Genomic DNA, 115,343 nt, shown 5'->3' with positions numbered 1-115,343 from the left:
AGTAAATCATAATAGCAAGGCAGGCATAGGGCAATAACTTTTTTTCTTCTTCTGATATTTTAGTCTCGCTTTCATAACCTTTTAAGAAGCTCTCAGCTTTAACTGAATAGTCATTTTCATTAAGATTAGTCAAAAAAAGTTGATATAAGAAATACGAAATATCAAGACATAGCCAACCATTACCACAAAAGTCAAAATCAAAAAAAGTTACTTCCTTCTCTTTATCAATGTGCATGTTATCAAACCAAACATCAAGATGGACGGCTCCGGATCTTATTTGTTTTTCATTCAAATTATTAAATTTAGTCTTAAGGAAGTTTGACAAACTTTCTAAAAATTGAACTTCATCAGATGTACCCTTAAAAAAGCGCTTTGTCCTTATCAGAGACTCATCCAGTAAAGTTTGTATATTATAATTTATTCTGTTTAAAGTAAAATTTTCCGCTGCTTGATGAACTTTAGCTAATCCTTTGCCTATATAGAAGCTTGAATCAGCAGTGAATCTTGCTGTTTTTAAACCCCTCGCATACGAAAATAGTACACCATACCTTTTTCCTTCAGGGGCATCAAACTCCTGAACTAATTCATCCGATATATCTGTGATTGGATAAGCTACTGGAGTATTACTATTTTTTAAATGCAATAAAAATCTTAATTCTTCATCTATTTCCAATTTAGTTCTCCAATCATGTGTATACACTCTAAAAACATACTTTTTTAAACCATCTGTGACAATATAGAGATGATTCATTGCTACTCTGAAAAGCTTACAATCTGCATTTTCACTAAGATCGTATTTATATCGTATAAGGTCACGGAGTTTATTTCCAGAAAGGGTACTGTTTATAACTTGAAATTTTTGTGTCATTTTTATATCCTCTTATGTTTTTTTTGAAGAAGGCAAATGTATAATCCTTTATTCAGAAAAGAAATCTTTACTGAATACTTAGATGCTACTTACGTTACACTGTCACTTTTAATATCTTTATTAAAATAAATACTTTTCTTCAAAAATTAAAGCTATTTTAAACAAAAGACAAAAGAGGCTGTCCGAAAAGGAAAGCCTTTTTTATGCAGCAAATTTTGTTTGTTATTTGGGCATATCACTGCGGGTCGGACTGTCCATTATAACTTTTATTTTCCTAAAGAAAGAAAACAAAAGGATGCCATTTCCATCCCTTATGCGGGGAGTTGGTTTCATAAAAGAATTTAGGGTTATTTTCGAGTTTACCATTTGTAATAATTGCGTTATATTCGTAAGAATAAAATCCTTGTTTATGAAATGAATACATTTTTATTTTAGAATGTTTGAATTTTTGACCAGTGTGTCTAATTTTAGGATTAATAATATAATCAACAATCGCAAAAGACAATTAGTATGGATAGAACTTTGAATGATTTTCAAACTCAATTAGCAGAATCTTTTCATAGTAAGATTAATCTTTTGGAAAAAATCATTGGAGATAAGCACTGGTTAACTACAGGAGGCTTCAAGGAAAAGGTATTGATTAATTTCTTAAATGATAATTTGCCAAAAAAATTAAAAGCTAAATCTGGATTTGTAGTTTTCCCAACGAAAAGACGTTTTAATGCAGAAAAGGCTCCAGAAGATTATGATTCATTGAACCGTAGTTCTTATATTATGTCGAAACAAATTGATATATTAGTTTATGATGTATTTGAATCATCTCCCGTTTTTGAAGATGAAAATATTGTTTTATTATCTCCTGAATCAGTAAAAGCTGTTATTGAGGTTAAGGGGACTTTAAATGGAAAACATTTAACAGATTCGATCGGGTTGTTGATGGATTATCGAAATAAGTGGATTGAGTATAAAGCGTTTTCTAAAGAGCATCATATTGCTGTAGAGTTAAAAGTCCCTGCTTTACTTGTTTATGCTTGGGAATTTAAAAGAAGCACAAATGGAAGTCGACAATTAACAGGAGTAACGATAAGAAAAAAATTATCTAATATTTTAAAAGAAAATTCAACTTTTGAAAATTATCGCGATACTCCTTTTATTAGCTCTGTATTTATATATAAGGAATGTGAAACTACGTTAACAGTTGATGCTGGTTCAGAAGAATTGCGAGTTGGATATTTTACAACTAGAGGGCGAAGTACAAAATTTTTATCAGACGGAACTTTACAGGAAGGAGGAGATAAAACGTTATTTGGTTTATTGAGAACAATACTTGCAATCTCTGATTGTTTAAATAACCGTTTTCTTATTGATACTGATGATAGCAATAGGTATGATTTGTATCGTCATCAAGATACAGGATTTTCAGTATCATTAAAAAAAATTATAACTAATTAAAAGTTTCACTTTAGAACAACTTTTGTATCTTTGTATAAATAATGAAAAAGAAACGAGCAATAATTTTCTATAAAGATTACTTTGAAAAATTCTTTATCCAGCAACGTGAAAAAGTAAAGGCTAAAATTATCTGGACTTTAGAATTAATAGAAGAGTTAGAAAGAATTCCAGAAACGTATCTTAAACATATTGAAAATACGGATGGACTTTTTGAGATACGGATTCAACAAGGAAGCGATATTTTCAGGATATTTTGTTTTTTTGATGAAGGTCAATTAATAATTCTGGCGAACGGGCTTCAGAAGAAAACGCAAAAGACACCAAAAAGCGAAATTGAAAAAGCAATTAAAATTAAAAGGGAATATGAAAGCGAAAAATAATATCAAAACACTCGACCAGTTTAAAACCAAACATTACGGAGAAATTGGAACAGAAAAACGTGACGAACTTGATGCAGGTTTTGAAAACTTTAAAATTGGTGCGATGATTCACGATGCAAGAATTCAGAAAGGCTTGACTCAGGAAGAACTTGCAGTGAAAGTAGGAACTACAAAATCATATATTTCAAAAATCGAGAATAATGTAAAAGAAGCTAGATTTTCAACATTACAAAAAATAGTTGAATTAGGTTTGGGTGGGCATTTGGAATTATCTATTAAACTTTAGAATTGCCATCTAAAAGTTTTTTGGAAAAGATACAATAAATATCGAACTTACAGAAAATACAAAACTATGAATGCTTTAGATAATATAAAAAATAGTCTGATATACAGTGTTTTAGCAACTAAAAATGAAAGGTTGTTGGAAGCCATAAATAGTATTTTTGATTCAACGCAATCCGAAGAAATTGTTGCTTTGTCGTCAGAACAAATAGAAATGTTATTAATGAGCGAAGAAGATATTCAAACCGGAAAAATCATTTCTGAATCAGAACTGAGCAAACGTGATTCAGAATGGCTCAGTTAAGTATATTTTGGACTGAAACTGCAATTCGTCAAAAATCACTGAGCAGTTCTTAGGTACTTATACCCTCAAACCTCATTCTCCTTCAGTCATATCTACAGTCTTTGGATGCAAACTAACCAGTTGTAAAACAATCGCAGTAACCACTACAAATAACAGCAGTACAAAAACGTGCCTCATTCCTCCGTTATCAGCGGCTTTTCCTAAAAACTCGGTGATAACAGCTCCGGCTGAGATACCCACAAAATTCATAATTCCATATCCGGTAGCACGGTAGCGAGGCGCAACAAACTGACAAAGAATAGGCATATTGTTGGTGTCGTATATTCCGAATCCAAGGCCAAAAAGGATAGCGCCAAAAATAATAGCTGCTGTGTCACAGCAATAGCCAAATAGAAACAATGCCGGAATGGTAAGAAACAATCCGATAGCGCTGGTGTAAATTCTTCCTTTAAGATGTTTCATCACCCATCTGTCTGAAATGGCACCACCAATTAAAACGCCAAAAAAGGAAGACATTGAGATGGTTACCGTTGCAATGGGTCCCGCCAGAGCCATGTCTAAATGTAACGTTTCGGTAAATAAGGTGGGTAACCAGTTTTTGGCCGCCCAGCCCGGTAAACTGGGTGAAGCGAAATAAAAGAGTAAAACCCAAAAGGAAATATTACCAAATAAGATTCCCAATCCTTTAAACATCTGCCTGAATTCAGAGATTGTAGATGACTTTTTTGTAGTATCAAAAAAATACGTTTTCTTTTCCTGCAGAAAAAATAGCAGCACTAAACTGTAAAGTACACCCAGTAAACCTACGGAGTGAAAGCTGAAATGCCAGGAAAAATATTTAGAAATAGTGGCTCCAAAACCACCAAGTGCCTGTCCTAAATAAATTCCGGTGGTATGAATGGCAATAGCAAAAGAGCGTGTTTTTTCCTGATGGTAATCTGCAATTAAGGATAAGGCAGCCGGAATATAAAAAGCTTCACTAAAACCCATAATGCCTCGCAAAATATAAATCTGATTGAAAGTGGTGGCATAACCCATCGCCATGGTAACTCCAGACCATATAAAAAGACTTCCTATGATGATTCTTTTTCGGTTAAACCGATCCGCTATAATTCCGGAAACAGGGCTCATAAGCGCATAGATCCAAAGGAAAATAGCCATTAGGAGACCGAAATTTTCAGCTTTAGCCAATTCAGGAATGTCATCCATCATGGCTGACTTCATAGTGGAAAGCATTTGTCTGTCTAAATAATTCAATAAAGCAACAAACCACAACAATCCCACAACAATCCATGGATAGGATTTTTTTTCATTCAATTTTGCAATCATTTTCTTTTTTCAAAATAAAGGCCGAATATACGAATTCAAACGCAACAGGAAAGAATTGTTTTTCCATTTGATTTGTTTGTGATGTTTACTATTTGATTCTTGCTTGTTTTGTTTTTTTGAATCATTACAAAAAGGCAAAATGTTGTTTTCTAGCCCCGATCGCAGTGGAAACCCTTGTGTGCCGGGGTTCGGCATACAAGATTTGTAACGAAGAGCGGGACAATGCTCACTGATAGTGCCTCATCTTTCTGCTCCTGAAATTAAAAATCGGATTCAGGTTATTCACTTATCTTCAAAATAAATCCTTAATACAGTACACAGCAGGACACTTACTCCCTATAAATTCATTTATTTAGAATTTCTTAAAAAAATTAGATTAGAATGGAAAGAGTTTTTGCAGAATATCTTATCGAAACCCCTTATGATGTAGAACAGGCTTCAGCGGTTTTGGCGGGTGAGCAGTCCTCGGGAACTTTTGTGTCTGTGCCGGGCGAAACCGAAGAATTGAAAAAACGTTTTGCAGCACGTGTTGAGGATATTCAGTTATTGGATTTGGCAGACGAACCGTCCATTCCAGGAGGAAGTATTCCCGGAAAAAAATACCAGAAAGCAAGAGTAAAAGTAAGTTGGTCGATTGAAAACTTTGGTTATAATCTGCCGGTTTTGATTAGCACTTTACAAGGGAATTTATATGAAATCACGCAATTTACGGGTTTAAAACTAATGGATTTTGAAGTGCCGGATTCTTTTCAAAATCATTTCAAAGGACCAAAATTCGGAATCAAAGGCTCGAAATTATCCTGTGGCGTAACCGACAGGCCGATGATTGGAACCATTATAAAACCGAGCATCGGAATGAGTGTGGAGGAAACCGCTACTTTGGTAAAATCCCTGATTGATGCCGGAATCGATTTTATCAAAGATGACGAATTGATGGGGTCTGCTGCTAATTCGCCCTTTGATGAAAGGGTAAAAGCGATTATGAAAGTGATTCGTGACAACGAACAAAAAACAGGTAAAAAGGTAATGTATGCGTTCAATATCAGTGATGAAATTGACGAAATGCAACGAAAATACGATTTGATTAAAAAGGAAAAAGGAAGCTGTGCGATGATCAGCATTAACAGTGTGGGACTTTCCGGAACAAAGAAAATCTGTGATCAGGGCGAACTCGTGATTCACGGACACAGAAACGGCTGGGGAATGCTGAACCGACATCCGTTGTTGGGAATTGAATTTCCGGCTTATCAAAAAATTCAACGTCTGGCAGGAGTCGATCAACTGCACGTTAACGGAATCCAGAATAAATTTTGGGAATCGGATGATTCGGTGGTAACCTCGATAAAATCCTGTTTGAAACCCTTTTTAGGCGGATACAAAATATTACCTGTAGTGTCTTCGGGGCAATGGGGCGGACAAGCCGTAGAAACCTACCGAAGAACCCAAACCACCGATTTGCTGTATATGGCAGGTGGCGGAATTTTGGCACATCCAATGGGCCCAAAAGCCGGAGTAAATGCATTACAGCAAGCCTGGACAGGAGCCGTTGACGGTTTGTCTGTGGAAGAAACGGCTTTGAAATATCCGGAATTTGCCGAGTCGGTAAAGAAATTTTCGAAATAATGAAGAACGATAAATTGCTATTGGCCTATTATGGCGACGACTTCACAGGCTCTACCGATGCCCTGGAATTCCTGACGCTGGCCGGAGTGAAAACCGTTCTCTTTCTTCGAAAACCGGAACAAAAAGACCTGGATCGCTTTCCGGGAATTCAGGCCATAGGTCTGGCCGGAAAAAGCCGATCGATGTCACCGTCGGAAATGGAAACAGAACTTTATAGTGCTTTTGAAAATCTGAAAAGTTTTGCCCCAAATCACTTTCATTATAAAGTCTGTTCCACTTTCGATTCTGCACCACACGTGGGAAATATTGGAAAAGCAATCGAGATTGGAAGCGAAGTTTTCAATCAGAAAACGGTTTTGGTTTCACCATCAGCACCACATTTAGGGAGATTTTGTGTTTTCGGAAATCTGTTTGCCCGAATGGGAACGATCGGAAACGGCGAAATTTATCGTATCGACCGACATCCATCCATGAGCAAACATCCTGTTACACCCGCTTTGGAAGGCGATTTGACTTTGCATCTGGCAAAACAAACGGAGAAATCCATCAATCTTGTCAATTTAACAACAATCGAAAAAGGCACATCAGCAGTTCTCGAAGCGGTAGAAAGCAACAATGCCGAAATTCTGTTTTTTGACGGTTTCAATTTGGAACATCTCAAAACCATCGGAAGTGTTTTTAACCAATTGGCAACTGACAAAACATTGTTTTCAGTAGGTTCATCCGGAATCGAAATGGCTTTGGGATTGAATTGGAAAAACGAAAAAATCATCGGAAACGAAGCGATATTCGAATCAGCAGGAGAAGTTTCGCCCATACTCGTTTTATCGGGAAGCTGTTCTCCGGTAACATCCAGTCAAATTGAATATGCACTCGAAAATGGGTTTCTGGAAATCGCTTTAGAAAGTAAAGCTGTCGATATTCAACGTCAGGAAGCAATTATAAAAAACACCGTTGCTCGAATTGTTGACAATTTCAATCAGGGAAAAAGCACGATTTTGCATACCAGCACAGGTTCAAGTGACCCGCGTATTGCTGAAACAGAGGCGTATTTCAGATCAAAAGGAATTTCGGAAAATGATATTCAGAAACAATGCAGTACTCTTTACGGAAGTGTTTTGGGGAGAATCACCAAAGAAGTTTTAAAAGCAGTTCCGCTAAAAAGAATCCTTTTTGCAGGTGGCGATACTTCCAGTTATGCTGCCTCCGAATTGGAAATTCTGGCATTGGAAATGATCGCGCCAATAGCGCCCGGAGCACCGCTTTGCAAGGCCGTTTCGGACAATGAATGGGTTAATAAAATAGAAATGAATTTTAAAGGCGGACAAGTAGGTACGGCCGATTATTTTATAAAAGTATTAAAAGGAGAAAAATTATGAGCGCAAAAGTTTTAGGTTTTGTACATACATCAGCAACATTGGTTCCGTTGTTTCAGCAATTAAGCAATGAGTTTTTAGAGGGAATTGAAACATTCAATATAGTGGATGACAGCCTGATTAAAGACGTAATCAAAAAAGGAAAATTAATGCCCAATACGGCTTCCAGAGTCGTGAGTCACGTTAAACTTGCTGAATCCGCAGGTGCCGATGTAATTTTAGTAACCTGCTCGTCTATTGGTGTGGCAATTGAAACGGCTGCAACGTTAGCAACAGTTCCGGTTATTCGCGTAGATCAGGCGATGGCAGATGAGGCAGTTCAAATTGGGAACAAAATTGGTGTTATTGCGACCTTGCCAACTACTCTGGAGCCAACCAGCGATTTGGTGAGAAGAAGAGCAGAACTGGCAGGTAAAAATGCAACGATTACTTCTAAATTATGCGAAGGCGCTTTCGAAGCTTTAATGAGCGGTGACGCAGCCAAACACGACGAAATGGTAGCCAAAGCCCTAAAAGAATTAATGAAAGAAGTAGATGTAATTGTGCTGGCACAGGCTTCAATGGCAAGAGTTGTCGATGGCTTAAGTGCAGAAGAAAAACTAGTTCCTATTTTGGCAAGTCCGGCTATTGCCATGAAAAAACTGGCAGAACTTTATTTCTAACCAAAAAAGAATTCACATATAAGTTATATAAGGACATTTAAACTAAGCACAAAAAGGCAACAACTTATATTTACTTATATAGCTTATATGGTTTAAAGAAAAGTTTTGAATAAAATAATATGTTTTAATAATGTTTAGTATGCGTAAATATTTTCTTTGGGCTGCCCCACTATTTTTCATCGTTGCCGGTTTGGGCTGGTTACAGCAAATAGAGATATTGTGGAAATTGGGATTAATCTTTGGTTTTTCAAGTATTGCCATTGGGGTAGGACATCTGAAAGTAGTAAGCGGATATCAATATACATTTTGGATTATCACCGCCGTGTGTGCCGGATTAATCTATCCTGATTTTTTTCTGCACATAGGCAGTTTTGATATGCGTAACAAATGGCTCATTCTGATCATCATTCAAATGGTAATGTTCGGAATGGGAACTCAAATGAGCATCGAAGATTTTACGGGAATCCGAAAATCCGGAAAAGGCGTATTGATTGGCTTGTTAGGACATTTTACCATCATGCCAATTATGGGTTTTTTAATTGCCAAAACTTTTGGTTTCGAACCCGAAATCGCCGCAGGAATTATTCTGATTGGATCCTGCAGCAGCGGATTGGCTTCGAATGTAATGACCTATATTGCCAAAGGGAATCTGGTTTTGTCCGTAACGGTAACGGCCATGTCAACCTTGGCGGCACCCATTATGACGCCGTTTTTAATGAAAATATTTGCCGGAACTTTAGTCGAGGTGCATTTCTTCAATATGATGATGGAAATTATTAAAATCGTTCTGGTTCCTTTGGCAGCAGCCATGATTCACGATATGTTGAAAAATTATGGAGAAACAGCCAAAAAAAGAATTTATGTTTTGACAATCCTTTCGGTCTTTTGGCTGACAATTGTTATTTTCTTTGGGAAATCTTTTTCAATTTCAGAAGAGGGAACTGCAGCCCATATACTCGAAATTATCAATTTTACTTGCGGAGCTTTCATCGTCGGTACGTTATATCATTTATTATATAAAATCTATCCAAAAATTGATGCGATCATGCCGTATTTCTCCATGTTTGGCATCATCTATTTTACCTTGGTGACCACAGCCGCCGGAAGAGATAATTTAATTCAGATTGGATTTTTGCTTTTCCTGGCTTCGGTACTACACAACGGAGCAGGCTACTTTTTTGGTTATTGGCTCAGCAGATTAAGCGGTCTCGACAAAAAAAGCAGTCAGACGATCGCTTTCGAAGTAGGGCTTCAAAACGGCGGAATGGCATCCGGACTCGCTGGTGCTATGGGCAAGCTGGCAACGGTTGGACTCGCTTCGGCTGTATTTAGTCCGTGGATGAATGTTTCGGGTTCTTTACTTGCCAATTATTGGCGTAAAAAAGGCAATCAGGAAGAAACAGAAGGTGTTCCGGATACAGTTTAAAATACACTGACTCCATTATTTCAATGGAGTTTTTTTATGGAATTAAATTTTGATTAGTTTAAGAATTTGGGCATGACCACAAGGGTCGGGCTGTCCATTGTATTCCCGATTAACAAAAACTACGGCAAAAAGCCTTGTTTTTCTAAATCGGGAGATGCCATTACCATCCCTCATGCAAAGCAGTTTTCATAACAAATTTTGGGTTGAGTTTACTTTTAGAATTTGTAATAAAAATAACACTATATTAGCGGTAATAATGATGAAAAACTGTCACACAAAATGAAAATATATGATAACAGTAAAAGTATCTTACACAGTAAAACCTGAGTTAGTGGAAGCAAACAAAGCAAATATTAATACCTTTCTAAGCGACTTCAAAAAATTGAACCCATCCGAATTTCGTTATAATGTCTATTTACAAGACGATGGAATAACGTTTCTTCATTTTTCAACTTACAAAAATGAAGAAATACAAAAACAAATCCTCAACATTTCCTCTTTTAAATCTTTTCAGGAACAAAGAGATAAAAGCGGATTGGGCAACACGCATAAAGTTGAAATTTTAAGTTATGTGGGGTCTTCTTTTGATGTTTTATAAAAATTGCAATACTAAAAATTATATATCATCATATCAAAGTAAATCAAAATCCATGAATAAAAAATATTCTCTTTTAGTTATAGCATCTTTTGTGGTTCTGTTTCAGAGCTGTAATGATTCCAATAAAAGTCAAACTTCAGCTGAAAAAGAAGAAGTTTCGGTTAAAGAAGAAAATCAATCAGAAAAACTAACACCAAAACCCCAAACCGGAAAACCAATAGCTGATTTTATTCCGGCAGACTACAAGTTTTTCCAGGAAATTAAAGGAGACCTGAATAAAGATGGATTAGAAGACTGTGTCGTAATTATCAAAGGAACCAAAAAAGAAAATATAATTACAGACGAATATCGCGGAAAACTCGACCGAAACCGAAGAGGAATTATTGTGCTTTTTAAGAAAAATACCAATTACATTGAGGCAGTAAAAAATTATAATTGTTTTTCATCTGAAAATGAAGATGGCGGTGTTTATTTTGCGCCAGAATTAGATGTTAGTATTGAAAAAGGGAAGCTTTATGTTCATTACGGTCACGGAAGATACGGATACTGGAGTTATACTTTTAGGTATCAAAAAGCAGATTTTGAATTAATTGGCTATGATTCGAGTGATAATTTCGGACCGGTTGTTAATAGTGAAACCAGTATTAATTTTTTAACTAAAAAGAAAGTAACGAAAACCAATGTAAACGAGGAAGCAGAAAGTGGTGATGAAGTATTTGAAGAAACAAAAGAGGAGATAAAAATGAATAAGATCATTAAATTATCTGAAATTAAAGATTTTGACAAACTTGAAGTTGAGTAGGAAAATCACACATTAATTAAAGTTGAGCATTAAACCTAAAATAATTAAAAATATAAAAATGAAAAAAGCAAGTATCGCATTGTTGGGAATATTAGCCGTAATTTTAGTTGGATGCAGTGGCTCTGATACCTATCGTGGTTCTTGGAAAGCTACAGATGCTAAAGGCAAAAAATTTGAATTGTTCTTTAATGCCAAAGATTTTACGGTTAGAAACAGCTCCGGAAAAAAAGAAAAATTTGAGTACAGTCAGAATGCTGTGCAAATTGAAAATTCTGTATCGACCTACGGAATACAACTGACTGATGGAAGAAATTATCAAATTAATTTTCCAAAATCCGATGATGAAAGCATGGGGCTGATTAAAGATGAAAACGGAACTCCTTTATACGTAATCAGCAGAAAAGACTATCTGAAATATGAAGATATTTTTAAGTTGAATTAAGACGAATTAAGTTTTTTAGAGTTAATAAAAACCCTGAAAAGTATCAATTATTTTCAGGGTTTTGCTCTTGTACAGCCTTTTTTTGTCCAAAAAACTCCTTAAGTTAACTGCTTTGGGAGGTTTGTAATGTGATATTATAGAGATGGAAATACAAACAATTTATCTCTTTCCGGAAAACTTAATCCCATTGATTGTTTTTTGAAAAAGCGATATTACCGGCTCCTGTAAAAAATAAACTCAGAGCGCCAAAGAAATACAGACCCAGTAATTCTATAGCCCATTCTCCGTGTTCTCCTATAGAAAATATTTCTGAGCTATGAGCTATTAAAACAGCAACCAGACAATTAAAAGCATATATTGCGGCTGCTATTCTGGTTCTGAAACCAATTAAAATAGCAATTGGGGCAAGTATCTCACCTACTAATACACCATATGCAATAAAACCAGGGATACCTTTTTCGGCAAGCATCATTTTAATGAATTCTAAACCACCGCTAAATTTCGAAATACCATGCAAAAGCATTAAAACGCTAATTGTGATACGTAGTATCAATAGTCCTAAGTCGTTGTTTTTTTTCATAATTTTTAGTCATTAGATTGTTAATAGAATCAAATATATCGAATTCGTTCAACAGATGTGATTGCGAGTATGAAAACATATAAACAATTTATTCTGATGTTTTTAGGTTTTCTGTTTGAACTAAAACTCTGTTTTTGGTATTCTTTATGAACCGGTTTTTAAATTGTTTTTCTGATAATTTTCAGGAAAAATCACATGAAATAATCGGTATAAGATTATTAACAATATGTAGTTGCAAACCGTTATTTAGAGTTCGACTGCAGAAAGAATTGAATCGATTAACGAAAATAAGCCATACTGATGAACGCGGTACTTTGGAAAGAAGTTTTAAAATTTGAATTAGATAATCCAAATGATGAATATGGATTTTTCACAAGATTAGCATTTGAAAATAACTGGACAATCTATTTTGCTCAAACAGCAATTCTGGAATATAAAAAATTCATGTATTTGGCCGCAACTTCAAATGAAATGGTTTCACCTTCAGAAATTGTTGATATTGTCTGGCATCAACACTTGATTTTTACCACTTCCTATTCTGATTTTTGCACTGTTCTCTCTAAAAGGATTGAGCATATTCCATCAACCCATAATAGAGCTGAAGCAGAAAAATTCCATAAGGCTAAAGAAAATATAAAAGAATTGTATGAATATGATTTTGGAAAACAGCCGGAAGAAATTTGGGAGTATTCAAATGAACTTGATTCTTTAAATTTGGATAAAAGTAAAATTGAAATTAGCAGACTAAAAAAAATATTTTTAGGATTATTTGCAGTTTCTATTTTTCCGGTTTATTATATCATAAAGCCAATTTTAATACAGATTCAGAATCCTGATTTTTTGATTTTTTATATTTTATTGTTCACAGGGGTAATTGTTTTATTAATGCGCTTTGTAAAAAAAGCCTTCAATTCACTTTTTGAAAGTATCAAATCAAATTTCATTTTAGCAAATCTTAGTGCCTTTGAACTCGTTTTTCTTCAAAATAATAAAATAGAAATTGTTATTCATGGTGTTGTAAATAATTTGATCAGCAATAATAAAATCGAGGTTTTGGGTAATAATAGGTTGAATCTGATTGATGAAAATTTAACGGACAATAAATATGAAAATTGTGTCATTAAAATCATGAAAGAATACGAAGCCATGCCTTATCCTCAATTGTTTAAAATAATAGCAAAAAAGCCAATATTTGAACAAATGGAAAGAGCGGTTGGGCGAATCAGACAAAAAATTACAGACTCTAAGCAATTTAGTGAGATTATAAAAATTAGCATGCTCATTTTAGGGTTGGTTTTAAGTATTGGTTTTAGCAGACTTATTTCAGGAATTTCAAGAGATAAACCAGTAACGTATTTAGTTTTTATACTTTTTGCTTTAGTAATAATATCTGATTTTTATTTAACTAAAATGATAAACTACCTGTTTAGCAATACAATTCCGTTATCTTTTGTAGACAAAAAGATCAGTACAGAAGCTGAGCAAGACTGGCAATGGAATTATTTCCTGTACGGAGAAGTAGTATTAGCGAGTTCTTTTATTCCCTTAACTGGTTATGTAAACAGAAATGCTGGTTCGAACAGAGGATCTGGTTGCGGGAGTTCTTGCGGAAGCTCCTGCAGCAGTTCCTGTGGCAGTTCCTGTGGAGGCTGTGGCGGGGATTAATTGAGGAATAAATTATCAGAAATATAAACCAAGTTCTGCATTACAAGAAGCAACTCAAATAAATCAACACTTTAAAATCAAAATTAGATGAACGAAATATTTAAAATCAGACCAAATGGATTTGAGGATATGAAAAAGCAATTAATAATAAAATCAGTTCCGACTCTATTATTATCAATGACTTTTGGAATTGCCATTGTTTTTTTTAATTCAAAAGAAAAAGAAGATGTGTTAGATGTTTTACCATTTATGATTCCAATTTGTCTTTTTGCTCTTGGATATGGGCTTTATAAAGGTTTGAAAAGACAAAAAATGCTATTTGAAAGTTACAAATTAATATTTTCAGAGAATAATGTTGTTAGAGAGCAAGTCAATACTCCAATAATAAACATTCAATTTAGCGACATTCAGTCAATCACTAAGGACAAAAAAGGAGGGTACGTAATAAAAGGGAAAAGTGCTGTTGAAACCATTTTAATTCCTGCACAAATTGACAATTATGAAAATTTAGAGATTTTATGTAACCAAATTAAACCAATTGAGGAATTTCAACAACCCAAATTTGATGAAAAATATAGAATTCCTTTTGTTTTATTAACACTATGCTGCATGGCTATAGTTTATGTTTCAGATAATAAAATTCTTGTTGGAGTTTCTGCCTTAATTGTAAGTGGTATGTTGATTAGTTCTTTTATTAAAATTAGAAAAAACAAAAACATTGATAATAAAACAAAAAGAAGCAGCTATTATTCACTTTTGGTTTTGGTATCTGTTTTAATAGTTACAATTATGAAAATTATATCGAAGTAATTAAAGAAAACAGATATGTATGAACGCTTAAAATAAAATGCTTCGGCAGAATCTTTTAATGCAAAAATTAAAGCAATTAGAGGTGAATTTAGCGGAGTGAGAAATATAAACTTCTTCCTGTTCAGATTATCCAATCTTTTTGCCTAATACCCAAATTTTGCACCTGATCTGCTTTTGGGATTGACCCATAAAATTATTATCTTTTTAACGAGAAGTGCCCATTGAAATTTCTTCCATCTCCAAGTTCAACTGTAAACCAATAATCTGAAGAAGGCATAGGATTACTATTGAAATTGCCATCCCATCCTATGTCACTATGCTGTAATTTTTTTAAAAACTTACCATATCGGTCAAAAATATTAGTAATTGAATTAGGAAATTTTTGTATTCCTATAATATGCCAATATTCATTATAGCCGTCATTGTTTGGTGTGAAAAATTTAGGATAATCTACAATCACAATTTCTTGATTATCAAAACCACATCCTTTTTTATCTCTAACATAAACTTTAAAAACCCCTCCTGAAACATTGTTAAATATTTTACTGTCCTGATAATTCTCGCCATCAATTGAATATTCAAAATCGCCATCACCTGAAGTGACAACTTCAATAGAATTATTATTTGGAACATCCTTGGTATTAACTTTTTCTATTGATGGCAATTTCGAGCGAATTAAGTCAAATGTAAATGAAGCATCACATAAAATTCCATTCTTATTTTTGGTAACAAGAAGAGTATATTTGCCTGCATTGGTTAATTTTGCTTCTATTGAATTTGATATTAATGTACCATTTTCGAAAGTCCACTTCCAGGAATCAAAATCTGAACTGGATGAAATAGTTAAGAAAGGTTCCAGATCACATAAATTATATTTATTACTAAGATTTATTTTAGGAAATTCGTTAACAATTAAATCAAAACTTGTTTCAGAATAGCATTTGGGATTTAATTTATTTTGGACTTTTACTTTAATAATTTGTGACCATGCAGACGTATTCCTAAAATTTAATGGTAAGGGACTTGGCAATTGGTTACCGTTTTGGTCTGAATAAAAAACAAGCAAATCTTTTTGACTTCCAATTAACTGATTTTCAATGACAGATGTATCAAATATTCCAAATCCATTGCCTTCATCACATGTATATAAAGGAACTGGTTGGTTGATTTTTGGCTGTGAAGATGTTACTAAATTTAAAAATGTTTCTGAAAAACAATTTGTCTTTGTATCGGTAACTCTTACCGTTACGTTTTCCTGATTTGCTATCGTGTTTGTATAAGGATTTGGTAAGGGACTTGGTAATTGTTTTCCAATAGAATTAAAATAAGTAATTTTCATTCCGGTTTGATTTCCTAAAACAATTTTTTCTACATTGGAAGTGTCAAAAAATTCAGAAATACCATCGTTATTATCATCACATCCGGTTAAAGTTGTCAATGAATTAGCAATAGGCTTCGTAGTAATTAAAAGATTAAAATTTCTTTCCTGATAACATTTTGCATTTTTATCGCTAATTCGGGCCACAAGTGTTTCTTTTAAAGGAACTTTGTTAACATAACTATTATTGATTGCTGACAGGTCTATTAAATTATTGTTTTGATCAAAAATAGTAACTGTCATGCCTGTTTGATTTCCTGCTATCATTTCTTTAACCTTGCTTAAATCAAATGATGCAAAACCATCTCCATCATTATCGCAGGCATATATGTCCTCAACAGGAAATGCTTTTGCACCATCAGTAACTATAACCTGAAAATTTATTTCATCAAAACAATTCGGATTGTTTTTGCTTGCAACCCTTACTTTTATAGTTTCCTGACCAAATATTGATCTACTTCCTATATTATAGATTGGTGTTCCATACTTTTCATAATAGGTCACAATCATGTTTGTTTGATCTCCCAAAACTTCTTTCTCAAGATGTGAAGCAGGAAAAGACGATACCCAATTTGAGTAACTGCTATTGTCCTCTGCACAAACATATATATCTTTGATAGTGTTTGCTTTTGGTATGTTTGTAATCTCTAATTTTCTTTTTATAATTTTTTTTAACCCTGAATTACTTATTACCGTTGCAGTAATTTCATATTCGCCTGCAGCATTATATGTATGTACTGGTTTTAAATCAGTTGATTTATTTGCAACTCCAGAAGCTGGATCTCCAAAATTCCACTGTACAGACGCAACATTTGTATAATTAATCAAATTAAAGCTGGTATTACTTCCAAGACAAAGATTTTCAAAAGTAAAATTTTGTTCAAAGTCAGATTGTATAAAAGTAGGCAAACCAAATGTACTTCTTCGAGAAGAATTAAACCCGTCTAAGTCTATATTAAACCACGTAACATTAACATTGGAGCCATAAATATTAGGATTAAGAATTTGAGAGAGGCTCCAACTGTCAGGCATTGAAATGTAAATTTTTCCATCAATTGCGAGTTGTAAAGCTCCTGCCCCAACAGCGCCCCAAGCTCGGTATTTTGAGTTAGCAACATTTGCTGCTGTCAAATCAAACTGATATAAATCACTGCTAAATGAATTGTATCTATTTGAATTTATATATAAAACCTGACTATTTGGAGAAAATTCAACACCATAAGGATGATTATCGTCCAGTATTTTAATACCGCTCGATACAATTCCTGAATTGTTATCAAAATTAAATAGATAAGCATTTCCATGATATAATTTTTGTGAATCGTGACCTAAATAAGTATTAGCAATTGCCACTTTTTTCCCGTCAGGGGAAAATTTAGCACAGCCAATTGCATTATTTAAATAACCATTTACAGGCATCGTAAAACCAGAAGGAGATATTATGGGAATTGTATTAATTCCATTACTATCAATCTTAAAGACATAAAATTTATCGATAAAATGTGTTAAAAACCAAATAGCGGTCCCATCAGCATTATATACCGCTGTTAGTTTTTCTGAACATTTATATTTTTTCTGTTCAATGTCTGCAGTATCATAAGTTATTAAATGATTGTTTTTTGAAATAACTTCTCCTTCTCCACCATTCAAACTCATATCAATTATCGAATAATTTAAACCATTATTGAATCCATCGTCTGAATCAGTAGTGGGATCATATGGATTTAAATGTCTGGGATCCGGATCTGCATTAGGATAATATGCAGCTGTTAAATGACTTGGCTCATCTAGAGTTATGACATAATAGATATTTGTTGAATTAGGTTTTGGTATTACTATAGAAGAATTTGAACTGGACCAATGCCCAAATAAGCCATTGCCATTAACCATAATTTTATGATTCTTGTTCCATACTTTCGCTCCATTGGTATAAAATAATAAATTACCTTCTGAATCAGAAATAGTCGAACAGCCTTCATTTGTCTGAATTTTGCCTCCTGTCAAAAGCATTGGGGGGCCATTCCTAAAATCTAATCCGGCAAATCCTCCAAAATACCAATTTGAGGCTTCGTTTTGAGCAAAAATAGGAAGAATAAAAAATGACAAAGTAATCGTCAACAAAAAACTCTTCATAGTGAAGATAGTTGTTTATTAACATTATTTTCATAGATAAATTTCACTTTTTCATTAAGCTCATAAAAATTCCTGACAAAGATCATAACAATAAACAAACTCAAATACGAATAGTTTTGTGACATAAGTGCATTTTTTTGCTAATATAACATTTTTAATTTACCTCGATAACTAAGTAAATTTGGATATGACTTTTCCTTTTTGAAATAACAAAAAGATACTATTAATCAACTTTAATAGTAACCATTCCCACAGAAACATTATCTCCTGTAGAAGCTTTTAACTGAATATCCTTTTTCTTCCCGTTCGACTGAATGATGGCAATGCATTTACCATTAAACAATTTACAAGAATTGGCTTTAAAAGAATCCAGGTTCGCCTGATAGCCGTTATCAACACCCACTAATTTTCCTCCGCCTGTCACTTCAAAATTGATTAGATCATTGGCATTTGGCAGAAGATTTCCGTCTTTATCAACAATAGAAACGGTTACATAAACCAAATCGTAAGTATCGTTTTTCAGGGTCACTTTATCCGCTTTCAAATCTATTCTGGAAGCTTCTCCGGCAGTATGAATTTCCTTTTCCAAAACTACTTTTCCGTCTTTTCTTGAAACTGCTTTCAAGGTTCCCGGTTCGTATTTTACTTGCCAGGATATGTGCAGATCGTCATTTTGTTTGGCTTTTTTGCCTAATGATTTTCCGTTGAGGAACAATTCTACTTCATCGGCATTGTTGTAATATGCCCAAACATCGACTTCCTGATCTTTTTGCCAGTTCCAGTGTGGCAAAATGTGTAATACAGGTTTCTTCGTCCACTCGCTTTGGTACATATAATACACATCTTTTGGAAGTCCCGCTAAATCGATAATCCCGAAATACGAACTTCTTGCCGGATACGGATATGGATCGGGTTCGCCAATATAATCAACTCCTGTCCAGATGAAAGTGCCCGCCATGAAATCCTGTTTTTTGATGGTTTTCCAATTTTCTTCATGCGTAGCACCCCAATAGGATTTCACCTGATCGTAAGCCGAAACCGTCCAGTCTGCATTGCCGTCAAATGCAGCGCCGTGTTTAGTCGGCCATGCTTTAATTCCGTCAGGAAAATCATAATGACCACGGGTTTCGAGTGCCGAAACACTTTCGGAAGCTATTATTTTCTGCCCTTTAAATTTGACTGGAAAATCTTTATAATCTTCGTGTTTGTAATTGAATCCCAGCAAATCCAAAGCACCCGACTGGTAAATGAAATTTTTCTCGATTACATTTTCGGTTAAAGCCGAAGTAACGGGACGGGTCTTGTCGAGCGATTTTACAATTTGAGCCAGTTCTCTGGTAATGGCAATTCCGGTGCTGTCAAATTGTTCACGTATTTCGTTTCCGATGCTCCACATCATCACCGATGGATAGTTGCGGTCGCGTTTGATAAAATCTTCCAAGTCCTGTTTGTGCCACGCATCCCAGTCTTTGTGGTAATCGTTGGTCACTTTTTTCTTTTTCCAGACATCGGTAAACTCATCCTGAACGATAAAACCCATTTCGTCACACAACTTCATCATTTCCAATGAGTGCGGATTGTGCGCCATTCGGATGGCATTACAACCCATTTCTTTCAGTAAGGTCAGTTTTCTGCGAAGGGCGTGAATGTTTTCTACCGCTCCCAAAGCGCCGTTGTCGTGATGCAGGCAAACACCTAATATTTTAGTAGGAACACCGTTTAACGAAAATCCTTTTTCAGCATCAAAATTAAAATAGCGGAAACCAAGTGGAGTTTCGTAATTGTCGATTAGTTTCGATTTCTCATAAATTTTGGTTATGACTTTGTACAAATACGGATTTTCAGTATTCCATAATTTCGGCTGATTCAAAGCCAGATTGTGAATCTTTTTTGCCGATGTTTTGGCTCCTATTTTTTCTGTAGAAGTGGTATTCGCAACTTCAACATTATCTGCATTGACAATAGAAGTTACGAGTTTGAATTCTTTTACGGAAGCATTTTCGTTGTTGATAATCACTTCCAAATGGATGGTTGCTTTGTCTTTCGAAACTTCGGGCGTGGTTACATAAGTTCCCCATTTTGCCACGTGCAATTTCTCCGAAGCCACCAATCGCACGTTTCTATAAATTCCCGAACCCGTGTACCATCTTGAATTGGGCTGTGCATCGTTATCAACTTTTACAGCGATGATATTCTGCTTTCCGAAATTCAAAAATTGTGATAATTCATAAGCGAAAGAAATATAACCGTTCGGTCTCATCCCTAAAGAATGGCCATTTATGAATACTTCGCTGTTTTTGAAAACACCGTCAAATTCAACTGAAACGGTTTTCTTTTTCCAATTCGCAGGAACGGTAAATGTTTTGCGGTACCAGCCTTTTCCAGCCGGCAAAAATCCCTGTGCCTGTTTTGTTTTACTGTCTTTATCGAAAGCCCCTTCAATACTCCAATCGTGAGGCAGTTGTAAAGTTCTCCAATCGGCAGTACTGAAATTCGCATTTACCGCTTCTGGATAATCTCCCAATTTGAAGTTCCAGTTTTTGTTGAAATCTTCGACAATTCTGGCTTGTTTTTGTGCGAAAACTGACACCGAAAACAATAAGGCAATTGTAATTTTTTTTAAAATCATATTCTTTAGGTTTCTCTCGCAAAGGCACAGAGACGCAGAGAAATTTAAACCATGTAAGTAATATAAGATAATTTAAGTTTGCCTTACTTGAACTTATATTACTTATATGGTTAAGAAAAAACTTTGCGCTTTTGCGACTTTGCGAGATTAATTTTTTATTTACTGAAATTCAAAATTATCCAACATTAATCCCTTCAAATCATCACCTTCCAATGTTATTTTATACGTTCCTGCATTGATGTAACCACCGGAAGTCGTATTCAACACTTTCCATTTTTCTGTTGCCGAAGGAAATTCGATGGTGTCATTTCGCATCATAATTCCGTAGGCATCTTCCATTTTGAATTTGACTTTTAACGGGACTTCGTTTCGGTTCATAAAACGAAAACGCATCAGGTAAATTCCGGCAACTCCGGGTTTCACTTCAAACTGAATGCTGTTGTTTGTTTTTTCCTTGAATTCGATATAATCCGCTTTTTTGAAATTCCCTTTTTCGATTCCGGTTCCGGTTGTTTTGGCGGTCTCGGCTTCTAAAAGTACAACCAGCCTTGAATCGTCTTTCTCGCCCATATCGTACGTTGGAACAACTGCGATTGTAGTATTTTCAAAACCAACTTTCTCTCCTTTTTTTACTTTTTTATGGAAAACCGAAAATTCAACCTTATCTGAATTTTTAGCCGTTTCAGACAACTTTTTGTAACCAGAAATAGAATCTTTTGATGTGCTAAATAAATAAATTTCCGAATCTTCTGTTGTTACAAATGAACCTGAAGATTTTGATGAGACCTGCAAATAATCGGCTCCGAAAACTTCCGAAGGCAATTGCGTAAAAACAACATCAGAATCTGAATATTGTTTGGAATTAATATCAAGCCATGAACCGATTTTAGTCTCCGAATTACTTGCAACATTTTGAATATTTCGAGGCGATGCCGAGACTCCTTTTATTGTTTTATCTTTTGTTGCAATCGCAATCGCTGAAATGATCGCCTGACTCGCTTTTACATTTGGGAATGAAATAATGATTTTTCCATTTATACTTTTTACAGCGAACGTTTTCTTTAGCGCCGCATCGTGTCCGACTTCACTCCAAATATCCAAATCTTTCAAAACTACATTGTCATTAATGGCTACGTCAAACAAACGCCATCCTTTGCAATCCAATCCGCCACCGGTTCCGTACCAGGGTTCTGTGAAATACAATTCTACCAAATATTCTCCATCGGGAGCTGGGAATTCGTAACGCAATTTATCGATTCCGTATCTGAAAGTTTGAAATAATTTCCAGTCTTTTGTTCCTGAAATTGGGTCGAAAGTACTTCTTTGGCTGGCATAAAAATCAGGTAATTGCTTGAAATTATCTGTCCACGACAAAGAACCCCAGGTGTTTTCTCCGCTTTTGTGAACGTCTGCCTGCCATAAATTCCCGAAAGAATCGGTGATCTCGCTTCCGCCACTGTTGACTCTGTAAATGTAATTGTAATTTTTTTGAGGCTGTAAAAGCGTTTCTTTTTTAGTTTCTAATGTGTTGAAATTTGGTGCTTTTGGCAAACTGTTCAATACGATATAATCTTTGGCAACTGCTTTTCCGTTTACGTATCCTACGGCATACAAAACGTTATATTGAATATTGACATTATTCCATTGAAAATGCTGTCCCAATCCCGGATTTTTCAATTTTCCGAAAGATGATTTATTGATATCATTGAACAATTCTACCTCATCACAATTCGAATACACATCGATTCCGTTTTTGATTCCCGGTGCATCCCAACGATTCGGCCAGGTGTGCGAAACGATATACACCATCGGATTGGTTTTGTTCGAAACATAATTGGCGCGGTACATATAATAGGCATCCAGAGGTTCGCCCCAAATACTGAAAAGTCCTTTGTAATTGACTGGTCCAACTTTATCTATATCACGAAATCCTTCACCGTTTTGCACGCGTCCCGGATTTTCGTGCGAAGCAAAAAGCCAATTGAATTGCCCTGCGATTTTATCTTTTACCGATTCGGCTTCGCGGACTTTGATCTCCATTAATTGGGAGAAACGATTTTCGCTCAAAATTCCTTTTTGATCGAATTCACCTTCGGTGTGGAGATCGTGTGAACGCCAGGCTCCATATTCTCCGTTTAATAATTGCGTACTCATTTCGACATCATAATTAAACGGATCGCCACCATAGGTTCCCGACCAGTTTTGTACTACATTCCAATCGGTTCCTTCACCTCCGTTGCAGGTGGTTACGATGCGTTGCGAAGCTGACATTGGATCCATTTCGCGGATGATTTGGGTACATTCTTCGGCAAATGCTGCCGGAATGGTGCTTTCGTTTTGCAATCCCCACATTACGACAGACGCATTATTTCGGCGTTCTTTGATCCATTCGCGTAATAAGGTTTTGAAATTCTCCTTGAATTCGGGTGTGTCGTACCAAATATGTGCCGAAAACTGACTCCAGAACAGAATTCCGTTTTCGTCCAGCTCTTTTTGGTATTCTAAATTATGAGGCTGGTGCGCTTCGCGGAAAGCATTAAAACCGCCCGCTTTAATCTGTTCGATTCTGGAATGGATTTGCTCCTTCGAAAACGAATGACTGTTTCCTATTAGATGTTCGTATTCGCAGGTTCCGTTGATAAACAAGGGTTCGTCGTTGATGAAAAAACGATTATCTTTTCCGCCACGACTCACCGGCCAACTTACCCAACGGATTCCGTATGGTGTTTTTAGTTCGTCTATTTTTTTCCCGTTTTCAAAAATTGCAGTCACCAATTGATATAAATACGGATTGCTTGGCGACCATAAATTGGGTTTTGAAATCTCTGGAAGTGTTTGTGCTATTTGTTTTATTTCTCCTGAAGTGTTTTTGATATCAGTTTTTACGCTAACGACTTTCTTTCCGTTTGTATCAAAAAGCGTGTTTTCGATAGTTAGGTTTCGGTTTGAAGTTCCGTAGTTTTTGATTTCGGTCGTAATATTCAGAACAGCTTTTTCTTTGGAAGTTGCTTTGTCATTCCAAATATGAACGCCGAAAGGTTCAATCCGAACATCATCGGTAATGACTAAAGTAACAGGTCTAAAAATACCCATTGGCTGAGAGCCTTCTGAGAATCCCCACTCGCCTGAACACCCTCCGCAAACCCAGGGTAAATCGGCAATGAAAGATGGGTGTGATGCTTTGACGATGATATCATTTGCCTTTTCGAAAAAAACAGCATTGGTAATATCCACCGTAAAAGTAGTTCTTCCGCCTTTGTGTTCGCCTACTTTTTTACCGTTTACCCAAACTGTAGCATAGGAACTCACTCCTTCAAAAAAAAGGAATAGTCTTTTAGAACTGTCTTTTTTGTCTAATTGCAGTGTTTTATGATACCAGGCGGTCCCGTGTAAATTGCCGTGCTTGGTTCTTAGAAAACCGTAATACTGATCCCAGTTGTGGGGTACGTTTACTTTTTGCCATTGTGCATTGACTTTTGGATTTTGCACAAAAGTTTCTTCCTTTTCCGGAAGCTGATTCAAAACAATGGTTTCCCATAAGGAATTCAGCGAAACTTCTTTACGAAACTTCGCCTTCTCCTTGCTGCTTTGACTCCATGCAAAGCAAGCACCTACAAAAAAACAAAAAATAAAAAAAACTATTTTCTTCATACTTTTTAACCCTTTTTTTACCATATAAGTGATATAAGGTCATTTAAGTTTCATTGCTGAAATTATTCTTTACTATCCTGCAAGGTTTCTAAAACCTTGTAGGTTTGCTTTTAATCTAAATACCTACAAGGTCAAAAAAGACCTTGCAGGAAATAAATATCTTATCAACTCTGGTTTGCGTGAGGGATAGTAGCGACATCCTTTTGGGGCGGGGTTCGCCCCAAAAGATATAGCGGATAGCCCGACCCGTAGTTTTAACGGAGGGTCACGCCCAGATTATTTTAATAAAACAACCAGTCTACCGCACCTTTTTCGCCTGCATCGATGTAACCGACATCACGGGTTGTAATGGTTTGATCAGCGTCGATAAAGCCTAAAATCAGAACTCTTCCTTTGCCTAAATCGAGTTTGTTTTCACCAGGCTGGAAAGTGTAGGTGTGAATGTTGATTCTTGGTAATTCTTTTAAATTCATGGCACTTGCCAAAATAACCTCAGCTTGTCCGTGGGCATTTCCGGCTGCATCGGTTTCTAAACTTGGCGGGAATAAAAATCTTTTCTGATCGGAATTAAAATAACCCACCACCAGTTTTACAGCTTTGGTGTTTTTGAATTTCAGGTGGGTTCCGTTTTCGTTTTGTGCAGTTTCCTCAAATGCAATTCCTTTTAAGTTTTGCAGTTCCGGAGCTATTTTTGTTAGTTCTGAAATTGGCGTTCCGTATACTTTTGTTCCGTTTTTCACTGCGTAAGTTCCTTTACTTTCGCTTAATAAAGTTACATCAGCGGTTTTCCACGGCTTGCCTTCTTTGGCTACGATTTTACCATCTTTTGATGATTTCAAAAGATCCAGATTTCGCTTGAAATTAGCCAGTTCTCGTTCATAATGCGGCAATAATTCGGCCCAGGTTTTGTTGTTTCCATCGTCTCCGCCAATTGGGATTCGGCGTTGTGCGGTCTGCATACTGTTGGCATACAAGTAATGATCTTTGGTTAGATTTACCAATAATTCGTAATGTTTGATGCTCTCTTCAAGATGCGGAAGCGCTTCATCCAAGTCTGAAATTTCGTTGGAATAGCTGTAACGCAAGACCAAAATCGCAGCTTTTACTTTCTCCGAAAAGAAATCGGCGAAGGCTTTGTAAGCGTGCATATCGTTTTTAAGACGCAGGAATTCATCCTTGTCTTTGGTTACTTTTGACTCGGCTTTATCGATGGCTTCAACGGCTAATTTTCCGTGTTGGGTGATTTCGGCAATGATTTGCGTTGGCAATTCCCCAACGTGTGGTTCTTTGTTCCATTCTTTTTTGGCGTATTCCAAAAGCAATTCTCCAACTGGTCCGCACGATTCGTGGAATCCAGGGTAAACTCTCCATTTAGCTGGATTTACCAATTGACTTTCGAACATTCCTAATAACAAAGTCTGACGATTTCCTTCGGTGATTCCGAAACGTCTTAATGTTTTTGGAGCAATTTCTCCCGCCTCATCATAGGCTTTTTGGATGTTATTTGCTGCTTCTACATCAGTTCCATATTTAGCTGCTAAATCTTCATTCCAATATTTAATTTCTTCGTTTCTGTCTCTTTTACTATTCCAGGCATACCTTGCCCAGGCTTTGTACCAAATCCAGTCGCGATCCATTTCGAGCAATCGTTCTCCAGTTTTTGTTTTATCAGCTGTGTAAGGCCAGTCCCAGTAGGAAGCCTGCGGATACAAATGAAGTGCATTGGCTCCGTGTACGGTGTGCATCGCCTGAACCGTTTTCTGGATAAATTCAGGAGATCCGTAACGGAAAGGCTCGAGATTTGCCAAAATATGTACGTTTGAAATGTGAACGGAATTCAGTGAACTTAACTTCTTGTGGATTTCTCCCCAAGGTCCGCCAGGCGTGTAAGTCGTCAATGACTCGCCATTGTATTTGTGCATCGTGTACAGATTTTTGTACAACGGAAGTGATTTTTCCATTACCAAAGGCGCATCGGTATCGTGCGCACGAAGGATAATTGGCGGTTCCTGTGTTTTTCCTAAAGCTTTTAATCCGTCCTGAACGCCCGGAATAATGGTTTTGGTAAACCATTCCACATCATCATCGATGGTATTGATAGCTTCTCCCAGACATACCAATAATCCAACATTTGGATATTTTTCGATAAAAGCTGTGATTGATTTTTTGGTATAATCTGCAATTTCTGGTGTGATTGGACGTGAACGATCCTGTGTTTTAATATTGTAATGCTCTGCAAATGGCTTGGAAACAAGAATATTATAAAACATCTGAATCACCCAGATTCCCCTTTTATTCGCTTCTACAGTCAGATAATTATAAATTTCTTCATTCTTTTTGAAATCTTCTTCGCTTACTTCCACAGCAAAAGGATAATCTTTTAGTTTTACCAACGAAGCAAAAGGATGCCCGTTCCATAAATACAGGGAATTTAGTCGGTTTTCGACCATCATATCCAGGTACTTTGTCCACAGTTTTTTATCATAAAACCAAGGGAACGATTCGGGCGTATATGGATATTCGTAAACGTCTCTTCCCGGAAGATAAACCGGTTTTTGAACTCCGATGCAAGAACCTCTCAATACCATTTCGGGACTGTCTTCGATATTGATTTCAGATGGAATTTCGCCTGAAGTTTTGATTCGGTCTGCCAATTCCAAGGCACCATACAAAGCTCCGGTTGCATCGGTTCCTTCGATGAAAATTGTGTTTTTTTTCGTGCGGATTTGAAAACCTTCTTTTTTTGTTAGCTTACTGTCGTCGATTTTGGCAGTTTTGGCATTTAGCTTCCAAAAATCAGTTCCTTTTTCACCAATAACGATTACTTTATCTTTTGATTTTTTAGGGGTTTTGTCTGAAAAAGTTATTTTGAATCCTTTGGCTGTTGCTGTTTCTGATAGCTTTTCGGCTCCATATTGTGCTCTTGGTGCATTGGCATCACGAACGATGGTGATGTTTTGCGCTGATGCAAAAGTCGCACATAATCCTAAAAAAAGTAAACTTAGATATTTCATTATATTGTTATTTTTTGATCACAAATTGCGCAAATTATCGCAAATTACAATCGTGTTTGTTTTTGTCACAGATTAAAAAATCTGCTAAATCTGCTTGAATCTATTTAAATCTGAGTGCTAATTTTTCTCACGCAGATTCTGCAGATTTAGCAGATTTTTTATTTTAATTCTGAAAAATTTTCTTCAAATAAGCAACGTTTGCTCCGTAATTGGCTTTTACATTATGCACTTGCGTAACATCTCTTGAACGTTCTACGATCAGCCAGCCACTCCATTTCATTTCGTCCAGCGTTTTTTTAATCTTTGGCATATCGACATTTTTATCGTTTTCCAGCCAGACAGTATCCGTTGTAGAAGCGTGAATTTGTGCCAGATGTTTTTTTCCTAAAATTTTTAATTCGGTTGCGATATCTCTTCCGTTATCTACGGCATTCGCAAAGTTGAAAGAACTTTTAATGTGTTTACAGCCAATTTCTTCCAATAGTTTTTTCTCTTCAGTCGCATTCAGTGAAGTTTCAATAGCAATTACACCACCTATTTTACCGACTTGTTTTCCTGCCCATTTTAATCTTTCGATAATGATTGGGCGTAATTCAGGATTTTTTGTCAAATCGCTTTCTGTTCCCAAAGGCAGATAAGCGACTTTCACCTTCATATTTTTCATTGTTGCCACACAATCGTTAATCATCAAATTAATGGAATCTCTTTTTGCAAAGGATTGCGCATAGAATCCGGACATTGCGATGGAACTGATTCCGACACCCGTTTCTTTGGATTTATCCAGGAATTTTTGTCTTTCAATCGGGTCGCCTAATTTGCTGTCGAAGGTTGGTCTTTTCCCTAATCCACCCATGTCGAGTTCGATTCCGTCTGCTTTTATTTCGCTGGCCAAACCAAAAGCACCGAGTTTTTGTCTTTTTAAAATCATCCAGTCGCAAACTGCCACTTTGTAGCGTTGCTTTTTTGATGATTGAGCAGAAACTTCGCTATTGAATGTTCCTGCCAAAACAATTGTCAGAACTACCACAGTAGCTTTAATGAAACTTATATTATTCTTCATAATTATTTTTTTTACCATATTAAGACATATAAGAAACATATAAGTTAGCTTATTTAGAAAAAGCTTAAATGAAACTTATATGACTTATATGGTTTAAACTATTTACTCTTCTTCCGCCTTAACAGCTTTCACTTCAACACCTTCCTGTCCAGGCCAGATTCCGTTTTTGATTGGAATTGTTACCAGTTTACTCGGATCGATTTTTACGTATTTCAGTTTTTGTCTTCTCCAGGTATAGACAATGTGTACCATTCCGTCTGAACTTTGAATGATAGAAGGATAAGAATACTGGCTGATTTTTGAATCTTCCAAAACCAAAGCCGCATTCCAATTGATTCCGTCATCAGAGATAGAAAGATTTAAAGGTGTTCTTGGTCCTTTGGTTTCATTCCCCGGAGGCAGCACATGGTTGTAAACTAATAAATGTTTTCCGTTTTTAAGCGTTACAGCATCAGTTCCTGAGTTATTGTTTGGCAATCCAATCAATTCTAAATCCGACCAGGTTTTTCCGTTGTCTTTTGAAAATGTGCTGAATATGGCTCTGTTTTTCGTTCTTCCAATTGCCTGAATACTTCCGTCTTTATGGAACAAAATACTTGGCTGAATAGCATTAATCTTTTGTTTACCTCTTGAAATGGTATCGCCCAGAACCCAGGTTTTTCCAAAGTCAGGAGTGGATTCCATACGCAAATGCCAGCCATTTCCTTCTGTACTTGAAGGAAGCAATAAGGTTCCGTTGCTCAATAAAACCGGCTTGTTTTTGATGGGTCCCAGAAAATCTTTACTCGGCATATCAATCTTATCAGACCAGGTTTTTCCTCCATCAGCAGAAGTTCTGTAAACGCCCCACCACTCGGATGGTTTAGGCCCTATTTTATAAAACAACATCAAATCGCCATTCGGAATTTGGTACAAAACCGGATTCCAAGTTGGAAATCTTGTTCCGTCTGGCATCACACCATCGGCTACCTTAATAGGATCGCCCCATTTATCGCTTCCTTTTGGTTTTATGGCTGAATAAATACAAACATCAGGATGTCTTTCGTGTGATCCTCCAAACCAGGCCGAAACCAAATCTCCATTGGTTGCTTCCACAATCGTTACGGAGTGGCAGGACGGATAAGGTGCTTTCTCATAAATGAATTCATCTACTAAAATCCCTTCTTTCCAGGTCTTTTTTTGCAAAGCAGATTTACAGCTTCCCAAAAGTAGCAGTCCAAAAAAGGCTATAGATATGTGTTTGAGTTTCATTATTTATTTTTTAAATATTTATGATATTTATTTTCAATGCATTATGCAATATTCAAATGCAAAAACTTATTAAGTGTAAAAATAACACTAAATAATCGGATAAGCATCCTGTACTGTCCCGAATTAAAAGGAATAAGGGTTTTTAAAATTAGGTGGGATTATTTTTTATTATTTCTAATCCTTACTTATTAGTAAGGTATTTTGAATGTGATATTATCTAAAATTAGATACTTTTATTTGGTACAATAAAATATCCTCCAGTTTTTGGTGGACCTTTAAACTCAACATAACCTGCATCTTTTAATTTCTTTATATGACGCTCTACTGTTGAAAGGCTTTTATCCAATAGTCTTGCAATATCTGGCACTTTTAATCCTGGTCTAGTATCTAGCAGTCTATATACTATATTAAGCTCTCTATTTACACCTTCATTATCTTCTTTAAAAGCTATATTATTTACACCTTCATTTACACCTTCATTTACACCTTCATTAGCATTAACACTAAGTTCAGGGAAAGTAACTGTAGTAATATCTTCTCTATCTGTCCAAACTGGAATTCTGAAATTATTTTTCTTGCAATCATTAATCATTCTTAATGTACCACTTCCTAACATCTCTATATATTTACGAATAAAACAGATTTGGGCAATATCTGGATTACGAAGTACAGAATTATGTTCTCTTTTCAAATCTTTGATAGTTATTCCATCAGGTAAACCGCCGTAATTTGCTATTTCTGTCCGATCTGAAAAAATAGATATTTGTAAAAAACCATTTACCGAATTATAATCTCTATGAACCATTGCATTGAGCAAACCTTCCCGAATAGCAAGTAATGGATAATTGTATTTTTCTGTTCTTAAAACGCCATCAACAATAATATTTTTACCAAAAGTGACATCTATAAAATCAAGAATCGCTGTGATATTTTTAAAAATATTACCTTCAAATGTTCTGTCATTTAAAAAATGGTCACCAGATTTATTCGAAGGATATACTGTAACCCTGATTCGTGATTGCGGAATAAATCTTTGAGGTTGTTTTCCAAATAAAACGACGCAGGCATTCGTTAAATTACCATTTTGCAATAACCCCATTTGAATTAAGAAATCCTCAATATCTTCAAAGTTACTAGTGGGTTTATATGTTTTATATAAAGAAAGCGTATTGTTTATTTCTTGTACATCCAAATCCTCTAAGTCTGCACCCAAAACCGCTTTTCTTTCCCAATGAAAATCAGCTTCTTTACGTTCTTTAATCAGCAATGTTAAAACCTCTTTATTGGAAAGTTTGGTTGCATCATTTTCTCTGATAAAAATCTTTCCTTTGAATTGGTATGGTTTCTTAGCTCCTTCCCAAACACTTATCAAAATAACATCTTTCTTTTTGTATCTAATTACCTGTGATGATATGGGTGCATTAGGCTTGATCGAATCAATTAACAGGTTTTGTAAACTGACTCTAACTTTTTCTGCATTCTTTATTTCAACTACATTTTTCTCTTCATCAATACCAATAACCAAATCTCCACCTTGTGTATTAATGAAGGCTGTAATAGTTTTTGCAATCGCTTCTTTGTTAGCTGTCGTTTTAAATTCTAAACGAACACCTTCCTGTTGCTGTAGCAGATTATCTATTATAAAACTATTATCCATTGTGAGCTGGTTTATGGTTTAAAATATTTTCTACAAAATCTTTATTGTTAAACTGCGTATTGATGTAGGTCATCATTTCGTCTAAACGATAAAATTGTTGTGCCCAATTCCCATTTCTTAAGGTTACCGGAATATGGTTTTCAATTACATATTCATAGATTTCAACCGTTTTGGGATCAAAAAGTTTATTTTTAGAAACAACTATTTCGTCACCACTTTTTAGAGTTAGATATTTAAACAATTCTCTGGCAAAAACTACATCCCGATGTACCAAAAACCAATAAGGTTTCTTTAATTCAATAGCTTTTTTTATTTCTTCGAAAGTTATATTTTTCTCTCCTATGTTTCCTGTTCCATAAAAAGGTCTGATGATACCTAAAAATAAATCGCACTCTTCGACAGCTTTTATGCAATTGTCAAGATTTGATAATTTCGGATTGACTTTGATACTTCCATTATGAGAATTAAGTACCTCGTAATCTAACAATTGTAATTGAGCTACAATTTGCGATAACTGGTCTTCAAAACCGTAAACGGTAGAGCCAATCATTATTTTTAGTTTTCTTTTATTTTTTGCCATAACTTTATGGTAACCAATACTTTATTTCACAAATGTTTTTAAATACCATAAGCTACCAACAAATCATAAATAATCGGTTGTATTCCAAATTCTATATAACTTGTTAATCTTTTTTGCTACTTGTGATATGTTATTTTTCTATAAAATAGTTCTTCAAATCTACTATTTTAAACTCACTCTCACAATAATACGAAAACCCTTCTTAATTTATTTTTAGTTCACATTCAAAACATAAGAACCCGATTCTAAAGTCAGGACTATGTTGTTATTTTCTGTTTTATAAGAAGATGAAAACTGAGCCAGTTTTTGCTTATTTACCGTTACCGATGAAGCATTCGATGTTGGCAAGTACACCACAGCCGATGAGTTGGCCGGAATGGTAATTTTCCATTCTAAAGTGTTTTTGGTTTTCTTCCAATCACTTTTAATTAATCCGTAAATCGATTCGTAAGATGCATTTACATACGTCAATCCCGCATTGAAATCCGGTTTCATAATAATTTGCTTGAAGCCCGGAGTTTCAGGATTACTCTTGATGCCTGCCATATTTTCGTAGTACCAGATTAGTAAATCTCCCAAAAGCATGACGTGATTTTGCGAATTCATTGTGGGGTCGGCGGTGTTTCCGTTCCATAATTCCCAAATGGTTGTTGCTCCGTTTTCGACCATAAAACCCCAGCTTGGATACGTTTTATTTGAGGCTAATTTGAAAGCCAAATCGCCTCTTCCGAAATTCGTCAACGTACGCATCAAAAATTGTGTTCCGATAACTCCTGTGCTAATATGACCGTTTTTAGTTACCTCCACTTCATGAACCATATTTTGAAAAACCTTATCGATTAGGTTTTCAGGAACCAGACCAAAAGCCAAAGGCAATACGTTTGCTGTTACCGTATTATTGGCGTAGTAGTTTTTCTCCGTATTTAAAAATTTGGCGTTGAATGCTTTTTTGATTCTTGCTGTCAAATCATCATAATGAGTAATATCAGATTCTGCATTTGCGATTTTGGCAAACTTTTTCATTATGTTTAATAGCTGATAATAAAACGCACTCGACAACAATTGTCCATCCGTCAAACGGGCAGGATCTTTGGAACGAATCAGCTCTAATGATTCCGGCGGAACACACCAATCACCGTATTTATCTTTGTCCATTAAATCATTTTGCAGATAATTTTCTTCCATATACACCATCCATTTTTTCATAGACGGGTATTGTTTTTTAATCACTTCGGCATCGCCAAATTGTTGGTACAACATATCGCCCACTGTGATATACGTTCCCGGCCAAGTCACATTATCGCCGTAATAACGCCAAAATGCCGGCGCTACATCAGGCAATCCTCCATCCTGTGTTTGCGAATATTTGATATCGTCCAGCCATTTGGCATACAATGTTTGATTATCAAATAAAAAACTTTCGCCATAAGCACCCGTCGTACGATCTCCCAACCAAGGCTGACGCTCGTTGCGCTGTGGACAGTCAATTGGCATTCCTTTGTAATTTCCGCTGATTCCCCACCACGCATTTTTGAAAATCTGGTTCATCGTCGCATTCGAAGATTCGAAAGTTCCGGTCGTTTTGATATCGTCATAGACCACTTTCCCAACGAAATTATCCAAAGTAGGTTTGGTCGGAAAACCCGAAATTTCTACAAATCGAAAACCATGAAATGTAAAACGAGGTTCCCAGATTTCTTCGCCTTCGCCTTTTAATGTATAAATGTCAGTTGTTTTCGCATCACGCAAATTGGCAATGTAAAGAGAGCCATCAGCCTGCAATGATTCGGCAAATTTCATTGTGATTTGGTCACCGCTTTTCCCTTTAACTTTCAATTGCAACCAGCCCACCATATTCTGACCCATATCCAAAATATAAGTTCCTTTAGGAGTCGCTTTGATCGAAATTGGTTTTACCTCTCCCATAATTTTCATATTGGGCATCATCTGAGCTTCATAAAATCCGCCCGGTTCCTGAACGTATCTGGCATTTACCCAGTTTTTATCGTCAAAATTGGTCATCGCCCAGCCTTTCATTTCCTTGCGGGCATCGTATTCTTCTCCGTCGTATTCGTTGTTAGACAAAATCGGTCCTTCGGTTGTTAGTTTCCAGGTGTCGTCTGTTCGGATGATGTCTTTCGTTCCATCAGCATATTCGACAAATAACTGCAAAGCCATTTTTGGGAATCCAAATGATTTGATTTTATACGGTTTGTAATCCTGACGCATCGCAAAAAAACGTCCGTTTCCTAAAATCGTTCCCAGCATATTTTTGCCTTCTTTCAATTGTGAAGTCACATCAAAAACATTGTATTTTACGTTTTTGGTGTAATCCGTCGGAACGGGTGCTAAAACCTGATCGCCAATTTTATTTCCGTTGATGTATAACTCATACAAGCCCATCCCCATAATATACACCTTGGCGCTTTTGACTTGTTTTTTCAGGTTGATTTCTTTTCGCAAATAACGCGCAGACAATCTCGAATATTGAGAAACACTGTCATCTTTCGACAATTTTTCATACCCAATCCAGCGCGTCGATTTCCAGTCGGCATAGGTTAAAATACCAATGCTGAAATGAGCAGTTACAGCCGATTTAATTTCGCCTTTATTCGTAAAAACAGTTACTTTCCAAAATGCATTTTGTCGGTCTCCCAGCTTTTTTCCGTTGTAGATAACATTGACAGATTCGTCACTTGTTATTCTTCCGCTATCCCATAAATCGGCTTTGTTCGCATTCAGGTTTTCCAAAGTCGAAGCGACCATAATTTGATACGCCGTTTGTTTTACATCGTTCACATCGGATTTTATCTGCCAACTCAAACGAGGTTTTAAAACGTCAATTCCTTCCGGATTGTTCAGCATTTCGCATTGAAGATTGGTTACGCTGATTTTGTTTTGGGCTTGCGCCAAAGAAAAACAGAGCGATACAATGAAGATGAAGGTATGTAGAAATGATTTTTTCATAAGTTTTATTGTATATAATATTCAGTAACTACACGATGTTTTGTAACAAACTAAGATTTATTTTTCGGCTAAGTACTAATTATTCAAGTACAAAACCATTTTCAAATTAAGCCAAATATCAAAATCTCGTATAACTATTATTATGTTTAGTTGCAATTATCAAAGTACAATATCAACTTTTATAATTTCAATATTATCATTTAATTTTGTTCGATCGTGAGAATCTGCATTACAGAATAAAATTAAGTGATCAGCAGTTAATTTACTCGTAAGCAGTTTTTTTACACTTTTTGATTTTTTTACATTGAAAAATGATGGCGCTACGTTGAATGCTTCTGCTATCAGAACTTTGTCATTTGCGTAACTAATTATATCATGGTCATTTCTATTTTCGTTGCCTAATTCAACCTCAAAATCAGTAAATATATTTAAGTCTGGATATTCTCCATTAATAATTTTTTTGACGCCAAAAAGAATTACTAAGTCTGTCATAATTCGATTCGCAGCCTCAAAAATAGAAACATTTTTCCAAGGTCCAGAACCTATTTGTCCTCGCTTAAGTCGATTTAATAAAGCTAAAAGATTAGACTCTTCAATTTTTAAAGGAATGTCTGCTAAAAGTAGTTTATAAGCTTCTATAGTCTCATTAATATTATCTTTATTGAGATTTCTTGGAATATCAGAAATTGTTTTCATACAAGTATTTTTATTTAAATCAAATTTTTACTCCGCCACTAATTTCTCCAATTTTTCTGAAACAGCAATTTCCTTACCATTCTTAAAAATCCTAAACCCTTTTCCTTTATGATACTTCTCTCCTGTTTTATCCCAAAGAATCGTAATTATATTTCCGTGATACAGCACATTATCCAAGCAAAACCAATCCCACTTTTCCTGTGGAATCAACGGATTCACCTCAATTTTTTCATCTGCTCTTGGGCGTAAACCCACCAGTCCCGTAATCATCAAATCGTTAAAAGTCGAATGATTGTAATAACGGCTACGCTCTTTGTCTCCCATCAACCAATAACCTGTTGTTTCGTCCAGATATTCTCCAATGTATGGTCTTCCTCTGTAATATTGCGACTGCACATACAAATCCATTTGCTTGAAATAATCGGTTTTGGCAACGAAATTTTGATTGTAATTATTCAGAACATTCGCCAAAGCCGTCAAAGTCTGTGAACTCGCAAAAGGCCAAATCGCACCGTCCCATTCACAGGTTCCGGTTCCGTGGGTTCTAAAACGCGGACTTCTGCGCTCTGCGGTTGTCAAACCAAAAGGTGCCGAAAACCCTTTTTCATCCTTAATCTGTTCCCAGGCTTTTTCAAAACCTTTGTCTTTTTGTGGCAAATTAAAATACCAAGGAATAAATCCAATTGCCTCTCGCACCTGCGCCAGCGTATCTTTTTCGGTAAACGTTTCAAAGAATTCACTTTTCGGATTCCATAATTTTGTTTCTACCAATTGTTGTAAAACATCGGCTTTGGCTTTAAATTTAGCCTCCACTTCTTTGTCGCCTTTCATCGATGCCATTTTCGAAATAGCCACAGCATTTCCAAACATATAGCTGTTAATCGTTGGCCTTGCATTTTGTACTTTTCGCCCGCCACTCAACGATTCTTCCATTCCGTCCTTTACATCGTGTTGCCAAAACAAACCATCCTTGCGCTGACGGTCTTTTTCCCAAACTGCATAATCGGCCACCATATCCGGATACAAATCCAATAAGAATTTTTCATCCTTATTCACCAAATAACGATTGTACAACGCATCAGCCGTCCAACTACTGAATTTGTACAATTTGTTCATCGGTTTTCCTTCATTGCCACGGTACCAAATTTTCACATCCTGCTCCAAATACTGCGGATCGTGCACCCAGCGGAATTCATTGATATGATGCCCCACTGCACAAGCAATCAAATTGTATTTATCGGCATACGAACGATCTACTAAAAACTCCGTAATTCCGAAACCAAGTGGCGTTTTCTTGATGTGTTTTCGAGCCGTCCACCAACGATAATAATAAATCTCCTCAAAATTCTGCTGTGGACATTCAAACAACGGAACATTCTTTTCCATCCACGCCCACGCACTGTCATTCGGAATCGCAAATTTCAAATTCTCGTCCTCCATCGTGTTGAAATAATCAACATAATGTTTAAAATTATCCGCTTTCAAAACAACAGAAGTTCCTTTTTTAGAATGCCCCGCACCCGATTTACAACCACTGTTCAAAGCCGAAATCAGGATCACAATCGCCATTATTTTGTATTTAAATTGGTGTAACATATTCAAATTATTTTAATTATTTGGGCGTGCCCCTCCGTGAAAAACTTCGGGTCGTGCTGTACGTTCCCGCTTTTTTTTGTTCGGCTGAAAAAGCCTCTCAAAAAAAGAGCTCCACTGCCATCACTCACGCGGATAACAATCACGTTTATTTTATTTCTACTCCTTAAAGGTTTTCAAAACTTGTAGATTTCCTTCTATTTTTTTTCTAACAGTTTTGTCATTCCGAGGAACGAGGAATCTCCGCAAGTAACTCTACAATCAAAATCGCCAATCTTTGTCGATCCTGCAACGGAGATTCCTCGTTCCTCGGAATGACAAACAAGATGGGATATGTCTAATAACTTAATTCGCAGAAAAACTATAAGTCTGTCCCGCTTTCATCTCCACATCATACTCATTGTACTTTGGCAATTGTACTTTAGGCAATTTTGCTTCTTTAGAAATAATCGGTTTCTTCACTTCCACATCATAAAACAACGGATTCGGGTTTTTACCTTTTGCTTTTTTAAGTGCAATTCCTTTATCTGCTTTCAAAGTGTTTTCCAATTTCAATCGGCAGTTTCCTCCTAATTTTGAGTACACTTTCAAAGTTGAAACTTTATTGTTTTTCCAGGTCATATCTATTACAAATCCGCCACGGGTTACCAAACCTTTGATGCTTCCGTCTTTCCAAACCGTTGGCAAAGCAGGCAATAAATGAATCGCATCTTCCTGACTCTGCATCAGCATTTCGGCGATTCCTGCAGTACAGCCAAAATTACCGTCAATTTGAAACGGCTGATGTGCATCGAGCATATTTGGGTAGGTTCCACCCCCTTTTCTTTGGTCAGCGGTTACCAAATGCAATTGATCCTGAATCAGTTTGTAAGCGTGATTTCCGTCTAATAGTCTTGCCCATAAATTCACTTTCCAGCCCATTGACCAGCCTGTCGATTCGTCTGTTCTGTAAATTAAGGATTGTTTAGCTCCTTCAAATAATTCAGGCGTTTTGATTGGCGAAATCTGATTACTCGGAAACAAGCCATACAAATGCGAAACGTGTCGGTGATTGTCTTTCGGATTGTCCCAATCGTCCTGCCATTCCTGCAACTGACTGTGTTTTCCAATTTTCATTGGAGGCATTTTGGCCAAAGCATCACTTAATTTTTTAGTATAATTTTCATCCGGAGCAACCAATTTCGAAGCTTTGATTACATTCGAAAACAAGTCAAAAACCAACTGATTATCCATCGTAGTTCCCGATGCAATAGTCGATTTTCCGGTTCCGCCAGCGTGTGTATTTTCAGGAGAACTTGATGGAACCACCACCAAATATCCTGTGTTTGGATCGGTAATCATAAAATCCAAAAAGAAATCCGTTGCTCCTTTGATTACAGGATAAATTTCTTTTAAATAATTGATATCGCCTGTGTACAAATAACGTTCCCACAAATCCTGCGAAACCCAGGCACCGCCTGTCATCCACATCCCTGAAGCAGCCGAATCAACCGGAGCGGTTACGCGCCAGATATCCGTGTTGTGATGCAAAACCCAGCCGTTAGCGTTATACATTGTCTTTGCTGTTTCTGCTCCAGTCACGCTCAATTCTTTTGCCATTTGGATAAAAGGCTCGTGCATTTCGGTAAGGTTTGTTACTTCTGCCGGCCAGTAATTCATTTCGGCATTGATGTTAGTTGTGTATTTAGAATCCCAGGGCGGAGTTACCATATCGTTCCAGATTCCCTGTAAATTAGCAGGCTGACCTCCCGGCTGTGAACTGGAAATCAATAAATAACGCCCGAACTGAAAATACAGACTCGCCAACTGCGGATCGAATTGATTTTTGAAATCACGAATTCTTTCGTTTGTCGGTTTTTTTATGGCATCGTTTGAACCTAAATCCAACGAAACTCTGTTGAAGAATTTTTGATAATAGGCAACGTGTGCTTTTTTAATTTCATCGAAACTTTTCGGTAAAGCTTTCTCCAAATACGATTTGCTTTTCGCTACTTCATCTTCGGTAATGTCCTGATAGTTTTTGAAATTAGTCGCTATCGAAATATAAAGTGTTACTTCATCGGCCTTGTTGATGATTAGGATTCCGTTGCTTGCCGAAACTTCTCCGCCTTTATTTTTGGCTTCGATTCGTCCCTGAAATTTTACTTTTCCTTTTACGTTTTCGAAATTAGTTCCAACTCCTGAAAGCAGAATTTGATTGCCTTCTGTCGAAGGAACGGTTTTGTCAATCGGACTGTTCATAAAAACGTTTGCCGTAATCTGTCCCGGCTGACTTGCCGATAATTTTACCACAATTACCTGATCAGCAAAAGCAGTCAAAATCTCTCTTGTGAATTCCACTCCGTTTACGGTGTATTTTACTTTTGCCGTAGCGTTTTCGATATCTAAATCACGATAATAATTGGTGTATTTTTGATGTCCCGGAAACGAAATATAAGCGCTTCCAAAAGTCTGATACGGCATTCCGTCGTTGGTTTGCGACATAATATCCTGTGTTGCCAAAGCTTGTGCTTCGTCAAATTTTCCTTCGAAAACTAGCTGTCGCACTTTTGGCAATGCCTCGATTGATTTGGTATGTGCGTTGCTGTTTGGCGAACCTGCCCAAATAGTTTCTTCGTTCAATTGCAAACGCTCCACTGCGGGATCTCCAAAAACCATTACACCCAAACGGCCATTACCCAAAGGCAAAGCTTCGTTCCAGATGGTTGCGGGTTTATCGTACCACAATTTTAGTTGGCTGTTGGTTTGCGCTGTTGTGGCGAAGGAAACAATTCCGAAACAGATCGCTGTTATTTTATTTTTCAATTTCATATTTTATACTTTTTTGGTAATGTCTACATTACTTTCAAACTCTCTATAAACAAGAATGAAGTAAATTCAATTCGATTATTTTTACTTGAAAAATACCTTATTTGATTTTCTTTTATTACTTCTCCCTCTTTTATTACACTTATTTTCCATTTATAATTACAGGGATGTAATATTGGCACTGATAAATCGAATTCTGGATTTTCAAAATTCCAAATCCATATCGGTTCTTTATCCTTAGCTTCATATGGTTCAACATCCCACAATTCTATTCTATTTTCAGAGTCAATTTTATTTTCTACTTCTTTTATCTCGATTAATGGTTTAAAATAAGTTAAATCAGGATCTGAAGGAAAACAATTTGGAAATTTTATGAAACCTAGACTATTCCAAAATTTTTCTGATTCTTTTGGTGAACAAAATAATTTTAATGCCTTAAATCCTTTTTGAATAAAATGATTTGAAATTTGATTTACAAAATATTCACCAATTCCCTCTCGTCTATGTTTTGGATGAATTTCTAAAATATCTATTTCTATATGTAAATCTCCTTTTATCCAAACTAAAAACCCAACTATTTTTTCTTCTCGTTTTACAATAACAAGTCTATTTTCTTCAAATGATTTTTTTATAGTTTGAAAATTACCATAAAAACCAGAATTTGATTTTTTATCTTCTTCAAACAACCATTTCTCAATTGTTTTTAAATCATTTTCTATAGGAGTAAAATTTATAATTAAAAATTGTTCATTCATATTTCTTTATTCTAAATTTTTAATCAAAAGACAAATGCTCTTGAGTTACGAAAGCGCGTGAGGGATAGAAGCAAGCTACCGAAGTAGCGCGGATAGCCCGACCCGATTTGGGAAAGGGGGCTACTGAACCGTATCGAGAGTTGCCCCCTTTTTCAAATTGGGTCACGCCCAACTATTACTTCTTAACTTCATACACTTTCAGGTTTTTTTCTCCGAACATTTCATATAATTTGTTGATGTCTTTCAGGGCATTTTTAGGTAAATTTTCGGCTTTGTTGCCAAAAACATATAATTTATCGTAAGGCTCAATCACACAAGTCGATTCGTCTATTTCGCCTTTTTCGTTCTTCACGTTGTTCAGATCCAGACCTAAATATTTCGCCATAAACGGGTACAAAGCCATACGTTTTGAAACGCCAAAATCGTGTCCTTCTTTAGCAAAATGGGCGTTTTCTACCAGATTTTTTTTGCCGTAGAGTTCGTAAGTTCTTTGGATAAAAGGGAATTCCAATTCGGGAACTGCGAGCGTCCAGTCTTTTCCGTCTGACACAATCAATTGAGGTTTTGGCGCCATCATTGCCGAAATTTCGGCATTGTTGGTTCCGTTTCCGCAAAGATGAATTCCGCGACCGCTTTCGCATGGACAACCGCCCGAAAAATGCGAGGAAACCATCACCACGGGAGCCGAAACGGTGATTCGATCGTCTAAAGCGGCCAAAAACATCGTGTGCGAACCTCCGCCGGAACCGCCCGTAACGCCCACTCGCGAAACATCGGCATTTTTTATGGTTGCCAGATAATCCAGTAATCGGATTCCGCTCAAGACCTGAAGGGTTGAGGCGATGCTGTTTCGGTGCGTTTCTTCGGGGAATTGCAATAGGGATTCGCCCCAGGCAAAGAGGTCGTAACTTACTACGATTGCTCCCATTTTCGCCATTATGGCGCAACGGTATTGTTCGTCTTTTCTGTATCTTCCGTCGCCGAAATGTCCATCGGGCGTTAAGATAATCGGTGATTTTTTGTTTAACGGATAGGGTTTGTAAATCGATCCTGTTGTGTAAACGCCCGGAAGAATTTCCAACGCAATATTCTCGACGCTGTAATCTTTGTAGATTCTTTTTGGGGTTAAGATAGGTTTTGATTTGGGCGTTGGCGGTGCTTTGTCCAAACCAAAAGACATAATCATACAGGCTTTTATTTCTTTTTTTCTTTTTTCCCAGTCGGAAACATTGGAATATAAAGTCGTTAAATAATCCAAACGCTCTTTTCCTTTATCGACTGATACTTTGTGGTTTTCATATTTTCGGATTTGGTATTTTCCGTCAGGCTGTTTGAAATAAGTCAATTCAAAAGGCACCAAAACATTCGCCAGAGAAACTTCCAGATTGCCTTGTTCAATTCGCCAATCGGCGTAATCTAGTTCTTTTCCTTTTAGTAAACCTCTGTCGTCAATTACAGTGATTTTGAAAATGGTTTCGATATTTTTGATGGTTTCCGTTACCGGTTTTCTGAAATTAGTGTCGGATGTGCATTGCGCGTTTGCGAGTGTCAATGTGAAGATTGAAACCAGTAGAGCAAAAAGTATGTTTTTAATTGTAGTCATTTTTAAATCTTATAATTTGCATTCAATTGTATATTTTCCTGAACCTAATTTCAAATCTTTTGTCGGTTTTCCGTTGACTTTTATTTCTGAATTATTGGCGATTGGTAATTTTATGGTCGCTGAAGTATTAGCAGGAATCTCCACTTTCAGGATTAACTTTCCGTCTTTTTTCTCCCAGGCCGAAGCGATATTTCCGTAAATGGACTTATAGGTTACTTTTACAAAAGTCATATCGCCCACGATTTCCGGCTGAATAAAGAAGTGTTTGAAGCCCGGATTTTGATCATCGGGAACGATTCCGGCCAGACTTTGGTAAAACCATTCTTCGATTTGTCCCATCATAAAATGATTCCACGAGTTTCCTTTGCGCGGATCCCATTGCTCGGTTAAGGTTGTCAAACCAAATTTAATCTGAAAACCATAACCCGGCGCATCGAAATGATTGTTCATTTTGTACATCGTTTCGTTTTCGCCGTTTCGTGCCAAAGCCTGAAACAAATATCGGTTGCCAACATCGCCAGTTGTCAATCGGTCGCCTTTTGCTTTGATGTCAGCCAATAAATTCTGCATTACGGCCTGTTTGTATTGCGGTTCTACGATGTCCATAAAAACAGGAACGGCATTGCTGAACTGACTGCTGGTTCCGTATTGTTTGGTTTCTGGATTGAAAAATTCCTTGTTGAAAGCGTTTTTGATATCCGAAGTCAGCTTTTCGTATTTCGCAATATCTTCTGTTTTGTTCAATAATTTTGAGGCTTTAGCCAGCAAACTTGCTCCGTAAAAAAAATGAGAAGTTGCCGAAAGTGCAATCGGACTGTTTTTGGAATAACCCGCCGGATGTGTTCCGTAATCGTACCAATCGCCCAAACCGTGTGAAACGATATGATTGGTGGCTTTGGTTCCCAAATAATCCACATATCTTTTCATTACGGGATAATATTTTTCGATTAACGAAGCGTCGCCGTAATATTCATAATACATCCACGGCAGAATTACGCCTGTCACACCCCATTCCGGTGAATCGGTAAAATCGCCTCCGAAAACTACATATTCAGGAACGATCGTTGGAATCAAACCGTTTTCTCGTTGCGAATCGGAAATGTTTTGCATTGTTGCCGGAATAAAACTTTCGAGATTATAATTGAATAATAATCCGGGGCCGTTTAAGTGAATTTCTTCCAGCCAGCCCAATTTTTCGCGTTGTGGGCAATCGGTAAAAACACTCTGAAAATTACTTTTGATGGCGTTGTTAATCAGCAAATGTGTCTTGTTGAAAATATCATTGGAGGATTCAAAAGTTCCAGCTTCTCCTGCCGAATTGTAAATGAAATTCGATTTCAAATCTAATAATGTTGGCAGATTTTCATCTTTGGTTTCTTTATAATTGATGTTCTCAATCTGCACATATTGAAAACCGTAATAACTGAATTTTGGTTGCCATTCTTCTACGCCTTCACCTTTTAAAGTGTAATCGTAATAATAGGGTTTTCCGGTTTTTCCCTGTCCGACAGTTCCGTCTTCATTTAAACTTTCGCCTACCCAGACACGAACGGTCTGTCCTTTTTTTCCTTTTACTTTTATGGTCGTAAATCCGGATAGATTCTGTCCCATATTAAAAATATAAAAGTTAGGCTTCAGCTCTTTGGCTTCCTTAACTTCGTATCGCTTTTGAACAGTAACTGGTGTCGTCGTCTGAGGTCTTAAAATGCCTTTTGGTGCTTCCTGAGTAACTACTTTTTTCCAATTTATATCGTTGAAACCTCTACCGTTCCAGCCTTTTTGTTCTAAATTAGCATTGTAATCTTCTCCTCCAAAAATACTGTTGTAGGTAATCGGGCTTTTGCTGTATTTCCAACTTCCATCGGATTTAACGATTTCCTCTGAACCGTCTTTGTAGGTGATTTTCATTTTGAAAAACAAAGTCGGCGGGCCAAAACTCACGTAAAACTTCGAATATCTTTCAGCCAAAGTATTGTACATTCCGTTTCCTAAAAGTACTCCAATTACGTTTTCCCCTTTTTGAAGTTCATCAGCATTTAATTCGCAAACATTATAGTTCACGGTTTTATCATAATCTGTCCACAAAGGCGCAAACACACTATTGCCGATTTTCTTTCCGTTAATCGTTAATTCATAATGTCCCAAGCCGGAAACATACACTACGGCTTCCTTGATTTCTTTGTTAACCGAGAATGGTTTGCGAAGCATAATACTTCTGCGGGACAACGAATCCGAAGCATTGATTAATGATGCTTTTTTCTCTTTGTTGAACGTGGCGGTGTGGTAATTTCTGCCTTCAGGTAAATGGCTGTCAGCTTTGGTAATGGCTCCAATCCAAATTGGATTTAATGCTGATGTGGAAGGTGCGATTCTAAAAGAGGCTGTTTGGCTCCAATTGGAAGCTTTGTCTTTTTGGTTCCAGACTTTGACTTTCCAAAAATATTTGGATTCGTTTTTTAATGAAATTCCGCTGTAACTGATTTGAAGATTTTTATTGGAAATTACTTTTCCGCTGTTCCAGATATCGGCTTCGTTTTTCTTCAATTTTTCTTCTGATGAAGCAACTAAAATCTGATAGGCAGATTGTATAACATTCTGTTCTTTTGAAACCAACTGCCAGCTTAATCTTGGTTGGTTTTCAATTACTGCCAATGGGTTTTCTGTCATTTCGCATCTTAAATGCACAGCAGAAATTTGTCCATTTAAAATGAACGAAATCAGAAGACAAAAGAGGAATAATATGTTTTTAAAATTCTTCATATTTTATTTTTTGCACGCAGATTTTGCAGATTGAGCAGATTTTATTTTTTTATTTTTTTTTAAAAGTATTCAAACAGTTTATTACCATGCCAAAGCCTCTTTTTGTCATTCCGAGGAACGAGGAATCTCCGCTTGCTATTCCGCACTGTTGAGCTTCTTACGAAGATTCCTCCGCCGTCGGATGACAATATTGTGTAAAACCTATTAGTCTTAATCCTTACTATTACAATTTCTTTGTAACTACCGACTTAATATTAAAAACCGCTTCGGGAATTAATTTTCCTGTATCCGGTAAATCGGTAAAATCTGGTGTGTCCGGTTCTGTATCTGCATTTGGTGTGTAACGCTGATCCCCTGTGCGGAACATAATTCTTGAAATGCCATCAACCGGAGCATAGAATATTTTGTTGGTTTCTTTTCCGTCATTCACTTTTACGGTGTAGGAACGGGAAGTTACGTCCAGTTTTACAGTAATCGTGTATTCTTTTCCGGCTTCATATTTTCCAATTCCGCCGTGACGGGCTCCGTGTTTCACTTTTATTTCTCCATCCGAATCGAAAACGATGCGAATCGCAGGCAATCCTTGTTTGTTTTGGAATTCCACCTGCAATAATCCGTGGTTATTTTGTTCTGGTTTTACGATGAAAGTCGCTTCCATTTTTTGTGCAAACGGAATTACACGCTCGGCACGGGAATAGTCAAAAAAATCCTGATCTCTTAACGTCAGCCATTTTTTTCCGTCTGTTTTCTTTTCAATTTTTGTGGATGCCCAGGACAAATCGTAGGTGTTCCATAATTTTAATTCTTCTCCGTTTGGCAAATCATTGAAAACATCGTTGGCGTTTTCTTTTACTTCGCTTGTTACGGGAACGGGTACCGAAGCTACCCAAATATCTTCTTTGTTCACGCTGTAACTTACCCAAAGTTTTCCGTCAGGCGGAGTTCCGTTGCCTTCGAGAATTCCGCGAACGTATTGGGGTCCGGCAGATTTGTAGTTTCCTCCGTAACGCATCGGGCTTACTTCGCCATGAACCAATAACAAATCTTTGTAATTCAGTCCGTCATCACTGGTTGAAATCGCCAATGGCCAACGGTATTCTGACGGATTATAAACAGTTGCATAACGGTTATCCGAAGTTTTTTGTCCCCAGATTTTGGCATTGCTGTTTACAAATCCCGGTGCTCTTACCGGAGTGTATTCCCAGGTTTTGCCTTCGTCTTTACTTAGGGATGTCAAAGCAAATTTCCATAAACCGACTACGTTTCCGTTTGGTAAATGGTAATAATTGAACGCTTTGTATTGTTTTTTTAATGGAATCAAAGCGTCATCTCTGTCGGCTTCTTCGACCCATTGTTGCATCAATAAAGGTTTTGACATCAGCTCATCGCAGGCTTTGATGAATTTTTTGTCTTTACTTTTGGTATAAAACGGAAAGGTCGTTGGCAACGGGTTTCCGGTTTTGTTGTATCGAATAAAATAAATGGGTCCATACGTTCCGTCTTTATAAATTTCTCTAATTACACGACCAATTCCTTTTCCGTCATTGGGGTCGTCTTTTTTGTCTAAGGCAACTCCGTAATAACCGGTTGCAAGCAATCTGTTGTCGGATGAAACATAAAAGCCCATACGCTGGTGCATAATGGCATCGATGTTTTTGGCAACGCCTTCTACTCCTTCTTTTTTGAATCCATCTGGAACATGATAAATTGGAAAAAGAACGGCTGGTTTTGTCCAGTTCACCCCATCTTTGGAGGTCATTATAAAAGTCTGGCTCGGCGGAATGTGTTCTCCTGATGGATCACTCAAATAATGCAGGTAAAAGGTATTGTTCCAATACGCCATCATCGACTGGTGATTGTATGTCCAGCCAAATCCATCTGCTTTTTCAGGATGTTCACGGCTGGCGCGCATAATCTGCGTTGCGTGAACTCCAACTGCGGGACTTAATTGTCCGTGATGGTAATCGACGTTGGAAAGTGTTTTGCCTGTATATCGTATCGTGTCTTGTTGGGCTTGTGCCGAATTGACTGCAACACAGCTCAACAAAATGGTTGTAGCTGTTACGATATTGGTTTTTATGTTTTGAAATGCAATCATTTGCTTTTATTTTAATGCTTCTAATTACACCTGACCCGTTTTAAAAACCTTTCAGGTGTCGTTGAAGATAAATTATTTCTTTTCAATTAATCCTTTTAGAACTTCTGCGGAAATTGTTGTAATCGTTCCGTGTTTGTGTCCTTCTGGTAATTTTATTTTGGAAGAAACATCTTCAAACTTCACAAAATCGGTCGTTCTTAAAGCTTTGTAATTTTTGGATCCGTAATTGTCATAATACAGCAACCAGTTTTTACCGACTTTTACAACCGTTGGACCTTCTGATAAATATTCGGTTAAGGGTTTTGATCTTTTTTCGAATGAGCCTAAAGGTGATTTTCCAAAAGCTACTTCGATATTTCGCATCGGTCTGGTGTTGTCTTTAAGAACCAATACATAATCCTTTTTGCCTTTTTTGACAATCACACAATCGATGACGCTAAAACCGGGATCGTAATATAATTTGGTATCCGAAAAGGTTTTGAAATCCTTAGTCGTTACGTAATACATTCGGTGGTTGTTTTTCTCGTCTTCTACTCCTTTTTCGAATCGGAATGGGATTGTGGATGCCCAGATAATAATGTATTCTTTTTTGACATCATCATAAAAAATTTCGGGTGCCCACACGTTTACGACTTCGGGTTCGTGTTTCATTACGGGAATGTATTCCTGTTTTGACCAATGAATCAGGTCTTTGGAACTAGCGTAGCCGAAACCATTTCCGCCTTTCCAGTCGGTTGTCCAGACCATATGATACATTCCGTCTGTGCCTTTTGTGATGGAGGGATCGCGCATTATTTTGCTGGCTCCGATTTCGGGTTTTAGGAATGAGCCTTTCAAACCTTTCCAGTTGTAGCCGTCTTCACTGTAGGCCAGATACAAACCTTCGGTAGCGGGTTCCCTGAAAGAGGTGAAAAGGAAAATTTCCTTTTTTTTCTGGGAATAGCTGACAGCGAAAAATGAAAGCGTTAGTATGATGAATATTTTTTTCATTGTTATATTTTACCTCACCCCAGCCCTCTCCAAAGGAGAGGGAGCCGAAATTGGAGAGTTATTATTTGTTCCTTTTATAGTTTTTCTTTCCTGCAAGGTTTCCAAAACCTTGTAGGTATAATATTGTATGTTGAAATACCTACAAGGTCAAAAAAAGACCTTGCAGGATAGCTCGTTCTATTATTCTACTATCGCTTTTTTATCCAGGTCTTTTCCTTTTTTCACAACTGTAGTCACATTGTTGAACACATTGTTTTTCAGGAAGATATTTTTCGTGTCTTTTCCGTTTGCTTCGATGAAAATATCGGTGGCGTTGAACGGAAAATTGTTGTTGATCATCATATTCGAGGCGTTGTCGATTTTGATAACCGGAACTCCTTTTATTGGCGTAGAAGAACCTACATTGTCCAAAATCAGGTTTTTAGCATCGCTGATTTTGAAAGAAGAACCAACTGTTGCGTTGACTTTTACGTCGTGAAACTCTACATCGGTCGCCGTGTTTATGGTAAAACCTTCCTTGCCGTCCATATTGATGTTGGAGAACGTGATGTTCTGGATTGGCATTTCAACAATTCCGCGAACGAATCCGGCTTTGTTGACATTTCCGCCCGTAACGTTGCTGATGTGAATGTTTCTGAAAATTGGCGTGCGCTCGGTAACCGGCTCTACGGGATTGTCTTTATCGTAGAAAAGATCCAGAATAATGGCTTCTTCCTTGATGTTTTTCATTACTATATTGTCCACGCGAATGTCTTCGACCACTCCGCCACGACCTCGAGCGGATTTGATACGGATTCCACGATCGGTTCCGTCGAAAACGCAGTTGGATATCGTGATTTTTTTGATTCCGCCCGACATTTCGCTTCCGATAACAACTCCTCCGTGACCGCTTAACATGGTACAGTTGGTGATGGTTACATTTTCGGTTGCTTTTCCGTATTTACGGCCGTCGGCATCGCGACCCGATTTGATAGTGATACAGTCGTCGCCCACGCTGATGTGGCAGTTTGAAATGTGAACGTTAGTACAGGACGAAGGGTTGATTCCGTCTGTATTTGGTGAATGCGGATTGAAAATGGAGATTCCGGTTACGGTTACGTTGTCACAGAATTCAGGATTTATGGTCCAGAAAGGCGAGTTTTTAAACGTGACACCTTCAATCAAAATGTTTTTACAATTGTAAGCCTGAAAAAAAGAAGGTCTGAAAAAGTGTTTGTCAATTGTTCTTTTATAGTAAGGCTCGTAGACGATTCCTTTGTTTTGCTCGCTCCACATTTTTTGGTATTTGGTTTCCGGAATCGGACCTTTGGCGGTTTCGATTCGGTACACTTCGTTCCACCACGCTTTTCCTTGTCCGTCGATTACGCCTCTTCCTTTGATGGTGATATTTTCTACGTCTTTGGCGTAAAATAATGGGGAGAAAGACTGCATTACGATTCCTTCGTAACGCATTTCTACATACGGAAGGTAATCATCGAAATTCTCTGAAAATTTTAAAAGTGCACCTGAATCCAAATGGATGGTGATGTTACTTTTTAGTTTTAATGCTCCTGTCAGGTATTCGCCGGCTGGAAAAAAAATAGTTCCTCCACCGTTTTTTGATGCTTTTTCGATAGCACCTTGAATGGCTTCGGTGCATTTTATTCCTTTGTTGTTTCCGCCTTCGTTTAGGATGTTTAGCCAGCCGTCATTTGCGAAAGCGGTGTTTAATCCGGTTATGAAGAAAAGGATTATGAATATTTTTTTCATATTTATTTTTTTACTTTTTTCATATCCTGCAAGGTCTTTTTTTGACCTTGTAGGTATTTGTATGTTTAGCTAATACACCTACAAGGTTTTGAAAACCTTGCAGGAGAAACAGATTATTTATTCGATGTCAAAATCAAAATCCAGTCGTTTCCGTCTTCTTTTTTGCCGGAAGGCTGGAATTCTTTTGTTCCTTTGTTTTCAAAATGTCCAATCGATTTTATTTTGCCATTTCTTGGATTATACCAACTTGCATCAACATTATTCCCTGAAATTTTCCCCATATTCACGGTGATTTTTCTTCCGGTATAGGTATAAATCAAAGCATAATCATTTCCTCTTGTTGCCACTTGGTAATCATATTTTTCTCCTTGATTAGCAATCAAACTTTGATCTGGAACACGATCCAATGAATTATATCTCTCCATTAATTTCTTAATATAAATCATTTGTTTTGCTCCTGGTGCATTGATGGCTGATGTCCATAACTTTTTGTTTCCGTAGGCTGGTTTGTCGCCTTTTCTGAACATTTGCATTACAGCATTATGTCCGTAAGTGTAACCTGCCCCACCTGCAAAAACCGACCAGTATCCGTAACGACGTACATCGCTGGCAGTCCATTTTGGCTGTAGCGTATCGTGCAGTCCGTGTGGAATTCCTTCGTATGATGGTTCTCCGTCCAATGTTGGTTTAGTTGGTTTTAAATCCCAGTCTCTTTGAACAAATTTGTAATTGTCTTCTTTGAATGGTTTCACCGAATCCTGATCATATCTTCTGTGACCGGACTGAAACATATTGAAATCTAACCAGCTTGCATTATGAAAATTCTCTGATGAATCGGTTCTCCCGAATGGGTGAAATGTTACTAATTGATCTGGGTTACTCGTTTTTAAAATACTTCCGAGTGCGTTCCAAATCTCCTGAAATTTGTCTCCATAGGTATCGCCACCGTTCAGCCAAATCACATTGGTTTTGTTTTTATATCTGTTGGCTAAAAACTTGGCGTATTTTTCAACATCCGCTTTCGTTACTTTGCTTTTAGCACTACTAATATTAGTTCCCCAAACCGGAACCATTGCTAAATAGATTCCTTTTTTTTGTGCTACTTCCAAAGTGTAATCTATATGATCCCAGTAATCGTATTCGGGAGCATCCTTTGGGTCGTTGCCAGGTGAAGTAATTTGCTGGGTCAGATTATCATTCATTAATGCCTGATCGCCGTACGCATTTACAGCATTCACATTATGCAACACCATTACCTGAACGACATTGAACCCTTTTGCTTTTCGGTCCTGAAGATATTTTTCTACACCTTTTCTGTCCAGTTTACCAAATGTCAGCCAGCCTGTATCGCCTAACCAGAAAAATGGTTTCCCGTCTTCGGTAACAAAATAGTGCTGGTTCGGGGAAACTTTAAGTTTTGGCAGGTTTTTGGATTGAGAAAATCCGCTTTGTGCTGTCAACATAAAGGGTATACAAAGGGCGAATAGGTATTTAATTTTCAGGTTCATTATATTTATTTTTGCACGCAGATCCAGCAGATTTGCGCAGATTTAATTTGCTTATTGTTTATTATCAGTCTTTAATTTTTCTTCACTACGAATAGTACTTTTTCTTTGATCTCAGCTTGTGGAATTACGACTTGTTTTCCTCCACTGATATTCGCTCTTTTGGTGATAATTCCATTGGAAGCATTAATTGCATACACTTCAAAACTTCCTTTGTGATTGGATAAATCGATTGAAACATCCTGATCGTTTTTCAGATAAAAAAGATAGGCATTGCCTTTATTTTCCAGTGCCCAGAACTTGTCTGAAAAAGTAGTTCCTTCTGCAAACTTCATACCAGCAAGGGCAGAATGAAAGGCAGAAAGTTCAATTTTTGGAACATTTGCCAATGAAGCTCCTCCCATTAATGCCGGCCATCCAAATCGTGGTGCTCCCATTGTGGAATACAACACTGCCTTTTCCGGATATTTTTCACGGTATTCACGAACTGCTCTGTAAACCTGATCATCTGTTTCTTTTCCGGTTTTGATTTTACGGGCGTGCTGGCGTGGTGCTAAATTTTTTCCGCCTTCCGGAGCATACAGCGTTCCGTCTTCTCTGTAATACCAATATCGGATATCAATTACATCAACGGTTTTGGCTCTTGTTTCGTCATTCAAAATTGCATCCTGAACATCTTTTGTGGCACTTAAGGCAATTTTAGATTCGTTTTGGTGTGACTTTTCGTAATTGGCAATCACATCGATCCAAAATTGCATAAAGCTTAACGGACCTGTATATTCGGCACTTGTGAGTTGTAATACGTTGGCGTTATCTTTAAAGTTTTCCAGATTTTTTTCGATGAATGCAACGTGCAGTTTTCGAATGTCTGTATTTTTTACATCATAAAATTGTTCGGCAAGAAAAATCCTTTTATCGCCTGCATAAGGCGGTGGTTCCGGCAATCCTGTCGTGTTGATATTATTCGCTGGACGCCAAGGCGAACTTGCCCAATGTGCTCCGGCTTCTAAGATGTTATGCTGAAAATAGGCTTCGTTTAGTAAGATCTTATTCTTTTTACCTGCTAATTCGGCAAAAGTTTTCAATCGGTTCCAATACCAGGCGTTGTATCGGGTCAAATCGTATTTGCTCAAATGATCCCAGGCAATTCCCTGCCCGCTTCTGTCAAAAGGCTGTTCGTAGAAAGGAGCCCAGACATCGGCATCGATTCTTCTAATACGCTCGTGATCGGCCATTCTTTGTTCGTACCACAATCCGTAATTATGGTCAATCGCTGATTTATTATTTTCGACTAAATAGTTTACGGTTTCCTCCAAGTTATCGGTATAACCAACTCCATAATGTCCCGGAACAAATCGGGTAATGTGCGGTCTTGATTTTGCGATTTCAGATTCACGTAAACTGCCTCTCCACCACGGTACATCTACTACTTCTCCGGTAATTACACCTTTGGAAGTGGTCAAAAATCCATTGGTTATAGTGATTTTATCAGAATTTGTATTTGCAACTGCATCGGATTTTACTTCGTCAATTCGTTTTACTTTGGCATAATCAATCGCAATTGGATTTCTGGTTGATGCTTTGGTAATAAAGTCTTTTAAAGTTTCGTTTAATTTATAGGCTTCGGCGGTTAAAGCTGTCGCTTGTTCTATCGTTGGACTTGAAGAAGGTTCTGAACCTAAATCCATTATTTGAGCATTCATAGGCAATTTACCCAGACGCTGTTCCAATAAAGCATAAAATAAACTTCTCGGACTGATGTGATTGTTCACGTCTTTCCAGTGTCCGTTTCCTGCCCATTGTGCCCAGACTCCAAATGCCCAGTTGTTGGCTGTTGGCGGACTGTAATTTTCTATTTTGGATGCCGATGTTTCCCAGATAACGCTATTGGCAGCATTCCAGCCTAAACCTCTTCCGTCCTGTTCTTTGTTTTTGAAACTGATGGCATTTCCATCAATTAAGGAAACGTCGAAAAGGATTCCGGTTGCCCAACTTCCAACAGATCCGCTGAAACTATATGGCTGATGTGATTCGCATTGCAAAAAAACATTGGGTCCAGCCGTAGCGTAACCTCCGACTACAAAATCATTGTATCCGAATTCAGAATAGCATCTTTGAAATAAAGTCTGCTGTCCCTCGGTATAAAATGTATTTCTTCTAAAAGATGCGATTTCCGAAATTGGGTTCAGTGAAAGACAATCTTCAACTGTAATTCTTTTGGCTGTTTTTAGAACCGAAACGGCTCCGCCTGCAAATTGTTCAAAATTGACCTGTCGTACCCAAACATCTTCAGCATTTTCAACAGAAATTCCTGTCCAACGGTGCTGTTCGTCTTTTGGATTTGTGGTATCATAATCTGATTTCAAAGTAAGATTTTCTACACCTGAATTATTTATTCTCCCTGACCAGATGTAATTTACTACAGTTGACTTTGATAGTTCTTCATCCAATGTATTCGTTAAAGGTGCATCGATGGTGATTTTATTTCCCTGAACATTTGTAATTTCTCTGTCGGCACGAATGACAAAATCATCTGCTTTCCAGCCAATCCATCCGCTTTCTCCTCCAAAATCATTCATTGACAAAAGGTCAATCCATTTTTTTGTGATAGGAGTATTGATTAAAATATGATCTCCTTTTTTGAGATTATTAGCATTTTTTACAGATAAAACTGTTGCTCCTAATGGTGTATAATTTGCATCTAATTGAAATGTTTCCTTTAAAAGCTGATTATTAATTCCGCTTATATTGACAATTGCTTTTCTGTTGGTTGAAGTTCCTAAAAGTATCGTTCCATTATTTCCTGAACCGCTTCCTCTTAAGACAATTCCGCTTTCCTTAATATTGATTTCACCCGAAACTTTGAAGATTCCTTTGTCTAAAAGTACCGTTCCTTTACAACCGTTTTTATCAACTTTCAGTTTGGCAACATAATCTATAGCGGATTGAATTGTTTTGGTGGCGTCTCCATCGATATGCGGCACAAAAGCTTTAATCGTTATATCTGGAATAGCAATTGATGAAGCTTTATATCCGGCATACGAAAAGTCAGGAATCTGATTTCCTTTTGCATCAGTTGTCAGCTCTAATTTTCCATCTTTAGATTTTGTAATATCCGGAAATGCATTTTGTGCCGAACTGATATTGGCACTAAAGAAAAGAACAAAACAGGATAAAACGAGTAAATCCTGTTTTGTTACTATATTTTTAAGCTGTATAAAATTCACTTCTACTTTATTTTTGATTTTTTAGAATATAGAAGAAAGAATATAGACTTTCCCAAAAAAATAATTTCTTTTCTATACTCTATACTCTTTCTTCTTTGCTCTTTACTGCAATAATCCTTTTAACTGAGCCAAGGTATCGATATTATTTTCCGTTTTCGTCCAATCTGTTTTGCTGTTCGGGTCGATACCGTTAAAATATTTCTCAATATTGGTATATCCATCACCATTTGAATCTTTATTTGCATCCGAAGCGTCTTTTGGGTTCAGTCCGAATTTCTTTTCCCAGACATCCGGAATTCCGTCATTATCTGAATCTTTATAGGATTTCCCTTTATATTCCGGATAACCGCCCACCTGATCCGGATGCGTGATGATCCCTTTTTTATAAGAATCGGCAGGCAATCTTCTTTTGATATACTCTTTACCGATAGAATTTTCCAATCCGTCTTTCACTTCAATTTTTCCGGTGCGAACCTGTTTGATGATTCGTTCATCGACTGCATCGCGTTTTGGTAAAGTTGCTCCCACATTATTCAATACAAATTCATAGGCTTCTTCTGCTTTCATTATTGGAAATTTCGGCATTGAAAAAGGTTTGTTTTGTTTCATCTGTTCCAAATAATCTTTTGTTTCTTCAGCAGACTGGTCTTCAAGTTGTACACCCCCATTCCAGTTATCTGCTGTGACTTCGGGAGAACCTACGATGAAATTTCCTGAAACATACGCCCTTCCATAGGTTTTAGGTTTCATGTAACCTGCTTCCGGTTTCAGAATTCTGTAGCGGATCGGCTGATCTGTTGGTGTTATGGGACCCGGTTTAAAATAATTATTGATGATATTGAACATCGATCTGTAATCCCCTCCATCCAAAGAACGGTTCCACCAGTTGAAAATCACATTATTTACAAAATTAAAGTCGCCATACATTCCGATAGACGCATTTCTGGAAATATTATCTGCCCATAAATTACGCATAAAGGTACTGTTTAACCCGCCAATTGTACTTCCAAATGCATGATTATAAGTATCTAAACCTTCGGATGAAATAGTATTCTGAATTGTAATATTACAAGCGGGCAATTTCTCCAGTTTTGATTTGTCATTTACCTGAAACTGGTGTCTGTATAACGAAATATTTTCGTCTAATCCCCAACTCATTGAGCAGTGGTCTATAATAATATTCCCCATTGGATTTCCTCCCAATGCGTCATCTCTTCGGGTAACTTCTGTTGCTCCTCTGCGAAAACGCATGTGGCGAATAATGACGTCGTGGGTATCTATTTCCAAGGTTTCACCTGCGATGCAAATTCCGTCACCCGGTGCAGTCTGACCTGCAATGGTTACGTAGGGTGCTCGCATACTGATTCTCTTTTTTAACTGAATAATCCCCGAAACATTGAAAACAATTGTTCTTGCTCCAACCGCTTCGCAGGCTTCACGGAAAGTGCCTTTTCCGCTGTCTTCCAAACTCGTTACAACGAATATTTTTCCGCCACGACCTCCTTGTGTATATGCTCCTCCTCCTTCAGCTCCCGGAAAAGCAGGAATATCTGCCTGAACAAAATCTTTTGGATAGGATGCCCAAGGCAAATACGGACGTCCCGCTTTAGTTTCTTCTTTGATGATATGTGCATTCGCCTGCCAGATCTCCTGTAATCTTTTTTCTTCATCTGCTAAAAGCGCATCCGCTTTTTCCTGAAGCGGTTTTGGAATATCAGGGTATTGTGCATAGGCTGATGAAAGAATAGAACAAAATGACATTATCATCATTGTTGTTTTTAAAGTGGTATTTGGAAAAATATTTTGCATGAATCTTTATTTTAGTTCTTAGTAACTAGTAATTAGTCCTTAACGATAGTCAATAGTTTTTTTAAGCTAATCACTAAGCACTAATTACTAAGGACAATAAAATTATTTACCTGATTTGGCTTTCTCTCTTTCTTCAATACGTTTGTGCCAATCTGCGCTTTCTTTATTTAAATCGTACCCTTGTTTGGATAAATAGTTATTGATTCTTCCTTTGTATTTACCAAACCAACCGTGTTTTTCCTTAGATGAACCGCCATCCATTGCGTGTTCTCTGGCTTCTACCAAAGCATCGCAAATGTATTTTTTCTGAGCGTCAGTCAAATTCGGCAACATATCATTATAACCGTCAACGGTAATTGGAAGAACACCATAAGTCATTCCGTCTTTTACTTCAGTTATTTTTGCTTCGTTCAATTGCGTTCCTAATTTTTTTATGTAGGCTTTGTGTAGTTTAGCAATTGATTTATCGGCTTCAACTTTCAGTTTTTCAATTTTTTCGTTTTGCTTTTCTTTGGCTAAAGTACTGTCGTCTTTTACTTTTTTGATTTCAGTATCTCTAACATCGTGAATTTTGCTTAAATCACGAAATTGCTGTGCGATAATATTCGTTACTGCAGTTTCTTTTTCTTTGTTTCCCAAAGCCAGCTTCTCAACAATTTTAGCTGCTCTTTCATTGGTTACTTTTATGTATTCCGGGTCCTGATATTGTTGTGCGTTTATTTTGCAAAAAGCAAAAAGCAGAAACATCAGACTTATTTTTTTTAGTGACATCATCTTATTTATTATTTTAGTCTAAAGTCAAAGGTCATAAAGTCAAAAGTTTTATCTCAAGCTTTATGACCTAACTTCATTTTTTTAATTTAAATCTAACAAAGGTCTAACCAATGTTTCTTTATTATTGGCTAAATCTGTCCAGTCTACTTTTATGGCTGGATTTACTCCATTGATATAATCTTCGATATTAGAATATCCATCACCATTTAAATCTCCTTTTGCATCAGATGGATCTTTTGGATTCAGACCGTATTTTTTCTCCCAGGCATCCGGCATACCATCTTTGTCTGTATCTACATAAGGTTTTCCTTTGTATTCCGGATATCCGCCAACCTGTGAAATATCAGTTATAATTCCTTGCTTGTATGAATCCATTGGTAAACGACGGTGTTCGAATTGGTAGAATTCTTTTTTATCTAATCCTTTTGCATATTCAGGAACTCCTGTTTTTACGGTTCTTACGATTCTTTCGTCTACTTTATCTCTCAATGGCAAAGTTGCACCCACATTTTTCAGAACATATTCATAAGCTTCATCTGCTTTCATGATTTTAGAAAACCAAGGCATTGGGAAAGGTCTGTCGCTTTTCATTTTATCGAAATAGGTTTTGGCTTCATCATAACCCATTAATTCACCTTTTTTGTTTTCGATCTGGATACCGCCATCCCAGTTGTCTTTGGTTACTTTTTCGTTCCCATTCACAATATTTCCTGTTACATGCGCTCTTCCAAAAACCATGTAAGGCAGTTTGCTTCTGCCAGATTCCGGTTTTAAGATTCTGTAGCTGATTGGCTCAGCCAAATTAGTTACAGGTCCTGGTTTATAAAAGTTGTTAATGATATTGTAGTTAGCAGTATAATCACCACCATCAGTAGATCTGTTGTACCAGTTGTAAACTACATTGTTTACGAAATTGAAAATACCGTTCCAACCAATGGATGGGTTTCTACCTGCGTTGCTAGCCCACATATTTCTCATAAAAGAACAATTTTCTCCACCCAATGTACTTCCAAAAGCATGATTGTAGGTATCTAAAGCTTCTCCAAACAAACTGTTTTGGATCGTAATGTTTACAGTTGGTTTTTTTTCGTCCGGGTAACCTGCACCGGGGCTGTACATGTGTCTGTACATAGACATATTTTCGTCTAATCCCCAGGTTGCCGAAACATGATCGATCATAATATTCCCTACTGGATTTCCTCCAATGGAGTCATCACGACGACCTACAAAAGTTTCTCCTCTGCGGAAACGCATGTGCCTGATAATAACATCGTGAGTATTGATCCAAATAGATTCTCCTGCTACACAAATTCCATCACCCGGAGCTGTTTGACCTGCAATCGTAATATAAGGTGCACGAATGATTAAAGGAGTTTTAATTCTAATAATTCCCGAAACATTAAAAACGATAATTCTGGCTCCACCTTGTTCACAGGCTTCTCTCAAAGTTCCCGGCCCACGGTCTTCTAAACTCGTTACGACATAGACATTTCCACCACGCCCCCCAAAAGTGTACATACCTCCTCCTTCAGCTCCTGGAAAAGCAGGTATAGACGCTTGTGGCAAATCGTTTGGTCTTGATGCCCATGGAATAAAAGGTTTACCATGTTTGGCTTCTTCTTCAATAATAACTAATGCCTTTTCCCAGGCTTCATCTGAACGTTTATCAGCTTCATCTATAAAAGCTTTTGATTGCGCAGCCATTTCAGGGCTTATTTTTGGATATTGAGCGAAGCATTTTGCATTCCCTAGAACCAACAGCGATAAGATAAATAGTGCCGAATTTTTCATGTTAATTTTAATTTTGGTAATTCATTTTAAACAAATCACCTGTATCTTTTTGAGGAATACAGGTGAAAAGTTTAATTTTAATGTTAACGTTTTATTAAGATATTAATAAAAATGCCTGAAAATTATCAGGCATTTTTAGTTTTATAAATTATTCTTGATAATTGTAAGTTCCATTTGCATTAGCAGCATCATTCCACCCAATAGTTTGTTTCAACCATGGGTTTTGAGTTAAAATAGTCAAAGTCAAACCTTTTACATAATAATTTGGTCTCCAAAGTATATTTACGGCCGTAGTAGTACCATTGTTGTCCATCGGGGTGACCAAATTAGTCAATACAAAATTATTAGTATAAAAATTAGCTAGAGTTGTAATTTGTGTATTAAAGTTTGCATCATCAGGATCTACTGTAATACTCGCTCTAACTGCAGATAAAGGATCCGTTGAAGTTGCAGTATTTTTATATTGCAAAAATTGACCAATTCTTTGTGTACCGTTAATAGGTGATAAACCTAATTTTTGATTAGTATTATCTACAGTACCAGCAATTGCATCATCACTGTACAACATCCAACGTTGCACATCCCAGAAACGTTTTCCTTCATAAGCTAATTCAACTCTTCTTTCGTATAAAGTAGCGTTTATTGCGGCATATTTATCAGCTAATGTACCTATACCATAATTATTAGCCGAAGGAATACCCACACGATTTCTAATTTTACCCAGATAAGTTATAGTATTTCCTATATCTCCTTTTGCAGCGTAACACTCTGCAATATTTAATAATAACTCAGCATAACGGTATTCAAAAATATCCGTACTTGAATATTGGAAACTAGAAGCATTAGAAGCTGTAGGGTTTGACATCTTGCGCACATAAGCAGGACTTGAAGTCTGATTACCATCGCTAAAATATTCTTTATTTGCGGCATCAACCCAACGATACCCCCATACAGTATTAGATGTAGATTCTTTGTATGGCCATTTAGCTCCAGAAAAAGCAAATGTTCTGTAGAAACGAGGATCACGATCTTTAAAGAAAAGAAATGGATCATAACCATTTGCTACTGTTGGTTTAGAACCGTCTTTCATCGGAAACAAATCAATCATATCTTTAGGAACAGAAATTCCTCCCGTAGCAGTCGATTGACTTTTTAAACGAATTGATTTCTCCCATGAATTATTTAAAGCAACAGTAGTATTAGAAGACAACATCTGAACCGTAATGGCTTCTTTACAAAAAGCATTGTCAATCAAGAACATATTAGCCCAATCTTTAGCTGATGACCCATATAGACCAAAACCATCTGCAGTTAATTGAGTTTCTGCAGCTAAACCAGCTTGTAATGCTGCATCCCAACGGTCTGTTGTACTATCCCAATTTTTATTGAATAAAGGACTTGCATAGGTTAACAACACTCGTGATTTTTGAGCTAAAGCTGCTCCTCTTGTAAAACGACCATAATCCGTTGCAACATCCCATTGACCAGGTAATAAAGTAGCTGCCAAATCTAAGTCTGCAACAATTTGAGATACAACTTCAGCAACAGTAGCCCTTGGCAATTTGATACTTTCGTCTGTTGAACTTGCGGCTTGTACGGTAAGTACAATTGGCACTCCTCCATAAGTACGCATCAAATCAAAATACTGAATAGCTCTTAAGTAGTACATTTGTCCCTTTGCCTTATCACGAAATGCTTGACTTAAACTTGCACCTTTTACATCTATGTCTCTCAAAAAACCATTAATATCTCTAATTCTACTATAAGGATTATTCACTGTACTAGAAGTTATAGTGGTTCCATAATAAGTCGATCCATCAGCTGCATTAACAAATGTCTTATTTGGGTTAATTAGATCGGTAATTCCTCCAATTTCTTCAGTTAGCTTTGATTGATCTGTAGTATACAAACCAACCGTATTTGCTAAAGGTGATGTATATGATGAAAAGAAATCATAATACACATTATTAATATACCAAGTTGTACGTTGTTCACTTTCATAAAATGAATCATCAATCTGACCGTAATTTTTCTTATCCTCCAAGAAATCATCACTACATGAAGCACTTACAACTAATAAAAGTGCCAATGTTATATATAAATTAATCTTTGTTCTCATTGTTTCTATTAATTTAAATTTAGAATGTAATGTTTAAGTTAACTGACCATGTTCTAAGTGTTGGATAGGCTTCATACGAAGTATCATACATGTTACGATAATGGTCTGGGTATGGATTATACAAATCCCAAAGATTATTTCCTGTAACCCCAATGCTTGCATTAGAAATTTTAAGCTCAGACAAAATTTCTTTAGGAAGTTGAAAACCCAGAGTTAAGTTTCTTACTGTACAACGGAAAGTATTTAATTGCCAGAAATCTGAAGCAGAACCAAGCATTGATGAATCATAATAAGCTAGGTTAGGATATTTACCATCTGTGTTATCATCTCCATACATATCACTCCAATAACTCTCATGTGCCCACATATTATGAGTTGAACCAACACCTTGTTTCACTACATCAACTGATCTATAACCTCCCCAAGATGTAGCGATTTGAGTCTTCATAAAAAATGATTTATAAGACATCCCTAAATTAGTAGTAAATCCATAAGTTTTATTCTTGTTAACTAACTTTGTAAAATCCTCTCCTGTCATAATTCTTCCATCAGGTCCTTTTTGAACTCCTGTTGTACTATCAAAAACACCACCTAAATCTTTATAAGCCAACATTCCTCTTCTCATTCCTGATACATCTATAATACCATTATAATTTGGAGTACCTCCAGCAGCTGTAGCCCTTTCAGTTAAGTAATTCCAATACTTTTGAATATCTTCATCAGTACGTAAGATCCCATCACGTGTAGAAGTATCTTTCCATGTTTGGAATCCCCATTGTGGATAAATTAATGATGTATCTTCCCTTCTTTGATTAGTAGATGGTAATGCATACGGAACATCGTAATAAGCTCCTTGTTTAGCACTAGCAAAACCGAAGTTTACCCCTACATTATATCTAAAATTATCTTTTATTTTATCATTCCAATTAATACTGAATTCTGCTCCCCAAGCATCAATACTCGCTAAGTTTTCTTCTGCAAAACCTCCCCCTACAGATATCGGCACTCCAACTGTACTTGCTGCTGCTGTTAACATTTCTTTTGTCCTATCATAGTACAAATCTGTTGTTATCTGCAATCTGTTTCTTAAAAATGCTGCATCTATACCAAAATTATTTTTTACTGTAGCATCCCAACCTACATTTCTATTTGGTGATACTCTTGTATTAATTCCACTTCCTAAAGTACCTCCTGCATTTACACCTGCAGTTGTGCCCGTACCAAACACGTATCCTTTATCAGCAATTATATCATAGTATGTTGCCCAACGCCAAGGTAAAATATTATCCTTTCCGGTTTTACCAATAGAATAACGCAATTTGAAATTATTTACGCCTGGTAAGATATCCTGAAACCAATCTTCTTTAGACATTACCCAACCCGCTTGTAGTGAAGGGAAAAAACCATAGTAATTTTCAGGTGCAAATTTTGTAGATGCATCAGTACGGAAAACAAATTGAAATAAATATTTTGATTTATAGCTGTAATTCAAACGACCTAAATAAGAAAGCGTTCCTGATTCGCCTCTTAGTGCCGTTGAGTTAGAAGTAGAGAGAGTCCCTGCTGTCAAATAAGTTCCTAAGTAGTCAGCCGTTGTTCCTTCATAAGCCAAACGTGTACTATTGTATTCTGCTTCTGACTTTTCAACAGCAGCCATAGCACTTATTTCATGATTTCCGAAAGTTCTGTCGTAATTAGCAAAAAAGTTAGTTTGAGTGCTTTTATTAAGAGCTGTGTCATAATAAACCCTTGCATTTCTTACATTAGTGTCTATAGAATAATCTGAGTCAGTTGCCCCACTAGCTAAGTGATTATCCTGAGTTTCATAATTTTTAATTCTTGCCATGACATACGGCAACTGAATTTGTTCAGTTTTATCAATATTCTCACTTCTTGCAAAAGTCCCTTTGAAAGACAGTCCTCTAATAAAAGGCACTTTATAGTTTAAAGACATATTGACATTATAACCAAAATCATCATTTATAGATTTAGAACCGTTATCTAAAGTTGCAAAGTAATTCCAACCCGCAATTGTCGTATTAGCATTTGCACTTCCTAAGTTTCGATCAGTTCTAGGAAAAGGCGACATCCAGTATTCTTGACCATTAACAGTTGTTTGCCAAGGAATATATTTTGGCATATGTAATAAATATCCATAATCTTGTTGTTCCCCACCACCATTTGCTTTAGAACCATAGCTACTGTCATTAATGTTTGCAGAAGCCTTAGAGTAAGATTTTTCTGTATGACCTGTCAGTGCAGAAACAGAAGCGGAAAAATCTAAATTTTTAGAAACCTTAGCTGTCATTCCTGCACGAAAGTTCCATTTATCGTATTGTTGTTCTCCAAGATTAGCACCTTGTGTAAAATAATTAGCACCAGCAAAGTAAGTGGCTTTATCATTACCCCCACTAACAGTAAGTGCATGTTTTTGTTGTATAGCCGGTTTCCAAGCCTTATCCAGCCAGTCATAATTCAAATTCTTCATTTGTTCCAACTCATCTGCAGAAAAAAGACTTGCATTATTTGTTCCGGCTCTATTATCAGCTATCAAAAATCGGTTAGCCCAAAGTCCGTATTGATAAGAATTCATTGTTTTACTATGACTTACAGCATCATTTACTGCAAATTGACTGATATAATTAAACTTAGTAACACCCGATTTTCCTCTTTTAGTTTTAACAATTATTGCCCCTTGAGAAGCACGAGAGCCATAAATAGCTGCAGATCCATCTTTTAAAACTGTTAAACTTTCTATCTCAGAAGGATCTAATCTATTAAAAGTATCTAATGAAGATCTGCCAGTAGTAGGATCTATCTGAACCATATCATCAATTACAATCAAAGGAAGATCATTACCACCATCTTTTGACAAAGAAAATGTTTGACGAATCTGAATATCTGCTGCTGTTCCAGGTCGCCCAGAACCTCCATTAATCGAAACACCTGGAACCTGCCCTCTCAGAGCCTCTGATAAATTCGATACGGGTAAATCCTGGATTTTTTCCATATCAATAGTTGCAATAGCACCAGTGATATTATTCTTTTTCTGCGTACCGTATGCTACAACAACAATGTCATCTAATACATTAGAATCTTCCTGTAGCTTCGCGTCTAGATTTGTACGACCGTTTAATGGAATTTCAATTTTCTTCATCCCGATAAAAGAAAAAACTAATGTTGCGCCAGGCTTAACATTAATTTGATATCTACCGCTGTAATCCGTGGTAACAGTATTTTTTGTTGACTTCTCCGTTACGTTTACCCCAGGCAATAGCAAGCCTGAATTATCGGTAACCGTACCTGTGATCTTAATTTGACTGCTTCCAGTTTGGGCATAAGTAACAATGCTCATCAAGGCAAACAGAATAAAACTACATCTTTTTATAAGTGCTTGTTTCATAAATCTTTGATTTAGTTAGATTAATAGTTAGGTTAGTTTTAGTTATAAAAAAACATTCTTAATTGTTTAAAAAAAAGCCAGATTTTGACAGCTATTAAATGCCAGCAGAATTTTAAACGTTAAAAACACATTTATTACTTGATTTCAAAAATATAATGATTGAAAATCACAACTGTCCTGTGGCATCCTGCTTCAAAATTATCCTTAAAAAAAAACCAATAAAAAAACCATATCAACAAAAAAGTGTAAGACAAAATCATGTTACACTAAAAAAAAAAGGAAAATTTTGAATATAACAAGATACAAAGAAAATAAACAAGAAAAAACACCTAAAATCAAGGTGTTTTAATTAAATCAGTTACAATAAAAGCAATTGATTGCATTTTTTTTTCATGGAGAGAACGTAGGAAATCGATTTCTTCTAAGTAAAAAACTTACAAATATAGCATATCTGCATAATCAAAAAAAAATTAAAAAAATTAAAAAAAAATTAAAAAGCCAACTTTTTTGATGTAAATTCTTATTAATGTAAATAAGATTTTATTCATTCTTATGGGTTAATATGAGAATGATCTTTTATAAACCTGTTGTGTTTAAACTAAAATATGGTCTTTTATAATCACAATACTCTTGAAATTTCAGATTATACAATCCAACAGTCTGAAAATGAGTATTTAATTTTATTCAGACAAGAAGATTTGTATCAAACGAGATTTGAAAACTCATAAAGATTTTCTAAAAGCAGCCTTTAAATTTAAAAATACACTTATTATAGTAGAAAAAGTTATTGCAGTTGTTTTTATAATTTTGGATTCCAGCCATTAAGGACTTTTTCTAAATTATACTTTTTAAGATCGGATTTTTTTAATTGATGCGACCATAAAGCTCTTTTGGATAAATCTTTGGCTCCTTCTCCTTTACTGCCAAATTCAGCATAAAACACTGTCTTTTCTTTTTCAGGAAAATTTTTATCGCCTTTCCACGGATTCCAGCCTTCGGGTACGATATGTGACCCCAATTCCGAATTAATAAATACAGTTTGTGCAAAAGGTCTCCAGGGACGTCCGAGAAAAACCTTATCTACCGTATTGTCTTTGGCTGTAAGTTTACAATCTACAAACACAAATCCGTATTGATCTTCCTGAGTCGTTGATGCCGCCGTAACATACGAATTACTTAAACTTTCAATCGTGCAATTGTAAAAATAGGCTGTTGCAGCACCAAAAATAAAATCGGTAGTCCCATTTATGTAACAGTTTTCAAAATAATTTCTTGTACCTCCTTTTGCAAGATATAAAGTGTCCTGGTTTCCTAAAATTGAACAGTTTTTTGCAGAAACCCTGTCTCCCTCGGTATGAAGGGCTACGGCCTGACCTACTTTTCCTGCTGTATTTTCTACAGTCAGATTCTCTATTGAACAATCATTTCCCTGAACTAACAAAGTATAAGACGTATAAGTACTAAATTTTGTGTCTCCCGTAACATCAATTCCTCTGAAAGGTTTTCCGGAATAATCGTTGTATGAAATAATCGTCTTTTCTCTGTCTAAACCTTTTAAAGTAATGTTTCTTTTAAAAGCCGGAATTACTACTTTTTCATTATAAGTACCCTCTTTTATTAAAATTACAACACGTTTTTCGGCATGATCCCTTACTTTGTTAATCGCCTCCTGAATGGTTTTAAAATCTCCGGAACCATCCTGTGCCACAGTTAATTCAAATCGGTTATCTGTTGTTTGCGCTGAAATCACAGCGATATTAAAGAGCAGAAAAAAAGCCACAATATATTTCATAAGATTAAGATATGGTTATTAATTTTTAAGAATATTCATTTCCATCAGCCACATTTCACAAATACCAGTCCATAAATTGGCAGATCCGGGGTTGTTTCGCAATGCAATCGCATGTCCGCCCTGATTGAATATATGAAGGCTCGAAGGGATTTTATTTGCGAGCAAAGCATCGTAAAAAAGCAAACTGTTTTTTGGCGATACCGTTTTATCATTAAAAGCATGTGCAATAAAAGTGGGCGGAGTATAATCGCTTACCTGAAACTGTAAAGAATATTTTTTTATTAATTCAGGAGATGGATTGGAACCAAGCAGATTTTCAAAACTCCCTTTATGACTTTCTTTTCCCATATCAATGACCGGAGAAATCAATATCATAAAATCGGGTTTAAAAGAGTAAGGATCATATTCATCACCAATAAGAGAAAAATCATCTTTTATTGTTCCAAGGCTTGCTGCCAAATGTCCTCCTGCAGAACAACCCATCACGCCGATTTTGTTAGTATCAATTTTCCAATTTCCTGCATTTTTTCGAATAATTCTCATCGCTCTTTCAGCATCCTGAAGCGGTGCTTTTTCTCTTTCTATAATATCAGGAGAAATGGGTAACCGATGCGTCAGTACAAAAGCATTTATTCCCATTGTGTTGAACCACTTTGCCAGTTGAAAACCACTGATATTATATGACAAATGATGGTAACCACCACCGGGAATTATCAAAACGGCAGCACCTTTATTTTCTTGATTGGAGGTAAAAAAAGCGTGAATACCCGGCGTTCCCACCTGCATTACACGCTCATTATTGATACTGTCCTTAACAACTAATCCTTTGGAATTTGGCATTTTGTACTTCGTCCACAGCGGAATAAATTCCTGTGCCTGCATTTGAACGATTGCAAATAAAACCAGCAGGAATAATTGTTTATTTTTCATTTAATTCATTTATGATGTTAATGCGACAACCAAACCGACATTTCGCCTTTACCGTTATTTCCCCATGCAAAATAAGGAATTAACTTCAAAGTATATTCTTTACTGTCTTTTGCCGAAAGCGGTTTGTACAGTTTTTTGTCCCAGGAGGTATCATTATTAATTGATGAACTGGCAGTTATACACAACAATTGTCTGTTGCGGATTTTGATAAAATCTGTTGTGAATTTAGAATTGACATCCAAGACAACATCATTCACTTTTGTATTGGCAGGAAGCTCATTCGATTCTAAACAATATACAATTGGTCCTCTTTTTACAGCCACCTGATTTTTTATTTCTTCGACCAATGGATTCGCCTGCATCAGTTCAACCGGCATTGGAATATTCAATTCGATGACATCTCCCTTTTTCCACTTTTGTGCTATTTTTTGATACGACCCTGAAGCTATAGTTTCATTGATACTTTTCCCATTCACTGAGATCGTTGTCCCCTGACTCCAGCCAGGAATTCTTAATAAAAAAGCGTAAATATCTTTTGGTGCTTTTAGAATTTTCAAAGTAATTTTGCCATCCCACGGATAATTGGTTTGCTGTTCGATTTCAATTTTTTCGCCTGTGAGCGTAGCCGAATTCAAATTATTACTTCCATACAAATTCACATACAATCCTTCTTTCGAAAAGTTATAAGCATAGTTGCCCACCTCAGCAATAGTTCTGGTCACGTTCGGGGCACAACAATTAGATAACGCAATATAGCCTTCGCGTTCTTTGCTCCAACGCTGCTTAAAAGGTAAATCTTTAGAAACATTCAGCGGATTATTATAAAAGAATTCCTTTCCTTCCAGACTTATTCCTGATAATACACTATTATATAATGCCAATTCAACTATATCTGCATATTTGGCATCGGCCGTAATCTGAAGCATTCTCCAATTCCATAGCACATTCCCAATGTTCGCACAAGTTTCTGTATGCGCGGTAGCATTTGGCAATTGAAACGGTCTTCCGTAGGCCTGATGAATTTTCTGTACATCGGCAGGATTGTATGAAGTACCATCTGGAGAAACGCCGTCATACAAAGAGCCGCAGGCACCTGTAATGTACATTTTGCGGTAGGTCACATCATCCCAGATAGACTCTAAATTATCCAGTAATTTTTTCTCTCCGGTTTCAGCATATAAATCGGCTACACCTGCGTACAGATAATTAGCTCTAACCGCATGTCCCATTGCAGTAGTTTGTTGTCTAAACGGAATCCTGTCCTGATTGTCATCTGTTCCGTCATTTGTAGTTCCTCTGATATCAATAAGATTATTCGCTAATTCGAGATATTTGGGATTTTTAGTCGTACGGTACATTTCGACAATTCCCATATAATGAGATGGGCAAATGGCATTTCGTGCCAATTCCGGTGAAGCTTTTTTGTAAAAATCATACAAAAAATCAGCAACCCCTTTTGCAATATTTAAGAAATTGGTTTTCGCAGTTGCCCGGTAATGAATGCAGGCTGCCGTCATTAAATGCCCCATATTGTATTTCTCGAAACCCAGTTGCTTTTTCACTTCTTCCGGGCCAAGCGTGCCCCAGCGTTCATCGATTAAAACCGGTGTGTGCAGGTAACCATCTTTACGCTGTACTTTAGCAAATAAAGCAATGGCCTTATCCATTTCGGCATCCAGTTTTTTATCTTTTGTTACGGCATAAGTCGCTGCCATTCCTTCAAAAATCTTGTAAAAATCGCCATCATGAAAAGAGGGGCCTTTAAAAGTTCCCTTAGTTTCTCCGGCTGCAATTTCGAAATTCGCGTAAGCATGAGATACTTCGTCATTATGATACAAATCCCACATATACGGCAATGTGTTTTGGGTTTCAACATCAAATTGTTCTTTCCAAAAACCGCTCGTCCATTTCACATCCTGTAAACCTACACACTGTAATTTAGAATATGGGCTTTCAGAATTGGCTACCAAACCTTTGTTTTGCGCAAAAATTACTGTTGAAAAAAATAAAGACGATATGATGATGTTTTTTTTCATTTTGATATTATTTTATCTGCTACATCTGCGAGAGCGTAATTTTCACGCAGATTTGGCGGATTATTTTTTGCTTTGTAAATTAAAATCTGAGCAGATCTCTTAAATCAAATCTGCCTCAGACCTTTGTATTATTTCACAAGGAAATTAATGGTACGGCTCATAGTATCTCCATCAGCATCTTTAACTGTCAATACAAAAGATGCCAATCCTGCCTCAATAGCTGTAAACTGTATGTCTTTCCCTTTTAATAATACGCTTCCGTTTCTAAGATCTGAAAACGTAAATACCGGACTTGTTTCGTATCCTTTAAAATAATCTGCAGCATTTAAAACTGCTTTCTCTCCCGATTTTATAAAGAAATGTGGCTGAGCCATCCAGTCCAGATAATTATCTAACTGTGTGAATCCGTCCTCATCCAGATCTGAGTTAGCATCCGAGAAATCTCCTGATTTGGAATTTTCGTTTAAGCTGAATGCTTTTTCCCACCAGTTTGGCAGACCGTCATGATCAGTATCCCATTCAGCATCACGGGTTTCAGAAGTAAAATCAGGCCATCCTCCAGCATCAAATTCATTATCAATCATTCCGCCTAAACCGCTTTTGCTTCCTTTATACGTAAATGTTCCTTTTAGAGTTTCATCAATAATCCGGTTATCGTGTTGATCAAAAAACGGCTGGTTAGCACCCACATCTGAAAGCACATTTTTATAAGCTCCTTTTGCAGATTGTGTGTTTACATAAGATTCAAAGAAAGGTTTCTCTACAAATGTTTCGTAATTTAACACTTCATTATTTGAAATAGTTGACTTACGGCCTTTTTCCTGAGACTTCTCATCAAAATAACCCGGCATCACATTACCATCGAAGAAATAACGCTGCATTCCTTTTCCAACTCCTTCATGCTGTGCATTTAATGCTACAAAAATATCAGTTGAAGCCCCTGGCTTATAATAATTGTTCACAAAATTGACTTCGTTTGCTCCTCCGTCAGTAGTTCTTTTTCCCCAGTTGTACACCACATTGTTTCTAATATCGACTCTTCCGGTATAAAATCCATCACCACTTAAACCACCACCAATACTCCAGTTACGTCCGTAATTATGTGCCAGTAAATTGTGATGAAAACTTCCAACATCACCACCAATAGTCGCTGCATATCCGTGCATTTTTCCAGCCTCATATTTATCATGCCCCGCTACATTCAAAGCTTCCGAAATTAAAGTTCTTTGCAGCGTAATGTTGTGTGCTCCACGCGAACTAAACGACTCATCAATAGTCCAGCTAATGGAACAATGGTCAATAATACTAACATTGGCTCCGGTTAATCCCATACCGTCAAACGTTGTTCCGCCACCGATGCGGACTTTCAAAAATCGGACAACTCCATCATTTCCTGTCAATCCAATTGGTGCCCTGCTGATTGTGATTCCTTCTCCGGGAGCTGTTTGTCCGGCAATAGTGATGTATGGCTGATTGACCACTAACCTTGATTTCAATTGGATATTTCCCGAAACATTAAAAACGATCGTTCTTGGTCCAATTTCCTGATTTACGGCATCACGCAAACTTCCTGGTCCATCATCGTTTAAATTGGTTACTTCTACTACTTTTCCGCCACGTCCTCCAACTGCAAAACGCCCATATCCTTCTGCTCCCGGAAAAGCCAATTGAGCCGGTTTGAATGACCAGACATTTCCTAAAGTCACATTTCCTTTAGCATCTACTTCATCAACACGCCAGTAATACGTTGAACCACTGTATAAATCAGAAACAGAAAAAGTACTGTCTGTTAATTTTCCTTTGAATTCTTTTGAGGATTCGTTAGCATTGGCTACAGCATTTTTATCTTCTCCAAAATACAACTTATGCGTAACAGCGTTTTTTGAAGCATCCCATTCCAACAAAACCTTTTTATCAACTGTAACAACATGTTCGTTGGCATTTTCGGGTTTTGGAGAACGTGCCTGATTCATTAAGTTTGGTGTATCGATTTCAAAACCATTGATTACGATTTGTTTTACAACATCAGGATTTGTCGTTGGATCAATTTCGAAACGAATAACTATATCTTTAGCTTTTACAGCATTAAAAGTGATATAAGCCATTGATGCTTCTACTTTTGAATTCGCTCTCTGACTTGCCTTTACGGTTTCTGCTAATTTTCCGTTTACCAAGATTTTTATTGGCGAAAAAGTTTTTCCCGTAATAATATCAAAAGCATTGTGAAAGGTTAACAAGGTATGTTTTCCCGGTTTTAATCCGCTGATTTTCATTTCTAAATTTTCGGCAGTAACCAGACCGTCACTTCCTAACCTGTTATAATAAGGCGCATTCATACCAACTTTATACCATTTAGAAGTAAAATTCCCTTTCAATTTAAACGACACCTCATTGAACGTTTTTTGGTCTTCCTTATTCTCGTTGATAACCCACGAATCATAACCCGGAGCATGAACTTCTTCCAGTCTTCTCTGAAAAAAATCAAAATCAACTTTTACAAGTTGTTTCGAAGTATTTTGTGCGTCTAGGTTTGTTGCCAAAAGTGTTGCCAAAGCAGCATAACCAATTAATTTCTTTATCATTTTTTTAATTTTATTTTATTTTTTCTTCTGTCGATTTGCCCAACAGATTTATAATAGCTGTCTTCCTTTCTTCCGGAATTACCTTTAAAATTTTCAATTTTCCATTAATAAGTTCGGCTTCAACTGTTGTATTTTGTGTAGCATACAATTTAAAATGAACATTCCATTCTTTTGGCCAGGCCGGAAAAAGATACATTTTTCCATCAGCTTCCTGCAAAAGCATTTCCTGCATTCCAATCATTCCCGCACCGCCCCAATTATGATCTGGAACCCAGTCAAAACCCGGACCCCAAAAGGCTGGAAAACGTCGGTCAGAATCAGCCATTTTCAACAGATTGTATTTTTTAGCTTCCTCGGTCAGTCCCAAACAGGCAGAAAAAATATTATCCTGCTTCCAGCCAATATGACTTCTGAATTTTATCGCATCGGGATCGTATTTCCAGGTATTCAAAGCAGTTTGTAAATCAGGTTTTCCAATGCCGTAAATCCCCCATGGATACACCGGATACAATTGAGGTACTTCTGAATTATTGATGCGTTCCCAGGATTTGGCAGGAAGCAATATTTTATGATTTTCGATTTGACCAAAATTCAAAGGCGGAATTCGTTTTTGAAAACCTTTCAAATAATCGGAGTCTTCCTTAGACAATTCTTTTGAAGAAAGGTTTAATAAATTTTCTGAAATTACGGTCAAAGCCGAAATCGTACTATTCGCATTATTTGCCATTTTATACGTTTCCGCTCCCGAACCCGGAAAAAGAATCAAATGTCCGTTGCCATCCAATGCTTTTCTGCCTCTTTGTTTTGCGAGATATTGATAATGTTCATCAAAAAATCGCAAACAACTCATAATAAACGAATTGTATTTCTGAATGTCTTCACCGGCAAATTCTTTCTGTTGCAACATCATTTGGCAAAACTCAAAAACGGTATCCCACTCATACTCCAGCCAGGCGTTGTATTCCATTCCCGGATCGTAATCAGCTGGGCGTTTCCATTCGTATTCGGCCGGATTGGGCAAACCGAAATTTTCTAATTGTTCAGTAAAAGATGCACCGCCGTGATTCCAATACACCTGCGAACGCAATTCGGCATTTTTTTGAAGACTCAAATAATAATCCAATTGCGATTTCATCATATCAAAATCACCGCTTTTCACCATCGGAAAATAAACCAATCGCTGGTTCTGAGCTGTCATCGTTCCGCCTCCCCAATTTCTGAAATCGGGTGTGAAATTTAAATCGGGATTGGTAAAAACCGGATCAACTGTAAACAATCCTCCGTTGAATTTCGTTGGGTATTTTCCGTAGGCATTACAGCCCAGCATATATCGGAACAACTGATAATTCTGCCCGATTTGATACACCGAATCTTTTGTAGTGGAATTGCTTTTCTGGGTATAAATAAAACTGCGGTTCCAGAAATTATTCCACCATTTTATCGTGTTCTTTTCTGCTTGTTTTACTGTGTTTTTATTCGAAGAAACCAAACTTTTCAATCCGTTATTCCAAGTAGAAAAATCAGATTGATTGGTATTCAAATAAATTTCTAATGAATGCTTTTTAGAAGGTTTTACACTCGACAAACTGAATCCTTTAAAATCTGTATTTTGATAAGTTCCCGAATACGTCCCGTCTGGTTTCAAATTTTCACCGGTCATAAACCCACCGAAAGTTAAATTCGCAATCGGATTGAACATTTGGTCTTTTAATGATTCCATTTTCTGCTGTTTCACTGCAACATCAAAAACAGTTTGTTGTCTATTTTTGTGATAAAACTGAACTCCGTTATTTTCAAATGAGATGGAATCTTTAAAAATTACGATTTCGCCCTGAGGAGCCCATTTATACGAATTGGCATTGTTAGCTTTTCCTTTGGAATCTCTATTTTTATGACGCCAGCTTTCATAAGAAGCTGTCATTTTCAAAGGTGTTTTACTTTCTAAATCCAAATGAATTACAGGTTTGAAAACGTCAACCCAAAGTTTAATTTTGGTATTATTTTGAGCAATCAAAATATAGCCATCTTTCAAAAACAATTCCTGACGAAATCCCTCGTTATCTTTAAAAGGATTTGGAGTTAAAGTTACTTTTACGCGACCTAATTTCAACAAAGTATTGTGTTCGTCAAAAGTCCCACTACGGGAAAAATAAAAATATAAATCGCCTTTTTCTACCCATACATTTGCTCCGATATCGCCACCGCCCAAAGGCATCGATTCTGATGCATTGTTGCTTTGTGTCGTCCAGATTTGATTGTAATTATTGAGTACAGGGATTTGCGCCTTTACTAAAAGCGTGAAGAGGAAAAATATGTAAATCTTGTATTTCAAACTTATTATTTTTTTATTTTATTGTTCTTCTAGTTTGTCATTCTGAGGAACGAAGACACGAGCGAAAGCGAACTGGCGAAGCAATCTCCGCAATCAAAAGCGTCAAACTTCGTCGATGCTGTAAACGAGGATTCTTCGTTCCTCAGAATGACAAACTGTGTAAAAAACTACCACTCATCTGTTCTAAAAGAAGAAATCGGCAAACCTCCCCCACTAAACAATTCTGCTTTTACAAAATCTTTAAACAAATAACGAATCGCTACAGGTTTGGCAACTTTATCCGAAGTCAAAACCACCGATTTTCTGCGAACAACCGTTTTTGCAGGATAGAAAATTTTATCTTCCCCCGCCAATTCAAAACCTGTTACTTCTTTATCATAAGACGTAATTCCGTTTTCAACATTATCAAAAGAAACGGTTACTGAACCGTCTTTTATTTCCATCGATTTGTATTTAGGACTTTCAAATTCGAAGCCTTCGATTCCGTAGGTTTTTGCCAAAGCCTGAAACGCCAATCGGTTTCCGCCCTTTTCCTTGTCCATTGGGTGAATGTTATTTTCTTCGCCAACATCCATCAAAACTGCCATTCCAGAATTCGGAATTTCCTTCGAAGCTTTGAGCTGTGCTTCTCTCAAATAAGCCGAATTGTATTTTTCCAGATTATCTTTTGGATGAAATTGCGCATAATTAAACGGAGCGATTTGTGCGTAGTAAAACGGAAAATCCCCTTGTTTCCACAAGCTTCTCCAACTACTGACCATCTTCTTCATCAAAGCGGTGTATTCTGAAGCTCTTTCGTAATTCGATTCGCCCTGATACCAGATACAGCCTTTGATTCCGTACCCAATCACAGGCGAAAGCATTCCGTTGAACAAAGTAGTCGGCACACGATTTGGGTCTTTTGCTAATTCTTCTTTTGTCGTTGGAATTTTAGCGCTTGCAAAATCCTTCAGCATTTCCTGATTCATCCAGGCTTCCATACTCGAACCGCCGTACGAAACATGAATTAATCCCACAGGAACATCTAAAACTTCCTGTAAAAGTGATCCAAAATACCAGGCCGTAGCACTAAAATTTGAAGTTGATTTTGGCGAAGCCACTTCCCATTTTCCTTCAAAATCATCTTTTGGCTCTAAAACTGTCGCTCTCGGAATCGTAATTAAACGAATGTTTTTATTGGTAGATCTTACTATAATTTCATTGCCATTTTTTACAGGCTGACCCTGAAAACCTTTTAAAGGCATTTCCATATTCGATTGTCCGGAACAAAGCCAGACTTCACCAATCAAAACATTTTTAATGGTAATGGTTTCTTTTCCCTGATTCACTTCAATAATAAATGGCCCTCCGGCAACTGGCGTTTGTAATTCTACTCTCCATTTTCCCTGATTGTCGGCTTTTGTTTTGTAGATTTTAGAATTCCACGATGTTTTAACGCTCACGTTTTCATTCTTATCCGCCCAGCCCCACATTGGTGCATTGGACTTTTGCTGTAACATCATATTGTCCGAAAACAGTGCCGGTAATTTGATTTTTGCATTGATTTGAAGACTTCCTAAAATCAAAAAAATCGCAACAATATGGTTTCTTAAATATATCATTTCTTTTCTGTTTTTTCTTTTACAATCGTAACTGGCCCTAATAATCCGGCTTTCAACAATATTCCTTCCTGCAATCTAAAAGGTGCCGTTGTCCAGGTTAATCTTTGTTCTTTTGGTAACTTTTCATCACCAATTAATCGGTTTGCCCAGGTATTGGTGACTTTGATTTCTATAGTATTTTTTCCTTTTTTCAAGGCTTCTGAAATATCTGTTTTATATGGAAATGTCCAGATAGTTCCACATTTGATTCCGTTTATAGTTACCTCAGCAATGTTCGCAATTGTTCCTAAATCGAGCCAAAATTTCTCTTTGTTTTTTCCTTTCCAAATAAACTCTTTTTTATAGATTGCTGTTCCGGAATAATATTTTATCTGATCATTTGTTGAAGTACCCCAATCAAAAAGCTTGTTTATTTTTACTATTTCTTTTGGACCTTTATATTCGGAATCAAATTGCAATTCCCAATTTTCATCTAAGGTCTGAACGTTCTCAAATTCTATACCTTTTTGATTTCCTTTCGCCAGAACTTCTTCAGTTTTCTCTTTAAAAATGACAAAACCGGATTCATTTGCGTCTAAATTTATTGAAACAATTGTTCTTCCGTTTTCAATTTTCCAATTGGATAAAGCCGATGTTTTATCAGTAACAGGATTATACCATTCAGGAACTTTTCCATCTATTCTAAATGAAGCTTCAAAAGATCTTTTTTCTTCTTTTTGATTCGAAATAAAATAAATATCCTCTGTTTCAGCTTTACGATGCGTCCAGGCTATAGTTTCTGAATCTGCTCTGTTTAAATTTGGAAAATAAACATCCTGCGTAATTCCAATTTCTGCAAAATCATTTCCCAAATATGGTAGTTTAATAACTGTTCCTTTTCCGATTTTCCAAGTTGATACATTTGAGTTATTCCAAATTTCATCAATCACATTCTGCCATTTTTTCTGTTCGGCTTCGGATTGCATTCCCGGCTGTATGTTTGGTTTTTCATCTACAAAAATGGTTCCACCTTCTTTTATTAACTCCAGTATTTTTTCGGCTGAAGCCAAAGAAAGCATTTCATTCGGCGCCATTTTATGACTTCCCGGAAAAAATAAAGCACCGTATTCGATTCCGCCTCCCAAAGTGATTTTCCCATTTTCAACTTTCGCCCGGTTGATCAAAACATCCGCATTAAACGAATCGTATTGATAGCCGTTTAACGGATTTATCCATTGTGATAAATCGGTAATATTTTTAGAATAGGTAACTTCTTTTGGCATTTTTGCAGTGGGCTGACCTTCATTTCCCAAACGGATTTTCTCGCTTTCCAATCTTTCCTTTCCAAACACATTCGGAATTAACGGCACCAATCGATCGGGTACAAAAGAGCGTGAAGGAAAATCTTCGCCAATAAAAACCGCTAAATCAATCACCGGTTTTCCTTTTTGTAATTGAAATTGTACTCTTTGACAATATTCAAACCAAGCTTTTCCGGGTTTCCACCACGTTTGGTCTCTTTGGAAAAAAGTTCCGATATCGTCTAAAGTCATTCCCGGTTTTCTATCCGTCCAAGGATTATGAACGAAAACATGATAAAACAATCGGTTAACTCCCAAAGCATAATTTCTGTCAGCCAGCGTTTTTAGATTTCCGGGATGTTCGTCCCAATCCATTCTCAAAGCGGTGAAAGATTCGGCCTGAATAATATCTTTTCCATAAATATGCCCGCCTGAAATGGCGTCAATCATATCAAAAGGTTTATCGTGTGTTGGGCTTTTTAGCCAAAATTCGCCTCCCGGATAATCAACATATTTATAATGCAACAAAGCATCACTCATCATGGTTGGCGCTACGTTTTCTGAACTTAATTTAACGTTATTTTCTTTGGCGATCTGAGCAACGGTTCCGTAGAAATTATCGGCTACCAATTCGGCAATTGTTTTTCGGACATCGTATAAAACCTTCTCTGAAACCTCAGCACTTTCAATTGGAATTCCTGCCATCACAGGCAAATAATCTACCAAATTATAACCGCGTCTTTTTTGGAATTCAGCCTGAAAAACCGAAGACCAGTTTTGGCTTCCACATTCCCAGCTGTCAAAGTGCAGGATTTCTAAAGTTTTAGAAGCCAAATCAGGTCCGATAGTGCGAACCATTTCACCAAACCAATGATCGAGTTGAAAACGAATTAATTCAGGATTAAATTTATCCACTTCTAAACCTTTGCCTGCTCCGCCTGTAGCATTTTCATGTCCGGTTGAAGTATGTCCCATTCGGATAATTTTCCATTTGCCTTTGGGTGCTTTCCAGTTTAAATTTCCGTTGGCATCAACTAAATTGGAAATATTGATGATGTCTGATTTTTTAAATGATTCTGTATTCGGAATTTGGTTTGATGTAGTTTCCGGACTCAAACGCCAAACGGCTCCTGATTTTCCTTCAAAATTATCAATCAACGCCTGATTCGAAAGCGTAATTTTACTCACTTTCAGGTTTTGTTTCCATTTCGCAAAATCTAAATCTTCGGCACCCGGTTCTGTTCCCACAGGATCATACACAAATCTAAAATATTTTGCAGTGACTGGTGTAATGGTATGTGTGTGCGAAAAATCCATGTCCTGCCAGCCGTGACGTGGTGCGATCATTCTTTCGTGGAATTTAAAATTCACTCCGTCATTACTTACTTCAACGATTAAACGCTGTGCCTGAAAATCTCTTCCTTTTGTTTCAATTACAATGGATTTGCAGGTAAAAGACTTTTCAAATTCATATTGAATCCAGCCTTTTTCGGCAAACTTGAAATTTTCGTCTTTTTTAGGATCAGCCAAAAACGAGGCATCTGTATTGTTCGAAGTAGTAACTTTTGGTAATTGTAATTGAGAATTGGTTTGAAACTCTTTTATCGGAATTGCAAAAGTTGCAATGTCTTTATAATAGTCTTTGTAATGTTCGGGAACGGGTAATTTTTTCGTAATTGATTCCCCTCCAGCAATTTCAGTAGTTGACCAAACGATTTTTTGCATTGACATTTCGGGTGTAATCCACGGACCTCCGGCAACAGCAAAGCCATCGGCACCGTGAAAAGCCATTTTTAATCCTAATCGATTCGCTTCTTTAAAAGCCCAATGAACCATATCCCAAAATTCAGGACTCAATTGTAAAACCGGCGGATCTATCAATGGCGGATTTGCCGGCCCTTTGATGGTCATTAAGTATGCACCTGCAATTCCGGCTTCTTTCATCGCTTCTAAATCGGCTGTGATTCCAGGTTTGGAATACGCCGATTTCATCCAATACCAATATACCCAAGGTCTGGAGGATTCGATTGTGGGCTGAAAAGATGTTGTTTCTTTTTTATGGACTTCCTGTGCGGAAACGAATCCCACAAGAAGTAACAACAAGGCAGTCGAAAGTCGTAAAGACGAAAGTCGAAAGTCTTTATTAAAAAGAAAAAATTGTTTTTTTTGAAACATTATTAATTATGCTTTTCTAATCTGCTTAATCTGCCAAATCTGCGAGAAAAAATTACTCCCGCAGATCTTGCAGATTTGGCAGATTATTTTGATCTTCTTTGTCTAATATTTAAATTTCTTCAAACTACTATCCAATTCATTTTTTGAACCCATAAAAGGCGTCAAATAAAAACTATACTGATAATCTCCTGACTTGATTTGGTATTCTTCAATGGGTTGTGCTACTAATGTCCAGCTATCGTTTCCTCCTACTCCCATCTGAACTAAATCAATATTGACTGTCAAAAGTCCCGGATCTTTCAATTCATACGTATGTGTTGCTGAACTCAGATTTTCCTGTGTGTATGGCCACGCGCTCATGTTTAAAACTTTTGAATCATTTACAACTAAAAAACCTTGATTTTTCTGTGGAGTTGTCAACGCCATCCATCTCACTTCAGTTCTGTTTCCGTTTTCCTGTGGTTTTGGATAATGTTCGATAAAATCATTAATTATAAGCGAATATTTACCAACGAATGAACCAAAATTTCTGTCGCTGTAATTTTCCAGTTCCCCTTTTCCGTACCACGAAATTTGTTCGAATTTTCTCTGAACGCCCATCTGCATTCCGATTTTTGGAATGTTTGGCAATTTATTCGACGCTTTCAAACTATAATCAACTTTGATTGTTCCGTCGGGTTTGATGTTGTACACCACGCTCACATTGGCACTGTCTTTTATAATTTCGTAATCGCTGGTGATTTTAATTTCGGCATTTGACTGATCCATTTTGATATTTGTCAATTTTGGTTTGGCTTTGTACCATTGTTTCAGCAATTTTTGTGATTTCCATCCGCGTTTATCATTGTCCGTAAGTGGTCTAATGAAATTGGGAAGCAATGGTGCAAAAACTTGTTCTTCTCCGTTGAAAACATACGAACTCAACGCCCCATTTATCTTATTTATTTTTATATCGAAAGCTTTCCCTTTGATGTTAAAATCAGAATCTGATTCCGAAACATTTACATTTCCTTTTTTAGATTCTAAAACGACTTCTTTCTTTTTCAGCAAAAACTGATCTTCCGCAACAGCGTACCCTTTTGAAGCCCAAAGTTCATCTTTCGAAAGCTGAAATTCAATATTCAAAATGTATTCTGCATCTGTTTTCATCTTTGGCAGATACTGACTTACATTTAAAGTTGTCGATTGTCCTGCTTCTACATTGAAAGGTTTTAAAATCTGTGTTTTGATTACATTTCCGTTTTCCAATAGTTGAAGAACCGGAGTATATTCTGCCAACGATTTTACTGCCTGACGATTTTTTATTTCTAATTGATTTCCGTTTAAAGTTGAAACCGCTGGCTGATACACCCATTTGTTTTCAAAAATTGAACCTTTTGGTTTTCCGTTAGAATCTACAATTCCTTTGGTATTGAAATTGCCATCGTGGTATCTTTCGCCAAAATCTCCGCCGTGGGCAAAATAATTCTGACCATATCTGGAATCGAATTTCACCAATCCCTGATCTTTAAATTCCCAGATACAGCCTCCGATCACTCTTGGAAGCGAACGGAATTCATCCCATAATTCTTTTAAATTTCCCACAGAATTTCCCATCGCATGTGAGTATTCGACGAAAATAATTGGTCGCGTATCTTTCTTTTGATCGACCAAAAATTTAGGCGTAAAAACGCCCGGATAAAATCGGCTCACCATATCTACATACGAATCATCCTGTGGGTTTTCGAATCGGTAAGCGTGATCGATTGTTTTAGGATATCCCGCATCCAGCGGATCGATATAACCCTCTAACTTCGCATTTCCCTGTGCCGGTTCATAATGTACCGGACGCGTGATATCGAAATCGTGAACCCAGCCCGACATTGCAGCATGGTTCGGTCCTTTTCCACCTTCGTTACCTAAACTCCACATTACTACTGATGGGTGATTTTTATCGCGCTCTACCATTCGGCTCATACGCTCCAAATAGGCATTTGTCCATTTTGGGTCATTGGCTAATTTTCCGCCAATTCCGTGTGTTTCCTGATTGGCTTCGTCCATTACCATAATGCCGTATTGATCACATAATTCGTAAAAATAAGGATCATTTGGATAATGACTTGTACGTATAAAATTGAAATTGAACTTCTTAATCGTGGTAATATCTTGTTTGATATCTTCTCTTGTCAGAGCTTTTCCTCTTGTTGGATGATGATCGTGACGGTTTACACCATAAACGTAAGTTTCTTTTCCGTTGATGAGCATTTTGCCGTTTTCTTTGGCGAATTCAATCGAACGAAATCCTACTTTACAGCTTTTGGCTTCGGTAATATTGCCGTTTTTATCTTTTATCGAAAGGACCAAAGTGTATAAATTAGGTTCTTCCGAACTCCATTTCTTTGGATTTTTAATGGTCTCCTGAAAGAATCCAAAACGAACATTATCCAGACGCGGATAACTTTCGTTGATTAAATCGATCACTGGTCTTTGAAGCGGGTCTTTGAACATTGCTACATTATAAGCATCGTACAATTGAACGTTAATTGTATAATCTTTGACTTTTTCACCCGTAAGATTCTCTACTTTTGGACGCAGTTTAAAAATCGCATCTTCATATTTTTTATCCAACTTGGTTTGAACAAAGAAATCCTGAATGCGTAGTTTTGGCTCAGCCATAATAAAAACTTCACGCTGGATTCCGCTCATACGCCAGTGATCCTGATCTTCTAAATAAGAACCATCTGTCCAACGTATTACACGAACAGAAACTACATTTTCTCCTGCTTTTAAATAAGGTGTAACATCAAATTCTGATGGTAAAAAGCTGTCTTCTCCATAACCTAAAAATTCTCCATTTAGCCATACTTCAAAACCCGAACTTACGGCTCCGAAATGTAAAGTAACCGTCATATCTTTCCAGTTTTCAGGAACGGTAAAACTACGCTGGTACGAACCGATTCCGTTATAATCCTTAGGAATAAAAGGCGGATTTATTGGTCGGAACGGATACACGGCACTTTTGTAAATAGGATTATCGTAGCCTTTCATTTCCCAGTTGGAAGGGACTTCGATTTTATCCCAGCCTGAAACGGTAGTTTTATAAAAATCTTTGGAAGCTTTTTCAAGATTCACGGCATATTTAAAATCCCAATCGCCGTTCAGCATTTGGATTCGGCTTTTGGTTCTGTCGCCTTTTAACGCATCTTCAATATTGCTATACGAATAAGCCGTCGCTCTGGATGGCTGTCTGTTGATGCTGGTTACCGTTGGATCTTCCCAAGGAGCGAATTCGTATTTTTTGTGTAATTCAGGAATTCCTGCAGGTTCACCGGTTACGGATTGGGCTTGTGTTGCGTAAGATGTGAATAGTAAAATGTAAAATGCATACGCCGAAAATCGAAATATGAAAAATGGATTTTTATATTTTGTTTTTGACGCTAACATTGGTTTTATATTTTGTTTCATTATTATTTGATTCAATTGTCTCTGCTGAGTATTACCGCGCAAGATGTTTTACATTTCACATCTTACACTCAACTCAATTACTGTTTTTTCTTCTTCTCCGGCGGCGCTACAAAACTCGTTTCACTTTTTCCTAAATCTTTTGAAGTTGCTACTGCAATTCCTCTTTGTTCTGCTTTGTTTACAGCACAATAAAAATGATATACGATTCCGTTATGTTTTACGACAAATGATTTGTGGGCAAACATATCATCATACGGTTCTGATGATTGTATTAAATTGTCGCCTTTCCAATCTTCCCAATGGATTAAATCGTTCGATACAGCAAAACGATTGAATGCACCCTGATCCCAACCCGTCCAAAAAGCGCCAAAATAAAACATCACCCAGGTGTCATTGATTCTTTGGATAAAAGCATCTCCTGTAATTCCTCTATGGTTATTTAGTACCGGATTTTTACCGAAACGTTTCCAGGTTTTCATGTCGTTAGAAACCGCCATTCCGATTCGTTCTGCGCCTTTTTGCGGTTTCAGACTATCGCCTCTTGCGTTGTAGTACATGATAAAATTATGTCCTGTCAATTTCTCTTTGTCACGAATGACACTGTTTTTGTACATCGTGCTATTGTCCCACCAGCTTACGTCTTTGTCTTTTGGCGTTAAAACCGGATTTTCCAGTCTTTGGAATTCGTGTGGTTTTGTCGGAGATGTTGTGGTATATGCCATCCCGATTGACAAAACTCCGGCTTCGTAGCCTTTGCTGTCTCCGCCAAAATAACTCATCCAGTATTTGTCATCGTATTTTTCCCATTCGTAGCTTCCGCCCCAGGTTGGATCCTGCAACGAAATATATCCTGCTTTTTGGTTCACATCCCAGTGCTTTTCGTTTTCCGAGAAAGACATTACTTTTCCTAAATGTTTCCAGTTTAGTAAATCATTGCTTTCTGCCAGCCAGGTTTCGTAACCTCTTCCATCATAAATCAAATAGGTCATAAACCATTTTCCGTCTTTCCTGAAAACGCTCGGACAGTCCATTTTATAGGAGTTGTCCGTTGGCACCAATACCAAACCGTATTTGTAAGGCGTTTTGATTTCGTTATAAATCTCCTGCATTACGGTTTCGTTGATTTCTCTTTTTTTGTATTTGGTAGTCGTACAACTGCTGATCAATACAACTGTTATCGCAATGATGAGATATCTAATTGAGTACTTCATTGTTGGTTTATTCTTGATAGTTTTCGCAAGGTGCGAGGCGCAAAGTTTCTTTTCTCTTTATTCTATTCTCTTGCTTCTTTACTCTTGGCTCTATTTCAACTCCTTCAATCTCGATTCCATTACGTCTTTGTTCAGTTTTATTTTTACCATTCCTGTTGGGTGAAATCTTCTTTTCAAATCAATCGCATTATATACAATCGTGTAAACATCATTTCCTTCGGGAATCAAACAAAGCGGGGTTCTCATAATATCCCACCATTTATCGACTTTGGTTTCTATTGGTAAATATCTTGCCTCTCCCCAATTGATTCCGTCTTTCGAAAGTGAATAACCCATCATATTGGGTAAATGATGTCCCCAGCCTTCCGGGCCTCCGTCAAAAATGGCGATGTATAAACCGTTTGGCAACTGACTCACAATCGGATTTTCGACAAATTGCGGATGTATCGTTTTTATTGGTTCCAAACCTTTATTTAATCGTTTCCAGGGACCTTCCAGACTATTCGATTCTGCCAAAGCCACAAACCAGCCTTTCCCTGATTTCTTCGGATAATCTGCCCATGAACTAAACGGATAAGCTCCGCTGTAAAATCCAAAATATTTATCTCCGACTTTATACGGAAAAAAGGAAGCTACTCCCTGACGTCCTTCCCAAGGCTGTGAATCCAAACCCGGTTCCATAACAATGCCCATATCTTTGTACGGACCACCGATTCCGTTGATTCCATCGACAGTTGATTCACAACGCCAGATTCTTCCAAAAGAATGGTTTGGTTCAATTTCTTTGTGAACGGTGTACGCCAAGTAATAGCCGTACCATTTGTTTGCTTTTTCGTTAAAAACCGGCATATACGACCAAATTGCCGAACGTCGGTCGTTCATCGGATTATCGTCTTCGGTAACGGCGTAAACTCCGCTGGCCTGATAAATTGTCGATTCTCTTTTCCAGTGAATCGCATCTTTGCTCGTCCAATGTCCGATTTTGGTTTTGACACGATCATAATAATAATCCACTCCTTTTTCGCCTGCTCTTTCGGTTGGAAACATATGATAGGTATCGTCTACTTTCACCACACGACCGCCTTCAAAACCTCCCTGAATGTCTTCGGTTCCTGGCATTCCTTCGTCGATCACGGCTTTGTTTTCTCCGCCAATGATTTCGAAAAGTGGTTTTTCATCGGAGAATCCTTCAACGATATAAGTTGGATTCCAAAGTTTTCCGTCTGGAAGTTCAGCGTTTCTGAATTCCAATTTTTGAGAAGTTTTTACTACTCCTAAAATGGCGAATAATCCTTTTCCCGGATTGATGGTTTGTGTTCCTTTTGGATACGCAATCGCATATACATTTACGGGAGCTAAACCTGTAATTGTAACCCCATTTTTAAGAATCAGATTTCCGTTTTCTATGGCGTTCGATTGCAGAAATTCTTTATTATCTGTTTCCTGAAAAACACCAATTAATACCTGAACTGGTTCTTTAAATTTTAATTGCAAAGGTGTATTTGTTCCGTTTTTATATTTATCTAAAGGAAGTTCAACTCCTGTTAATCCTTTCAATTCCGGGGCAAGCTTAACAATATTGTGTTTGCTTCCTGAAAATATGTGGGCGTATTGTGTTGTTGTAAAAGTTTTGTAATCATTAATAACTTCAAAAGAAACAGGTTTCCATGCTGTATTTTGTGCTTTTGCTGAAAATTGAAAGCATATCAAAAACAACAATACAGAAGTTGTTATTAAAGGATTAAAGTGGTATTTTTTTATTCTTGAAAACATTGGTTTTTTATTTTTTATTAACTCTGAATTTCTTCAATCTTGTCATTTCGAGGAACGAGAAATCTTCGTGAGAAACTCTACAAAGATTGGCGACATTCTGTGCGGAGCTACTTGTGGAGATTTCTCCTTCCTCGAAATGACAAAACTGACGAGACAATCTTTGTGGTTACGTGTGTGATTTACTTCATCTATTCGCTATCGCTATCAGATCTCCTTTAATTCGGAATGACAAACTAGACGTTTAAAACTTAACAACTAATCACTAAGGACTAGGCACTAATTACTAAAAACTTAAAGTGCTTTATAACTTACTTTATACTCCACATTTGGTTTTATAATCAATTGGTATTTATTTTTCGCCAATTCTATAATCGTTCCTGAACTTGCTTTCGGTTTGGTTTTACTTTCGAAAACCAATTTTCCTTCTCCTTCGGAAGCTTTTACTTTGATTTCTTTGGTACTACAATATACGGCAACTTCACCTTTTGGTGTTGGTACTTTTCCTTCCATCCATTCCTGTCCGCCTAAATTCGGTTTGATTTCATATTCAGCATATCCTGGTGCGGTTGGTTTTACACCCAAATAATATTTCCCCAGCAAATAAATTGGGCTGGAACCCCAAGCATGACAAAGACTTTTTCCATAAGGTCGTCCATACATCGCTAAATGTTCTGTTCCTTTTTTGGTCGGATTGTATTCTTCCCAGAATGAGGTTGCTCCCTCTTTTAGCATTCCGCCCCAATAGTCTTTCATTTCTTTCAAAACATAATTTTGTTCACCCATGGCGCACAAGGCTTCTAACTCATAAAAACGCATGTAGGGTGTGGTGATTTGAAGAATCTTATCATTAAGTAAGACCTTGTTTTTGATGCTTTGTTTTTGTTCTTCATTAAAATAATTGAAAAATATACCAAACATATTGGCGTATCTGGTGACAATATTCTGCATTTTACCATCGATACGCTGGTGTTTCATCACGTTTTCTTTTTTATCCCAAAACACATCAAATAATTTTGTTTTTAAATCAGAGGCTAATTTTTTGTACTGTTTATGGTCGTCCTTTTCACCTGCAATTTCAGCACTAACTGCCATGGCTTCTAAACTTCTGGCTAAAAGCATTTGCTCAAAACTAACCTCGCCGGTTTTTGGTAATCCGTTCGCCCAATCGATAAAAACCCAATCGCCTTCTAAAGGTTCCAGGAATCCATTTTTGTTTCTTCTTTCTAAACAGAATTCCATAAGTGATTTCATTCTTGGATAAAAAGTTTTGATGAATTTCGTATCACCCGTGTGCAAATAGTAATCGTAAACACCCACAAACCAATACAGTGAATAATCCATTATGATATTGATATGAGCCGTTACAGGTTCTTTACCACGAAGCGCCAACAGCGTTCGTTCTACCGAAGCCGAATCAAAGAATAAATAATAATTCATTAAATAACTTTGATAAGCATCGCCGGACCAAACCCAACGGTCGCGTTTAATTCCGTCTATAAAAAATTCGCGGGAGGTTAAATGCATCGTGTAAGCCGACACATCCCAAATTTTATTCAATTCCTGATCTGAAGATTTGAATGCGCCACGATAGTCTAATGGCAAATATTCATAAAGCATCGAAATGGAATCGTATTTTACCGTTGGATCTGCGTGTACCTGAACATAGCGGAATGCTTTGGATCCATCGTGTGTGTATGTTTCAGGCTGGTTTCCATCAAAAGATAAATGGTCTAGTGTTTCACATTTGGCAGTATCCAGGGCTTCCTCACGAGATTCGCCATAATAAAGTGCTACTTTGCCTTTTCCTTTTAAACCGTGAATTTTAATATAACCAAAAGTTTCTTTACCAAAATCCACCAACTGACCAGCTCCTGTTTTTTCTGTTTTTCTGGCATTCCAGGGTGTGGTTGTTAGTTTAAATCCAGAAGGTTTATGTTCTGGTAAATCAAAATTCCAGGAACCAACAGGCACCCACGGCGTACCGGATTGTTGTGCTTTTCCATTTTCATCAATCCAAAGTTTATCTTCGTTGGTCACTTTCCAGGATGCATCAGATTTAACATATTTACCCGCAATATAAATAGCGGGCAACACTTCTTGATTATATACTTTAAAGGAAATTTTGTGTTTCCCGGCAGGAATTTTTAATGATTTTGGTTGGCCATAAACCTGAACACCATCTAAAAGTAATTGAAAAGATCCTTCGGAGTAGATTTTTACCTCTTCTGGTTCCGGAATAGCTACTTCTGTTTGAAAAGTTACCAAGGAGTATGGACTGTAATATTGCCAAAGGGGAGGAAAAACGGCTTCGCGTTCTGTGCGTCTTACCTGCATTTTATTGCTTAACCAAACTTCAAAATCGCCTGGATACCAAATCCATGTGGCAGGCTTATTTTCCTGAGCATACAAAGCACATGAGGAAAATAAAACAATAAAAACAAATAATTTTTTGAAATTTGGAAATCGATTTCGCATAAAAAGATATTTTGGGTCTAAAAATAAGTTTTAGGTTTACATTTTACATCCTGTACTGTCCTGAAATAAAAAATGCTCCTGAATTTGAGAGCATTTTGGAGTGTTAATGGAATGATCCTTATTGTATTGAAATTTATTGTTAATTCTTTTAATATCTAACAAAAACACGATCTAAAACTGTAATTCACTCAAATACCTCAATTTGTATAGCAGTGATTATTTTAGCTCTTTCAAATCATTTGGGATTATTAAACCTTCTTTGGAACTTTTAATATTTAAATGATTTCTATATTTTCCGAATAAAGTTTTTATTGTAATTGAATATTATACTATTAAAGCTATTAATCCAATAATAATAGAATCTGATTTCAATGCTTTAAAATATAAAATTGCTGATGTAATATTCCCGTCCGATTCATTTAAAATATAAATAACACATAATATTAGTGTGGATGAAAGAATACAAAATTCTATCTAAGTTTTATTTCTCCATTTTTTTTATTCAATTTTAATCCAATCATTTCTTTTATTTCAATATTTATTTTTTTCTTGATCTTTCCAATTCATCAAGTTAGCATGTCCTCCTTCAGGTTCTGTATTAAACATAAATTTGTTACAATGATACAATAATACCCCAGAATTATTAATTCTAAAGTCGCAAATCGTAAGACCTTAAAATTTAGAATTGAAAGGTTTTATGAATTGCGACTTTTGGGTTTATTAGTCATTTACTGCTCAAAAAAATGTCATTTCTTCAAACGGTTTAATTTTTAACAATTCGTTTACTTATTGTATTTCCATCAGTTGTCAAAGTCAATATATAAACTCCTGCCGGTATACTCTCTAAACTCAATATTTGTGTTTGCTCATTCGTAGTTTGATTCAGAATTAATTTTCCGGATAAATCAAATAATTGAATTATGACTCCTCTTGCCATTTCATTATCTAATTCTATCGTCAGGGTATTTTTTACCGGATTCGGAAAATAATGATATGTAAAACCGGCGTTATCCTCTTCCGTTTCCTCAGTCAGATCATTATTTGTTTTTTTTGCGGTTGTGAAGTTGCTCTCCGAATAACCCAAATCTGGATTAGCACCAGAATACGAAAGGCCTACATTGGTCCCTTTGTCTATCAAATCGCTTCCCTGAACTAATTTAAAAGGCAAATTTGTTGGAAGATCTCCATTTGATTGTCTTGCTCCAATGGCTAGTGAAGTGCTGGTGCTCGTAAAATCGGAAGCGTTTACAGTCACACTCAGATTCCACGAATTGTTTTGTTGTGTTGCATTTGATATGGAGATGGTTCCGGATAAGGAAATGTTGTTCTTGAAAATATGTTTTTTACCCGATTGTACCGGATTTCCAAAACCAAAGTTGATGTTGTTGCCATAGCCTGTACAATTATAAACCGTTATGCTTCCGGTATTGTTGTTCTGATCGAATCCTTTTTGAGGATGACCAATAGCAACACATCGGGTTAGTACATTGTCTGCCGGAACAGAATTTCCTCCTACTTTAAAACCATTTCCGTTTCCGGTAAAGCCTCCATAATTCCATACATCTACTCCGTTTCTGATTGCCCAGCAGTTTTCGAAAGTTACTTTTTGGGTACTGTCAAAACAATCATATCCGTCATCTGAATTTTCCCAGGCGCGACAGTTGATAAATTTATTTCCCGGTCCCTGTTCTTGTTTTGGACCAAAGCCATCAGCCATGCTTCCCTTTTTTTTAGGATCATAATTTCTGTAGGCATCACAGTTTTTTACCGTAGTATTTGAACCTCCTTTGTTAATTTCCAGTCCGGTATTGCGATTGTTGTAAAAAGCACAATTTTCAAAAGTAGTATTCGAGCCTGTTACATAAGCACCCTGATAGCCTGCTCTTGTAATAGCAATTCCTTTAAAACTCCAATAAGAACCTGTAATGCTAAACCCATACGAATCCTGTACCCATTCCTGATCCGGAAAAGAAAAATCGATAATGGCTCTTCCGTTGTTAACGCATTCTACTTTAATAGGACTAGCCGCTGTTCCTGATTTTGTAAACGAAATAGTATTTTTAGCTCCGGCAGTATACGCAATAGTATAAGTTCCGGCCTGTAATAAAATAACATCTCCGGCAACGGCTTTGCCTACAGCGGTTTTAAAATTCATGGCTGTAGTAAAACTGGATCCCGAATTGGTAGTGCTTCCGGTTGGTGTAACATAATAAGTGGTTGCCGTAACAGATGCCGATACCAAAAGGGACAGCATTAAGTAGTAGATTTTTTTCATAAGTTCTGTGTTTATTTGAGCGACACAAGGTACTTATGGTTTTTTATAAAAATATTGAATTAATTCAATGACTTTTGTGAAATTGAATTTGATTTGAAAAAATTGGGGAATGATAAAAAAGTTCGAGAAATTTTGAATTGAATTTCTTTGTGGGTTCGAGCTAGAAGCCTGAACGATGGAGAATTGTGGATTTCTCCAATTTTGCTTTTATCTTAGCAATACGCTCATTAATGATATTGATTTGCTCCAATCCCAATCGCTTGCGAAACCAGACAAATATCGAAGCCTCGAAAGGAAGTTCATCACTAAAAGACGAATATCCCAAGAAATACTGCATATAAACATTTTCGGTAATCTGACGAACCGTTTTCCTGTCATCCAAATCGCAAAGATACCTGATAATCAAAGAATCAATGATGATCCGGTGATTTAAAGCCGGATGAACTGTCGATTTTTATACAACCTCCTGTCCATAAATTTCTCATAAATCATCCCACGGCAGTAATCTGGAGAAGACAACCCAACGGTTTTCAGGGTTCAGTTTTTCTCGAAAGGACTCGCAAATCCCTTCAAAACCAACTGCCTGGGACTAACATATTTTGAGACAGGTGCACACTTTTTTGAGTGTGATTTTATATTTCCTTACACTGAGGTATCCAAATAGAATACTAATTTATTGATTCATATAATGGTTGGGATTTTTCAGCAGCCCCTAACTAATTTTATATTATTAATCTAATCAGCCTTTTTCAGGACAACTCATTCTAATGAAATCCTTTTTCAAAACTTGAATCGGCATTTTTGGCTTTTTTTGAAGGCAGAACAACATTACATTTGTCTTTTTCAATTACAGGATTCCAATCTCCTTCAAGATTACTGGCAGTCGTTGTGTTGGCAGCAAATATTTTTTCTTTAGTATATTCAGAAGCCTCCGTTTTATTTAGCTGATGTGACCATGAAATACGATTATCTGAATTTGATCCCGGGCCATAACAATCATATTCTGCATAGAATGAAGTTTTCCAATTTTCATACGCTTTATTTTCGGGATCTTTAGACCAGATAGACCAGCCTTCCGGTAGTATAACAGATTCTTCATACGAATGAATAAAAACAGTATTGGCTCCTGCTCCCCATGGTCTTCCAAGAGATACTTTTGAAATTGGAGCCTTAGGGTATTTCATTATAACACAATCTTTAAACACAAAGCCATATTTGCTTTTTCCAGCTTCATGATTTCCAGCGGTTACATACGAGTCTTTTCGGCATTGAATAAAACAATTCTCAAACAAGGCGATCCCTGCGCCAAAAATGAAATCTGTAGTCCCATCAATTATACAATCTTTAATGTAGGTTCTTTTGTTTGCTTTAAGGTAAAATGTATCCTGAAAACCGCTCATTTTGCAGTTGTGAAAAATAACTCTGTCACCATTAACCATTAAAGCTACAGCCTGACCTCCCTTTTTGTATTGTGGTAACTCGCTACTGATCGTATTTTCAAAAGTGATGTTTTCTGCAATGAAATCATCTGCTTCGATTAAAACGCTGTAAGATTTGCTGGTACCACCTGCTATTTCTGCATAATCATCATAAGTAAGGATAGTAGTTTTGTAGGATTCACCTATTAATGATACCTTTTTATTTTTGGCTAATTTTAATTTTTCTTTATAAATGCCAGGTTTTACAAAAATTATTGTTGTTTTTTCGCTTTTTTCAGGAACAGCATTAAAGGCATCCTGAACTTTTGTGTAATTACCACTTCCATCCGTAGCGACGACAATATCATACATCATTTTGTTTTTTTGAGCATGTAAAACGGCACTGAAACTAATAAGTAAGAAATAAAAAGGAAGTAAAGTTTTTTTCATGGCTAGATTTATGAATGATAAAGATTAAAAATAAAATTCCAAGGAACGTTATTGTCCCTTGGAAATTTATAAAAATAATTGAAATATAACTACGAAATGCTGTTTTTTACTTTATGACCAAATACACCAAAATAAAGAATAATGACGAAACATATTAACGGAATAATATATCCAGCCTGAATATCGTCATGCTTCATGTCTATTAAAGTTCCCATAGCATAAGGAAGGATTGCTCCACCCACAATAGACATGACCAGCCATGAAGAACCCGTTTCGGTATTCGATTTTAAACCCACCAATCCTAAAGAAAAAATAGTTGGGAACATGATAGACATAAAGAATCCTAATCCGCCCAATGCGTAAATAACTGTAATACCTGATCCGTAAATCGCTACTAAGCAAAGCAAAGCACTAATTATACAATAGATAGAAAGTAAAACATAGTCTTTGACAAATTTCAAAAAGAATGTTCCACTAAAACGACCTATCATAAACAGCAACCCATATATACCAAGGAAATAAGCGGCTGTTTTTTCATCTAATCCAGCTTCTTTCTGAGCTACTCGAACAAAAAAACTGGTTACACATACTTGGGCTCCAACATAAAAAAACTGTGCTACAACTGCCCAACTTAAATGAGAAAATTTTAAAACAGAGAAAAAACCTGGTTTAACTTCGTTTTCTGTTTGTTTAGACTTCATTGATGGCAAATGCATAAAATAAAATATTATAGCTACCAACACCAGAACACTGCCTAAAATAATATAAGGCAATTTTACTGCCGAAGCCTCTTCTAATAAGTAGGCTGTTTTTGCCGTATCTGACATTGCGGCCATCTCTGCTGGGGTGTAGTTAATTCCTGAAAGTATAAAAATACCTCCCAAAATGGGGCCTAACATGGCTGCTAAACCATTAAATGAGGCAGCCAGATTTAATCTAAATGAAGAAGATTCTGCAGGACCTAAAATAGCTGCGTAAGGATTTGCACTAGTTTCTAAAATAGTCAAGCCGCAACCAATTACAAATAAGGCAAACAAAAATAATTCATAAGTTCTGCTGTTTGCGGCAGGTACAAAAAGAAAAGCTCCAATTGCAAAAACTAATAATCCAGTGATAATACTGTTTTTATAACCAAATCGTTTAATAAGCATTCCAGAGGGAATCGCCATAATAAAATAAGCAAAATAGATCGATGTATCAATCAATGTTGATTCTCTGTTGTTGAGTTGACAGGCTTTTTTTAGATGTGGAATCAAAATACCGTCAAGACCATGAGCCATTCCCCAAAGGAAAAATAAGCTGGTAATTAAAATAAAAGGCAAAAGATATTGATTTGTTTTGCCGCCTTCTGTTGGGATTTCGTGTTGGTCACCTGTTTGGTTAGTTACTTGCATAGTTAGATTCTTATTTTAGGGTTATTTCTTTTTTACTAATAAAAGATGGTCACATACCAAAACCACTTCACCTCTCTGGTTGATGATTTCTACGTGCTCGGTCACCGTTCCCATATCCGGTTTTTTAGCTTCTCCTTTTTCAGAAATCGTAATTTCTGAATGAATGGTATCACCAATATGAACGGGTTTTACAAATCGCATTCGGTCATAACCTTTAGAGAAAGCCTCCGGGTTTATTTCAGATGCTGTCAAACCTATACCGATACTAAAAACCATTGTTCCATGTGCAATTCTTTGTCCGAAAGGCTGTGTCTTACACCATTCTTCATCCATATGATGCGGGAAAAAATCTCCGGTATGTCCTGCGTGGACTACAAAATCAGTTTCTGTAATTGTTCTGCCTAATGTAACTCTTTTATCGTTAAGTTGGTAATCTTCGAAAAATGTGGATTTGAAATACATGTTTTTTTAGTTTTTAAGTCCTTAGTGATTAGTCCTTAGTGATTAGCTAATTACTATGGACTAGCGACTAATTACTATATTTATATAATTTTTTGGGCGTTTTAACACGCTTTCCGCTGTATTCCCGACTAAGAAAACCTACAGCTAAAAAGCTTTGTTTTTCTAAATCGGGAGATGCCGCTTCAATCGTTAACGCGGGCAACTATTGTTATAACTCATTTAGTGGAATTCCTCCTTTTTGATTACTAATGTAACAGGCTTCAACAACTTTCATCGTGTCAAGAACATCCTGAACACTTGCTAATAACTTATCATCTGAACCTTCTTTGAAACGCATTAAGTTTGACATCGTACCAATAAAAGCCTCCGGAAACCAGGAACCCTCCAAATTAATTTTTTCCCAGTCATAAGTGCCATTTTTATCCAGTGCCACTTCAAATTCGTCCGGCATACCATCAGGGTAATTCATCAGTAAACCCATTTTGGCTTTAATGGCACCTTTTGTCCCTTCCCATTTGATGTAGCTTTCTTCGTGTTTCGGACCAAAATGATGATCGTGATTCGTATTGATAACCACCCGCATCGAATCACCATAATCCAGAATAATCGACGAACGGCAAGATGATAGTTTTTTCAACGGATGATTAGTTGTTTTCGCATAAACTCCTTTTGGATTTCCTAAAAACGAGCGAATGCAATCAATATAATGTACGCTATGGAAAAGAATCTCCAATCTGGGATGTTGCTTAATTAGCGGGAACAATTCCCAAGGGGTATTTACGGTCACTTTAAATTCGAGATCATACAAATCACCAATGATTCCCTGATTGATTATATAACGTGCTGCACTAACAAAAGAGGCAAATCGCAATTGGAAATTAATCGCAGCCACTAATTTTTTTCTTTCGCAAACTGACACAATTTCTTTGGCTTGAGCCAAATCATTCCCCATTGGTTTCTGAATCAGCACTGCAGCGCCATCCGGAAGTTGTTCCAATATTTCGATGTATTGATCAGGTAATACAGTGATATCATAAACCGCATTTGACGGGGCATTTTTTACGGCTTCGGCTACATTTTCAAAAACATTTGGAATGCCAAATTCTTCAGCCATTGCGTGCGCTTTTGCTATTGTTCGGTTGGTAATTCCGAAAACCGAAAAGCCAGCCATTTTATAAGCCGGCAAATGAGCATCTTTTACAATACCACTCGCACCAATGATAATAATCGGCTGTGTTGTTTCTGGTAATAATGGTTTATAGGGAATATTCATGATTTATAAAATTTTCTGAATAGCATTTTGTGTTTCTTCTAATAATTTTTGAGATGGGATCTCGCTTTCTAAAGCTTTTAAAACCATTTTATCAATCAGTTCGGCAACTTTTGGCCAAACGGGAGTTTGAGGTAAAGTCAAAGCATTTTCGTGAAGCATTTCCAGTTTGTGGTAAAATGGAATCGTTTTGTTGATGTCAATATCATTCCAGGTAGATTTTCGACAACCAATTCCTCCTTCATTCGTCAATAATTTATCACTTTCGGACGTGGTGGCAAACCGCAGAAAATCGTATGCTAAATTTTGATATTTGCTTCCTGTTCCAATGGTGTAAAGCCAATAAACATTCAAAGAAGCTGTTTTGTGATTTGGATCGTGTGGCAATTCGGCGATAGCTACTTTCCCTTTCACTTTCGATTCTTCAATCACTTCGCACATTGAGGCAAATCCAAACCAATTGATAGTCATGGCAGCTTCTCCTTTGGCGAAAGCCATACCTGCTTCAACAGAGCCAAAATCTTTTGACTTTGGATGAACAGCTTTTTTATTCTTTGCAATATTCCGATAAAAATCTAAAGCTTGAATCGCTGCAATATGATTGATATCAATTTGATTTTGAGTATTCAATAAAAAACCTCCTCTTGTCCATAATTGCAGGCAAAAATCAAAAACCATATTGTGACCATCGGGATAATTAGCAAAAACACTGCCGTAAAGATTATCTTCGGGTCTGTTGAAAAATTCGGCAATTTGAGTGAATTGTTCCCATGTTTTGGGAGGAAGTAATTCGTATCCAAATTGCTTTTTGAAATTTTCTTTTTCAGTCGGATTTTCAAATAAATCTTTTCTATAAATCAGACATTCCGGGCCATCATGAAAAGGGAGTCCGAAAGTTCCATTATTTATTTGTTGTAAATGCAATAAAGAGGGATGCCAGCCTTCAGGATAATCCTGTGGTGGATTTTTATTGATTAATAAAGTCAAATCCAGAACTGCTTTTTCATTCGCAGCATCAAAAATCCAGTCGGTATTGATGTGTGCGATGTCCCAAGTTCCATTTATTAAACCTTTATTGGTAATGGTTTCTTGATATAAATCGTGCAGTTCTAACGGAATCATTTCTGCTTCAATGGTAATGTTATTTTTAAGGCAGAACAAATCCCACAGCTTTTTAAGTGTGGTTTCAAAAGGATCAAATTTTCGGACAGCGATTCTTATTTTTTCCATTATTAGCCTATAAATTCTTTAATAATACGCTCATTGTCCTGACCTAATTTTGGTGAACCTTTAGTCGATGTGAAAATTTCTCCGTCTATTCTAATGGGGCATCGGGTTGTTTTATAGTTGTAGCTGTCCAGCATTTCCACTCTCTGTGTGAAATTTAAAACCTGAAAACCTTCTTCGGTAAAAAGCTGTTTGTAGTTCAGGACTTTGGCACACCAGATATCAGCGGGTTCTAAAATATCCAGCCAAAATTGAGTTTCCTGATTTTGTAGATGAGAGGCCAGAATATTCTTGATTTGATCCCTCAATTCAAATTTATTTTCAGGAAATGGCAATAATGCATCACATTGTAAAAGCGAGGCCAAAACGGGAATTGATCCCATTGCCAAAGCCAGATAGCCATTTTTCGTTTTGTAAATTCCATAAGGCGCCCCCAAATAAGCGTGAGCATTATTCGATTTTGTACGAACAGGCAATTCACCGCCATCATTGAAATAAGTAGTAATGGTTTCAAACTGAAAATCAAAAGCCGATTCGAGCATACTAACCTGAACGATTGCTCCAATATTATGGGTAGCTTTTCTGTACAAAGCCGCCAAAATTCCTTGTGCCAAATGTGCCCCGGCCAGCATATCCACTATTGACAATCCCATTGGCACCGGGCCATCTTCCTGATTGCCGCTTAACCACGTCAAAGCAGTCATTGATTGCAATAATAAATCCTGTCCCGGTAAATCTTTTAAGTTGGATTTTGTACCGTAGCCAGAAATTTCGGCATACACTATATTCGGATTGATTTTTTTTACTTCATCATAACTCAGGCCTACACGTTCCATAACTCCAGGTCTGAAATTGTGCATGATAACATCAGCTTTGGCGAGTAATTTTTTTAATTTTTCGAGTTCATCTGCCTGTTTAAAATCAATAGCAAATGATTCTTTATTTCTGTTTATGGTATGAAAAACGGAAGACTCCCCGTTCATAATCAAATCAGAAGTATATAAAGTCCGACAGATATCTCCGGTTCCGGGTTTCTCAATTTTTATCACACGTGCACCCAGATCGGCGAGGCGTAAACTAGCTGAAGGTCCGGAAAGAAACTGGCTAAAATCTACTATTAAATAATCTTCTAATGGTTTCATCCTGCTAGTTTAAAAATTGTTCGTGTATTGTTACATTATCTTCGCCAACTTTAGGTGCTGCTTTGGTACTGGTTAAAATTTCACCATCCAGTTGAATTGGGCTTCTTGTTGTAACCAATTTTTCGCCTGCCGAATTTTGTACCGTTTGTTTCAATTGCAGTTCATTCACAAAGGATTGGCTGTCTAATTCCTGGTAATTAAGTACTTTGCCACACCAGATTCCTTCTTTTTGTAATAAATCCAGCCAATAATCTGATGGTTGGGTAATCAGTTTTTCGGCTAATAATTCTCTGATTTCATCTCTTTGAGAAAACCATTTGTTTTTATCAGTATATTGTTGGAAATCGATTTCCAAAATACTTCCAATAAAAAGCAAATCGCCCATTGCAAGAGAAATATAACCGTCCTGAGTTTGATATATACCATAAGGGGCACTTAGAAAAGCATGAGCGCTTCCTTTTACATCACTTCTTTGAGGCTGTTGTCCGCCATCATTCAAATAAGAAGTTATGGCTTCAAACTGAACATCCAAGACCGATTCGAGTAAACTAACTTCAACCAAAACCCCTTTTCCGGTTTTAGCTCTTTTCAATAATGCTGCTAATATTCCCTGAACAAAATGATTTCCGCACATTAAATCGGCGACAGCCAGACCAAAAGGAACGGGACCCTGACTGTTTCTGCCGCTTAACCAGCTTAAACCGGAAAGAGATTGTAAAAGCAAATCCTGTCCGGGTTTATTAGCCCAAGGGCCTTTGTCTCCGTAACCTGTTATGGTTCCGTAAATTATTTTTGGATTGATATTCAAAACATCGTCAAATGTCAAACCAATTTTATCCATTACGCCCGGCCTGAAATTATGTGTCATAATATCTGCTTTGGCAATTAATTTCTTTACTAAAATTAAATCCTCAGGATTTTTAAGATCAGCTGCAAAAGATTCTTTATTTCGGTTAATGGTATGAAAAAGCAAACTGCTGTCATCAACAAAAAGATCTTTGATGCTCAATTGGCGACAGGCTTCACCTTTTACGGGACGCTCAATTTTGATGACCCTTGCTCCTAAATCAGCTAATTTTAATCCGGCAGAAGGTCCTGCCAAAAACTGGCAAAACTCCAATACAACTAATCCTTCTAATGGTCTCATACTGTTATAAGTTTAAAGACTTTATGTATAGTCCATTCATTACTTCCAAAACAGATTCTTCATCACCGCCATTCATTAAATAATCACGAGCCACATCACCTGCATGATCCTGAAAATACATGTGTCCGGAATATCTTGGTCTTAAAAAAGCTCTTTCTAAAGCAGGCAATGTGTTTTTGAAATAATCATGGGTTATTCCGTTAATTCGGTCATTTTTCCAGGCTTGCAAATGCCCCGGTTGTCCGCCGTTATCTGAAAAAATATTTTGTTGTACCTGAGAAGACCCTGTAAATTCGGCATATTTTATTGCTTCCGTAATATGCTGACTGAAAGAAGAAACAGCCAAACCGGTTCCGCCCAAAGAACTAATCATCGGTTTGTCATTCAATTTTACCAAGTCATAAAAATGAAGTAAATTTTTGCTATAACCAGTTCTTGAATAATTAGAATAACCATAAGCAAATGGGCAGTAGGCAATTTCATCCGAATTGACCATGGATTCATAGACCTGAATTGGGTTGCGGTTGAAGTTGACCGGATCCATCAACTGCGACAGTTCACGATGCATTTGCAAAGCTTTTTTTCCTGTTTCCACAGAAATTACTTTTTCCTGAGACTGAAAAGGAGCTTCACCTAAACTGCAGCAAAAAGAGTAAAAAGTCATAAGCGAATCTACCGGAATCCCTGCAAAAGCGATCAGTCCTTTTTTCGCTAAAGCCAATAAATCATCATAGGTCTGTGGGACTTTTAATCCTTGTTTTTCTAAAATATCCAATCGGGCAGCTGCTACCGGAGTTGCCGCATCAATTGGCAAAGCCCATAATTTATTGTGAAAGACATAACTTCCGTAAGATTTACCAACGGTATTGATTTCCTGATCTTTTATATATTCCTGAGAAAGATAATCTGATAAAGGCAGAATGGTTTTTGTATCGGCACCAAATCCTGTCCATGGATGGTCAATAACCAACAGGTCAAATCTTTTAGCTAAATCTTCAATCGAAGCATCTGCAAATTCCTGTAAACTTCTTTTCTCCCAGCTGATTTCAATGTCTGGATTTAATTCTGTAAAACGTTGAGCTGTGGCAACCATTGGTAATAAGCCTCTGGTATGATTCCACGTAATCCCTTTTAGTTTTTTCATTTTAATAATCTGATTTAATAAATGTGAATTTCACATTTACAAATATAGAAATTAGATTCAAATGCCATGATTATATATTTGTTTTTTGGCATTTGCTGCAATGGATTTTTATATTTTATACAAATTGCAATCAAAATGTGATATTGTTTTTGATTATATCTGTTTTTAAGTATTGATTTTTAAAATAAGTCGTTGTAATTAATATTAAGTTTTATATTTGTAAATGTAAAATTCACATTTATTTTTGCATTGATTTACATAAAATGCAATTTTTAAAATAGCGATCATGCTTAAAATTTCTTTTCTATCCAAAATAATTGTGTTGCTGCTTTTTGTGACAACAATTTCAAATGCTCAAAATACAATTCCGACTCAATTGAAATGGTCAGAACGAATGGCTTTAACCCTGATGCAGCGTCACCCCCAATCGTATATGATTGATGATGCGCCAGTAGCACATCTGAGTTATGTCCACGGTTTGGTAATGTATGCTTTTCAGGAATTGAACAAGCAAAAAGAGGATGAAAAGTATGCTGCTTATATTAAAGATTATGCTGATGTTTTAATTGAAGCAGACGGAAATATTAAAACTTTTAAAATGGACAGTTTTAATATAGATAATATTCCTTCCGGGAGAATCTTATTTGATTTGTATACCAAAACGAAAGACAAACGGTATCTTACGGCTATGCAGACCTTACGCAAACAATTAGATGAACAGCCAAGAACGCCAAGTGGAGGATTCTGGCACAAAAAAATCTATCCAAACCAAATGTGGCTGGACGGTTTGTATATGGGAGAACCATTTTATGCGCAATATACAGCTGAATTTGAAGAAGGTAAAAGTTTTGATGATATCGCAAAACAGTTCGAATTGATTCAATCACATGCCACAGAAAAAAAAACAGGACTGTTGTACCATGCATGGGATGAAAGTAAAGAAATGCCCTGGGCCAATAAAGAAACAGGTGTTTCACCAAACTTCTGGTCAAGATCAATTGGCTGGTATGTAATGGCTTTAGTAGATGTACTGGATTACTTTCCTGAAGATCATCCAAAAAGAAAAGAATTAATTGATGACCTGAACAGTGTTTCGAATGCGCTGGTTAAATTTCAGGATAAAAAATCCGGGATGTGGTATCAGGTTACCGATATGGGAGGAAGAGAAGGTAATTATCTGGAATCTTCAGCTACATCCATGTTTGCTTATGCTTTTGCAAAAGGAGCAAACAAAGGATATTTGCCTAAAAAATTCAAAAAAACCGCTAATAAAGCTTTTGACGGATTAACTACAATAAGCATGAAAATTGATGCCAATGGACAAATAGAATTAACAAATGCCTGCGCCGTTGCAGGATTAGGAGGAAAACCTTATCGAGACGGATCTTACGAATATTACATCAACGAAAAAAAGAAAAATAATGATCCTAAAGCGACCGGCCCTTTTATGCTGGCGGCTTTAGAATTGAATCGATAATTTAAAAATTAAATATATATGTTTTCATTACAAAATAAAAAAGCTGTAATAACCGGTGGTGGCAGCGGAATTGGTAGGGCTATAGCAACTTTGTTTGCTAAGCAGGGCGCCGAAATTCATATTATTGATTTAACACTAGAAAGTGCTCAGGAAGCTGTTGCCGATATTCAGCAATTGGGAGGAAAAGTATTTTCACATGCATGTAATGTAGTAAATCAAAATGAAGTTGTTACTACATTTGAAAAAATTGGAAACATCCATATTTTAATCAATAATGCCGGTATTGCCCATGTTGGAAAAGTAGACACAACTTTGGAAATCGATTTCCAAAGAGTGATGGATGTAAATGTAAAAGGTGTTTACAATTGTTTGTATGCTGCGATTCCACAATTCAGATTGTCAAAAGGAGGTGTCATTTTGAATATGGCTTCTATTGCATCATGGGTTGGGATTCAGGATCGTTTTGCATATTCAACGGCAAAAGGTGCTGTAATGGCTATGACCTTGTCTGTCGCAAGAGATTATATTGACGAAGGGATTCGATGCAATTCGATTTCGCCAGCGCGCGTGCATACTCCTTTTGTAGACGGATTTATTAATAAAAATTATCCGGGTAAGGAAGCTGAAATTTTTGAAAAACTTTCTAAGTCACAACCAATCGGGCGTATGGGACAACCAGACGAAATTGCTGCTTTAGCTCTTTATTTATGCAGTGACGAAGCCGGATTTGTGACAGGAAGCGACTATCCTATTGACGGAGGATTTATAAAATTAAATAACTAATTAAAAATATAAAAAATGAAATTAATACGTTTTGGATCAATTGGGAAAGAAAAACCGGGAGTTATAATTGGAGAAAAAAGATATGATGTTTCTTCAATTGTAACTGATTTTAACGAAGCTTTTTTTGAAGATAATGGTTTAGAAAAATTAAAAAAAGCTTTAGAAAGTAATCCCGTATTACCAGAAGTAGAAGCAAATGTACGTTTGGGGTCTCCGGTTGCAAGGCCATCAAAAATAATATGTATCGGGCTGAACTATGTAGATCATTGTCATGAAACTGGGGCTCCAATTCCGGCAGAACCGATAATCTTTTTCAAATCAACAACTTCATTATGTGGTCCAAATGATGACTTGATTATTCCAAAAAACAGTGAAAAAACAGACTGGGAAATCGAATTGGCATTTGTGGTAGGTAAAAAAGCAAGTTATGTAGAAGAAGCAGAAGCTTTGGATTATGTTGCAGGATATGCTTTGCTGAACGATTATAGTGAAAGAGCTTTTCAAATCGAAATGGGCGGACAATGGGCAAAAGGAAAAGGTTGTGATTCTTTCGCACCTCTTGGACCATTTTTGGCCACACAGGATGAAATTGCCGATGTGAATAATTTACCAATGTGGTTAACCGTTAACGGAAAGAAATTCCAGAACAGTAATACCTCCAATCTGGTTTTTAAAATCCCATTTTTAGTGCATTACCTAAGTCAGTTTATGACCTTGCTCCCTGGCGATATCATCAGTACAGGAACGCCTCCGGGAGTTGGATTAGGAATTAAGCCGGATCCAATCTATATCAAACCGGGCGACGTTATCGAATTGGGTATGGACGGTTTGGGTTCAAGTAAACAAGTAGCTAAAGCTTATTCTAAATAAAATGAAATATATTGTTTGCGAAAAACCGCAGGAGTTTCTAATCAAAGAAAAACCAATGCCGGAACCCAAAGAGGGAGAAGTACTTTTGAAAATTAGAAGAATAGGAGTTTGCGGAACCGATATTCACGCTTTTGGAGGAACACAGCCTTATTTTGAATACCCAAGAATTTTAGGCCATGAACTGGCTGCTGAATATATAAAAGGAAATGCCAAAGGTTTCGAGCCGGGCGATAAAGTAACGTTTATTCCGTATTTCAGCTGTGGTACATGTGTGGCCTGCCGAAATGGTCTAACTAATTGTTGTGCCAATATCAAAGTTTTCGGAGTACATATTGACGGCGGAATGGCCGAGTATGTTACGATTCCGGAACAATATTTATTACACGGACAAGGTCTGGATTATGACGAACTGGCTTTGGTGGAACCATTAGCCATTGCAGCACATGGAGTAAGAAGAGCCGCAGTACAAGCAACGGATACTGTTTTGGTGATGGGAGCGGGACCAATCGGATTAGGATTAATACAGTTTGCTAAAATTGCCGGTGCCAAAGTGATTGTAATGGATATCAATGAATATCGCCTTAACTTTTGCAAAGAAGCACTTCAGGCAGATGAAACCATCAATCCGCTACATGATGATGTGGGCGCAAAATTGGCTGAACTAACCAATGGCGATATGGCAAATGTAGTCATTGATGCTACCGGAAATCAAAAAGTGATGAACAGCGCTTTCAATTATATCTCGCATGGTGGAAGATTTGTTCTCGTTGGACTTCAAAAAGGGAAATTGAGTTTCAGTCATCCCGACTTCCATAAAAGGGAATCTACTTTGATGAGCAGCAGAAATGCTACCATTGAAGATTTTGAATATGTAATGAAATGTCTGAAAGAAGGTAAAATCGATCCAAAGAAATACATTACACACAGGGCTGATTTTTCGGATATGATTTCTGAATTCAGCAAGTGGATCGACCCTAAAAACAATACTATAAAAGCAATTATAGAATTAAATTAATTCTAAAAACATCATATTATGGATTTACATTTAAAAGGTAAAATTGTAGTCGTATCAGGTTCTGCCGGAAAAGAAGGAAGTATCGGCGAAACTATCATCAATCGATTGGCCGATGAAGGTGCTATTCCGGTTTTGGTAGACAGAAACAGCAGAGGTGTTGGCTATGCAGAAGCGTTGCAGAAAAAAGGAATTGACTCTTTGTTTGTACAAACGGATGTTACCAATCCGGATGAAATGCAAAATGCAGTAAACAAAATTGTTGAAAAATACGGAAGGATTGATGTTGTGATCAATAATGTAGGTGTCAATGACGGTGCCGGATTAGATGCTACCTACGAAGAATTTATGAATTCATTAAAACTGAATGTAGTAAGTTACTTTTTATTGGTAAAATTTGCACTTCCCTACCTAAAAGAATCAAAAGGAAATATTTTGAATATTGGTTCAAAAGTAGCTTTGACAGGACAAGGCGGAACTTCAGGATATGCCGCTGCAAAAGGCGGTGTTCTTGGGCTTACGAGAGAGTGGGCTGTAGATTTGATTCAGCATGGAATTCGTTCTAATGCCATTATTATTGCTGAATGCTATACACCTGCATACGAAGACTGGATCAAAACAGTACCAGATGGCGAAGCCGTTTTGAAAAAAATAAATAAAAGCATTCCGTTTGATTCCAGAATGACTACAACAGAAGAAATCGCAGATACGACACTTTTTATTATCTCAGATCGTTCTTCTCATACTACTGGACAGTTTGTTTTTGTAGAAGGAGGTTATGTACATTTGGACCGTGCTCTAATCAGTGATGTAAATTAATGAGTATGAGCCGAATTGACTCCCATCAGCATTTTTGGATATTTGATCCGGTTAGGGATAACTGGATTGATGATTCGATGAAAAAGATTCAAAGGAATTTTTTACCCGAAGATTTGTCGCCATTGCTTTCAGAAAATCAATTTTCGGGTTGTGTAGCAGTTCAGGCAAGTCAGTCTGAAGAAGAAACCAATTTTTTATTAGATCTCGCTTCTAAAAATGATTTTATAAAAGGAGTTGTAGGCTGGGCTGATTTAAGAAGTAAAAATATTTCAGAGCGATTGAGTCACTTTTCTCAATTTGAAAAACTAAAAGGCTTCAGGCATGTGGTGCAGGGAGAACCGGATGATTTTATGTTTGGGACGGCATTTCGTAACGGAATTGCGAGTTTGGCAGCATTCAATTTTACCTACGATATTTTAATTTTTCATCATCAATTGCCAGCTGCAATAGATTTGGTAAAAATATTTCCTGAACAAAAGTTTGTCATTGATCATATTGCCAAACCGGATATAAAATCGGGTGATATTGCATCATGGAAAAGAGGAATAGAAGAGATTGCAAAATTCGAAAATGTATGGTGTAAAATCTCCGGAATGGTCACAGAAGCCGATTGGAACAATTGGAAACCATCCGATTTAAAACCGTATTTGGATGTGATTTTTGAAAACTTCTCTGCAGATAAATTAATGTTCGGTTCCGACTGGCCAGTTTGTAATGTAGCTTCAGATTATAAAGAACTGGTTAAAACATTAGAAGATTATATGTCTCAGCTTTCAATAGAGGATCAGAATAAAATTTGGTTTAACAATGTGAAATCATTTTATAATTTGAATGACTAAGAAATCATAATTTCAGTTAATAAAAAAAGCGTGAATTGTAAAAATTCACGCTTTTTTTTATCTTCAGTTGTCAGACTTTTTATTTTTTTAAAACATCAGTTTCAGGAGTCCATTTTTTCTGCCACTCCGGATATTTTTTCAGGGCTTTTTCAGGATTATAAGTGTACCAGGCGTATCCGCTTCTGCGTTCACGGCTTACTTCCGCCAATGAATATAAATACACACTGTCCCTGTCACAAAACAAAGGTTTTCCTGTTCCTAATTCGTAATAACGGGTCCAGATTGGTGGTGCCGTAGGATCGTTTACAACACGACGATCGTCTTTAATTTTTTTGAATTTTGAATCCATCTCCGGAGCTTCAAAAGTTTCTACTCTGGTATTGTATATTTTAGAATCCTCAAACCACTTAACGGCACTTTGTACCGCTCTTATAACCTGTTCACTCGGATTTTCAATTTTCATTAAAAATAAGACAATATCAACACTTTCTGCATTACTGACACTTGGCGGTTCAAATTTTCTCGCCCATACCGGAAGTAAAGTTACCTCGTCATGCTGCTGGCACCAGGCACTCAGTTTTCCATGGTCAGAAATTTGTGTTTTTAAAATGCAGTCAATTCCTTTTTCATAAGCTGTATTTACTTTGCTTTTTGTTTCAGCATCTATAAAACTAAAATTAGGATCGTTATGTACTATTTTATCCAGCAAATTCATAATCCCCATATAAGCACCGTCATTAAAAGTAATATGGCGGCTGTATCCTTTTTCGAGTGGATAATATTGAGGCCATCCACCATTAGGATATTGCGCTTCTAAAATAAAATCAATTCCTTTCAGACAGGCTGTTTTGTATTTTTCTATTTTGGTCAGTGTATAAACCTGCGCCAGATAATAGACATGAGTATAAGTGGTGCCGTTGTCAAAAGTGGTATGCAAAACTGACCTTGAACCTACAATATCATTTATTTGTTCAGTTGTCAAAATAGCACGCATGTCATAATTTTTTGGCCATCCGCCATTATCGCGCTGAAAATAGATGATGTTATCCGCAATTTTGGTGTATTCGGATTCTTCATATTTTGGCTGATTCGGAATCGGATTTACAATATTGTTTTTATCGGCAATACCATACCAGTGATTCATACTGTCGCTAAATGGTTTTGTACTGATTACCGACGTCTTTTTGTCTTTTTCAGATTGAGCGCCTGAATAAAGAAACGAAAAAGAGGTGAGTAGGATGCCAAATAATAAACTCTTATTTCTGGACAGACTTTGTGATGTTTTCATAGTAATTTGATGAACTTCAGTTGTGTTTAGTTTGAACTTAGACACAACTGAAGGATAATGGTTTAATTAACTATAGTTTTACCGCAGATTTTGGAACAGTTTCTCCAATCACCGTTTTTTTGGCAAAATCTGAATTCGCTGAAGAAACAAATTCTACATTCTCAGTAGCTTCTCCATTAATAGTAATGGCTTTAGATGAAGTAGAATTGAATTCAATATCCTTAAACGACATGTTTTTACCGTTGTAAATATCAATTACATTTGGTTTTTCAATATCTAGTTTTGCATTGTGAATTTTAATTCCGTTAGCATCAACAATAGTAAAACCTTTTTCTGCTTTTGCAATCAGATTAGAGATTTCGATGTTTTCAAGATTCATTTCAGGTAGTCCTTGTAAAAATACGGCCTGTTGCGCACCTTTGATCGTTACATTTTTTATCGAAATGTTTTTGAACTGTGGTGTTTTTTCATCTACAGGCATTTTTTGATTCACAATTTTATCTCCGCCTTCTGCCAGAGTTTCTGCTATGGATTTTCCTCCATAATAAAGATTGAACGAAATCGCCTGAGAGGGAATATCGGTCATGAAAATGTCAGAAATAAAAATATTTTCTACAACCCCTCCGCGTCCACGGTTACTTTTAAAACGCAATCCAACATCAGTTCCCATAAAAGTACAATTCGAAACGTGCATGTTTTTTACACCTCCGGACATTTCACTTCCTACAGTTACACCTCCGTGTCCGTGATACACAATATTGTTTTTTACAATAATATTTTCACAAGGAACTCCACGATCACGACCGTCTTTATCTTTTCCGGATTTAATACAGATAGCATCATCACCCACATCAAAACTTGAATTTTCAACAATTACATTTTTACAGGATTCAACATCAAGACCATCACCGTTTTGTGAAAACCAAGGATTACGAACGCTTACATTTCTAACAATCAAATCTTCAATCATTAGCGGATGAATGTTCCAGGCTGGTGAATTTTGAAAGACAGGTCCGTCAAACATCACTCTTTTGCTATTTTGGATACTCACCAATACCGGACGAAGAAAATCATGAATGGCCTCAAATTCTTCTTTAGTTTTTAAGTCCAAACGTACATTCTGATCCGCTCCAACTGAAGCTTTCATGAATGTTTCCGATGGATACCAGCTCGTTTTACTTTCGTTAAGCACTCCGCCCGAAGAAACAAAATCTTTCCATTGGCTTTCTGTTAGTTTACTTTTTTTAACCTGTCTCCAAACTTCGCCTGAGCCGTCCCAGACACCATTTCCTGTAAAGGCAACATCTTCAAGGTTTTTTCCGTAAATCGGAGAAATACAACGCCAGGTGTTTAAGCCTTCAAAACTGGTTTCGATAATTGGGTATAAACTTTTATCAGGGGAGAATTTGATCAATGCTCCGGTTTGTGCATGCAATTCTATTTTACTTTTTAGAATGATTGGCCCTGTTAGCCAGATTCCGGGAGGAATGATTAATTTCCCGCCACCTTTTTGAGAAAGTGCGTTAATGGCATCTTCAAAAGCTTTTGTATTCAAAACATATCCGCCATTTACAGCGCCAAAATCTTTAAGATTCACCGTGTTTTTTGGGATTTTTGGTTCATTGACTTTTGGCATCTTAAATTCAATGTCCGCATAAGTATCATAGGACTTTGCCTTTTGTGCTTTCACATTTCCTGAGCAGACTACTACTAAAACAGCAAAGAGTACTTGGAAAAAGTTAGTTGGATTAGTTTTCATTCGTATTGAATTAGTTAAAGTTTAATTTTGTAGGTATTAAAATAATGGGATATGTTTATCTCGATACTATTTTTTTTACAAATTGAAAAAAAAGTTTCGTAAAAAAACGAAAATACAATAATGTAATCGATTGCACAAATTTATAAAAAATATTTACAATATATTTAATAGATGCAAAAGGATTCTGTTGCGTGTAGAGTTGATTACAGTTCCTTTACTGCTTTTTTAGTAAGACACACTAATGCCACATATTTAAAGAATACAGGAGGGTGCAGGACACTTATATTTTTATGTTCTGTTAAATTGTACCCATTATTTGTTAAAAGTGTAAAAAATACATTTATCTACGAGTCTAAATACTGTTAAAAAATAAAGCTTTTCAGCTTTACCTAAAAAGGAAAAAATGCGTTTACAAACTTTCACTAAAGCTCTAATTATCTTTTTGATAACAATTTCCACATTCTCATTGAATGCAGCCGAAATTTGGGTTTCACCAAAAGGGAAAGACACCAATTCCGGAACCAAAGAAAGTCCGTTAGCAACTGTTCAGATGGCGGTGAGAAAAGCTAGAGAATTGCGCCGATTAAAAGATGCATCCATAAAAGACGGAATTCGTATTATTGTAATGAACGGAACGTATTATTTAAACGAACCTTTATTCATAAGACCAGAAGATTCCGGAACAGCTACTAGTCCAACAACAATCGAAGCTGACACTAACGCAAAACCAATACTAAGTGGAGGAATCGAAATCAAAAACTGGAAGCCATCTACAACAGTTATAAACGGTCTGAAAAAAGGAACGGTCTGGATAGCTGATGCACCCCAGCAGGCAGGAGAAATCCTCAATTACCGTCAGCTTTGGGTGAATAACGTAAAAGCTGTCAGAGCCAAAAGTACTAACGGAACCCAAATGGACAGAATTCTTTCCTGGGATGCAGCAACAGAAACCTGCTGGATTCCATTCAAAAATAAATCCGTTAAATTTGAACCGGGAATGGAAATGTACATCGTGCAATGGTGGGCAATTGCCAATCTTCGAATAAAAAATATTGAAGTGGTTAAAGACAGCGCAAGGCTTTCATTCGAACAGCCTGAAAGCCGAATCCAGAGCGAACACCCTTGGCCGGCTCCGTGGATTTCTAAAAATAACGGAAATTCGGCATTCTATTTAAACAACGGAATTTCGATGTTGAACGAACCCGGAGAATGGTTTTTAGACAGAAAAAAAGGTAAAATTTATTACATTCCAAGAACTGGAGAAAATCTCGATTCTGCCAAAATTACAGCACCGGTTTTAGAAAATTTGGTTGAAGTAAAAGGGACTTTGGATTCGCCAGTGAGCTATTTTAATTTCAAAGGAATTTCGTTTCAGTACAGCAACTGGCTTCGTCCTTCACAGCAGGGACACGTTCCATTGCAGGCAGGAATGTATTTACTGGATGCCTATAAACTAAAAATCCCGGGAACCCCCAATCAGTCTAGTCTGGAAAATCAGGGATGGGTAGGAAGGCCAAGAGCCGCTGTTGAGGTGAATTACACTAATAATACACTTTTTGAAGGATGTTCTTTTGAACATTTGTCATCCACAGGATTGGATTTGCATAAAGGAACCAATCACAATATCGTTAAAGGAAATTTATTCAAAGACATTGGTGGCAATGGAATTAATCTTGGGGTTTTCTCCGAAGAATCATTCGAAGCACATTTACCTTATACCGTTAAAGATGAAAGAGTAGTTTGTTCGGACGAACTGATTGCCGATAACCTTATTACCAATGTGGCTAATGAAGATTGGGGATGTCTGGGAATTGCAGCCGGCTTTATAAAAAACCTGACGATTGAACACAACGAAATTTCAGATGTGGCCTACAGCGGCATTTCAATGGGCTGGGGCTGGACGCATACTGAAAATGTGATGCGAAACAACAAAATATTGGCAAACAAAATTCATCATTACGCCAAACATTTACATGATGTAGCGGGAATTTATACACTTTCCTCGCAGCCGGAAAGCCGAATTGAAGAAAATTATATCGATAAGGTTTACAACAGTCCATATGCACATGATCCGTTTTTGTGGCTGTATTTGTACACCGATGAGGGAAGTCAAGGCTTTACAATTAAGAATAACTGGATTCCGATTCAGAAAATCTTAAAAAACCAAAATGGTCCGGCTGGAAATATCTGGCAGGATAATTATGCTTTTGTTGACCCAAAAATTAAAGAAAATGCCGGGATACGTGCGCCATACAGCAACCTTTTAGCCAAAGAAGTTGTTGTTGACGAAGTTTGGGGCTTGCAGGAGATGCCTAAATCGGTAGTGATCGAATTAATCGGAAAAGATTTGGATATCGAAAAAATCAAATCGACGATAAAAGGTTTCCGAATTGTAGGCGAAGAATTGTACCAATGGGAAAACCATCTCGTGATTTACGGATTGATGAATCAGCCGGAAAGAACGAAACGAAAACTGGCTTTGGCTTTTCCAAAATTGGAAATTAAAATCTACGAAAACCCGGTTTATGACTTTCAGAATTTCGAAAGATGCAAAGAGGCAAAAGTAGCATCCGAATGGGAGAATATTGTCTTGACTGCCAATTTGGTTGCCGATGAAAAAATGCAGAAAGAATACGTAGATTATCACACTACCCAATTTGAAAAATGGCCGGAAATTTCCAAAGGTTTCTGTAATGCCGATTTTCAACAATTACAGGTTTTCAAAAATGGAAGACAATTGATGCTGGTCATTAGTATTCCAAAAGGTGAAAGTTTAGATAAACTGAATCCAAAAACGACCGAAAACAATCCGCGTGTAGACGATTGGAATACCTTAATGAAAAAATACCAAACCGGAATCGAAGATGCAAAACCTAATGAAACCTGGATATTTTTGAAAAAGATTTAGGAAGAGAAAATAGAGGAAAGAATAAAAAATAAAGAAAAATCTCTTCACCAGAGATAGCGAACAGGCGAATCAATCTGCGTAATCTACGTGGAAAAAAAATTAAACCTAACTATTTAAAATATAAAATAACCAATGTTAAAAATAGCCATTTTAGGACTTGGAGAAGGTCGAAGCACGATGTCGGCCGCTTTGTCGAGCTCAAAATTAGAGCTGGTAAAAGTATGCGACAGAAATGAGGAATTGTGCCAGCAAAGAGCAAAGGAATTTGATTTTCATTCCTACACCACCAATTATGATGATTTATTAAAAGATGATTCCATTGACATTATCGCTATTTATACACCCGATCATTTACATGCCGATCACGTGAAGCAGGCGTTGTTACACGGAAAACATGTGGTGTGTACCAAGCCTTTTATCGATGATCTTTCGGATGCGAAAACATTATTGGAACTTAGCGAAAAGACCGGAAAGAAAGTATTTATCGGTCAGAGTTCGAGATTTTTTGAACCGGCAAAAAGACAAAGAGCCGATTTTGAAGCCGGATTAATTGGTGATTTAATTACGATTGAAGCCCATTATCACGCTGATCACAGATGGTTTTTAAAGAAAGAATGGTCACTATTGCAGTCTTTCAAATGGCTGTATGGCGGATTGAGTCATCCAGTTGATTTCATCAGATGGTACCTGCCGAACATTCAGGAAGTAATGGGTTACGGAATGATCAGCAGTAACGGAAGTGTGGCAGGTTTGAAAAATGAAGACACCATGCATTTTATCTTCAAAGCAACCGATGGAAGAATTGCGAGAGTGAGTGGAGTCTACACTTCGCCAACGCAACCGACACAACGCGATAGCGGAATGAGTACGATTTTAAGAGCAACCGAAGGCGCGAGCCAATCCGATTATCACGAATTGCGTTATGCAATTACGGATAAAACCGGTGAAGAAAAAGTAATCACCTGGGGCGACAGTACGCTGAAACATTATTTCCGTTTTGAAGGACAAAGTCACCACGCCGGGGAATATCAAAATTATCTAGACTATTTCGCAGACAGTATCGAACAAAATTTCATAGCCTATCCGGACATGAAAGAAGGCATCGGAACCGTGGCATTATTACAGGCAATGGACAAATCTTTACAAACCGGAATGCCAGTAAAAATTGCTGATGTTCTTAACGAATACGGACTATGAACAGCATCTACGATAAGTTAACGGTTTTAGATTTTGTAATCGTAGCCATCTATCTGGTGACGTTATTGGTCATTGGTTATGTGGTGAGCGTGAAGCAAAGCAAGAAGAATGAAACGCTTTTTATGGCGGGAAATTCCCTGAACTGGTACAACATCGGTTTCAATATGTGGGGGACCAATGTGGGTCCATCGTCCTTATTGGCTTTTGCGAGTATTGGTTATGCAACGGGAATCGTAGCCGGAAATTTCGAATGGTATGCCTTTGTGTTTTTATTGCTTTTGGCTATCGTTTTTGCACCGAGATACATTGCCAGCAAAGTCAGCACGATGCCCGAATATATGGGAAAACGTTATGGCGACAGTACGCAAACTATTTTGGCGTGGTACGCCATGGTCAAGATTTTAGTGAGCTGGCTGTCGTTGGGATTGTTTAGCGGAGGCATTTTGGTACGCCAGATTTTAGGCATTCCGATGTGGCAGAGTGTGACGGTATTGGTGATTTTTTCGGGAATTTTTACATTCGCCGGAGGACTGAAAGCCATTGCCAAAGTAAATGTTTTTCAAATGATTTTGTTAATTATCGTTTCACTTACACTTTCTTATTTAGGTTTGCAGAAAGTAGGCGGGATCGAAGTTTTGATTGCCAAAACGCCATCTAATTTCTGGAATTTAGTTCAGCCTTCAGACGATGCACATTATCCGTGGCCTGCTATTTTGTTGGGCTATCCCGTGGCCGCAGTGGCTTTCTTTTGTACCGACCAATCGATGGTGCAGAGTGTTTTGGGAGCAAAAAATTTAGAACAGGGACAATTGGGAGTAAACTTTATCGGCTGGCTGAAAGTAATGGCTTTGCCGTTGTTTATTTTACCGGGAATCCTGTGTTCTGTTTTGTTTCCGGAATTGGGAAAAAACTCCGATTTGGCTTATATGACTATGGTGACCAATTTATTCCCAAGCGGCATGAACGGTTTGGTGATTTGTGTGATGATTGCCGTTTTGGTAGGAACAATTGGTTCGTCTTTGAATGCATTGAGTACCGTTTTTACGAATGATATTTATGTAAAGAAAATCAATCCTGCGGCATCTATCAAAGAGCAGATTAAAATTGGAAGATTGACTATTGGGGTAGGCTGTCTGTTTGCCATTCTGATTGCCATTGCGATTGACAATATCAAAGGACAGAATTTATTCAACATCTTTCAGGCGGTTTTAGGATTTTTGGCACCATCATTATCAGTTGTTTTCTTACTGAGTGTTTTCTGGAAACGCACTACGAAAAGAGCTGTAAATACAACGCTTTCCTGGGGTTCCGCCTTTAGTTTATTTCTTGGGGTTTTATATCTATGGATTTTTCCTGCCGATAAATATCCGGTTTGGCCTCACTTTTTATTAATTTCTTTTTACATTTTTGCTGTGCTTTTGATTACTGCTGTGATTGTTTCATTAACAGATGAAAATCCGGAAATTAATTTTTCAGATGAAGCGGATGTCCCGAAGACAAGTAAGAAAGTGAAGATTTTATTTGGGTTGTTGGGCTTGACAATTTTGGTTTTGTATTTGGTTTTTAATGGGAATTAGGTAGTTTATAAATATATAATTTACAGCAACGCTTTCTTTTTAAGGGAGCGTTTTTTTTATCCCAAGGTAAACTTTATACAATTTTGAACAAGAATAAATCCAAAGGTAAAAAAGACTGCTCAGTGGCTATTATTGCAAGAACCAAAGCTGAACAAGTCATAGAATACCTCTGTACAATCGATTATAAAAAGAGATCTTCCGTAAAACAAATAATACCCGACATGCTAATTCTATGAAGGTAATAGCGAAAATGGACTCAAAGTCAAAACGAAAGAGCCTAACTCTTATTTGAATTATATCCCGATCTAAAGAAAGCTTACAATTTAAACCAACAACTTCGGGGATTTACAATAACAACAACGATAAACATATAGCGATGACAAAACTAGCGCATTGGTATAGAAATGTAGAGCAATCAGGTTTTAAAAACTTTAGTAACCTACTCAATACTATAACTTTTAATTACCAATCAATCTTAAACTATTTTGACAACAGAAGCACAAATGCTTCAGCAGAATCATTTAATGCAAAATCCTTATCTATTTCATAAAATAAAAAAAGCGTAATAACTGATATAAGTAATTACGCTTTTTGTTTGTACTCAGAGCGGGACTTGAACCCGCACGAACATTGCTGTTCACTGGATTTTAAGTCC

The 115,343-nt window shown here is 36.8% G+C and carries 74 protein-coding genes and 1 pseudogene (1 of these 75 running past the window's edge); 23 read left to right on the top strand and 52 right to left on the bottom strand.

Annotated elements, in window-relative coordinates:
• Together DMB65_RS04530 and DMB65_RS22095 are read right to left on the bottom strand one after the other, a co-directional pair.
• Window positions 1-868: the 5' portion of a phosphotransferase enzyme family protein gene (locus tag DMB65_RS04530; protein WP_110305490.1), read on the bottom strand. Its footprint begins 128 nt before the window's first position; the window shows 868 of its 996 coding nt (coding positions 1-868); its start codon is at window positions 866-868; its stop codon lies off the left edge, out of view.
• A gap of 274 nt (window positions 869-1,142) precedes the next feature.
• On the bottom strand, window positions 1,143-1,292 hold the full coding sequence (locus DMB65_RS22095; RefSeq protein ID WP_165834870.1) for a hypothetical protein: 150 nt from the start codon (window positions 1,290-1,292) through the stop codon (window positions 1,143-1,145).
• Window positions 1,293-1,378: 86 nt separating this feature from the next.
• Between DMB65_RS22095 and DMB65_RS04520 the strand changes: the two genes are divergently transcribed.
• The 4 genes from DMB65_RS04520 to DMB65_RS04505 all read left to right on the top strand — a co-directional run bounded on the left by DMB65_RS04520 (window position 1,379) and on the right by DMB65_RS04505 (window position 3,286).
• Window positions 1,379-2,320, top strand: coding sequence for a DUF6602 domain-containing protein (locus DMB65_RS04520; RefSeq protein ID WP_110305488.1), 942 nt, complete (start codon window positions 1,379-1,381; stop codon window positions 2,318-2,320).
• 41 nt (window positions 2,321-2,361) lie between these two features.
• A complete protein-coding gene (locus DMB65_RS04515; RefSeq protein ID WP_110305487.1) occupies window positions 2,362-2,700 on the top strand; it encodes a type II toxin-antitoxin system RelE/ParE family toxin in 339 nt (112 codons plus the stop codon).
• The gene (locus tag DMB65_RS04510) at window positions 2,684-2,986 is read left to right on the top strand and encodes a helix-turn-helix domain-containing protein (protein ID WP_110305486.1); all 303 of its coding nucleotides are present in this window, start codon (window positions 2,684-2,686) and stop codon (window positions 2,984-2,986) included. Before DMB65_RS04515 ends, DMB65_RS04510 begins: the two co-directional genes overlap by 17 nt.
• A 66-nt stretch (window positions 2,987-3,052) precedes the next feature.
• Complete coding sequence (locus DMB65_RS04505) at window positions 3,053-3,286, top strand: hypothetical protein (protein ID WP_110305485.1); 234 nt, start codon at window positions 3,053-3,055, stop codon at window positions 3,284-3,286.
• Window positions 3,287-3,358: 72 nt separating this feature from the next.
• Here the strand turns inward: DMB65_RS04505 and DMB65_RS04500 are convergent, their stop codons facing one another.
• Entirely contained in the window at window positions 3,359-4,615 is a 1,257-nt protein-coding gene (locus DMB65_RS04500; protein WP_110305484.1) for an MFS transporter, read from the bottom strand.
• Between the two features lie 381 nt (window positions 4,616-4,996).
• On the opposite strand from DMB65_RS04500, the gene DMB65_RS04490 reads away from it, so the two are divergent.
• The 7 genes from DMB65_RS04490 (at window position 4,997) to DMB65_RS04460 (ending at window position 11,544) form a co-directional block, all read left to right on the top strand.
• Complete coding sequence (locus DMB65_RS04490) at window positions 4,997-6,238, top strand: ribulose-bisphosphate carboxylase large subunit family protein (protein ID WP_110305482.1); 1,242 nt, start codon at window positions 4,997-4,999, stop codon at window positions 6,236-6,238.
• The gene (locus DMB65_RS04485; protein WP_110305481.1) at window positions 6,238-7,617 is read left to right on the top strand and encodes a four-carbon acid sugar kinase family protein; all 1,380 of its coding nucleotides are present in this window, start codon (window positions 6,238-6,240) and stop codon (window positions 7,615-7,617) included. The genes DMB65_RS04490 and DMB65_RS04485 overlap by 1 nt, the downstream gene beginning before the upstream one ends.
• Window positions 7,614-8,276 carry an aspartate/glutamate racemase family protein gene (locus tag DMB65_RS04480; protein ID WP_110305480.1) on the top strand — a complete coding sequence of 221 codons (663 nt, stop codon included), beginning with the start codon at window positions 7,614-7,616 and terminating at the stop codon, window positions 8,274-8,276. Before DMB65_RS04485 ends, DMB65_RS04480 begins: the two co-directional genes overlap by 4 nt.
• Window positions 8,277-8,415: 139 nt before the next feature.
• Window positions 8,416-9,702, top strand: coding sequence for a bile acid:sodium symporter family protein (locus tag DMB65_RS04475; protein WP_230470606.1), 1,287 nt, complete (start codon window positions 8,416-8,418; stop codon window positions 9,700-9,702).
• Between the two features lie 289 nt (window positions 9,703-9,991).
• Window positions 9,992-10,300 carry a hypothetical protein gene (locus DMB65_RS04470; RefSeq protein WP_110305478.1) on the top strand — a complete coding sequence of 103 codons (309 nt, stop codon included), beginning with the start codon at window positions 9,992-9,994 and terminating at the stop codon, window positions 10,298-10,300.
• A 52-nt stretch (window positions 10,301-10,352) separates the two neighbouring features.
• Window positions 10,353-11,102, top strand: a complete 750-nt coding sequence (locus DMB65_RS04465; RefSeq protein WP_110305701.1) for a hypothetical protein — start codon at window positions 10,353-10,355, stop codon at window positions 11,100-11,102.
• Between the two features lie 58 nt (window positions 11,103-11,160).
• Entirely contained in the window at window positions 11,161-11,544 is a 384-nt protein-coding gene (locus DMB65_RS04460; RefSeq protein ID WP_123955261.1) for a hypothetical protein, read from the top strand.
• Between the two features lie 178 nt (window positions 11,545-11,722).
• Here the strand turns inward: DMB65_RS04460 and DMB65_RS04455 are convergent, their stop codons facing one another.
• Window positions 11,723-12,124 (bottom strand): DoxX family protein, encoded by a 402-nt coding sequence (locus DMB65_RS04455; protein WP_110305476.1) that lies wholly within the window; start codon window positions 12,122-12,124, stop codon window positions 11,723-11,725.
• A 300-nt stretch (window positions 12,125-12,424) separates the two neighbouring features.
• Between DMB65_RS04455 and DMB65_RS04450 the strand changes: the two genes are divergently transcribed.
• The gene (locus DMB65_RS04450) at window positions 12,425-13,789 is read left to right on the top strand and encodes a glycine-rich domain-containing protein (RefSeq protein WP_110305475.1); all 1,365 of its coding nucleotides are present in this window, start codon (window positions 12,425-12,427) and stop codon (window positions 13,787-13,789) included.
• Between the two features lie 87 nt (window positions 13,790-13,876).
• Complete coding sequence (locus DMB65_RS04445; RefSeq protein WP_110305474.1) at window positions 13,877-14,599, top strand: hypothetical protein; 723 nt, start codon at window positions 13,877-13,879, stop codon at window positions 14,597-14,599.
• Between the two features lie 196 nt (window positions 14,600-14,795).
• On the opposite strand, the gene DMB65_RS04435 is transcribed toward DMB65_RS04445, so the two are convergent.
• From DMB65_RS04435 to DMB65_RS04210, 46 genes and pseudogenes are all read right to left on the bottom strand, one after another.
• Window positions 14,796-18,110 carry a T9SS type B sorting domain-containing protein gene (locus DMB65_RS04435; RefSeq protein ID WP_110305473.1) on the bottom strand — a complete coding sequence of 1,105 codons (3,315 nt, stop codon included), beginning with the start codon at window positions 18,108-18,110 and terminating at the stop codon, window positions 14,796-14,798.
• Window positions 18,111-18,333: 223 nt separating this feature from the next.
• Window positions 18,334-20,739 (bottom strand): sugar-binding domain-containing protein, encoded by a 2,406-nt coding sequence (locus DMB65_RS04430; RefSeq protein ID WP_110305472.1) that lies wholly within the window; start codon window positions 20,737-20,739, stop codon window positions 18,334-18,336.
• 159 nt (window positions 20,740-20,898) lie between these two features.
• A complete protein-coding gene (locus DMB65_RS04425; protein WP_110305700.1) occupies window positions 20,899-24,390 on the bottom strand; it encodes a malectin domain-containing carbohydrate-binding protein in 3,492 nt (1,163 codons plus the stop codon).
• 281 nt (window positions 24,391-24,671) lie between these two features.
• Window positions 24,672-27,404: an alpha-d-galacturonidase gene (locus DMB65_RS04420; RefSeq protein ID WP_110305471.1), complete on the bottom strand. Its 2,733-nt coding sequence runs from the start codon at window positions 27,402-27,404 to the stop codon at window positions 24,672-24,674.
• 163 nt (window positions 27,405-27,567) lie between these two features.
• Window positions 27,568-28,464, bottom strand: coding sequence for a sugar phosphate isomerase/epimerase family protein (locus DMB65_RS04415; protein ID WP_110305699.1), 897 nt, complete (start codon window positions 28,462-28,464; stop codon window positions 27,568-27,570).
• A 102-nt stretch (window positions 28,465-28,566) separates the two neighbouring features.
• On the bottom strand, window positions 28,567-29,715 hold the full coding sequence (locus tag DMB65_RS04410) for a sialidase family protein (protein ID WP_110305470.1): 1,149 nt from the start codon (window positions 29,713-29,715) through the stop codon (window positions 28,567-28,569).
• Window positions 29,716-29,938: 223 nt separating this feature from the next.
• The gene (locus tag DMB65_RS04405) at window positions 29,939-31,372 is read right to left on the bottom strand and encodes an RNA-binding domain-containing protein (RefSeq protein ID WP_110305469.1); all 1,434 of its coding nucleotides are present in this window, start codon (window positions 31,370-31,372) and stop codon (window positions 29,939-29,941) included.
• Window positions 31,365-31,952, bottom strand: a complete 588-nt coding sequence (locus DMB65_RS04400) for a DUF4062 domain-containing protein (protein ID WP_110305468.1) — start codon at window positions 31,950-31,952, stop codon at window positions 31,365-31,367. The genes DMB65_RS04405 and DMB65_RS04400 overlap by 8 nt, the downstream gene beginning before the upstream one ends.
• A 213-nt stretch (window positions 31,953-32,165) precedes the next feature.
• Entirely contained in the window at window positions 32,166-34,919 is a 2,754-nt protein-coding gene (locus tag DMB65_RS04395; protein WP_110305467.1) for a glycoside hydrolase family 78 protein, read from the bottom strand.
• A gap of 159 nt (window positions 34,920-35,078) precedes the next feature.
• Entirely contained in the window at window positions 35,079-35,615 is a 537-nt protein-coding gene (locus DMB65_RS04390) for a hypothetical protein (protein ID WP_110305466.1), read from the bottom strand.
• Window positions 35,616-35,642: 27 nt separating this feature from the next.
• The gene (locus DMB65_RS04385) at window positions 35,643-37,211 is read right to left on the bottom strand and encodes an MGH1-like glycoside hydrolase domain-containing protein (RefSeq protein WP_110305465.1); all 1,569 of its coding nucleotides are present in this window, start codon (window positions 37,209-37,211) and stop codon (window positions 35,643-35,645) included.
• Window positions 37,212-37,553: 342 nt separating this feature from the next.
• A complete protein-coding gene (locus tag DMB65_RS04380) occupies window positions 37,554-40,019 on the bottom strand; it encodes a glycoside hydrolase family 95 protein (RefSeq protein WP_110305464.1) in 2,466 nt (821 codons plus the stop codon).
• A gap of 23 nt (window positions 40,020-40,042) precedes the next feature.
• The gene (locus DMB65_RS04375) at window positions 40,043-40,771 is read right to left on the bottom strand and encodes a GNAT family N-acetyltransferase (protein WP_110305463.1); all 729 of its coding nucleotides are present in this window, start codon (window positions 40,769-40,771) and stop codon (window positions 40,043-40,045) included.
• Between the two features lie 175 nt (window positions 40,772-40,946).
• Entirely contained in the window at window positions 40,947-42,374 is a 1,428-nt protein-coding gene (locus tag DMB65_RS04370) for an acetylxylan esterase (protein ID WP_230470605.1), read from the bottom strand.
• Window positions 42,375-42,383: 9 nt separating this feature from the next.
• Window positions 42,384-45,134: a glycoside hydrolase family 78 protein gene (locus tag DMB65_RS04365; protein WP_110305462.1), complete on the bottom strand. Its 2,751-nt coding sequence runs from the start codon at window positions 45,132-45,134 to the stop codon at window positions 42,384-42,386.
• A gap of 223 nt (window positions 45,135-45,357) precedes the next feature.
• Window positions 45,358-47,232, bottom strand: a complete 1,875-nt coding sequence (locus DMB65_RS04360; protein ID WP_110305461.1) for a sialidase family protein — start codon at window positions 47,230-47,232, stop codon at window positions 45,358-45,360.
• A 72-nt stretch (window positions 47,233-47,304) separates the two neighbouring features.
• Window positions 47,305-48,222 (bottom strand): glycoside hydrolase family 43 protein, encoded by a 918-nt coding sequence (locus DMB65_RS04355; RefSeq protein WP_110305460.1) that lies wholly within the window; start codon window positions 48,220-48,222, stop codon window positions 47,305-47,307.
• A 180-nt stretch (window positions 48,223-48,402) separates the two neighbouring features.
• Window positions 48,403-49,971 (bottom strand): glycoside hydrolase family 28 protein, encoded by a 1,569-nt coding sequence (locus tag DMB65_RS04350; RefSeq protein ID WP_110305459.1) that lies wholly within the window; start codon window positions 49,969-49,971, stop codon window positions 48,403-48,405.
• A 113-nt stretch (window positions 49,972-50,084) separates the two neighbouring features.
• The gene (locus tag DMB65_RS04345) at window positions 50,085-51,479 is read right to left on the bottom strand and encodes a glycoside hydrolase family 140 protein (RefSeq protein ID WP_110305458.1); all 1,395 of its coding nucleotides are present in this window, start codon (window positions 51,477-51,479) and stop codon (window positions 50,085-50,087) included.
• Window positions 51,480-51,550: 71 nt separating this feature from the next.
• Window positions 51,551-54,703, bottom strand: a complete 3,153-nt coding sequence (locus DMB65_RS04340) for a DUF6298 domain-containing protein (protein ID WP_110305457.1) — start codon at window positions 54,701-54,703, stop codon at window positions 51,551-51,553.
• A 102-nt stretch (window positions 54,704-54,805) separates the two neighbouring features.
• On the bottom strand, window positions 54,806-56,512 hold the full coding sequence (locus tag DMB65_RS04335) for a polysaccharide lyase (protein WP_110305456.1): 1,707 nt from the start codon (window positions 56,510-56,512) through the stop codon (window positions 54,806-54,808).
• 102 nt (window positions 56,513-56,614) lie between these two features.
• Window positions 56,615-57,286, bottom strand: coding sequence for a DUF3826 domain-containing protein (locus DMB65_RS04330; protein WP_230470604.1), 672 nt, complete (start codon window positions 57,284-57,286; stop codon window positions 56,615-56,617).
• An 81-nt stretch (window positions 57,287-57,367) separates the two neighbouring features.
• Window positions 57,368-59,077, bottom strand: a complete 1,710-nt coding sequence (locus DMB65_RS04325) for a pectate lyase family protein (RefSeq protein ID WP_110305454.1) — start codon at window positions 59,075-59,077, stop codon at window positions 57,368-57,370.
• A 148-nt stretch (window positions 59,078-59,225) separates the two neighbouring features.
• Window positions 59,226-61,196, bottom strand: coding sequence for a RagB/SusD family nutrient uptake outer membrane protein (locus DMB65_RS04320; protein WP_110305453.1), 1,971 nt, complete (start codon window positions 61,194-61,196; stop codon window positions 59,226-59,228).
• A gap of 19 nt (window positions 61,197-61,215) precedes the next feature.
• The gene (locus DMB65_RS04315) at window positions 61,216-64,599 is read right to left on the bottom strand and encodes a SusC/RagA family TonB-linked outer membrane protein (RefSeq protein WP_110305452.1); all 3,384 of its coding nucleotides are present in this window, start codon (window positions 64,597-64,599) and stop codon (window positions 61,216-61,218) included.
• A 799-nt stretch (window positions 64,600-65,398) separates the two neighbouring features.
• Window positions 65,399-66,391: a pectinesterase family protein gene (locus tag DMB65_RS04310; RefSeq protein ID WP_110305451.1), complete on the bottom strand. Its 993-nt coding sequence runs from the start codon at window positions 66,389-66,391 to the stop codon at window positions 65,399-65,401.
• An 18-nt stretch (window positions 66,392-66,409) separates the two neighbouring features.
• A complete protein-coding gene (locus DMB65_RS04305; RefSeq protein WP_110305450.1) occupies window positions 66,410-67,321 on the bottom strand; it encodes an alpha/beta hydrolase in 912 nt (303 codons plus the stop codon).
• Window positions 67,322-67,338: 17 nt separating this feature from the next.
• Window positions 67,339-69,357, bottom strand: coding sequence for an aceric acid hydrolase (locus tag DMB65_RS04300; protein ID WP_110305449.1), 2,019 nt, complete (start codon window positions 69,355-69,357; stop codon window positions 67,339-67,341).
• A 128-nt stretch (window positions 69,358-69,485) separates the two neighbouring features.
• Entirely contained in the window at window positions 69,486-71,939 is a 2,454-nt protein-coding gene (locus tag DMB65_RS04295; protein WP_110305448.1) for a pectate lyase family protein, read from the bottom strand.
• Between the two features lie 10 nt (window positions 71,940-71,949).
• A complete protein-coding gene (locus DMB65_RS04290) occupies window positions 71,950-74,271 on the bottom strand; it encodes a DUF5703 domain-containing protein (protein ID WP_110305447.1) in 2,322 nt (773 codons plus the stop codon).
• Window positions 74,272-74,438: 167 nt separating this feature from the next.
• Window positions 74,439-75,872, bottom strand: a complete 1,434-nt coding sequence (locus tag DMB65_RS04285) for a sialate O-acetylesterase (RefSeq protein ID WP_110305446.1) — start codon at window positions 75,870-75,872, stop codon at window positions 74,439-74,441.
• Window positions 75,869-79,327 (bottom strand): glycosyl hydrolase, encoded by a 3,459-nt coding sequence (locus tag DMB65_RS04280; RefSeq protein ID WP_110305445.1) that lies wholly within the window; start codon window positions 79,325-79,327, stop codon window positions 75,869-75,871. Before DMB65_RS04280 ends, DMB65_RS04285 begins: the two co-directional genes overlap by 4 nt.
• Window positions 79,328-79,429: 102 nt before the next feature.
• Window positions 79,430-82,771, bottom strand: a complete 3,342-nt coding sequence (locus DMB65_RS04275) for a glycoside hydrolase family 2 TIM barrel-domain containing protein (protein WP_230470603.1) — start codon at window positions 82,769-82,771, stop codon at window positions 79,430-79,432.
• 77 nt (window positions 82,772-82,848) lie between these two features.
• Window positions 82,849-83,982: a glycoside hydrolase family protein gene (locus tag DMB65_RS04270; RefSeq protein ID WP_110305444.1), complete on the bottom strand. Its 1,134-nt coding sequence runs from the start codon at window positions 83,980-83,982 to the stop codon at window positions 82,849-82,851.
• A gap of 90 nt (window positions 83,983-84,072) precedes the next feature.
• A complete protein-coding gene (locus DMB65_RS04265) occupies window positions 84,073-85,755 on the bottom strand; it encodes a glycoside hydrolase family protein (protein WP_110305443.1) in 1,683 nt (560 codons plus the stop codon).
• Between the two features lie 291 nt (window positions 85,756-86,046).
• Complete coding sequence (locus DMB65_RS04260) at window positions 86,047-88,230, bottom strand: alpha-L-rhamnosidase-related protein (RefSeq protein WP_110305442.1); 2,184 nt, start codon at window positions 88,228-88,230, stop codon at window positions 86,047-86,049.
• A 763-nt stretch (window positions 88,231-88,993) separates the two neighbouring features.
• Window positions 88,994-90,505 carry a translocation/assembly module TamB domain-containing protein gene (locus DMB65_RS04255; protein WP_165834868.1) on the bottom strand — a complete coding sequence of 504 codons (1,512 nt, stop codon included), beginning with the start codon at window positions 90,503-90,505 and terminating at the stop codon, window positions 88,994-88,996.
• Between the two features lie 160 nt (window positions 90,506-90,665).
• Window positions 90,666-90,932, bottom strand: a pseudogene (locus DMB65_RS04250) (transposase); the annotation flags it as partial.
• Between the two features lie 337 nt (window positions 90,933-91,269).
• Entirely contained in the window at window positions 91,270-92,373 is a 1,104-nt protein-coding gene (locus DMB65_RS04245; protein WP_110305440.1) for a pectinesterase family protein, read from the bottom strand.
• A gap of 89 nt (window positions 92,374-92,462) precedes the next feature.
• On the bottom strand, window positions 92,463-93,767 hold the full coding sequence (fucP, locus tag DMB65_RS04240; RefSeq protein ID WP_110305439.1) for an L-fucose:H+ symporter permease: 1,305 nt from the start codon (window positions 93,765-93,767) through the stop codon (window positions 92,463-92,465).
• A gap of 21 nt (window positions 93,768-93,788) precedes the next feature.
• The gene (locus DMB65_RS04235; RefSeq protein WP_007809657.1) at window positions 93,789-94,229 is read right to left on the bottom strand and encodes a MaoC/PaaZ C-terminal domain-containing protein; all 441 of its coding nucleotides are present in this window, start codon (window positions 94,227-94,229) and stop codon (window positions 93,789-93,791) included.
• Between the two features lie 208 nt (window positions 94,230-94,437).
• Complete coding sequence (locus DMB65_RS04230; RefSeq protein WP_110305438.1) at window positions 94,438-95,502, bottom strand: Gfo/Idh/MocA family protein; 1,065 nt, start codon at window positions 95,500-95,502, stop codon at window positions 94,438-94,440.
• A gap of 3 nt (window positions 95,503-95,505) precedes the next feature.
• Entirely contained in the window at window positions 95,506-96,729 is a 1,224-nt protein-coding gene (locus tag DMB65_RS04225; protein ID WP_110305437.1) for an extracellular solute-binding protein, read from the bottom strand.
• A 2-nt stretch (window positions 96,730-96,731) separates the two neighbouring features.
• Complete coding sequence (locus DMB65_RS04220) at window positions 96,732-97,868, bottom strand: CaiB/BaiF CoA transferase family protein (RefSeq protein ID WP_110305436.1); 1,137 nt, start codon at window positions 97,866-97,868, stop codon at window positions 96,732-96,734.
• Between the two features lie 4 nt (window positions 97,869-97,872).
• Window positions 97,873-99,015, bottom strand: a complete 1,143-nt coding sequence (locus tag DMB65_RS04215; RefSeq protein ID WP_110305435.1) for a CaiB/BaiF CoA transferase family protein — start codon at window positions 99,013-99,015, stop codon at window positions 97,873-97,875.
• A gap of 4 nt (window positions 99,016-99,019) precedes the next feature.
• Complete coding sequence (locus tag DMB65_RS04210; RefSeq protein ID WP_110305434.1) at window positions 99,020-100,159, bottom strand: ABC transporter substrate-binding protein; 1,140 nt, start codon at window positions 100,157-100,159, stop codon at window positions 99,020-99,022.
• A 286-nt stretch (window positions 100,160-100,445) separates the two neighbouring features.
• On the opposite strand from DMB65_RS04210, the gene DMB65_RS04205 reads away from it, so the two are divergent.
• The 6 genes from DMB65_RS04205 to DMB65_RS04180 are packed head-to-tail and all read left to right on the top strand — an operon-like array spanning window position 100,446 to window position 105,959.
• On the top strand, window positions 100,446-101,636 hold the full coding sequence (locus tag DMB65_RS04205; protein WP_110305433.1) for a glycoside hydrolase family 88/105 protein: 1,191 nt from the start codon (window positions 100,446-100,448) through the stop codon (window positions 101,634-101,636).
• An 18-nt stretch (window positions 101,637-101,654) separates the two neighbouring features.
• Window positions 101,655-102,419 carry an SDR family NAD(P)-dependent oxidoreductase gene (locus tag DMB65_RS04200; protein ID WP_110305432.1) on the top strand — a complete coding sequence of 255 codons (765 nt, stop codon included), beginning with the start codon at window positions 101,655-101,657 and terminating at the stop codon, window positions 102,417-102,419.
• A gap of 15 nt (window positions 102,420-102,434) precedes the next feature.
• Entirely contained in the window at window positions 102,435-103,289 is an 855-nt protein-coding gene (locus DMB65_RS04195) for a fumarylacetoacetate hydrolase family protein (RefSeq protein WP_110305431.1), read from the top strand.
• A 1-nt stretch (window position 103,290) separates the two neighbouring features.
• Window positions 103,291-104,304 (top strand): zinc-binding alcohol dehydrogenase family protein, encoded by a 1,014-nt coding sequence (locus tag DMB65_RS04190; RefSeq protein ID WP_110305430.1) that lies wholly within the window; start codon window positions 103,291-103,293, stop codon window positions 104,302-104,304.
• An 18-nt stretch (window positions 104,305-104,322) separates the two neighbouring features.
• The gene (locus DMB65_RS04185) at window positions 104,323-105,120 is read left to right on the top strand and encodes an SDR family oxidoreductase (protein ID WP_110305429.1); all 798 of its coding nucleotides are present in this window, start codon (window positions 104,323-104,325) and stop codon (window positions 105,118-105,120) included.
• A 5-nt stretch (window positions 105,121-105,125) separates the two neighbouring features.
• Window positions 105,126-105,959, top strand: a complete 834-nt coding sequence (locus tag DMB65_RS04180) for an amidohydrolase family protein (protein WP_110305696.1) — start codon at window positions 105,126-105,128, stop codon at window positions 105,957-105,959.
• Window positions 105,960-106,038: 79 nt separating this feature from the next.
• Here DMB65_RS04180 and pelA read toward each other — a convergent pair whose 3' ends face one another.
• Together pelA and DMB65_RS04170 are read right to left on the bottom strand one after the other, a co-directional pair.
• Window positions 106,039-107,247, bottom strand: a complete 1,209-nt coding sequence (gene pelA / locus DMB65_RS04175) for a pectate lyase (protein ID WP_110305428.1) — start codon at window positions 107,245-107,247, stop codon at window positions 106,039-106,041.
• 70 nt (window positions 107,248-107,317) lie between these two features.
• Window positions 107,318-109,006, bottom strand: a complete 1,689-nt coding sequence (locus DMB65_RS04170; RefSeq protein WP_110305427.1) for a glycoside hydrolase family 28 protein — start codon at window positions 109,004-109,006, stop codon at window positions 107,318-107,320.
• 403 nt (window positions 109,007-109,409) lie between these two features.
• Here DMB65_RS04170 and DMB65_RS04165 point away from each other — a divergent pair, with 403 nt between their 5' ends.
• From DMB65_RS04165 to DMB65_RS04150, 4 genes are all read left to right on the top strand, one after another.
• Window positions 109,410-111,914, top strand: coding sequence for a right-handed parallel beta-helix repeat-containing protein (locus DMB65_RS04165; RefSeq protein ID WP_110305426.1), 2,505 nt, complete (start codon window positions 109,410-109,412; stop codon window positions 111,912-111,914).
• 132 nt (window positions 111,915-112,046) lie between these two features.
• The gene (locus DMB65_RS04160; protein ID WP_110305425.1) at window positions 112,047-113,111 is read left to right on the top strand and encodes a Gfo/Idh/MocA family protein; all 1,065 of its coding nucleotides are present in this window, start codon (window positions 112,047-112,049) and stop codon (window positions 113,109-113,111) included.
• Window positions 113,108-114,688, top strand: a complete 1,581-nt coding sequence (locus tag DMB65_RS04155) for a sodium:solute symporter (RefSeq protein WP_110305424.1) — start codon at window positions 113,108-113,110, stop codon at window positions 114,686-114,688. The genes DMB65_RS04160 and DMB65_RS04155 overlap by 4 nt, the downstream gene beginning before the upstream one ends.
• A gap of 376 nt (window positions 114,689-115,064) precedes the next feature.
• Window positions 115,065-115,238, top strand: a complete 174-nt coding sequence (locus tag DMB65_RS04150) for a transposase (RefSeq protein WP_230470602.1) — start codon at window positions 115,065-115,067, stop codon at window positions 115,236-115,238.
• Window positions 115,239-115,343: the final 105 nt, after the last annotated feature.

Origin of the sequence: Flavobacterium cheongpyeongense, from assembly GCF_003202435.1 — a bacterium.
Taxonomy (GTDB): domain Bacteria; phylum Bacteroidota; class Bacteroidia; order Flavobacteriales; family Flavobacteriaceae; genus Flavobacterium; species Flavobacterium cheongpyeongense.
This window is presented reverse-complemented; position numbering and strand designations above follow the sequence as displayed.

Excerpts from the sequence above, each read along its gene's own strand:
- DMB65_RS04470 (WP_110305478.1), top strand. The coding sequence starts at position 9,992 with ATGATAACAGTAAAAGTATCTTACACAGTAAAACCTGAGTTAGTGGAA.
- DMB65_RS04170 (WP_110305427.1), bottom strand. The coding sequence starts at position 109,006 with ATGAAAACTAATCCAACTAACTTTTTCCAAGTACTCTTTGCTGTTTTA.
- DMB65_RS04295 (WP_110305448.1), bottom strand. The coding sequence starts at position 71,939 with ATGATAAAGAAATTAATTGGTTATGCTGCTTTGGCAACACTTTTGGCA.
- DMB65_RS04200 (WP_110305432.1), top strand. The coding sequence starts at position 101,655 with ATGTTTTCATTACAAAATAAAAAAGCTGTAATAACCGGTGGTGGCAGC.
- DMB65_RS04420 (WP_110305471.1), bottom strand. The coding sequence starts at position 27,404 with ATGAAATATCTAAGTTTACTTTTTTTAGGATTATGTGCGACTTTTGCA.
- DMB65_RS04345 (WP_110305458.1), bottom strand. The coding sequence starts at position 51,479 with ATGAACCTGAAAATTAAATACCTATTCGCCCTTTGTATACCCTTTATG.
- DMB65_RS04275 (WP_230470603.1), bottom strand. The coding sequence starts at position 82,771 with ATGAAACAAAATATAAAACCAATGTTAGCGTCAAAAACAAAATATAAA.
- pelA (WP_110305428.1), bottom strand. The coding sequence starts at position 107,247 with ATGAAAACATCACAAAGTCTGTCCAGAAATAAGAGTTTATTATTTGGC.
- DMB65_RS04500 (WP_110305484.1), bottom strand. The coding sequence starts at position 4,615 with ATGATTGCAAAATTGAATGAAAAAAAATCCTATCCATGGATTGTTGTG.
- DMB65_RS04185 (WP_110305429.1), top strand. The coding sequence starts at position 104,323 with ATGGATTTACATTTAAAAGGTAAAATTGTAGTCGTATCAGGTTCTGCC.
- DMB65_RS04195 (WP_110305431.1), top strand. The coding sequence starts at position 102,435 with ATGAAATTAATACGTTTTGGATCAATTGGGAAAGAAAAACCGGGAGTT.
- DMB65_RS04485 (WP_110305481.1), top strand. The coding sequence starts at position 6,238 with ATGAAGAACGATAAATTGCTATTGGCCTATTATGGCGACGACTTCACA.
- DMB65_RS04235 (WP_007809657.1), bottom strand. The coding sequence starts at position 94,229 with ATGTATTTCAAATCCACATTTTTCGAAGATTACCAACTTAACGATAAA.
- DMB65_RS04455 (WP_110305476.1), bottom strand. The coding sequence starts at position 12,124 with ATGAAAAAAAACAACGACTTAGGACTATTGATACTACGTATCACAATT.
- DMB65_RS04395 (WP_110305467.1), bottom strand. The coding sequence starts at position 34,919 with ATGAAAAAATCATTTCTACATACCTTCATCTTCATTGTATCGCTCTGT.
- DMB65_RS22095 (WP_165834870.1), bottom strand. The coding sequence starts at position 1,292 with ATGTATTCATTTCATAAACAAGGATTTTATTCTTACGAATATAACGCA.
- DMB65_RS04385 (WP_110305465.1), bottom strand. The coding sequence starts at position 37,211 with ATGTTACACCAATTTAAATACAAAATAATGGCGATTGTGATCCTGATT.
- DMB65_RS04465 (WP_110305701.1), top strand. The coding sequence starts at position 10,353 with ATGAATAAAAAATATTCTCTTTTAGTTATAGCATCTTTTGTGGTTCTG.
- DMB65_RS04430 (WP_110305472.1), bottom strand. The coding sequence starts at position 20,739 with ATGATTTTAAAAAAAATTACAATTGCCTTATTGTTTTCGGTGTCAGTT.
- DMB65_RS04425 (WP_110305700.1), bottom strand. The coding sequence starts at position 24,390 with ATGAAGAAAATAGTTTTTTTTATTTTTTGTTTTTTTGTAGGTGCTTGC.
- DMB65_RS04365 (WP_110305462.1), bottom strand. The coding sequence starts at position 45,134 with ATGAAGAATTTTAAAAACATATTATTCCTCTTTTGTCTTCTGATTTCG.
- DMB65_RS04205 (WP_110305433.1), top strand. The coding sequence starts at position 100,446 with ATGCTTAAAATTTCTTTTCTATCCAAAATAATTGTGTTGCTGCTTTTT.
- DMB65_RS04475 (WP_230470606.1), top strand. The coding sequence starts at position 8,416 with ATGCGTAAATATTTTCTTTGGGCTGCCCCACTATTTTTCATCGTTGCC.
- DMB65_RS04350 (WP_110305459.1), bottom strand. The coding sequence starts at position 49,971 with ATGAAAAAAATATTCATAATCCTTTTCTTCATAACCGGATTAAACACC.
- DMB65_RS04505 (WP_110305485.1), top strand. The coding sequence starts at position 3,053 with ATGAATGCTTTAGATAATATAAAAAATAGTCTGATATACAGTGTTTTA.
- DMB65_RS04300 (WP_110305449.1), bottom strand. The coding sequence starts at position 69,357 with ATGAAAAAAAACATCATCATATCGTCTTTATTTTTTTCAACAGTAATT.
- DMB65_RS04270 (WP_110305444.1), bottom strand. The coding sequence starts at position 83,982 with ATGAAGTACTCAATTAGATATCTCATCATTGCGATAACAGTTGTATTG.
- DMB65_RS04375 (WP_110305463.1), bottom strand. The coding sequence starts at position 40,771 with ATGAATGAACAATTTTTAATTATAAATTTTACTCCTATAGAAAATGAT.
- DMB65_RS04400 (WP_110305468.1), bottom strand. The coding sequence starts at position 31,952 with ATGGCAAAAAATAAAAGAAAACTAAAAATAATGATTGGCTCTACCGTT.
- DMB65_RS04165 (WP_110305426.1), top strand. The coding sequence starts at position 109,410 with ATGCGTTTACAAACTTTCACTAAAGCTCTAATTATCTTTTTGATAACA.
- DMB65_RS04150 (WP_230470602.1), top strand. The coding sequence starts at position 115,065 with ATGACAAAACTAGCGCATTGGTATAGAAATGTAGAGCAATCAGGTTTT.
- DMB65_RS04315 (WP_110305452.1), bottom strand. The coding sequence starts at position 64,599 with ATGAAACAAGCACTTATAAAAAGATGTAGTTTTATTCTGTTTGCCTTG.
- DMB65_RS04370 (WP_230470605.1), bottom strand. The coding sequence starts at position 42,374 with ATGACTACAATTAAAAACATACTTTTTGCTCTACTGGTTTCAATCTTC.
- DMB65_RS04490 (WP_110305482.1), top strand. The coding sequence starts at position 4,997 with ATGGAAAGAGTTTTTGCAGAATATCTTATCGAAACCCCTTATGATGTA.
- DMB65_RS04230 (WP_110305438.1), bottom strand. The coding sequence starts at position 95,502 with ATGAATATTCCCTATAAACCATTATTACCAGAAACAACACAGCCGATT.
- DMB65_RS04390 (WP_110305466.1), bottom strand. The coding sequence starts at position 35,615 with ATGAAAACAATTTCTGATATTCCAAGAAATCTCAATAAAGATAATATT.
- DMB65_RS04520 (WP_110305488.1), top strand. The coding sequence starts at position 1,379 with ATGGATAGAACTTTGAATGATTTTCAAACTCAATTAGCAGAATCTTTT.
- DMB65_RS04380 (WP_110305464.1), bottom strand. The coding sequence starts at position 40,019 with ATGAAATTGAAAAATAAAATAACAGCGATCTGTTTCGGAATTGTTTCC.
- DMB65_RS04415 (WP_110305699.1), bottom strand. The coding sequence starts at position 28,464 with ATGAAGAATAATATAAGTTTCATTAAAGCTACTGTGGTAGTTCTGACA.
- DMB65_RS04310 (WP_110305451.1), bottom strand. The coding sequence starts at position 66,391 with ATGAAATATATTGTGGCTTTTTTTCTGCTCTTTAATATCGCTGTGATT.
- DMB65_RS04410 (WP_110305470.1), bottom strand. The coding sequence starts at position 29,715 with ATGAAACTCAAACACATATCTATAGCCTTTTTTGGACTGCTACTTTTG.
- DMB65_RS04435 (WP_110305473.1), bottom strand. The coding sequence starts at position 18,110 with ATGAAGAGTTTTTTGTTGACGATTACTTTGTCATTTTTTATTCTTCCT.
- DMB65_RS04335 (WP_110305456.1), bottom strand. The coding sequence starts at position 56,512 with ATGCAAAATATTTTTCCAAATACCACTTTAAAAACAACAATGATGATA.
- DMB65_RS04320 (WP_110305453.1), bottom strand. The coding sequence starts at position 61,196 with ATGAGAACAAAGATTAATTTATATATAACATTGGCACTTTTATTAGTT.
- DMB65_RS04355 (WP_110305460.1), bottom strand. The coding sequence starts at position 48,222 with ATGAAAAAAATATTCATCATACTAACGCTTTCATTTTTCGCTGTCAGC.
- DMB65_RS04220 (WP_110305436.1), bottom strand. The coding sequence starts at position 97,868 with ATGAAACCATTAGAAGATTATTTAATAGTAGATTTTAGCCAGTTTCTT.
- DMB65_RS04255 (WP_165834868.1), bottom strand. The coding sequence starts at position 90,505 with ATGAAAAAAATCTACTACTTAATGCTGTCCCTTTTGGTATCGGCATCT.
- DMB65_RS04325 (WP_110305454.1), bottom strand. The coding sequence starts at position 59,077 with ATGAAAAATTCGGCACTATTTATCTTATCGCTGTTGGTTCTAGGGAAT.
- DMB65_RS04480 (WP_110305480.1), top strand. The coding sequence starts at position 7,614 with ATGAGCGCAAAAGTTTTAGGTTTTGTACATACATCAGCAACATTGGTT.
- DMB65_RS04190 (WP_110305430.1), top strand. The coding sequence starts at position 103,291 with ATGAAATATATTGTTTGCGAAAAACCGCAGGAGTTTCTAATCAAAGAA.
- DMB65_RS04265 (WP_110305443.1), bottom strand. The coding sequence starts at position 85,755 with ATGTTTTCAAGAATAAAAAAATACCACTTTAATCCTTTAATAACAACT.
- DMB65_RS04160 (WP_110305425.1), top strand. The coding sequence starts at position 112,047 with ATGTTAAAAATAGCCATTTTAGGACTTGGAGAAGGTCGAAGCACGATG.
- DMB65_RS04180 (WP_110305696.1), top strand. The coding sequence starts at position 105,126 with ATGAGCCGAATTGACTCCCATCAGCATTTTTGGATATTTGATCCGGTT.
- DMB65_RS04510 (WP_110305486.1), top strand. The coding sequence starts at position 2,684 with ATGAAAGCGAAAAATAATATCAAAACACTCGACCAGTTTAAAACCAAA.
- DMB65_RS04225 (WP_110305437.1), bottom strand. The coding sequence starts at position 96,729 with ATGGAAAAAATAAGAATCGCTGTCCGAAAATTTGATCCTTTTGAAACC.
- DMB65_RS04360 (WP_110305461.1), bottom strand. The coding sequence starts at position 47,232 with ATGATTGCATTTCAAAACATAAAAACCAATATCGTAACAGCTACAACC.
- DMB65_RS04155 (WP_110305424.1), top strand. The coding sequence starts at position 113,108 with ATGAACAGCATCTACGATAAGTTAACGGTTTTAGATTTTGTAATCGTA.
- DMB65_RS04210 (WP_110305434.1), bottom strand. The coding sequence starts at position 100,159 with ATGAAAAAACTAAAAGGGATTACGTGGAATCATACCAGAGGCTTATTA.
- DMB65_RS04515 (WP_110305487.1), top strand. The coding sequence starts at position 2,362 with ATGAAAAAGAAACGAGCAATAATTTTCTATAAAGATTACTTTGAAAAA.
- DMB65_RS04445 (WP_110305474.1), top strand. The coding sequence starts at position 13,877 with ATGAACGAAATATTTAAAATCAGACCAAATGGATTTGAGGATATGAAA.
- fucP (WP_110305439.1), bottom strand. The coding sequence starts at position 93,767 with ATGCAAGTAACTAACCAAACAGGTGACCAACACGAAATCCCAACAGAA.
- DMB65_RS04305 (WP_110305450.1), bottom strand. The coding sequence starts at position 67,321 with ATGAAAAATAAACAATTATTCCTGCTGGTTTTATTTGCAATCGTTCAA.
- DMB65_RS04450 (WP_110305475.1), top strand. The coding sequence starts at position 12,425 with ATGAACGCGGTACTTTGGAAAGAAGTTTTAAAATTTGAATTAGATAAT.
- DMB65_RS04280 (WP_110305445.1), bottom strand. The coding sequence starts at position 79,327 with ATGTTTCAAAAAAAACAATTTTTTCTTTTTAATAAAGACTTTCGACTT.
- DMB65_RS04245 (WP_110305440.1), bottom strand. The coding sequence starts at position 92,373 with ATGAAAAAAACTTTACTTCCTTTTTATTTCTTACTTATTAGTTTCAGT.
- DMB65_RS04285 (WP_110305446.1), bottom strand. The coding sequence starts at position 75,872 with ATGATATATTTAAGAAACCATATTGTTGCGATTTTTTTGATTTTAGGA.
- DMB65_RS04260 (WP_110305442.1), bottom strand. The coding sequence starts at position 88,230 with ATGCGAAATCGATTTCCAAATTTCAAAAAATTATTTGTTTTTATTGTT.
- DMB65_RS04405 (WP_110305469.1), bottom strand. The coding sequence starts at position 31,372 with ATGGATAATAGTTTTATAATAGATAATCTGCTACAGCAACAGGAAGGT.
- DMB65_RS04215 (WP_110305435.1), bottom strand. The coding sequence starts at position 99,015 with ATGAGACCATTAGAAGGATTAGTTGTATTGGAGTTTTGCCAGTTTTTG.
- DMB65_RS04460 (WP_123955261.1), top strand. The coding sequence starts at position 11,161 with ATGAAAAAAGCAAGTATCGCATTGTTGGGAATATTAGCCGTAATTTTA.
- DMB65_RS04330 (WP_230470604.1), bottom strand. The coding sequence starts at position 57,286 with ATGATGTCACTAAAAAAAATAAGTCTGATGTTTCTGCTTTTTGCTTTT.